Genomic DNA, 102,510 nt, shown 5'->3' on the forward strand with positions numbered 1-102,510 from the left:
TATTAAGGCCCCAATCGAGCCTTGGCAATCGATTTGTTACGCGAATATGAAGACAAGCCCGAACGGACAAGATCAAGCCATTGATCTTTAAGGGAAATACCGTATTTCCGAAAAACGGAGCGGCAGGAATACCCGATGGAGTTACTCGGGTATTCCCCTATCAAGATTCAGCGATGCTTGAACGCGGGTGCGCGTTTCTCCACAAATGCCGCCATGCCTTCCTTCTGGTCCTCGGTCGCGAAGGTCGAATGGAACAGGCGCCGCTCCAGGTGCACGCCCTCGGACAAGCTGGTCTCGTAGGCGGCGTTGACCGATTCCTTGATCATCATGACCACCGGCAGCGAGAAGCCGGCGATGGTCTCGGCCGCGCCCAGCGCTTCCTCGATCAGCTTGTCGGCGGGCACCACGCGCGACACCAGGCCGGCGCGCTCGGCCTCGGCCGCGTCCATCATGCGCGCGGTCAGGCACAGGTCCATCGCCTTGGCCTTGGACACCGCGCGCGGCAGGCGCTGGGTGCCGCCGGCGCCGGGCATGGTGCCCAGCTTCACTTCCGGCTGGCCGAAGCGGGCGCTGTCCGCCGCGATGATGATGTCGCACATCATCGCCAGCTCGCAGCCACCGCCGAGCGCGTAGCCGGCCACCGCGGCGATCACCGGCTTGCGGATGCGGCGGATGGTTTCCCAGTTGCGCGTGATGTAGTCGCCTTTGTACGCATCCATATAGGAGTACTTGGCCATCATGCCGATGTCGGCGCCAGCGGCAAAGGCGCGCTCGCTGCCGGTGATCACGATGCTGCCGATGGCTTCGTCGGCGTCGAAAGCCGCCAGCGCGGCGCCCAGCTCGTCCATCAGCGCGTCGTTGAGCGCATTGAGCGCCTTGGGACGGTTCAGCGTCACCAGGCCGACGCGCCCGCGGGTTTCGACCAGGATGTTGTCATACGGCATGTCTTCTCCTCCTTGGAAGTGGATCGATGGTGGACCGGTGTCAGTCGTCCGCGAGACGATACCCGCTCTGGCAAGCGCTGGCTATATGGCGCGGGGCCGCCATGCGGCCAGGTTGGCACCCGCCGGCGGCTGAGGCACACTCGCCCCATCGCACCGACCGGAGCCCGCGATGGCCAACCCGTTTGTCGCCAGATCGTTGCACCGCCGCCTCAGCGTGGCGCTCGGCAGTCTCGCGTTGCTGGTCGGCCTGCTGGGGGCGCTCGGCGCCTACCTGGTCGTGCGCAGCCTCGGCAACCAGTTCAACGACGACCTGCAGGAGGCCGCCGCCGCCGTTCGCCGCACCCCGGCCACCCCGCCGACGCTGCCGGGCGGCGCGCCGCTGCCGGCCAAGAACGTGGTGGTGCAGGTGTGGGGCCCCGGCGACGGCGCGCGCCCCGGCCACACCAGCGATCCCGGCGTGACGCTGCCGCGCGCCCGGCCCGGCTTCTCGTCGCTGGAGGCCGGCGGCCAGCTCTGGGATGCGTTCGCCCTGCAGGCCGGCGATGCCTACCTGCAGATCGCCGAGCAGCGCCGCGTGCGCCGCGTCAACGCCTGGCGCGTCGCGCTGTGGGCGGCGCTGCCGGTGGTGGCGCTGCTGCCGCTGCTGGTGCTGATCGTGCACGTCACCGTGCGGCTGTCGCTGCGCCCGCTGGAGCGGCTTGGCCAGCGCGCGGCGCGCGCGGACCTGAACCACCTTCAGCCGCTGGAAGACAAGGAGGCGCCCGACGAGCTGCGCCCCTTCCTCGACTCGATCAACCGCATGATGGACCGGCTGTCGACGCTGATCGAGGCGGAGCGCCGCTTCATCGCCAATGCCGCGCACGAGCTGCGCACGCCGATCACCGCGATGCAGTTGCAGGTGGACAACCTGCGCCAGGCCACGCCGGCCGACCGCGACGGGCGGCTCGACGAGCTGCAGCGCGGCATCCGCCGCACCGCTTCGCTGATCGCGCAGTTGCTGGGCCTGGCGCGCGCCGAGATGGGCGGCGCACAGAACGCCCCGCAGGCGGTGTCGCTGCCACAGGTCGTGACCGATGTCATCGCCGACCTGCTGCCGCTGGCCATCGACTGCGGCGTCGACCTTGGCGCCGAGCGCCTCGACGACATCTCGCTGGTGTGCGCCGAGGCCGACCTGCGCGTGCTGGTCAAGAACCTGATCGACAACGCGATCCGCTACGGCGGCGCGGGCGCGAGTGCGGGTGCGGACGGCGCGGACTGCCGCGTCGACGTCAGCGTGCTGCGCGAGGGCGCCAGCGCCGTGATCGAGGTGGCGGACAACGGCCCCGGCATCCCGCCGGCCGACCGCGCGCGCGTGTTCGACCGCTTTTTCCGCGGCGGCGCCCCCGACGAGGAAGGCAGCGGCCTGGGCCTGGCCATCGCGCAGACGCTGGCGGCCAACCACGGCGGCCGCGTGACGCTGGCGGCGCGCCCGGACGGCGCCTCGGGCGTTGTGGCGCGCATCGTGCTGCCCATACAATAGCCGCGTTAGCCGCGGCGCCGCCCGAGGGAGGATCGTTGCCATGAGAATCCTGCTGATCGAGGACGATCCGCAGATCGGCCAGAGCCTGGTGCATGCGCTGAAGGATGCGTCGTGCAGCGTCGACTGGGTGCGCAACGGCGATCTCGGCCGCTCCGCCATCGCGGACGGCTCCTACACCGCCATCCTGCTCGACCTCGGCCTGCCCGGCATGGACGGCATGGCGCTGCTGCAATGGCTGCGCGGCGACAACAACCCCACGCCGGTCCTCATCATCACCGCGCGCGACGACGTCGACACGCGCGTCGCCGGGCTCGACCTGGGCGCCGACGACTACGTCGTCAAGCCCTTCGAGAGCAAGGAACTGCTGGCCCGCATCCGCGCCGTGGTGCGGCGCAAGTCGGGCTACGCGAGCGCGACCATCGGCCACGGCCGGGTCGTGCTCGACATCAACGCGCGCCAGTTGAGCTTCGACGGCCGCACGGAAAACGTGTCCGCGCGCGAGTACGCGCTGCTGCTGGCGCTGCTCGAGCGGCCCAACGCCATCCTGTCGCGCGAGCAGCTGGAGGAACGGCTGTACGGCTGGGGCGAGGAAGTCGAGAGCAACGCCGTCGACGCCATCATCTACAGCATCCGCCGCAAGTTCGGCAGCACCGTCATCCGCAACGTGCGCGGACTGGGCTGGAGCATCCCGGCCACGTAGCGCGGCGCCGCCGCGCCGGCCAGGGCGCCGGCCTGGCGGCTGGCGGGCGTCAGTAGATGCGCCCGCGGCTATCCATCTCGCGCAGACGGCGGTCGAGTTCGTCGGCATCGTTGGACGAAGCCAGCCAGGCTTCGGTGCGGCGCTGCGCGCTGCGTTCCATCCAGTGGTTCAGCTTGAGCATCAGGGTGTCGAACATGGTGGTCTCCGGTGGGTTTCGAACCGGACCCCGCCGGCGTTCGTTCTGCGCCGCCGGGGTCCGTGCAACCCATGCTAAGCAGCCACAATGAGCCGAAAATGAGCGCGGCCCGCCGGCGCGCGCGCCGGCGGGCGCCCGGACCGGCGCCTCATTCTCTCCTCACTCTGCGCGGCCACAATGCAGTCGTCCCGATGCCGCCAGCGCGCGGCATCGACCAGCAAGGAGAGGATCATGAATGCCATGCGAAAGTATCCGCCCTACGGGGCGTGGCACTACGGCGTCGGCTACTGGCACCGGTGAGCGCTAGATCGCCATGCCGCCCGAGACCTCGATGCGCTGCGCGTTGACCCAGCGGTTGTCGCCGGAGAGCAGCGCGGCGATCATCGGGCCGACGTCGTCCGGCTCGCCGACGCGGCCGAGCGCCGTCATGTCCGCCACGCGCTTGTTCATCTCCGGGTTGTCGCGCACGATGCCGCCGCTGAAGTCGGTGGCGATCGCGCCCGGGGCGACGGTGTTGACGGCGATCCCGCGCGGGCCGAGCTCCTTGGCCATGCAGCGCGTCAGCACCTCGACCGCGCCCTTCATGGCCGCGTAGGCCGCCACGCCGGGGAGCGCCACGCGCGTCAGCCCCGAGGAAATGTTCACGATGCGCCCGCCGTCGTTGATGAGCGGCAGCAGCTTCTGCGTCAGGAAGAACACCCCCTTGAAGTGAATGCGGTAGATGCTGTCCACCTCGTCCTCGGTCGTCTGCGCGAAGGCGTTGTGCAGCGAGGTGCCCGCATTGTTGACGAGGTAGTCGAAGCGCGCGGCGCCCAGGCCGGCCAGCGCCTGCCGGACCGCCTGCACGAAACGGTCGAACGATGCGCTGTCGCCGGCGTCGAGCTGCAGCGCGACGGCGCGGCGCCCCATCGCTTCGGCCTCTGCGCTCACCTGCGCGGCTTCGGCGCGGTTGGCGTGGTAGGTGAAGATCGAATCGACCCCGCGCCGGGCGAGGCTGAGCACCGTATTGCGGCCGATGCCGCGGCTGCCGCCGGTGACGATGGCGATCGGGGCGCGCGCATCGGTGCTGCTGGTGTAGTTGGGCATGGCTGGCTCCTGCAAGTGGTTTGGCGTGGTGACAAGGTAGTCCCGCGCGCGTCCGCGTTGAATGCCGAAACTCGCCTGTTTCTTGCCTAATCCTGCCGAGGTGGCTATAACGGCCGGGAATGCCAGACGCAGCGAGACCCGCACATGCCAGATACCCCGCCCGATGCCCTGCTGGATGCCGTCACCCGCTACACCGACGCGCAGACCGGCGCGAGCCCGTTCGCCACGGCCATCGACGGCCTCACGATCCTGCGCTCGAACCGCGAGAAGCCGCCCAGCCTCCTGATCTTCAAGCCCGCGCTGTGCATCGTCGTGCAGGGCGCGAAATGGACGACCTTCGGCGACAAGCGGTTCGACTACCGCGCGGGGCAGGCGCTGATCGTCAGCGTCGAAGCGCCGGCGTTCGGCCGCGTCGTCGAGGCCAGTCCGGACAAGCCGTATCTCGGCGTGGTCATCGAGTTCGACCTGGCCATCATGCGCGACGTGATGGAAGCGCTGGATGCGCCGCCGCAGGCCAGCGGCGAGGCCCGCTCCGGCGTGTTCGTCACCGACTTCGACGGACCGCTGGCCGACTGCGCGCTGCGCATGGTGCGCCTGCTCGATACGCCGCGCGCCATCCCGATGCTCCACCCGCTGCTCATGCGCGAGATCAGCTACTGGCTGCTGACCGGCCCGCACGGCGGCGAGATCGCGCGGCTGGCGCTGGCCAACAGCCACGCGCAGCGCGTCATCGGCGCCATCCACGCCTTGCGCGAGCGCTTCGCGCAGCCGGTGCGCATCGAGGAGCTGGCGCTGACCGCGCAGATGAGCCCTTCGGCGTTCCACCGGCAGTTCAAGGCGCTGACCTCGATGACGCCGCTGCAATACCAGAAGCAGTTGCGCCTGCTGGAGGCGCGCCGCCTGATGGCGGCCGACGCCGCCAATGTCGAGACCGCGGCGTTCCAGGTCGGCTATGAAAGCCCGTCGCAGTTCAGCCGCGAATACGCGCGCATGTTCGGCTCGCCGCCGCGGCGCGACGTCGCCGCGCTGCGCGAGGAAGCGGCCAGGCACGCCATGTGATCTCGCCGCGGGCACGGCGAAAGCGCGCGGCGCGGCGCCCCGATGCGGGACTAGCCGGGTTGGCCGGCGAGAATCGCCGCGCGCACGTTCTGCACGTGCGCGGCGCCGGCGGCTTCGGCCTCGTCGGGATCGCCCGCGAGCACCGCCGCGGCGATGCGCCGGTAGTCGGCCAGCCGCATTTGCTGCAGCGACGCGAGCCGGTGCTGCGCATGCACGACCGGCATGTGGATGGTCGGGAACAGCCGGCGCAGCTCGCGGTTGCCGCCCATCTCCAGCAGCGTGCGATAGAAATGCCGGCGCGCGCCCGAGAACGCCTCGCCCGGGCGCGTCCGCTCCGCCCGTTCCGCCTTCTCCGCCTTCTCGGCCTTGCCCGCGCCCGCCAGCGCCTGCACCGCGGCGCGCAGGGCCTGCGCGTGCGCGCGGTCGCCGCTGCCGCGCGCGGCGGCGCGCGCGAGCAGGCCGGTCATGCGCTCGGCCACGTCGAGCACGTCGAGCGTGTCCTGCAGGCTCAGGCGCCGGATCACCGCGCCGCGATGGCGCGGCAGCTCGACGATGCCCTCGGCGGCCAGCCGCTGCAGCGCCTCGCGCACGGAGTTGCGGCCCACGCCGAACTGCGTGGCGAGATCCGCTTCCACGAGCCGCTGGCCCGGCACGAAGCTGCCAAGCTCGAGGCCGCCCATGATGCCGAAGAACACCGTGTCGGAGGCGCTCTGGCCGGCGTCGTCCGGCGCGCCGGCGCCGGCGGGAGGGGAGAAGGATGTGGGTGCGGTGGTCACGGGCGCAATTCTAGCGGATCCGGCGGGCGGGCCGGGCCGGTCGCCTTCATTGGCGAGGGATGGCGCAATCCTACAAGATTGTCCTACAATCCTGTGGAAAACCAACCACGAACGGCGGATGCGCCGCCCGACCTGTACGGCCGCCCGATACGCCACAAGGAGATGCCAGCCATGTTCACCGCCTGTCCCACCGAAAGAAGCCGCGAGATCGCCGAGCGCGTCGAGCGCTTCGTGCGCGACGTGGTCGTGCCCTACGAGCAGGATCCGCGCTGCGCCGCGCACGGCCCGTCGGCCGCGCTCGTCGCGGAACTGCGCGGCCTGGCGCGCGCCGCCGGCGTGATGACGCCGCACATCCTGCCCGACGGGTCGCACCTGAGCCAGCGCGAGACCGCGGCCGTGCTCAAGCGCTCGGGCCTGTCGCCGCTCGGGCCGGTCGCGGTCAACACGATGGCGCCCGACGAGGGCAACATGTACCTGCTCGGCAAGGTGGGCACCGCGGCGCAGAAGGCGCGCTTCCTGGCGCCGCTGGTCAGCGGCGAAGCACGCTCGGCGTTCTTCATGACCGAGCCCGCCGAGGACGGCGGCGCCGGGTCGGACCCGTCGATGCTGCAGACCACCGCCGTGCGCGACGGCGATGACTGGATCATCCGCGGCCGCAAGAAGTTCATCACCGGCGCAGAAGGCGCGGCGGTCGGCATCGTGATGGCGCGCACCGGCGAGGGCGAGCACGCGCGCGCCACCATGTTCCTGGTCGACCTGCCGCACCCGGCGATCCGGCTCGAGCGCGTGCTCGACACCATCGACAGCTCGATGCCCGGCGGCCATGCGCAGGTCGTGATCGACGACCTGCGCGTGCCCGCCGGCCAGGTGCTGGGCGAGGCCGACGAAGGCTTCCGCTATGCGCAGGTGCGCCTGTCGCCGGCGCGGCTGTCGCACTGCATGCGCTGGTTCGGCACCGTGACGCGCGCCGACGAGATCGCGCGCGCGTATGCCACCACGCGCAAGGCGTTCGGCAAGCTGCTGATCGACCACGAGGGCGTGGGCTTCATGCTCGCGGAGAACCTGATCGACCTGCAGCAGGCCGCGCTGATGATCGACTGGTGCGCCGGCGTGCTCGACGCCGGCTCGTCCGGCACCGCCGAAAGCTCCATGACGAAGGTGGCGGTGTCCGAGGCGCTCTACCGGGTGGCCGACCGCTGCGTGCAGGTCCTGGGCGGCAACGGCGTGTCGCGCGACACCATCGTCGAGCAGGCGTTCCGCGAGCTGCGCGCGTTCCGCATCTACGACGGCCCGACCGAGGTCCACAAGTGGTCGCTCGCCAGGAAGATCAAGCGCGATACGCTGGAGGCATCGCGGGCAGCGGCCGCATGATCCGGCGCCGCCGCCGGCCCTGATGGCGGCGGCGGCGAGGCACCGCGCCTATCCGACCTCGACGCGATTGCGCCCGGATGCCTTGGCCCGGTAGAGCGCGCGGTCCGCGCGCCGCATCAGCGCGTCGACGTCGGACTCGCCGGACTCGCGCGTGACCACGCCGATGCTGACGGTGAACGGAACCGGCTCCACGCGCCACGCGTGCTCGAAGTCCTGCTGCGCCACGCGCTGGCGCAGCCGCTCCGCGATGCTGCGCGCGAGCCCGGCATCCGCGCCGGGCAGGGCCGCGACGAACTCCTCGCCGCCCCAGCGCGCGAACAGCTTGGACTCGTGCGCGATCGACATGCCGGCCTTCGCCAGCACGCGCAGCACCTCGTCGCCGACGTCGTGGCCGAAGCCGTCGTTGATCTTCTTGAAGAAATCGATGTCGAGAATGAACACCGACACGATGTCGTCGGTGCCGAGCACCTTGTCGACGAAGTCCAGGAACTCGCGGCGGTTCGGCAGGCCGGTCAGGGCATCGGTCACGGCCTGCTTCTTCAGCAGCTCGATCAGCCGGGCGCGGTCGGTGATGTCGCGGATGACCGCGGTGAACTCGGTCACGCCGTCCACGTTGATCTTGGAGATCGAGATTTCGACCGGGATGATGGTGCCGTCGCGATGCCGCCCGTACACGCTGTTGCTCTCGTCCATGCGCGGCGGGCTCAGCGAGCGCAGGCTCATCTGCACCGAGTCCGCGAACTGCCGCACGTGCTGCGGATGGCGCGCGCGGAATTTTTCCGGCAGCAGGGTTTCGATCGGCTGCCCGATCACCTCGGCCGAGGCGTAGCCGAACAGGTTCTCCGCCGCGCGGTTGAACAGCGTGATGTTGCGCTGCTCGTCGATCGTGACGATCGCGTCGTAGGCCGAGTCGACCACCGCGCGAAAGCGCGAGGTGCTGACTTCCAGCTCGTGCGCGAGATGCAGCTTCGCGGTGATGTCGACGCCGGTCACGAGAATCTCGGACACGGCCGCGCCGCCGTCCGCATGCCGGAAGGGTTTCAGCGTGAGGCGCCAGCGCCGCGCGCCTTCGGGGCGGCCGCATGCCTGCTCGGATGCCTGCCCGGGTGCCTGAGGAAATGCCTGCTCGAATTCCTGCGAGGCGCCGAACCGGAAGCATTCCTGGAGTTTCGCGCGGAACCCGGGCTGCGCGCCGCCGGGAAACAGCGCGTCGAACGCGGCGGGAAAAACCGGCATCTCCGCGCGCGCGCCGCCGGTAATCCGGAAGAAGTGGTCGTTGCAGGCGGTGACGGCAAGCTCGCCGCGTGCATCGCGCCCGACGATGGCAACGGCAACCGCGATGCCGTCCTCGAAGTCCTGCGATTGGTTGAGCCGATCGGACATATGTTGCTTTGCGGGAGCCTGCTGTGCGGAAACCCTTCGCGGGCACCGTGAACTTGCCAATTCAAGTATCGTGAGGGCCATTGTTGCATAACCGGCCCCGCCCGATCGGCAGGCCTGCGGCGACCGGTCCCGTAGTGGGGTAAACGAGCCACGCCCGCCGGCAGCCGGGTCGGCAATGCGCGCCGGGGCCAGCGGCGGGTCCGGACCGGAGCGCGCGCTCAAAATGGCGCGCGACCCGCTTCCGCACCGCCGGATAAGTTGCTATCATTTGCCGACCGACTGGTCGGTTAATTTTATCGGGCCTTTTTGTTGGGCCACAACGCCTCCCATATGGAAGAGAGGCCGCGCGCCGGCCAGGACCACCAGCCACCACCCAAGGCAGGAGACAACGATGCCAGACACGCCCCCTCAGGCCAGCCTGACTTCCGGCCCGGTACTGCTCGCCTGGCACGGCCAGGTCGCGGTCATCACGCTCAACCGCCCCGACAAGCTCAATGCCTTCACGCGCGAGATGCACGCCGTGCTCCAGCAGGCGCTCGACCACGTCGAGGCCGGCGGCGCCCGCGCGCTGCTGCTGACCGGCGCGGGCCGCGGCTTCTGCGCCGGGCAGGACCTGGCCGACCTGGACTTCACGCCGGGCGCCATGACCGATCTGGGCGAGCTGATCGACGTCTGGTTCAACCGGCTGGTCCGCCGCCTGCAGAAGCTGCCCCTGCCGGTGGTGGCCGCCGTCAACGGCACCGCCGCGGGCGCTGGCGCCAACCTGGCGCTGGCCTGCGACATGGTGCTGGCGGCGCGCTCGGCCAGCTTCATCCAGGCCTTCGTCAAGATCGGCCTGGTCCCGGATTCGGGCGGCACCTGGCTGCTGCCCAGGCGCGTCGGCATGGCGCGCGCGCTCGGGCTGGCAATGACCGGCGACAAGCTCGGCGCCGACGAGGCCGAGAAATGGGGCCTGATCTGGGAAGTCATGGACGACCCGCTGCTGCCCGAGCAGGCGCTGGCGCTGGCCACGCACCTGGCGGCGCAGCCCACGCGCGCGCTGGCGGCCATCAAGCACGCCATGCATGCCGGCGCGAGCCAGGGGCTCGACGCCCAGCTCGACCTGGAGCGCGACCTGCAGCGCGAGCTCGGCGCCTCGCATGACTACGCGGAGGGCGTGAACGCCTTCCTGGAAAAGCGCGCGCCCCGCTTCACCGGGCGCTAGGCCACTTGCCTCAACGCCCGCTTCAACGCCCGGCGATTGCACGCCTTCCCCACGCCTCCCCGCCCCACCAGGAGACCAGCTTGACCCAGACTCCACAGGCCCTCGCCGAAGCGGCCGCCGCCAGCATGTACGAAGCCGATGCCTGCAGCCGCTGGCTCGGCATCACCCTCGAGGCCGTGCGCCCCGGCTACGCGCGCCTGTCGATGCCGGTGCGGCCCGAATTCCTCAACGGCCACGGCATCTGCCACGGCGGGCTGATGTTCACGCTGGCCGATTCCACCTTCGCCTTCGCCTGCAACAGCCACAACATCAACACGGTGGCGGCCGGCTGCAGCATCGAGTTCCTCAAGCCCGTGCACGGCGGCGACCTGCTCACGGCCGAGGCCACCGAGCAGGTCCTGTCCGGGCGGCACGGCATCTACGACATCCGCGTCACCAACCGCGCCGGCGAGACCGTGGCGATGTTCCGCGGCAAGTCCGCGCAGATCAAGGGCCACGTGGTCGCCCCGCCCGAGCCCGCGCGGTAGGCTTCGCCGCCATACCCCCCCCCCCGCAAAACGCCAGCCGGAAACACAAGCCCCCAACGCGCAGGAGACACCATGAGCACGCGCCTCACAGATCTGCCGCTAGAGCCGATCGAGACCGCCAGCCGCGACGCATTGCAGGCCTTGCAGCTCGAGCGCCTGAAATGGTCGCTCGACCACGCCTACCGGAACTCGCCGGTCTACCGCCGCAAGTTCGACGCCGCCGGCGTGCACCCGGACCAGCTGCGCTCGCTGGCCGACCTCGCCCGCTTTCCGTTCACCGCCAAGCAGGACCTGCGCGACAACTATCCGTTCGGCATGTTCGCCGTGCCGCAGGACCGCATCGCGCGCATCCACGCCTCGTCGGGCACCACCGGCAAGCCCACGGTGGTGGGCTACACCCTCAACGACATCGACAACTGGGCCACCGTGGTGGCGCGCTCGGTGCGCGCGGCCGGCGCGCGGCGCGGCGACAAGGTGCACATCAGCTACGGCTACGGCCTGTTTACCGGCGGCCTCGGCGCGCACTACGGCGTGGAGAAGGCCGGCCTCACCGCGATCCCGTTCGGCGGCGGCCAGACCGAGCGCCAGGTGCAGCTGATCCAGGACTTCAAACCCGAGGTCATCATGGTCACGCCGAGCTACATGCTGGCAATCGCCGACGAGTTCGAGCGCCAGGGCATCGACCCGGCCTCCACCTCGCTGCGCGTGGGCATCTTCGGCGCCGAGCCGTGGACGCCCGAGATGCGCGTGGCCATCGAGAAGCGCCTGGGCATCTCGGCGGTGGACATCTACGGGCTGTCGGAAGTGATGGGGCCGGGCGTGGCCAGCGAATGCGCCGAGACCAAGGACGGCCCGACCATCTGGGAGGATCATTTCTACCCGGAGGTGATCGACCCGGACACCGGCGAGGTGCTGCCCGACGGCGAATTCGGCGAGCTGGTCTTCACCACGCTGAGCAAGGAAGCGCTGCCCATCGTGCGCTACCGCACGCGCGACCTGACCCGCCTGCTGCCCGGCAGCGCGCGCGCCGCGTTCCGCCGCATGGAGAAGGTCACGGGCCGCTCGGACGACATGATGATCATCCGCGGCGTCAACGTGTTCCCCTCGCAGATCGAGGAGCTGATCCTCAGGCACGCCGAGCTGGCGCCGCACTACCAGTGCGTGCTGACCAAGGATGGCCATCTCGACGTGCTGACCGTGCGCGTGGAGTGCGCGCACGGCGTGGACCCGGCCGGCACGCGGCAGGCCAGCGCAAAGCTGACCTACGACATCAAGGCCTACATCGGCGTGACCGTCGGCATCGAGATCCTGCCCGCCGGCGGCGTCGAGCGCTCGGTCGGCAAGGCGCGCCGCATCGTCGACCAGCGCCCGCGCTGAGCGGACGCACCGCCGGCGCCATTGCTCCGGCCTAGCTGCGCGGCATCAGCACCCACATGCGGCCGCCTTGCTTCATGCGGCCGGCGGCCTCGCCGGCCGCGTCGCCGGCGCCCCAGAAGAAGTCGGCGCGCACCCCGCCCTTGATGGCCGAGCCGGTGTCCTGCGCGAACATCAGGCGCTGGATCGGCTCGGCCGACAGCGGCCGCGTGGTGGACAGGAACACCGGCACGCCGAGCGGAATGGTGGCCGGATCGACCGCGATCGAGCGCTCCGCGGTCAGCGGCACGCCGAGCGCGCCGACCGGGCCTTCGTTGGTCGGCGGCAGCTCGCGGAAGAACACGAAGCGCGGATTGACGTTGAGCATCTCGTCCACGCGGCCCGGATTGGAGCGCGCCCAGCCCTTGATGCCCTGCATGGTGGCCTGCGCCGGCGTGATCTCGCCGCGGTCCAGCAGCCACTTGCCGAACGAGCGGAACGGCTGGTCGTTGGTGCCGCCGAAGCCCACCCGCATCGTGGTGCCGTCCTGCAGGCGGATGCGGCCCGAGCCCTGGATCTGCAGGAACGCGGCTTCCACGGCGTCGTCCACCCACACCAGCTCGTGGCCGCGCAGCGCCGGGTTCTGCAGCAGCTCGCCGCGCGCCGGCAGCGGCCGGCTGCCCCACTGGGCCGGCTTGCGGTAGAGCGGAATCTGGTACTGGCCCTGGCGCGTGCGCGAGCCGTGCAGGATCGGCTCGTAGTAGCCGGTGATCAGGCCGCTGTCGGTGCCGTCGCCGTTGACCACGCGGTACGGCTGGAAGTTGGATTCGAAGTAGGCGCGCATGGCGCCCAGGTCGCCGGCGTCGACCATCAGGCCGATCGCGCAGACGCGGTTCCATTCGGCGCGCTTCTTGAGCGCCTGGCAGCTGGCCTGCAGCGCCGGCCACGCGGCGCGCACGTCGTCCTGGCTCCAGCCGCCGATCTCGGCCCAACTGGCGGCCTGCAACTGGCCCTTCTGGCCGGAGGCGGCCGGCGGCACCCCGGGGCGCGCGCCGCCGGGCCCCTCGACACGCGGCGGCGGCCCGCTCATGCAGCCGGCCAGCAGCGTCGCCGCCGCGGCCAGCGCGAGCCAGCCGGCGCGCCGCGCGCGCGCGGCGCCGGACACGGGCGCCGGCAGGAAAAAGGAGAAACGGGGAAAGGAATCCGGATAAGCCATCTTGATTGGGTAAGAACTCGGAACCGCGAGGACGGCCGCATCTGCCGATGCCCTACAATGCCCAGCGTCGCCTCCAAGTGATCCTGCCATGAGCCAGTTTTTCGAAGCCCATCCCATGCTGCTGTTCGCCCTCGAGGCCGGCGTGGCGCTCTTCCTGCTGATCTTCATCGTGGTCTGGACGATGGGCACGGCGAAAAAGAACCCGCGCCCCACCCGCGCGCCCGACGATCATCCCTCGCGCGCGGCCCAGGACGGCAGCGCCGCCCGCCAGGATCAGGACAGCGCGCCGGGGCACTAGGTTCCTCGCCACATTCGTATCACATCGGCATCACATCGGCACCGCGCCGGCACCGGCCATCAGTGGAGCATGCGCGGCAGCACCAGCGCGAACTCCGGAATCGGCACCTCGAAGCGGTGGCCGTCCTCGGCCACGCAGAAATATTCGCCCTTCATCGAGCCGATCGGCGTCGAGATGGTGGCCCAGCTGGTGTATTCGAAGTGCTCGCCCGGCTTGAGCAGCGGCTGGTGGCCCACCACGCCGAGGCCGGCCACCTCCTGCGTGCCGTTGTCGCTGTCGATGATGACCCAGTGGCGCGAGATGAGCTGCGCGGCCACCTCGCCGGTATTGTGGATGGTGATGGTGTAGGCGAAGGCATGGCGCCCGCGCTCGGGGTCGGACTGGTCGGCCAGGTACTGGGTACGCACGGCCACGGAAAACGCGTATTCGCTCATTGTCGGCACATCGCGGCAGGATAGGGTAGCCGCATTGTGCGGCAACGCCGGGGGTGCGGCAAGCCGCGCGCCCGGGCGCGGCGCGTCCGGCATGGCGGCCTTGCCCCGCCCGGGAAGGGTAAAATACCGGACTTCGCGCTGGATTTGCGCTGAACGCACCCCCACGAGCCCGCCGCCATGAGCACCGCCGACTACCGCATCGCCCCCTCCATCCTGTCCGCCGACTTCGCCCGCCTGGGCGAAGAAGTCAAGCGCGTGACCGCGGACGGCGCCGACTGGATCCACTTCGACGTGATGGACAACCATTACGTGCCGAACCTGACCGTGGGCCCGCTGGTGTGCGAGGCGATCCGCCCGCACGTGACGGCGCCGATCGACGTGCACCTGATGGTGCGCCCGGTGGACCGCATCGTGCCGGACTTCGCCAAGGCCGGCGCCAACATCATCACCTTCCACCCGGAAGCCAGCGAGCACGTCGACCGCACGCTCGCGCTGATCCGCGACCACGGCTGCCAGGCCGGGCTGGTGTTCAACCCGGCCACGCCGCTGAACCACCTCGACCACGTCATGGACCGCCTCGACGTGATCCTGCTGATGTCGGTCAACCCGGGCTTCGGCGGCCAGTCCTTCATCCCCGAGACGCTCAACAAGCTGCGCGCCGCGCGCCAGCGCATCGACGCCTACGCCGAGCGCACCGGCCGGCGCATCCTGCTGGAGGTGGACGGCGGCGTGAAGGTGGACAACATCGCCGAGATCGCCGCGGCCGGCGCCGACACCTTCGTGGCCGGCTCGGCCGTGTTCGGCAAGCCGGATGCCGACGGCGGCTACAAGGGCGTGCTGGCGGCGCTGCGCGCCGAGCTGGCCAAGGCAGCCAAGGCGGGCCGGCAATGAGCACGGCCCGGCTCAAGCGCACCGACTGGCGCGGCATCCGCGGCGTCATCGTCGACCTGGACGGCACGATGGTCGACACCGCCGGCGACTTCCACGCCGCGGTCAACGCCATGCTGGCCGCGCTGGCGCATCTGCACCCGCATCTCGGGCCGCTGGCGCCGCTGGCGCGCGAGCAGATCGTCAGCTTCGTCGGCAAGGGCTCGGAAAACCTGATCCGGCGCGTGCTCGACGCGCGCCTCTCGCCGGCCCACGCCAACGGCATGTTCGCCGACGCGCTGGCGCTGTACGACCGCGAGTACATCCACATCAACGGCCAGTTCTCGCACGTCTACCCCGGCGTGGCCGAAGGGCTGGCCGCGCTCAAGGGCGCCGGCCTGCGCCTGGCCTGCGTCACCAACAAGCCGCACAACTTCACCGAGCCGCTGCTCGCCAGGACCGGCCTGGCGCGCTTCTTCGAGCTGGTCTACGGCGGCGACGCCTTCGCCCTGCGCAAGCCCGATCCGCTGCCGCTGCTCAAGGTGGCCGAGGCGTTCCGGCTGGAAGCAGCCGAGATGGCCGCCATCGGCGACTCGGAAAACGACGCCCGCGCCGCGCGCGCGGCCGGCATGGGCGTGCTGCTGGTGCCTTACGGCTACAACCACGGCAACCCTGTACAAGGCGTCGACGCCGATGGTATAGTCGATTCCATTGCCCAGGCGGCTGAGGTGCTTGCGTCACATTGCAGATAAAGCGATTGGCGGATCGGGCACCGGCGGCAAGAGCCAGGCAAGCCTCCAGCGGCGCCGGACACGACCCAACGGTTTTCTCCGGACCGCCGCATCCAAACCGTAAATCGCTGAACACGATTTCATGTTTCTGAACCGCAAGCGCATCTCTTCTGGCAGTGATCGGCAGGCCTGGCCCTGGCGTCGCTGGCGTGCCTTCCAACAGGCGTAAAGTGCGTTCGCGAGTCTCCTGACCGCCCCCGTCTTCCCGGATCTGCTGCATCGTCGATGCACTAACATGGAACGGGGCCGGCCAGACCGGCAGGTTGCCGGACCTTCACAGTATTCCCAGCCGCCCGACATCCCAGGCCCCGCGCCTGCTGTCCCCCGAACGCGCTGCACGCCCACCCCGGCCGTGCGCGGACGCTTGTTCCGCGCCAGGTCCTTCCCCGGGGCGGGTCTGACGACCTTCCAGCCCCAAGTTGCCGACATCGCGGCGAGCGCACAGCCCAGGGCACCGCGCCGCCGCACAAGAGGATCGACATGACCGAACTGGAATTCAAATCGCTGGCCGAGCAGGGCTACAACCGCATCCCGCTGATCGCGGAGGCGTTCGCCGACCTGGAAACGCCGCTCTCGCTCTACCTCAAGCTGGCGCAGTCGCAGACGCGCGGGGTCAACACCTTCCTGCTCGAATCGGTGGTGGGCGGCGAGCGCTTCGGCCGCTACTCCTTCATCGGCCTGCACGCGCGCACGCTGCTGCGCGCGCACGGCATGCGCACCGAAGTCGTGACCGACGGCCACGTGGTGGAAACCCACGAAGGCAACCCGCTCGACTTCATCGCCGCCTTCGAGCAGCGCTTCAAGGTGGCGCTGCGCCCCGGCCTGCCGCGCTTCTGCGGCGGCCTGGCCGGCTACTTCGGCTACGACGCGGTGCGCTACATCGAGAAAAAGCTGGCCGCCACGCAGAAGCCGGACGACCTCAACCTGCCCGACATCCAGTTGCTGCTGTGCGAGGAGCTGGCCGTGATCGACAACCTGTCCGGCAAGCTCTACCTGATCGTCTACGCCGACCCGACCACGCCCGAGGCCTACGCCCGCGCGCGCCAGCGCCTGCGCGAGCTGCGCATGAAGCTGCGCCAGCCGGTGGACGTGCCGGTCACGAGCCCGTCGGTGCAGACCGAGGTGTTCCGCGAGTTCGACAAGGCCGACTACCTCGCCGCCGTGCACAAGGCCAAGGAATACATCATGGCCGGCGACATGATGCAGGTGCAGATCGGCCAGCGCCTGGTCAAGCCGTACCGCGACGCGCCGCTGTCGCTGTACCGCGCGCTGCGCTCGCTCAATCCGTCGCCGTACATGTACTTCTACAACTTCGGCGACTTCCAGATCGTGGGCGCCTCGCCCGAGATCCTGGTGCGCCAGGAAACCCGCCGCAGCGGCAGCAACGGCGACCAGCGCGAAGACCACATCGTCACCATCCGCCCGCTGGCCGGCACGCGCCCGCGCGGCAACACGCCGGAGAAGGACGCGCAGCTCGCCACCGAGCTGCTCGGCGACCCGAAGGAGATCGCCGAGCACGTGATGCTGATCGACCTCGCGCGCAACGACATCGGCCGCATCGCCGAGATCGGCTCGGTCAAGGTCACGGACCAGATGGTGATCGAGAAATACTCGCACGTGCAGCACATCGTCAGCTCGGTCGAAGGCACGCTCAAGCCCGGCATGAGCAACCTCGACGTGCTGCGCGCCACCTTCCCGGCCGGCACGCTGTCGGGCGCGCCCAAGGTGCACGCGATGGAGATCATCGACGAGCTCGAGCCGCGCAAGCGCGGCATCTACGGCGGCGCGGTGGGCTACCTGTCGTTCGGCGGCGAGATGGACCTGGCCATCGCCATCCGCACCGGCATCGTCAAGGACGGCAACCTGTACGTGCAGGCCGCCGCCGGCATCGTCGCCGACTCCGACCCCGAAGCCGAATGGAGGGAAACCGAAGCCAAGGCGCGCGCCGTGATCCGCGCCGCCGAGCAGGTCCAGGACGGCCTGGACTCGGACATCTGAACGCCAGGGAACAGGGAACCGCCATGCTGCTGATGATCGACAACTACGATTCGTTTACCTACAACCTCGTCCAATACTTCGGCGAACTCGGCGCCGACGTGCGCACCTACCGCAACGACGAGATCACCATCGAGGAGATCGAGGCCCTCAAGCCCGACCACATCTGCGTCTCGCCCGGGCCGTGCAGCCCCAAGGAAGCCGGCATCTCGGTGGCGGTGCTGCAGCACTTCGCCGGCAAGGTGCCGCTGCTGGGCGTGTGCCTGGGCCACCAGGCCATCGGCGAGGCCTTCGGCGGCGAGGTGATCCGCGCCAAGCAGGTCATGCACGGCAAGGTCAGCCGCATCGAGACCACGCAGGAAGGCGTGTTCGCCGGCCTGCCCCGGCACTTCGACGTGACGCGCTATCATTCGCTGGCGATCGAGCGCGAGACGCTGCCGGCCTGCCTGGAAGTGACGGCGTGGACGCCGGACGGCGAGATCATGGGCGTGCGCCACAAGGAGTTCGACATCGAGGGCGTGCAGTTCCACCCCGAGTCGATCCTGTCCGAGCACGGCCACGCGCTGCTGGCCAACTTCCTCAAGGCGCGCCGATGAGGCGGCTCGACACCCCCATCGCCACCGCGCCCGCGCCTGCCCACGACACGAACGAGACCGCCATGTCCATCACGCCACAGGAAGCCCTCACCCGCTGCATCGAACACCGCGAGATCTTCCATGACGAAATGCTGCACCTGATGCGGCAGATCATGCAGGCGCAGATCTCCCCGGTGATGGCCGCGGCCATCCTGACCGGGCTGCGCGTGAAGAAGGAAACCATCGGCGAGATCTCGGCCGCGGCGCAGGTGATGCGCGAGTTCGCCAACAAGGTGCCGCTGGGTTCAATCAAGGACCGCGAGAACTTCGTCGACATCGTCGGCACCGGCGGCGACGGCTCGCACACCTTCAATATCAGCACCGCCTCGATGTTCGTCGCGGCCGCGGCCGGCGCGCGCATCGCCAAGCACGGCAACCGCGGCGTGAGCTCCAAGTCGGGCAGCGCCGACGTGCTGGAGGCGCTCGGCGTCAACATCATGCTCACGCCCGAGCAGGTCGGCCAGTGCATCGAGCAGACCGGCATCGGCTTCATGTTCGCGCCCACCCACCACCCGGCCATGAAGAACGTGGCGCCGATCCGCAAGGAAATGGGCGTGCGCACCATCTTCAACATCCTCGGCCCGCTCACCAACCCGGCCGACGCGCCCAACATCCTGATGGGCGTGTTCCACCCCGACCTGGTCGGCATCCAGGTGCGCGTGATGCAGCGCCTGGGCGCCAAGCACGCGCTGGTGGTGTACGGCAAGGACGGCATGGACGAGGTCTCGCTCGGCGCCGCCACGCTGGTCGGCGAGCTCAAGGACGGCGAGGTGCGCGAGTACGAGATCCACCCCGAGGACTTCGGCCTGTCGATGATCTCCAACCGCGGCCTCAAGGTGGCCGACGCCATCGAATCGAAGGCAATGCTGCTCGAAGCGCTGACCGACGTGCCCGGCACGCCGCGCGAGATCGTCGCGCTCAATGCCGGCACCGCGCTGTACGCCGCCAACGTGGCCGGCTCGATCGAGGACGGCATCCGCCGCGCGCGCGAGGCCATCGCCAGCGGCGCCGCGCGCGGGAAGCTCGACCAGTTCGTGCGCGCCACGCAGCAGTTCAAGTAATCCGCACCGCGCGCCGCGCACCGCAAGAGAAACCCGCATGTCCGACATCCTGAACAAGATCCTGGCCGTCAAGGCCGACGAGGTCAGCGCCGCGCGCAAGAAGCGCGACCTGCCCAGCCTGCGCGCCGAGGCCGAGAGCCTGCGCGCCGAGCCCGGCCTGGCGCCGCGCGGCTTCGAGCGCGCGCTGCGCGAGAAGATCGCCGCCGGCCACGCCGGCGTGATCGCCGAGGTGAAGAAGGCCTCGCCGTCCAAGGGCGTGCTGCGCGAGCACTTCGTGCCCGAGGCGATCGCCGAGAGCTACGCCAGCCACGGCGCGGCCTGCCTGTCGGTGCTGACCGACGTGAATTTCTTCCAGGGCCATCCCGACTTCCTCAGGCGCGCGCGCGGCGCCTGCCCGCTGCCCGCGCTGCGCAAGGACTTCATGATCGACCTGTACCAGGTCTATGAAGCGCGCACCTGGGGCGCCGACGCCATCCTGCTGATCGTCTCCGCGCTCGACCCCGGCCTGATGGCCGAGCTCGAAGCCTGCGCCCACGAGCTCGGCATGGACGTGCTGGTGGAAGTGCACGGCGGCGAGGAGCTCGACGCCGCGCTGCGCCTGAAGACGCCGCTGCTCGGCGTGAACAACCGCAACCTGCGCACCTTCGAGGTCTCGCTCGACAACACGCTGGACCTGCTGCCGCGCATTCCGGCCGAACGGCTGGTGGTGACCGAGTCCGGCATCCTCGGCCCGGCCGACGTGCAGCGCATGCGCGATGCCGACGTGCACGCGTTCCTGGTCGGCGAGGCGTTCATGCGCGCGCCCGAGCCGGGCGTGGAGCTGGCGCGCCTGTTCGCCTGACCCGGCCGGCATCGTCCGGCCGCGTCGCCCGACCGCACGCCCGCACGCCCAATCGCACGCACACCCGCACACCCACCGGAGCCGCACACCGACATGGCCCAGGAAATCGAACTCAAGCTGGCGGTGCCCGACGGCGCCATGCCCGCGCTGGCGGCATGGCTGGACGCGCACGGCGAGGCGCGCGGCGAGCACACGCTGCTCAACGTCTACCTCGACACCCCCGCGCGCGACCTGGCCCGCGCGCGCGCCGCGCTGCGGCTGCGCCGCCGCGGCGCGCAGTGGCTGCAGACGCTCAAGACCGCCGGCAGGAGCGAGGCGGGGCTGGCCGCCCGCAACGAGTGGGAAACCGCGACCGCCGCCGAGGCTATCGAGCTCGGCGCCTTTCCGCCCGAGGCGCGCGAGCTGCTCGCGCCGCTGGCCGCCGCGCTGGCGCCGGTGTTCCGCACCGACTTCACGCGCCGCACCTGGCTGGTCGAGCAGGACGGCGCGCGCATCGAGGCCGCGCTCGACGTGGGCGAGATCACGGTGCCCGGCGCCGGCGCGCGCGACGCCATCCACGAACTCGAGCTGGAATGGCTGCCCGGCAAGGACGGCCAGGGCCCGGCGCAGGCCGCCGCCGAAGCCGCGCTGCGCGCGCTGGCGCGGCGCCTGCAGAACGTGGCGCCGCTCAAGCCTTCCGACCAGAGCAAGGCCGCGCGCGGCTACCGGCTCGCGGGCACGGCCGACGCCTGACGCGCCCTCGCCGAACCTTTCCCTGATCCCTTTCCCTGATCCCTTTCCCGATCCCTTTCCCGCAGGCATCCGCATGAGCAAACCCACGAGCGCGCAGGCCGACCTGTTCGCCCCGGCCGCCACCAAGGCGCCCCCGCCCGCCGACGGCCTGGACGCCCAGGCCGCCGCGCTGCCCGCCGCCTGGCGCGAGCTGCTCGCGCCCTGCATGCACGGCGAAGGCTGGCGGGAACTCGCCGCCTTCGTCGACGGCGAGCGCGCCGCCGGCAAGCCGGTGTTCCCGCGCGACGTCTTCCACGCGCTGCACCTCACCCCGCCCGAAACGGTCAAGGTGGTGATCCTCGGCCAGGACCCGTACCACGGCACCGGCACGGTAGGCGGCCACGAGATCCCGCAGGCGCACGGCCTGGCCTTCTCGGTGCCGGACGGCGTGCGCGTGCCGCCGAGCCTGCGCAACATCTTCAAGGAAATCGCCGCCGAGTACGGCGACAACGCGGCGCCGCCCGCCTCCGGCAACCTGGAAGGCTGGGCGCGCCAGGGCGTGCTGCTGCTCAACACCGTGCTGACGGTGGAGCAAGGCCAGGCCGCCAGCCACGCCCGGCGCGGCTGGGAAGCGGTGACGGACTGCCTGATCCGGGCCCTGTCCGCGGCCCGCCCCAACCTGGTCTTCCTGCTGTGGGGCAGCCACGCGCAGGCCAAGAAGCCGCTGCTGGCGGGCACGCACTACGTGCTCGAAGCGCCGCATCCGTCGCCTCTGTCCGCGCATCGCGGCTTTCTCGGCTGCGGCCACTTCAAGCTGGCCAACGCGTGGCTGGAGCGGCACGGCATGGCGCCGGTCGACTGGCGCGCGAGCCACGCTCATCAGGCCCCCGCGCGCTAGACCGTCGGCAGGCAGTCGAAGCTGTCGAACACGCCCGCGCCGGCTTCCACCCGCAGGCCATCGACCTGCGCGGCCGGCGGCCCGCCGCGCATCCACTCGCGCAGCGCCGCGAGCCGCTCGGGCGGGCCGTAGGCCATCACCTCCACCGAGCCGTCGCGCCGGTTGCGCACCCAGCCGCCCAGCCCCAGCGCGCGCGCCCGGTCCTCGCACGCGGCGCGGTAGCCCACGCCCTGCACGCGCCCCGTGACCACGAGGTGCCACGTTGTCGGCCGATGCGCCCACTGGGGTCCCGTCTGCTGTTCCATCTGCTTTCTCCACGCCGCCGCATGAAACGGCCTTGCCATGCGATATAGGTAAACTAGGTGGCTACCCTAAGCGTTACCAGTATGGGCAGGCCGCTTGAGGTAACGCCGACAGCACAGCGACGCGCCGGCACCCGGCCGGCGCCCCTCCGGAATCCACGCACGGCCCCCGCCCCGCACGCCGATCCATCCAGGCCCCGGGCCACCCGGTCCCGCCGGGCAACCGCAGCCACCGAACTTCAGCCAAGACAATGCAGCAAGCCGAACACGACAAGGCCAGCGCGCGCACCTCCCCTGGCTACGTCAGCCAGTTGCTGACCGCGCCGCCGAACCGCTTCGACCTGGCGTTGCTGCCGATCATCCTGGCGGCGATCGTGCTGGTGGCCTTCGCCGCGCGGCAGATGGACGTGCCCTACCGGCCCGGCGAGCCGCTGGACGTGCATCTCGACATCGCCTACCTGCCGTACTACCTGCTGCGCACCAGCATCCGCATGCTGCTGGCGCTGGCGGCGTCGCTGCTGTTCTCGTTCGCCTTCGCCGCGCTGGCCTCGAAGAACCGCACGGCCGAGAAGGTCATGGTACCGGCGCTGGACATCCTGCAGTCGATCCCCGTGCTGGGTTTCCTGTCGATCACCGTGACCGGCTTCATCGCGCTGTTCCCGGGCAGCCTGGTCGGGGTGGAATGCGCGGCCATCTTCGCCATCTTCACCTCGCAGGCGTGGAACATGGCGTTCAGCCTGTACCAGTCGATCCGCACCATCCCCAGCGACCTGGTGGAGGCCGCGGCCATGTTCCGGCTGTCCGCGTGGCAGAAGTTCTGGCGCCTCGAAGTGCCGTTCGCCATGCCGGGGCTGCTGTGGAACATGATGATGTCGATGTCCGGCGGCTGGTTCTTCGTGGTGGCGTCCGAGGCGATCTCGGTGTCCGGCAACGACATCAAGCTGCCCGGCATCGGCTCCTACATCTCGCTGGCCATCCAGCAGCAGAACCTCGCCGCGATCGGCTGGGCCATCCTGGCCATGCTGGTCGGCATCGTGCTCTATGACCAGCTGCTGTTCCGCCCGCTGATCGCCTGGGCCGACCGCTTCCGCTTCGAGACCCTGGCGCAGGAGAACGAGCCGCAATCGTGGCTGCTCAACCTGCTGCGCCGCTCGGAGTGGGTCAGCCTGCTGCTGGCGCGCACCGCCGCGCTGGCCGAGCGCACGCTGGCCTGGGGCTCGGGGCGCAAGGCCACCGCGTCGCGCGGCGGCGACGCCCGGCGCGCGCTGTGGATCGAGCGCGCCGGCACCATCGTGATCACGCTCGTCGCGGTGGCGGCGCTGTACCGCGTGATGCACTTCGTGCGCACCGAGGTGGGCTGGGCCGAAGTGGGCCACGTGCTGTGGCTCGGCCTGCTGACGATGGTACGCGTGGTGGTGCTGATCTTCCTGGCCGCGCTGATCTGGGTGCCGATCGGCATCCGCATCGGGCTCAACCCGGCGGCGGCGCGCATCGCCCAGCCGGTGGCGCAGTTCCTGGCGGCCTTCCCGGCCAACCTGATGTTCCCGCTGGTGGTCATGCTGATCGTGCGCTTCGGCCTGAACCCGGAGATCTGGCTCAGCCCGCTGATGATTTTCGGCACGCAGTGGTACATCCTGTTCAATGTGATCGCCGGCGCCTCTGGCATTCCCACCGAGCTCAAGCTGGCCGCGCGCAACTTCGGCCTGCGCGGCTGGCTGATGTGGAAGCGCTTCCTGGTGCCGGCGGTGTTCCCCAGCCTGCTGACCGGGCTGGTGACGGCGGCCGGCGGCTCGTGGAACGCCAGCATCGTGTCCGAATACGTGACCTGGGGCGACCGCACGCTGGTGGCCACGGGCCTGGGCAGCTACATCGCGGAGATGACCGCCAAGGGCGACTTTCCCCGCATCGCGCTGGGCATCGGCGTGATGGCGGTGTTCGTGGTGGGCTTCAACCGCCTGCTGTGGAACCGCCTCTACCTGCTGGCGCAGGAACGCACCCGTCTTTGATTGCGCTTTGACCCGATCTTTCAGCACCCGCACCGGAATTCCATCATGGCAAGCTCCCCCGCCACCACCGCCGCAACCGTAGCCGAACCCGTGGTCGAACTGCGCGGCGTCTCCAAGATGTTCCGCACCGCCGACCACACCGACCGCGCCGTGCTCGAAGGCGTGGACCTCACGCTGCGCCGCGGCGAGATCGTCGCCATGCTGGGCAAGTCGGGCTCCGGCAAATCCACCCTGCTGCGCATCATGGCCGGGCTGGTGGGCGCCGACCGCGGCGAGGTGCATTTCCGCGGCCAGCCGCTGCGCGGCACCGCCGAGGGCATCGCGATGGTGTTCCAGTCGTTCGCGCTGTTCCCGTGGCTGACCGTGCAGCAGAACGTGGAGCTGGGCCTGGAAGCGCAGGGCGTGCAGAAGGAAGCGCGCGCGCGCCGCGCCGAGGCGGCCATCGACATGATCGGCCTGTCCGGCTTCAACAGCGCGCTGCCGCGCGAGCTGTCCGGCGGCATGCGCCAGCGCGTGGGCATCGCGCGCGCGCTCGTGACCGAGCCCGACCTGCTGCTGATGGACGAAGCCTTCTCCGCGCTCGACGTGCTCACCGGCGAGACCCTGCGCGACGAGATGCTGGACCTGTGGGAAGACGGCCGCACCAACATCAAGTGCATCCTGATCGTCTCGCACAATATCGAAGAGGCGGTCATGATGGCCGACCGCATCGTCATCCTGTCGAGCGACCCGGGCCGCATCCGCGCCGAGGTCAAGGTGCCGTTCCCGCGCCCGCGCAACCGCGACTCCGCGCAGGTGCGCGGCCTGATCGACGAGGTCTACACGCTGATGACCTCGCCGGCCGCGCTGGGGCCGCGCGTCACCGCGCTGGCGGCCGCCAGCAACATCGGCTACCGCCTGCCGGACGCCGACATCAGCCAGATGGAGGCCATCCTCGACCTGCTGTGCGAGGCGCCCTTCCACGGCCGCGCCGACCTGCCGCACCTGGCCGAGGAAGCCGGCCTCACCGACGACGACCTGCTGCCCGCCTGCGAGGCGCTGCACCTGCTGCAGCTGGCCACCATCGAGCGCGGCGACATCACCGCCACTGGCCTGGGCCGCGCCTACTACGAGACCGAGCCGCCCGAGCGCAAGGTGCTGTTCGGCAAGCAGCTGCTGCTGCACGTGGCGCTGGCCGCGCACATCCGCCGCGAGCTGCAGCAGTCCGAGGACGGCGAGATCCGCGAGGAACACGTGCTGCGCGAACTGGAAGACTTCCTCAAGCCGGAAGAAGCCGAGCGCGTGCTGACCATCGGCATCGAATGGGGCCGCTACGGCGAGGTGTACGAATACAGCTACAACAGCGGCATGCTGACGCTGCCGCGCGAGGAGCCGCCGCCGGCGCCCGGCGCCGGCGCGCAGCCCTGACGGCGGCGAAGCTGCAACGAAGCAGCGATGAAGCAGCGCTGAAGCGGCGGCGCTAGCGCTGGCGCTGCCGCATGGCGCGGCCGATGGCGCCGGTGCGCAGCGCGATCTTGGCGGCGTCCTCGCGCAGCGCGCGCAGGCGGCGCTCGAGGATGGCGTTGGCGCTGCGCCCGGTGGAGCTTGCCGTGCTGCCGCCGCCCGGCTCGCGCCGGGCCGCGGTGGCCTTGGCCAGCTCGCCCGAGGCCGCGGCCTGCACCAGCACGTCGGCGCGGCGGCGGTCGGCGGAATCGGCCAGGCGCGCGCGGCGCGCGCTGGCCTCGTCGGCGGTGGAAGTGGCATCCACCGCCGCGTTGAGCGCGGCCGCCGCCAGCGGCGCGGCGCCCGCCGCGGACACATGGCCCGGCCCCGCTTCGGCGCCGGCCCTGGGCATGGCGGGCCCGGCCCCGACCGCGGCCGCCGCCGCGGTGGCCGGCTCTCCGGGGCGCACGAATCCCACGCCGCGCCCGCCCGCGCGGTCGTCCTCCACCAGCCGCTCGCTTGCCAGCGCGAGGCTGTTCGTGGCGGCGTCGATGGCCTGGCGGATGGCGGCCTCGGCCGCCGGCACGTCGAGCTCGCCGTAGTGCTCGCGCACCTGGATGCGCGCCGCCGCCACGTGCGCGGCCACCAGGTAGTTCTGCACGATGAAGCGGCTCAGGTTGTCCACCGCGCGGTGCCGGCTCTTGGGCTCGTCGAGCATGCGCTGGAACGAGCCGATCAGCGCCGACAGGCTGTCCATGAACTGCTTGCGCTGCACGCGGTAGGCGAAGTCGTCCTTGGCCACGCGCAGCAGCAGGTCGCGCGTGGCGGCGATGTAGCGGCGGTTGGCCTGCAGCACGTTCTCCACCAGCGCGGGCAGCGCGCGGTACTCCCAGCTCGGCAGCACGAAGCTGAACACCGAGGCGATCACCCCGCCGATCACCGTGTCGATCAGCCGCTCGCCGGCCACCGTGGTGCTGCCCGGCAGCAGCAGGTTGATCTGGATGAGCACCTGCACGCAGGCGGCCACCGCGGTGTAGCGGTACTTGATGGTGGAGAACGCCGTGCCCGCCACCAGCGCCACGAACAGCACGCCGAGCAGCACCAGCGGCTGGTGCACCACGCGCAGCACCGCCACCGAGATCGCGCAGCCGATCAGCGTGCCGATCAGGCGGTCGTTGTAGCGCTGCTTGGTCATGCTGAAGTTGGGCTTCAGGATGACGATGATGGTCAGCAGGATCCAGTAGCTGTGCGAGACGTAAGGCAGGTGGTCGGCGATCCACAGCCCCGCGCCCACCGCCAGCGTGATGCGCAGCGCGAAGCGGAACGCCGGCGACTTCCAGTTCAGGTTGTCGCGCAGCACCTTGAGCTCGTAGCGCTGGCGCGTCAGGAACGGCGTCATGTCCGGGCCGGGCAGCACCTTGCTGGGCTCCACCGGCGTGCGCGAGGCCTCGTGCAGCTGCGCCACCAGCGCGATGGCGCCCTTGATCATGTCGAGCGTCTCGGCCAGCGCGGTCATCGCCGCGGGCGGGATGTGGTGATGGCGCAGCTGCGCGATCTCGGCCTCGACCGCGCGCAGCTCCTGGCGGTAGTCCACCTCGGCATAGGAGTAGCGCCCGCGCGTGATGTCGTAGGCGATCGACTCCACGTCCTGGCACATCAGCTGCACCAGCCGGCGCAGGTGGTCCAGCACCGGCGTGCCGGCGAAGGTCTGGCGCAGCAGCGGGTAGTCAGTGTTGGTGGAGAGGATGTACTCGTACAGGTCCAGCATGCGCAGGTGCGCCTGCACCAGCAGCCCGTCATGCGTGGTGCGGTTGCCGCGCAGCACCAGGTCGCGCGCGGCCTGCTGGCGCTCGGCCACCACGATCTGCTGGCGCACGAGCTGGTTGAACTGCGCCTCGTAGTCGTTGCCGGCATCGTAGAAGCCGGCCTTGATCTCCAGGTAGCCCGCCATCTCGTACAGCGCCTCGGCCAGCACCTGCTGCTTGGTGCGCCGCTGCGTGGCCCAGCTCACCGCCATCGCGTAGCCCATGTAGGCCACCGCGCCCGCGCCGAACAGCAGCGCGTGCTCCAGCGCGCGCCGCACCACGAAATCCTCGTTGACGGTCAGCGTCATGACGAACAAGGCCGAGAACTGCAGCGGCAAGGTCTTGTTGCCGTAGGCCGTCATCATCCCGGCCATGAACGTCACCAGCACCAGCACCAGCGGCATCACGCGCGGGAACGGCGTGGCCATCGCCACCGCCAGCGTGACCGCCGTGCACAGCAGCACGCTGGCCAGCATCTCGTTGAACTTGTGGTTCAGCGGGTTGGGCAGGTCCATCAGGCTGGTGCACAGCGCGCCGATCGACACCACCATCGCGGTGGGCAGGTCGGTGAACTGCATGGCCACCAGCGTGGCGCCGATCACCCCGGTGGCCGAGCGCAGGCCCCGGTAGACGTAGTGCGAGTAGATGAAGGTGCGGGGATCGTGCGCGTATTCCATGTGGCGGCTTGGGGCTGGCCTCGGGGCGGGGCGCGGCCGGTCTTACTGGCCCAGCCAGCGGGCCCGCATGGGCTGGCGGCCGCCCTCGGCCGTCACCGTGTACTGCGCGGCCGGCTCGCGGGCGAAGGTCAGCGGCAGCACGTGCAGCTCGTCGCGGCGGAACACGTGGCACTCGGCGCGGTCGCCGGCGCGGTAGCGCGCCAGCAGCTTGTCCAGCTGCCCGGGCGCCACGCGCAGGCCGTCCAGCGCGGCCAGCAGGTCGCCCGCCGACAGCCCGGCCGCCTGGCCGGCGCCGCCGTCGAGCACCTGGGTGACGCGCACCCAGCCGTCCTCGGTCTTGGTCTTGATGCCGAGCGCGGCATTGCGCTCCGGCTTCGTGGGCGCCGCCTTGATGCCGAACGGCTTGAACAGCGCCGCCAGCGGCAGCTCGCCGGTGCCTTCGGTCAGCGCGCGCAGCAGCGTGCCCAGGCGCAGGCCAGTGACTTCATCGATGAGGACATGGACCTCGGCCTCGGTCACGCCGCGCTGCTGCGCGCCCGGCGCGTAGAAATCGCTGCCGTAGCGCTGCCACAGCGCGCGCATGACGTCGTCGAGCGAGCGGCGGTTGCGGGTCCGGGCGCGGATGGTGAGGTCCAGCGCCAGCGCCACCAGCGAACCCTTGGTGTAATAGCTGACGATGGCATTGGGCGCGTTCTCGTCCTGGCGGTAATACTTGGTCCAGGCGTCGAACGAGCTTTCGGCCACGCTTTGCTTGGTGCGGCCGTTGCCGCGCAGCACGCCGTTCCAGGTCTTGGCCAGCAGCTCGACGTACTGCGCCTCGGTGATGGCGCCGCTGCGCACCAGCATCAGGTCGTCGTAATAACTGGTGAAGCCCTCGAACAGCCACAGCAGCGGCGTGTGGGTTTCCTCGCGCAGCCGGTACGGCACGAACGCCGCGGGCTTGATGCGCTTGACGTTCCAGGTGTGGAAATACTCGTGGCTGCACAGGCCGAGGAAGGTGCGGTAGCCCTCGGTGGCCTCCGCCTTGCCGCGCGCCGGCAGGTCCGCGCGCGCGCACATCAGCGCGGTGCTGGCGCGATGCTCCAGCCCGCCGTAGCCGTCGGTGGTGACCATCGTCATGAAGACGTAGCGGCGGTTGCTGTCGAGGAACGGCGCGCGTTCGGTCTTCGGCTCGAACAGGCGGATCTGCGCTTCGCAGACCTGCTTGAGGTCGCGGCACACGCGCTCGAGGTCCAGTTGCGGCACGCGGCCGGTGAAGACCACGTCGTGCCGGGCGCCGCACGCGACGAAGCTGCCCAGCGCGAAGGTGCCCATCTCGACCGGGTGGTCGACCAGCTCGTCGTAGTCGGCCACCTGGTAGCGGCCGAAGCCGTAGCGCTTCGCGCCGCCGCGGCCCGGCGCCTCGCGCATGGCGGTGGCGACGCGCCAGCCGGCGTAGGCCTCGCCCGCGGGCGGCAGGATGTCCACCGTGCAGGGCTGGTGCTCGCGCCCCTCGGCGCACAGGAACACGGAACTGCCGTTGAAGAAGCCGTGCGTGGCGTCGAGGTGCGCGGCGCGCACCGACAGGTCCCACGCGTACACCTCGTAGCTCAGCGTCAGCGGCCCGTCCACCGGCGCGGCCTGCCAGCTCTGCTTGTCGCGCTTGGCCAGCGCGACCTGCCGGCCGCCCGCGTCGGCGCGGATGCGCACGATGTTGCGGGCGAAGTCGCGGATCATGTAGCTGCCGGGAATCCACGCCGGCAGGTAGAACTGCTGGCCGGCGGGATCGGGGGCGTCCACCGTGACGGTGACGGCGAACAGGTGCGCTTCCGGTTGAAGCGGGGCGATGGCGTAGTGGATCGGCTTCATGAGCGTGATTGTAGCGCCATGCCCGCGCGCGCTTCCGCCATGCCGCGCCGTGCCGCACCGTGTGCCGCGCTGCGCTGGCGGCCGGCCGGGCCGTCAGGCGTTGATGTTCACCACCACGCGCCCGCGCATGCCGCCCTCGACGATCCTGCGGCCCGCCTCGATGGCGCCGGACAAGCCGATCTCGCTGGTGATGGCGCGCAGGCGGTCCGGCGCCAGATCCGTGGCCAGCCGCTGCCAGGCCTGCTCGCGCCTGGCCATCGGCGCCATCACGCTGTCGATGCCGTACAGCGTGATGCCGCGCAGGATGAACGGCGCCACCGAGGCCGGGAAGTCCAGCCCCTGCGCCAGCCCGCAGCACGTCACCGCGCCGCCGTAGCGCACCTGGGCGCAGGCGTTGACCAGCGTGTGCGAGCCCACCGAGTCCACCACCGCGGCCCAGCGCTCCTTCTGCATCGGCTTGCCGGGCTTGCCCAGTTCGGTGCGGTCGATCACCTCGGCCGCGCCCAGCGCCTTGAGGAAATCCGCCTCGGCGGTCTTGCCGGTGGACGCCGCCACGCGATAGCCGAGCTTGGACAGCAGCGCGATCGCCACCGTGCCCACGCCGCCCGAGGCGCCGGTCACCAGCACCTCGCCATCGCCCGGCGCGACGCCCGCGCGCTCCAGCGCCAGCACCGACAGCATGGCGGTGTAGCCGGCCGTGCCGATGGCCATCGCCTGCTGCGCGGTGAAGGCGTCCGGCAGCTTCACCAGCCAGTCGCCCTTCAGGCGCGCGCGCTGCGCCAGGCAGCCCCAGTGCGTCTCGCCCACGCCGAAGCCGTTGAGCACCACGCGGTCGCCCGCCCGCCAGCGCGGGTGCGCGGATTCCAGCACCGTGCCGGCGCCGTCGATACCCGCCACCATCGGCCACTTGCGCACCACCGGCGCGCGGCCCGTGATGGCCAGGCCGTCCTTGTAGTTGATGGTGGAATAGTCGACCGCGACCAGCACGTCGCCATCCGCCGGCAGGGCGGATTCCTCGAGCGCGGTGACGGCGGCCTGGGTGGCGCCGCCGTCCTGGGTCAGCAGCAATGCCTGGAACGTCATGATGTCTCCTTCCGCGTCAGCGGATAGCGAAGGTCAGATGAACGAGGCGCCGGGCATGGCCGCCGGCGCGAGAGCTTACTTCTTGAGGCCGGCGAGCTTGCGCTCGAGCGTGGCGGCGTCGGCGGCGCCGGGGATGCGCGTGCCGTCCATGAAGAACACGGCCGGGGTGCCGGTGATGTTGAGGCTCTGGCCCAGCGTCAGGTTGTCATCCACGGGCGTCTTGCAACTGCCGTTGCCGGTCAGCGCCACGCGGTTGAGCATCCAGTCGCGCCAGGCCTTGGTGCGGTCGGTCGCGCACCAGACCTGCTTGGCCTTGACCTCCGAGTCCGGCGACAGCACCGGGTAGAGGAAGGTGTAGACCGTGATATTGTCCATCTGCTGGAAGGTCTGCTCGATGCGCTTGCAGTAACCGCAGTTCGGGTCCGAGAACACCGCCACCTGGCGGCTGCCGTCGCCCTTGGTCCACTTGATGGCGCGCGCCAGCGGCAGGTCCGACCACTTGATGCGGTTCAGGTCCGCCACGCGCTCCTCGGTCAGGTTGGTGCCGGTCTTGGTGTCGACCATCTCGCCGTTGATGACGTAGCGCCCGGTGGCGTCGGTATAGACCACCTGCCCGCCGATATTGACCTCGAACAGGCCCGGCACCGGCGTCTTGCCCACGCTCTTGACCTCGGCGCGCCCGCCCAGCATCTTCTGGATCGACTCCTTGATGCGGTCGGTGCCCGGTTCGCTCGCCGCCACGGCGTGCAGCGCGAAGCCGGCCGCCGCCAGGCCGCCGGCAAGAGTGGCAACGGTCGCCGACAGGGCGGGACGGCGGCGCAGGAATTGCAACATGATGACTCCAGGTATCCGGTGATCCGGCGCGCGCTTCGGGCCTCAGCCCAGCGCGCGGCCGATGAGAAAACGTTTGAGCAGCGGCTGGCCGCCCACCGCCCGCATGCCGGCATTGCGCACCGTGCGCGCCATGCCGCCCGGCAGCGAGAACAGCCGGTGCAGGCCGTCGGTGGCCGCCGTCAGCGACAGCAGGTCCGTGGCGCGCGCGCGCTCGTAGCGGCGCAGCAGGCGCAGGTCCCCTTCGCCGCGGAACGACTCTTTGGCGGCCATCACGCGGCCAAGTTCCGCCACGTCGCGCAGGCCCAGGTTCATGCCCTGCCCGGCCAGCGGATGCACCACGTGGGCCGCGTCGCCCACCAGCGCCACGTGCGGCTGCGCGAACTGCTCCGCGCGCTGCAGCACCAGCGGGAAACCCTGCGCCGGCGTCACGCAGCGCAGCGCGCCGAACTGCCGGCCCACCGCGCCGCTGGCGGCCTGCATCACGGTGGCCGAGAGCGCCTCCGGCGACAAGGCCAGCAGCTCCGCCGCGTGCGCCTCGTCGGCCGACCACACCATCGACACGCGCCGCCCCGGCAACGGCAGCAGCGCCAAGATCTCGCCGTTGGCCGGCTCCTCGTCCGCCATCAGCTTGGCCGGCGCGCCCAGGAACCACTGCCAGGCCGTGTCCTGGTGCGGCTGCTCGCATTCGAAATTGGCCACCACGCCAAGCTGACGGTAGCGCCGCTTGGAGACCGGGATATGACACTGGTCGCGCAGCCACGAGCGCGCGCCGTCCGCGCCCACCACCAGCGCCGCGCGCACCTTGTCGCCGCCGGCCAGCGTCAGCGTGGCGCCGTCGTGGTCGCGCTGGAACGCCGCGGCGGTATCGTCGAACCAGTGCACCTGGTGCTGGAACCGCAACGCCGTATCCAGCACGCGCTCCACCTGGCCCGACTCGATGATCCACGCCAGTTGCGGCACCGTGGCCGCATACGCCGAGAAATGCAGGTCGCCCGCGGCCGGGGCATCCTCGCGCGCCGCGCTGGCGTCGCCGGACACCCGCATGTCGCACACCGGCTGCACCCGCGCCGGATCCAGCGCCTCCCACACGCGCAACTGCGCCAGCAGCGCCTGCGAGCTGGCCGAGAACGCATAGATGCGGCTGTCCCACTGGTCTGCCGCCGGCGCGCTCGCCTGCGGACGCGGCGCGACCAGCGCCACCTGCATGCCCTGCTGGGCCAGCAACAACGCGCAAGCCTTGCCGACGATACCGCCGCCGACCACGGCAACCTGGAAACGGGAGGGGGATGGACGAGTCATGGCTGGATTATAGCCATCCCGGCACTTCGCCCGCGCCCGTCCCGTGCGCCGGCCAACGCCGCGCCGGACCGCCGCCGCCGGCCACCCCGGGCACGGTGCGCACACGCCCATCCGCTAGAATAGGGGTTTTGCTATTTCAAGCCTTCTACCATGAGCCTCAAATGCGGCATCGTCGGCCTGCCCAACGTCGGCAAGTCCACGCTGTTCAACGCCCTGACCAAGGCCGGCATCGCCGCCGAGAACTATCCGTTCTGCACCATCGAGCCCAATGTGGGCGTGGTGGAAGTGCCGGATCCGAGGCTTGCCAAGCTCGCCGAGGTCGTCAAGCCCGAACGCGTGCTGCCGGCCGTGGTCGAGTTCGTCGACATCGCCGGCCTGGTAGCGGGCGCCTCCAAGGGTGAAGGCCTGGGCAACCAGTTCCTCGCCAACATCCGCGAAACCGACGCCATCACCCACGTGGTGCGCTGCTTCGAAGACGACAACGTGATCCACGTGGCCGGCAAGGTCGATCCGCTGTCCGACATCGAAGTGATCAATACCGAACTGGCGCTGGCCGACCTCGCCACCGTCGAAAAGGCCCACGCCCGCTACATCAAGCCCGCGCGCGCCGGCGACAAGGAAGCGCTGCGCCTGGTCGCCGTGCTGGAAAAGGCCCAGGCCGTGCTCAACGAAGCCAGGGCCGTGCGCACGCTCGACCTGTCCGACGAAGAATGGGCCGCCATCAAGCCGCTCTGCCTGATCACCGCCAAGCCCACCATGTACGTGGCCAACGTGCGTGAAGACGGCTTCGAGAACAACCCGCACCTGGACGCCGTGCGCGCCCACGCCGCCAAGACCAAGTCGCCGGTGGTCGCCGTGTGCGCCGCCATCGAAGCCGAGATCGCCGACCTCGACGACGCCGACAAGGCCGAATTCCTGGCCGACCTCGGCATGGAAGAACCGGGCCTGGACCGCGTGATCCGCGCCGGCTTCACCCTGCTCGGCCTGCAGACCTACTTCACCGCCGGCGTGAAGGAAGTCCGCGCCTGGACCATCCACGTGGGCGACACCGCCCCGCAAGCCGCCGGCGTGATCCACACCGACTTCGAACGCGGCTTCATCCGCGCGCAGACCATCGCCTATGAGGACTTCATTACCTACAAGGGCGAACAGGGGGCGAAGGAGGCCGGGAAGATGCGGGCGGAAGGGAAGGAGTATGTGGTCAGGGATGGGGATGTGATGAATTTCTTGTTTAACGTGTGATCAGCGTTTGAGCATACTCAGCGGCCGTCTCTGACCGGCTCGCAAGGGAAAAGCCCCGCAAGGCATGAAGCCGGCGGGGCTTTTTCATTTGGGATGTTGCTGGCGAGCACCCTGCAGCCCATGCCAGTCGAGAGCCAGCAACTCGGCGTAGTGGATTTCCATCTATACGCAATTTGCGTATGATTAACATCCATGAAAGCCGTCTTCGTCGAATTGCCCGCCTTCGCCCGATACCGGACCGCGTACCTGGATGATGATGCATTCCGTGGACTGCAATCGGCCATGATGATCAATCCGGAGGCCGGCGATGTGATCGAAGGCACCGGCGGCCTGCGCAAACTGTGGCATGGTGATCCGCGCAGGGGCAAGGGTAAGCGCGGTGGCCTGCGGGTGATCTACTACTGATGGGACGGTGGCCGGCAATTCTGGCTATTCACCCTGTACGACAAGAATGAGTTGAAGGACTTGAGCGCCGACGAGAAGAAAGCGCTCAAGCGTATGTTGAAAGCAGAACTGGAAGTCAGGCGATGAAAAAACGGAACCTGTTTGCGGAAATTGCCGAGGGTTTTGATGCCCTGTCCGATGCGCGTACCGGCAAGCAGACACTGCGCACGCACGAGGTGGAGATGAAGTCGGCGCCCGAGATCACCGCCGGCGAACTGCTCGCGCTGCGGGAGCGCTTGCACCTGTCGCGGCCGGTGTTCGCCAGCTACCTGCGCACCAACCCCCGCACGCTGGAAAATTGGGAGCAGGGCCGGGCCAAGCCAAATGCCCAGGCCGCCCTGCTGATCCGCCTGGTCGAGAAGTTTCCTGATACGGTGGAACGGCTGGCGGTGGTGTGAGGGGATTAATTGGTCGGCGAGGGATTTGACCATCCTCCGCTCGATACCCTCGTGCTCGCCATGCCGATCTCGTGGAAGGGAACGCTGCAACAATACGCAGGCCGCCTCCACCGCGAACATGCAAACAAGACTCGCGTGTGTATCATCGATTTCATCGACTCCGGCCACCCCGCCCTGCTGCGGATGTGGGATCGGCGACGGCGCGGCTACCAGGCGATGGGTTATCGGATTCCAGCGTCTTCAATCGGAAACGATCTGGATTTCGAATTGGAGACTTCAGACGAGACGGATGCCCAGCGGACCACGGCCACACCGGACTGAGCAACGCTGCTCTCGGGAAATTCGCGGACTCAATCGAGTCGTTCAAGACCCACTCGGTGCGGCCGCAATTCATCTTGAGATGCTTCGCCAAGCAACTGCGCCCAGTCATCAGGCGGATGCCCGCTCTCCAACATCCTGCGAAACACCCGGTACGCGTCGTCGTTGCTCTCATAAGCACGCCGGGTGTCATCGTCGTTGACCCACGCGAATACGATGATCTTGCTCGGCGCGTGATAGCGAAAGAACAAACGGTATTGCTGGAAGAACTTCACCCGGAACCAGTGCTTATGGCTATCGCCAAGGGCATTGCCTTGGCGATATTCCGGCCGTGAGGGATCCTGCGGAATGACCTCGAACACCAACTTGGAGATGGCCGCCAGCCGCTTGCTGGCATTCTTCTTCATATACCCGGCCGGGTCTTTTTGCCTGAGCGATTCGACCTGCCGAGTCAACGCCGCGAACTGATCGAGGAACAGCGGATGTGCAAAGATCGTCCAGCCATTGATCAGCAATGGCGCAGACTTGTGCGCCCTCATTCGTCATCCGCCGACAGCGCAGAATCAAGATCGACTTCGACGCCACCGACCAGCGACTGGAGGCGATGCACCAGACTGGCATCAATTATCTGCAGCCGCTCCGGATGCGTGACGAGGTCGTGGGCAAGGAAGTCCAGGAACCGGGCGAGTACAGGATCGTCCTCCGTCTGTGCCTCGACCCGCGACAGCACGACCTCGCCGCCAGGACGAATGGTGTAGTGGATCTTGTCGCGCTTACCCAGGCCCAGAGCCCGCCGGACAGTCTCCGGCACGGTGGTCTGGTAACGATCAGTCAGGGTCGATTCGGCCTCGACGGTGGCGGACATGGGCGCTCCCATCAAAAGAAAAGAAACAACAAACAAGGTAATGCAATCGCATTACCAGGTCAATGCGGGACGTCTGAAAAGATCCGCTAGACATGATGTCTGCGATGCTTTTGTTTCGCTGCGGTCGCCGTGCTACGTGCCGCACGTCCCTCCGCTATGCAACGCGGCCAGTTCGCTGACACCAACGTCTCGTTCACCAGCTCAGCCGCCAACGAAAGCAGCCGGCCCTGCATGTCATCCGGCTGCCTTTCGAGCGTACCCGCGGCAGCGCAATCGCTCGCCATCGAAAGCAGCGCATGAAGCTGGGCCGCCTTCTCGGCCGCAAGGCTGAGCGGGCTTTCCGCTGGCGCATGTGCCGTCACGAATGTCCGACGCCTGTATGTTCGGCGGTGATACCAAAGCGGGTGTGCTTATGCATCGTATGTCCCCCTTTGTGCAACCAACACACGTTGAGAACATACTGGTTTCTGCTGGGATAGAAATCGCCCGATATGGGCGAACGAACGTCTGGACATAGAGTTACCTCCTGAACGGTTCACACACTACCTGACGGTGGTCTTCCTACGTTCCCGAGACGCCAATCCCGACCGCGCTCGTTGCTGCGGCTAGCCCAGTATAGTGTTTGCTCTGTGCGTGAGCGCTGCTGTCGCAGCATTTGAGAATCGGCTCACAAGACAATTCCGAGCATTCGGCATACCGACTCTGCCGCCCCAACAAAAAGCCCCACAAGTCCATCAACCCGCGGGGCTCCCAAGTCCAAGCAGCCCTTCAAACCAGCCACTCAAACCCAATCACAACCAACCTCAATCCGTCTCATACCGAGGCGACCGGGGCCCGAACAGGATGCTGCCCGGATGCCCGGCCGACAGCAGCCGCGTGCTCGTCACGCCGGCCACCTTGTGCCCGGCTTCGGTGACGTTGTTGAGCACCTGCTTGACCGCCGCGGCCACCAGCGCGCCGATCAGCCCGCCACCGCTGTTGCCCTGGTCGTCCGTGGCCGAGGCGCTGCCGCTCCACAGCGTGGCGCCGGTCTTCAGGTCGACCAGCTTGGCGCTGGCGGTCACGGCCGTGACGCTGTTGATGACCATGTACGAGGTGCCGTACTTCGATACCGTGATGTAGAGCGCGGCGTCGGCGCCGAAGATCTCGCGCAGCTTGGCCGGGGCGACCTGGTGGATGTCGCCGGGGGTGGTGAGGCCGTTCTGCTTGAAGGTTTCGTCCACCAGCGCCACGGGCAGCACGTAGTAGCCGGACTCCGCCAGCGGGTAGGTGACCTGGGACAGCATGCTGTAGGTCGCCTTCACCTCGGGCGATTCGTTGAGCGGCGGCAGGACCACGATGGAGCGCGGGCGGCTGGACTTGAACGCGGTGTAGTCGACGTTCTTGCGCGGCGCGGCGCAGCCGGCGGCGAGCACGGTGATCGCGGCGGCGGCGAAAAGGCGTTTGAACATGGGCTTCATTTCTTGTCTTCACCCCGCTTGACGTTCTTCATCAGGAAATCGACATAGGTGGCCGACTCGGGGAACAGGGTCTTCTCGGTCTGGAATTCCTGCACCATCTGGTCGTCCTTGCCGATCTCGGCGTAGAGCATGCCCAGGTGGGCGTGGTAGCCCGGCGGCGGCGTGGCGCCGGCGGCCGCGATCTTCTGCATGTCGCGCTCGAGCGCTTCGATCTGCGCCTGCTTGGGCTCGCCCTTGAAGTATTCATAGACCTGGGGCTGGTAGCTTTCCCATTGGTACAGGGTCTTGGGTGCCGCGCACCCGGCCAGCAGAACGCTTCCCGTCAAGGCCAGCGCCACGGGGCGCCACGGCCGGTACTGCTTTTGCTTTTTGACTTCTTTCACTTCTTCTCCTCTTCGACAAACGAACCGGCCTGGCCGGTCTCACCGGCTTTACGGATTGCCCGGCTTCCACGCTCCGCTTTCGATGCCGCTGATCAGGTTGGTGACCGCTTCGCGCATGGCCAGGTCGAGCACCTTGCCGTTGAGCGTGGAGTCGTAGCTCTGCGTGCCGCCGAAGCCGATCACCTCGCGGCTGGACAGCGCGTATTCCCCGGCGCCCTGGCTGGAGAACACGACTTCCGAGGTGGCGATGTTGACCACGTTGAGCGCGACCTTGGCGTAGGCCACCTGCGACTTGCCGCGGCCGAGAATGCCGAACAGTTGCTGGTCGCCGACTTCCTTGCGGCCGAATTCGGTCACGTCGCCGGTGATCACGTAGTCGGCGCCCTTCAGGCGCTGCGCCTGGCTCTTGATCTCCGCCTCGCGCTTGATCTCGGCCATGTTGTCGCGGTCGAGCACGTTGAAGCGGTTGCTCTGCTGCAGATGCGTGATCAGCACGGTCTTGGCCTGGCCGCCGAGGCGGTCGATGCCGTCCGAGAACACGCCGCGCATGTAGCTCGAGCGGTTGTCGAACTTGCCCACGGCGATCGGCGTGCGCACGCCGGCGTATGGGCGGCTCGCGCTTTCCACTTTCTGCACCGGCAGCGCGGTCGACGTCTCCGTCGCGCAGCCGCCGAGCAGCCCGGCCAGGGCCACGGCCCCGAGCAGGTGCATTGCGCTGGATTTCTTGTTCACTAAGATTTCTCCTCTTCATTGCCCCATCAGACATCGGACTCCGCCGCGCGGGGCGGTCGCGGAAATCCGGACAACCGATAAGAGTAACGGCAGCGCGCCGCCATGCCCGCACCCTTCCATCGTCGGGTGTACAGGGCGAATGGATGGTGCCGGCGGCTTGCGGGAAATGACGAAATCCGTGCGGCGATCGCCTGGGCTGAACGTGCCGTCAAGGCACGCAGGGATCGAGGCGCGAGGCGCGGCTTTGCGCATCGCGCGCGTAGCGTTACGCCATGTCTTGAAGACGATACCAAGCAGGACCTGCGCGAATCATTGCGCGTTGTGGCAATGCCGCGACACGCAATCAGAGCGGTCTTATATAGCCATCTCGAAATAAAACGAAACGGGGTATCGCCGGGTGCGTGGCCGTGAATCGTATGCGAATGTCAGTTTCAGAGGGGCTGCAGGTTTTCGTCCCGCAGCCCTACCAGCAGTGCCTGCCCCTCAGCCCCCACACGGAACTCGCCGAAGCGCGCTTTCTCGAAGCGCGCGCCCTGCCCTTCCTGGAAGAAATAGGCGTCGGTCGATACCTGCACCTGCACGCCGCCCCAGCGCGACGGCACGGTCTGGAAGCGCAGCAGTTGCTCGCCCGCGGCGAGCGGCTCGCCGGCATGCAGGCGCACGAGGCTGGCTTCGCCGCGCGCGTCGCGGCGGACCACGGCGACCTGCTCGCGCTCGGCGGGCAGGTCCTGCCGCTGGCGCGCCGCGCGGATGGCGTCGGCAATGGCGAAGTTCAGCGCCATGTAGTCGCCCTGCATCAGCGAGCGCGGATCGACGGGCGCCAGCCGCAGGTAGACGGTGTCGCCGCGCGCGAGCAGGTGCTCCCTGGTGCCGACGGCGGCGGCGGCCAGCCCGAGCGTGAGCACCCAGGCGATCAGGATCCAGCGTTTCATGACAAGCTCCTTGCGCCGGCGCGTTGCAGCCCGGCGCGCAATGCCAGGACGGCGAGGCCGGCGCCGGCCAGCGTGGCGGACTTGATCAGCAGCGTCCAGTGCAGCGCGCCGTAGTACCAGATGAAGCCGCCGGCCAGCGCGGCCACGGCCAGCCCGAGCCACGGCAGCGAGCCGCGGCGCAGCGCGAGGCCGAGCGCGAGCGCGGCGGCAACGACTGCGGGCGCGCCGGCCAGCAGCGCGCTGAACAGCACCGCGCCCGCCACGGCCGCGGCGCGTATCGGGCCGGCCAGGCGCAGGCGGCCGCTCTCGGCGAGCACGAAGGCGGCCAGCACCGCGCCGCACAGCGCGCCGGCCATCCAGTATGGCGTGGCACGGCGCGCGGTCTCGGCATCGAACAGGAAGGTGTAGGGCGTGCCCAGGCCAGTCACCACCAGCGCGGCGCCGAGCGCGAACAGCAGCGTCGCATCCGCGGCCGGCTCGAGCCAGCCGTGCCGGCCCGCGGCGCAGAGCCGGCCTTCGGCCCACGTGAATCCGGCCAGCAGGGCCAGCGCGAGCGGCGCCAGCCAGACCAGCGACAGCGCCGTCCATTCCCAGGCATGGCGCAGGTCCGGCATCATCGCCAGTTGCAGCGCCACCGCCGCGCCGCTCCACACGCCGAGCGCGCACAGGAAGCGATGCAGCCGGTTGCGCACCAGCGCGTAGAGCACGGCTTCGAGCAAGGCCAGCGCGATCCAGAACGCGGCGGTCTCCAGCAGGCGGGTGCCGCCGTAGGCCTGGCCCGCGCCGAACGCCAGCAGGTTCTGCCCGCTGAGGCTCACGGCGAGCGCGAACTGTTCGAGCGCGATGCCGGTGCGGCTCCGGTACAGCACCGCCGCCAGCGCGATCATGGCGGCGCCGCACAGGGCCATCGCCACGCCGCTGTCGCGCGCGGCCACGAAGACCGAGCCGAGCAGGAAGGCCAGGAAAAAGATCGCGCCCAGCCAGCCGGCCGCGCCCATCAGCAGCCGCACCGCCCACGGCGCGCGCGCCTGCGCCGGCGCAGGCTGCGCGTGCACCAGTCCGCGCGCGACTAGGTCTTGCCACAGCCGCTGCACTACTTGCACCATTTCGCGCTGGTTGCTCATGCCGGCTCTCCTTGCGCGAAGGCCGCGTCGTGCTGGCGCTGGGCGCGCAGCAGCCACGCGGCGGCCGTGGCGGACAGGCCGATGGTCAGCAGCCCCAGCAGCAGGAACGCGCCAAAGCCCGCGTGGCTGCCGTCCAGCAGCACGCGCGCGGCGGCCGTCACCACCATCACGATGAGGGCGAAGCTGGCCAGGCTGAGCGCCACCACGTCGAACGCGCGCAGCCGGAACCAGGCCAGCAGCGCGCCCAGCGCCAGCAGCGCAAGGCCGAACATGGCCGCGTCGAAGCGGCTGTCCAGCAGGCTGCCGATGCCGAGCCAGCCGGCATACGCGCACGCCAGCGCGGCCAGCATGCGCGCGCCGGCCAGGCCGCGAAAGCCGAGCGCGGGCAGCGCGGCGCGCAGCGCGAACCACAGCGCGAGCTGCGCCAGCGCGGCGGCCAGCAGGAACAGCGTGGTGCCGCGCTCGCCCGCCGCGCCGAACAGCAGGTCGAACATGCCGCCCACGCCCAGCCGCACGCTGCAGTAGCGCAGCAGCGCCACGTTGGCCAGCACGAGCACCAGCCACCAGTGCGGCGCGGCGCGCGCGGCCAGCGCCCACGGCGCCGCCAGCAGCGCCCACAGCGCGAACAGTTGCCAGGCGTCGGCGCCGCTCTGGTAGACCTGCCCGATCACGGCCAGCAGCACGCCGGCCACCACCTGCGCGCCGCACAGCGCGGCGCGGGCAGCCATGTCGCCGCCCGGGCGCAGCCACGCGAAGGCGGCCAGCAGGCTCAACGCGCCGGCCAGCAGTCCGAACCTGGCGAACTTGTGCAGGTCCTGCCAGTTGAAGGCGAAGAAGACGATCACGCCGGCGCACAGCAGCGCCGCGCCGAGCGCCAGCAGCGCGCGGTCCAGCCAGTGGCGCCACGCGGCGGCGTCGGGCTCGGCGCGCGGCCAGGCGGCGGCCACGCCGTCGGCGGCGATGGCATGCTGCTCGCGCCAGTCCGCCAGCGCCTGGCGCACGGCGCGCCGGTCTTGCATGCTTTGCATCGAGGATGGCTGCATGGGTGTCCCGTGTGATGGATACGCCTGTGCACTGTAGCAAACGCGCGCGCGGCCGCGCAGCTTTCCTTGCCGGCGCCGCCACCGCTTTGCGACCGCCCGGCGGGCCGGTATGCTGTGCGTTTCTCTACCTGCGCCCGCCATGACCCTCGGTATCCTCGCCGCCATCCACGATGAAGTCGACGGCCTCGTGGCCGCCATGCGCCACGACGACGCGCGCGCCACCGTGCGGCGCATCGGCATGCGCGACTATCACGTCGGCCACCTGTACGGCCAGCCTTGCGTGCTGGTGCTGGCGCGCATGGGCAAGGTGGCGGCCGCGGCCACCACGGTGACGCTGGTGCGCGAGTTCGGCGTGGACGAGATCGTCTTCACCGGCCTGGCCGGCGGCATCGGCGCGCGCACGCGCGTGGGCGACGTGGTGGTGGCCGACCGCACGCTGCAGCACGACCTGGACGCGCGCCCGTTCTTCGCCCGCCACGAGGTGCCGCTGCTCGACCGCGCCGAATTCCCCGCCGACCCGGCGCTGACCGCCGAATTGCGCGCGGCCGTGGACGGCTATCTGCGCGAGGAGCTGCCCACGGCGATTCCCGCGGACGTGCTGGCCCGCTTCGGCGTCGGCGCGCCCGCGCTGCACGTGGGCATGATCGCCAGCGGCGACCAGTTCATCGGCTCGCCCGCGGCCGCGGCGGAATTGCGCGAGCGCCTGCCGGGCGTGCTGGCGGTGGAAATGGAAGGCGCCGCGGTGGCGCAGGTCTGCCATGAATATGGCGTGCGCCATGCGGTGATGCGGACCCTGTCGGACCGCGCCGACGATACCGCGCACGTCGATTTTTCCGCGTTCCTGACCGAGGTGGCCAGCCATTATTCGGAAGGGGTATTGGGGCGATTCTTGCGCAACCGCAAATAAACCGATTCGCCACGGGCCACTACGATAACCCGGGCAAGAATGCCGGTCAGCGCCGCCGCGCCAGCCCCCAGACTCCGACCAGCACGCCGGCGCCGGCGACGCCGGCAAACCAGCCCGCCATCTGCCCGTCCGTGAACCAGTGCAGCGCGCGGCCGCCATAGAAGGCCGCCATCGCGCCAAGCGCGCCGAACACCACGGCCGCCGGCACGCTGACCCGCCCCGAGGGGTGGAGCGAGCGCGCGGCGAGTCCGACCAATACGCCCACAATCAGCGTCCCAAGCATCACTTTTCCCAAGAATCCGTGCCATGACGCGGCGTTTGCGGCACGAGCGCCGGCGCCACGTGGCTCGGAGGATACGGTAAACCGTTCCCGACCCCGCCCTTCCGAAGCAAATTCTGCATCGGGCGTTATAATGTAGCCCGGTTCGGCGGCGCAATGCGCCGGAATCCGCCGCGTGGAAACCGCGCCGCGGATTTGCCTTTTGAAGCCCGCGCGGCAGCCAGCCTGGAGCATGGCACCCCGCGGGGCCCGGACCCAAAGACGTGTCCCCCACCATGCAACTGCTTGCGATCGGTATCAATCACACCACGGCGCCCGTCTCGCTGCGCGAACGGGTGGCGTTTCCGCTTGAGCAGATCAAGCCGGCGCTGGGGGCGCTGCGCACGCACCTGGCGGGCAGGAATGGCACCGAAGCCGCCATCCTGTCCACCTGCAACCGCACCGAGATCTATTGCGCCACCGACGTGCTGGTCAACGGCGACGCCGGCTTCGAGCACACGCTGCGCTGGCTGGCGCAGCACCACAACGTGCCGGCCGGCGAACTGGCGCCCCACCTGTATTCCCTGCCGCAGTCCGAAGCCGTGCGCCATGCGTTCCGCGTGGCCAGCGGGCTGGACTCGATGGTGCTGGGCGAAACCCAGATCCTGGGCCAGTTGAAGGACGCGGTGCGCACCGCCGGCGAGGCTGGGGCGCTTGGCACCTACCTGAACCAGTTGTTCCAGCGCACCTTCGCGGTGGCCAAGGAAGTGCGCGGCCAGACCGAGATCGGCGCGCATTCGGTGTCGATGGCCGCCGCCGCGGTGCGCCTGGCGCAGCGGATCTTCGAAAGCGTCTCGACCCAGCGCGTGCTGTTCATCGGCGCGGGCGAGATGATCGAGCTGTGCGCCACGCACTTCGCCGCGCAGACGCCGCGCCAGATCGTGGTGGCCAACCGCACCGTGGAGCGCGGCGAGAAGCTGGCCGAGCAACTGGCCGAGCAGGGCCTGACCACCGAGGCGATCCGCCTGTCGGACCTGGGCGCGCGCCTGCATGAATTCGACATCGTGGTGTCCTGCACCGCCAGCTCGCTGCCCATCATCGGACTCGGCGCGGTGGAGCGCGCGGTCAAGCTGCGGCGCCACCGCCCGATCATGATGGTGGACCTGGCCGTGCCGCGCGACGTGGAGCCCGAAGTCGCGCGCCTGGACGACGTGTTCCTGTACACCGTGGACGACCTCGGCGCCATCGTGCGCGAAGGCAACGCCATGCGCCAGGCCGCCGTGGCGCAGGCCGAGGCCATCATCGAAAGCCGCGTGCAGAACTTCATGCACTGGCTGGAAACCCGCAGCGTGGTGCCCGTCATCCGCGACCTGCAGGCGCAGGGCGAGGCCATGCGCCAGGCCGAGCTGGACCGCGCGCGCCGCATGCTGGCGCGCGGCGACGACCCCGAAGCGGTGCTCGAGGCGCTCTCCGGCGCGCTCACCCGCAAGTTCCTGCACGGCCCCACCCACGCGCTCAACCACACCCAGGGCGACGACCGCGAAACCCTGCTGCGCCTGGTGCCGGGCCTGTTCCGCCACAGCAGCCACTCCGAGCGCTAGCAGCGCTCTGCCACCGGCGGCGCGCGTCCTGCGCGCCACCAGCCCTTGCCTGCCGCGGCATCTTGCCCGGACATGCAATCCCGACGCCGCCTGCCGGCATCCGCCCCAACCCAGTACGACCTCCGCTTCAGCGCGACCCTGCCCGGATACCCATGAAAGCCAGCATGCTAGCCAAGCTCGACCAGTTGTCCGAGCGACTCGACGAAGTCAACGCCCTGCTCGCCCGCGAGGACGCCACCGCCAAGATCGACGTCTACCGCAAGCTCACGCGCGAGCACGCGGAACTGTCGCCGGTGGCCGAGCAGTACGCGCAGTACCGCCAGGCGCAGGAAGACCTGGCCACCGCGCAGGCGCTGCTGGACGACCCCGAGATGAAGGAGTTCGCCACCGACGAGATCGGCGCCGCGCGCGCGCGCCTGGAGGCGCTGGAGATCAGCCTGCAGAAGCTGCTGCTGCCCAAGGACCCCAACGACGACCGCAACCTGCTGCTGGAAATCCGCGCCGGCGCCGGCGGCGAGGAAAGCGCGCTGTTCGCCGCCAACCTGCTGCGCATGTACACGCGCTATGCCGAGCGCCAGCGCTGGCAGGTGGAGGTGATGAGCGAATCGCCGTCCGACCTCGGCGGCTACAAGGAAGTCATCATCCGCATCGCCGGCGACGCGGCATTCTCGCGCCTGAAGTTCGAGTCCGGCGGCCACCGCGTGCAGCGCGTGCCGGCCACCGAGGCGCAGGGCCGCATCCACACCTCGGCCTGCACGGTGGCGGTGATGCCCGAGGCCGACGAAGTGGCCGAGGTGCAGATCAATCCCGCCGACCTGCGCGTCGACACCTTCCGCGCCTCCGGCGCCGGCGGCCAGCACGTGAACAAGACCGACTCGGCGGTGCGCCTGACCCACATCCCCACCGGCATCGTGGTGGAGTGCCAGGACGACCGCAGCCAGCACCGCAACAAGGACAAGGCCATGAAGGTGCTGGCCGCGCGCCTGATGGACGCGCAGCTGCGCGCCGCGCAGGCCAAGGAGGCCAGCACCCGCCGCAACCTGATCGGCTCGGGCGACCGCAGCGACCGCATCCGCACGTACAATTTCCCGCAGGGCCGGGTCACGGACCACCGCATCAACCTGACGCTGTACAAGATCGAGGCGATCATGGACGGCGACCTCGACGAGCTGCTGTCCGCGCTGGCGGCGGAACACCAGGCCGACCAGCTCGCGGCGCTCGGCGAGGACCATTAATCGCATGAATGGCCGCGCGGCGCCGCCATTATCGGGCGCCGGTTATGGCGGCCGGGGCCGCGATAACCCATCTCGCAACCTATAAATCGGCTCTTAACGAAAACCTTTGTATCTGTTGTAAATGCTTGAAACAGCACTGGCGTGACATATGCCGCTGTCTATAATCGATTTCGACCGAGTCGCCACACAGAGGGCGGCGTGTCGACCCTCCTAATGGACAAAAGGACGAAATCATGAAGAAATTGCTCGCGCTGTTGATGATCACCGCTGCCCTGACCGCCTGCGGCAAGAAGGAAGAAGCGCCCGCCACGCCTAGCGCCGACAGCGCCATGCAGAACGCCGCCGATTCCGCCAAGGCCGCCGCCAGCGATGCCGCAGCCGCAGCCAGCAATGCCGCCGACGCCGCCAAGGCCGCCGCCAGCGGTGCCGCAGCCGACGTCTCCGCCGCCGCCGAGCAGGCCAAGACGGACGCCGGCAACGCGATGCAGCGCGCCAAGGATGCCGCCAAGGATGCCGTGAACGCCGGCGCCGACAAGGCCAAGGACGCCGTCAACAAGTAATGCCGCCGCGCGGACAAGCGCGCTACACTGCGAACCCCGCCGAGGCACGCGCCAGGCGGGGTTTTCCTTTTTTCCGGCGCCCTTCCCGGCGCCTTTCCCGCGCCCGTCCCGTCGTTTTTCCGGCACCCGCCTGTCACCCGCTCGTCATTCGCTTGTTGCCCGTCCGCCGCCTGACTTTCACCCATGTCCAGCCCCGCCCCCGCCCAGCCCGCCGTCCTGCCTGAAACCGTCACGGTGCGCCATGCCCTGGCGCTGGCCACGGCGGCCGGCCTGCCGGCGCTGGAGGCGCGCATGCTGCTCACGCACGTCACCGGGCTGACCCGCACGCAACTGATCACGCGCGACGGCGACACGCTGGCCGCCACCGAGCGCGACCGCTTCGGCGCCCTGCTCGCGCGCCGGCTCGCCGGCGAGCCGGTGGCCTACCTGCTCGGCGAGCGCGAGTTCTTCGGGCGCCCGTTCCGCGTCACGCCGGACGTGCTGATTCCGCGGCCCGACACCGAGATCGCGGTGGAGACCGCGCTCAGGCTGATCGCGCCGCTGGCCGCGCCGCGCCTGCTCGACATGGGCACCGGCTCGGGCGCGCTCGCCGTCACGCTGGCCTGCGAGCGGCCGGACGCGGAAGTCTGGGCCACCGATGTCTCGGCAGGCGCATTGCGGGTGGCGCAGGACAACGCGCGCGCGCTCGGCGCGGCCAACGTGCGCTTCCTGGCGTCGGACTGGTATGCCGCGCTGCCGGACGGCCTGCGCTTCGACCTGATCGTCAGCAACCCGCCGTACATCCCGGCAGGCGACCCGCACCTCACGCAGGGCGACCTGCGCTTCGAGCCGGTCGACGCGCTGACCGACCACGGCGACGGCCTGTCCGACCTCGCCGCCATCGTCGCCGGCGCCGACGCGCGCCTGCGCGCCGGCGGCTGGCTGCTGATGGAGCACGGCTACGACCAGGGCGAGGCCGCGCGCGGGCTGCTGGCGGCGGCGGGCCTGGCCGACATCTTCACCGCGCGCGACCTCGCCGGCCACGAGCGCTGCAGCGGCGCGCGGCGCTTTGTGGCGCCGCCGGCATCCGGCGGCGGCGCCTGAACGGGAACGGCCGATTCCGGTAAAATCGTTTCCTTCATGGCGTGCACTCCGCGCGCCTGCCGATTTCCCCCGCCTGCGGCCGCCGGCACGACCGGCCCCGCGCAACCGAAAGAGACATCATGAGTGACGTGCAACAAAAGATCGACCAGATCGTCAAGGGCAACCCGGTGGTCCTGTTCATGAAGGGCACCGCCCAGTTCCCGATGTGCGGCTTCTCCGGCCGCGCCATCCAGATCCTGAAGGCCTGCGGCGTGGACGCGCCGACCACGGTCAACGTGCTGGAAGACGAAGGCATCCGCCAGGGCATCAAGGAATACGCGAGCTGGCCGACCATTCCCCAGCTCTACGTCAACGGCGAATTCGTCGGCGGCTCGGACATCATGATGGAGATGTACCAGAACGGCGAACTGCAATCGCTGCTCAAGGCCTGAGCACGCGATGAGCGCAGCCGGTGATGCAGGCCGGGGCGCCGGCAAGCCGCGGCGCCTGATCGTCGCCATCACCGGCGCCACCGGCGCGGTCTACGGTGTGCGCTTGGTGCAGATCCTGCGCGCCGTGCCCGGCGTCGAGACCCACCTGCTGATTTCGCCCGCGGGCGTGATGAACCTCCAGCACGAGCTCGACATGGGCAAGGCCGAGGTCGAAGCGTTCGCGCACGTCGTGCACAACGTGCGCGACATCGGCGCCACCATCGCCAGCGGCTCGTTCGCGTCCCACGCGATGGTGGTGGCGCCGTGCTCGATGCGCACGCTGGCCGCGGTGGCGCACGGCCTGTCCGACAACCTCATCACGCGCGCGGCCGACGTCACGCTCAAGGAGCGCCGCAAGCTGGTGCTGATGGTGCGCGAGACGCCGCTGAACCTGGCCCACCTGCGCAACATGACCGCCGTCACCGAGATGGGCGGCATCATCTTCCCGCCCGTGCCGGGCTTCTACCAGAAGCCGCAGAGCGTGGCCCAGCTGGTGGACCACACCGTCGGCCGCGTGCTCGACCTGATCGACGTGCCGCAGACGCTGGCGCCGAGCTGGGGCGGGCTCAACGGCCAGGCCTGAGGCCGCGGCGGGCGCGGCCCCGTCCGCCTCAATGCCAGTAGCGGTAGCGGCGGCCGCCGCCGTAGTAGCCGCCGCGATAGCCGTAGTAGCCGCCGTAGACCCCCGGCGTCACCACCACCGCGGGCGCGGCATACACCGGCGCCGGCGCCACGGCCACTTCCCCGCCGCCGCCGTAGCCATAGGCCGGATAAGCCGGATAGACCGCGCAGCCCCCGAGCAGGGCGGCGCCGGCCACCGCGATCCCAATCATCCACGTTTTCATTTTCGTTGTCCTTTGCGGGCAGGTTATTGCCTGCCCATAAGAACGTTATACGGGGCGGGTCGGTAATACAGGGTCAATGTGCTGTAACCGTTGTTACGAATGGAAACGGGATGGCGTTTGTATGGGCCAATCGGGAAGAACGGGAAAAAGGGGAAGACGGAAGCGCCGTGCTTCCGCCATGTCCGCGCCATATCCGCACCATGCACGCGCGATGTCCGCGCCACGCCCGCGCCTCACACCTCGAACCGTATGCCCTGCGCCAGCGGCAGCGCGTCGCCGTAGTTGATGGTGTTGGTGGCGCGCCGCATATAGCCCTTCCACGCGTCCGAGCCGGACTCGCGCCCGCCGCCGGTGGCCTTCTCGCCGCCGAACGCGCCGCCGATCTCGGCACCGCTGGTGCCGATGTTGACGTTGGCGATGCCGCAGTCGCTGCCCGCGGCGGACAGAAAGCGCTCGGCCTCGCGCAGCGACTCGGTGAAGATGCACGACGACAGGCCGTGCGCCGCGGCGTTGTTCAGCGCGATGGCTTCATCCAGCGTGTCGTAGGGCATCACGTACAGGATCGGCGCGAAGGTCTCGGTCAGCATGGTCTCGTGCTGGCGGTCGGTCAGCACCAGCGCCGGGCGCACGTATTCGGCATTCGGATAGCGCTCCGCCAGCACGCGCTCGCCACCGTGCACCACGTTGCCGTGGCCGCGGCAGCGCAGCAGCGCGCCGGCCATCGCGGCCCCGGCGGCGCCGTCGATCAGCGGGCCGACCAGCGTCGCTTCCGCGAGCGGGTCGCCCATCGGCAAGGTGCTGAACACATGCATCAGCCGCGTGGTCACGGCGTCGAACAGGTCGGCATGGACGAAGGCGCGGCGCAGCGTGGTGCAGCGCTGCCCGGCGGTGCCGGCGGCGGAGAACGTGATGGCGCGGATGGCCAGCTCGATATTGGCCGACGGCGCAACGATCGCCGCGTTGTTGCCGCCCAGCTCCAGGATCGCGCGCTTGAACTGCCCGGCGCAGGCGATGCCGACCTCGCGGCCCATGCGCGTGGAGCCGGTGGCGCTGACCAGCCGCACGTCGGCGTGCGCGACCAGATGCTGCCCGAGCGCCTGCGGGCCGGCCAGCACCGTGGCGATGCCGGCGTGATGGGGCGCGGCGATGTCGAGCACGCCGTCCAGCAGGCCCTGCACGGCGAGCGCGCACAGCGGCGTCTTCTCGGACGGCTTCCACACCACGCCGTTGCCGCACACCAGCGCCAGCGCCGCGTTCCAGGCCCACACCGCGACCGGGAAGTTGAACGCCGAGATCACGCCGCACAGGCCATACGGATGCCAGGTCTCGCGCATGGCGTGCTGCGGCCGCTCCGAGGCGATGGTCAGGCCGTGCAGCTGGCGCGACAGGCCGACCGCGAAGTCGCAGATGTCGATCATCTCCTGCACCTCGCCCAGCCCTTCCTGCAGGATCTTGCCGGACTCCAGCGAGACCAGTTGGCCGAGATGCTTCTTGTGCTCGCGCAGCATCTCGCCGAAGCGGCGCACCACCTCGCCGCGCACCGGCGCCGGCACCAGCGCCCAGCTGGCCTGCGCCGCGCGCGCGCGTTCGATGCGCGCGTCGGCCTCGGCCGGCGTGCAGGCGGGCAGGTGGCCGAATGCCTCGCCGTCGATGGGCGAGCGCACCGGCAGCGCGCCGGCGGGCCCCTCGCCTTCGCGCCACGGCGCGGGCAGACCGATGGCCTGCCAGCAGGCCGCGAATTCCCTGGCTTTCATACCGTTGCCTCCTGGAGCGGGTGACAGGTGTAGTGTCGGCCGAAACGGTTGGCGAGGAAAGCGTCCAGCGGCATCGCCTCCTGCGGCACGAAGCCCTGCCGCGGCAGCACGCCGGTGGCCACGAGGTCGAGCGCGGCGCAGATGCCGGCGGCGGTGGTGAGCTGGATCGCGTTGAGGTGGCCGGCGGCGGTGTCGGCCCCGCCGATGCGCGCCGAGAACGACTCCTGCATCAGGCGCCCGCGCGCGCCGCCGCTGCTGGCGGCATGGCCGGTGGCGCTGGCGAACACGATCACCACGTCCTGCTGCGTGGCGGGAATCGCGCTGTCAAAGATCTCGCGCATCCAGTCGCGCCGCTCGCGCAGGCGCAGGTCGTTGAGCAGCAGTTTCATCACCGCGCAGTGGCCCGGATAGCGGATCGACTTGTAGTCCACGTCGCGCGCGCGCCCGGCCAGCGTCTCGGGCAGCGTGCCCAGCCCGCCGGAAGTGTTGAAGGCCTCGTATGCGATGCCGTCCAGCGCGAAGCTTTCCAGCCCTTCGAGCGCGGGCACCTCGACGCGGCGCCCGTCGACGATGGCCTCGCACGGATTGCAGTATTCGTTGATGAGCCCTTCGGTGCTCCACGTCAGGTTGTACTTGAGCGCGTTGCTCGGAAAGCGCGGCAGCGCGCCCACGCGCATCTTCAGCGCCAGCAGTTCGCCGCCGCCGCGCAGGAAGCGCTGCGCGAGCTCGTTGCCGACCACGCCGATGAAACCCGGCGCCAGCCCGCACTGCGGCATCAGCACCGAGCGCGCGCCCACCGCCAGCGCGCGGATGGCGTGGGTGGCGACCACGTCTTCGGTCAGGTCGAAGTAATGCACGCCGAGGCTGGCCGCCACCGTGGCCACGCCCACCGCGGCATGGAACGGCAGCGCGTTGAGCACGGCATCGGCGCCGCGCAGCAGCGCCGCGCAGTCCTGCGCCCGGTCCAGCGCGCGGGCGCCGACCGCGATGCCTTCGGGCAGGCCCTGGAACTGCGCCGGGTCGCGGTCCACCAGCGTGACGCGGTAGTCGCCGCTGTCTTGCAGCATGGCGGCGATGGTGCGGCCGATCTTGCCGGCGCCGAACACCACCACGCGCAGCGGGAACGGGGAAATGCCCGCGGGGGATGCCGCCGGCGCATTGGCGGCCGGGGCCAGCAGGCTGGGCGGATCGAGCTTGCTCATGAGGTTCTCCTGTCGGTATGGCCTGTGTTCATTCACTTGCTGACTGAAGTATGGTGTCGGGCACAGTCGGAATGAACAGGCAAGCTTGACGAAAACACCCCATAATCAAACGATTCGACAAGATGAATCGTCGAATCGTCATCCCCCTCCCTGCGACGCCGCGCCATGACCGAACTCGACCAGACCGACCGCCACCTGCTCGCGCTGCTGCAGGCCAACGCGCGCGAGAACGCCGCCAACCTCGCGCGCAGGCTGGGCATCGCCCGCACCACCGTGGTGGCGCGCATCGCGCGGCTCGAGCGCGACGGCGTGATCGCCGGCTACGGCGTGCGGCTCGGGCAGCAGATGGAAGACAATGCCATCCTGGCGTTCTGCGGCCTGTCGGTCATGCCCAAGGCCGCGCCCGCGGTGGTCAAGGCGCTGCGGCGCTTCCCGGAAATCGAGGAGTTGAATTCCGTGAGCGGGCCGGTGGACTACATGGCGGTGATCCGCTGCGACACGCACGCGCGGCTCGACAAGCTGCTCGACGAGATCGGCGCGCTCGACGGCGTCAACCACACCACCACGTCGATCGTGCTGGCGCGCAAGATCGACCGCCGCCGCGCGGCGGGCTGAACGCATCCGCAGACTCACTTCAGGAGAACAGCACGATGAGCAATCGCATCCGAGTCGCCGTGGGCGGCGTGACCGGCTGGGCCGGCGGCGAACTGGCGCGCGGCGTGGCGCACGCCGACGACATGACGCTGGTGGCCGGCCTGTCGCGCGGCGCGGCCGGCCAGACCCTGGCCGAACTGACGGCGCACAAGGGCACGCCCGGCGTGGCGGTGGCCAGCATCGACGAACTGGCCGCGGGCAGCTTCGACGTCTACGTCGAATACACCAAGCCCGACGTGGCCAAGCGCAACATCCTGCAGGCGCTGGCCCGCGGCGCGCACGTGGTGGTGGGCACCTCGGGGCTGTCCGACCAGGACTACGAAGAGATCGACGCCGCCGCGCGCCAGGCCGGCCGCGGCGTGCTGGCCTGCGGCAACTTCGCCATCACCGTGGTGCTGCTGCAGAAGTTCGCCGAGATGGCCGCGCGCCACCTCGAGCACTGGGAGATCATCGACTACGCCAAGGCCGGCAAGATCGACGTGCCCTCCGGCACCGTGCGCGAACTGGCCTACCGCCTCGGCCAGATCCGCGAGGCCAGGCAGGTGGTGCCGGTCGATCAGGTGAAAGGCCCGAAGGAAGCGCGCGGCGCCACGCTGTCCGGCAGCCAGGTGCACGCGGTGCGCCTGCCCGGCTACCAGCTCGGCGTGGAAGTGATCTTCGGCTCGGACGGCCAGCGCCTGCACCTCAAGCACGAAGCCGGCGACGGCTCCAAGCCCTACGTCTCGGGCGCGCTGCTGGCGATCCGCAAGGTCAGCGGGCTGCGGGGCGTGGTGCGCGGGCTGGACAAGGTGATGGAGGGGCTTTGAGGCACAAACCCCGGGGCCGCAGGGCCGCCCGACGGCCTACCAGCCCTTCTTGTCCCCCGCCTTCCCGGCCGGCGCGGCCTTCGCCGCGGAGGCGGCTTCCTGCGGCTTGAGCTGCTGCGCCATCGCCGCGTCCTGGTTCGCCATCAGCAGGCGCGCCTGCGGCAGCAGCAGTTCCACCGTGCCGGTGTTCGGGTCTTCGGGGATGGCGTACAGCTCCACCGTCAGCGGCCGCTTGTTCCAGCCGGCGTGCACGCTCTTGACCGGCTTGCCGGCCTTGTCCTTCATGTCCACCTGCTCGGCGCGGAACGGCTTGCCGTAGCGCGCGGTGAGGCTGTCGACGGCGGCCTGCTCGGAGCGGATGCCGTCGGTGGGCACGATCAGCCCGACCAGCGCGCTGCGGTCGACGAAGGCCACCACGTGCGGGCCGTCCATGAACGCGGGGCGCTTGTCGCGCGGCACGCCGACCTGGCGCATCACGCCGTCGCCGCGCAGTTCCACGCACAGGGCGGTCACGTCGCGGCCATCGGGGGTGCGCTTGTCGGCGCAATCGGGCAGGTCCGGCAGCGGGCCGCCGATTTCCAGGCTGTCCAGCATCGGCGCGAACTTGTCGGCGCCGTCCTTGGCCGCGGCGCCGGCCAGCGGCGAGAGCAGCAGCAGGCTGGCGGCGGCCAGCCCGGCGAGGGGGTATTTCATCCAGACTCCTGAGAAAAGCTGCGGATTGGAGCGCCCCCCGCGCGCGTGGTTCCGCCGGGGGCTATTGCGTCATACGCGACACCGCGTTGGCCAGCACCGCCAGCAGCACCAGCAGCAGGCCCCACAGCAACAGGCGCGGCACGCGGCTGGGCGGCAGTTGCCGCTGCGGGGAGCGCGCGCCGCGCGGCAGCGGCGCGCGCAGCCGAGTGTGGCCGTGCAGGCCGCGCGTGTGCCAGACCGTGTCCGGCCCGAGATCGCGCACGGCGGTGCTCTCCTTGGCCGGCGGCCTGGGCGGCCTGGGCTGCTGCGTGCGCGATGCGCGTGACGTATCCGATGCGCGCTGGGCGCCGCCGTTGCCGGACGGTCGTTGCGTGGCCATCTGTGCTCCCCGGTTCATGATGCCGGCGCGGATCGTCATGTGCCGCCGGTACACAGCGCCGGTGCGGTGGCCCGGGCGCCGCCAATGGTAAGGCAAAGCAGCGGCGGGCACCACGTCCTGAACGCCGCTTATGTGGCCGGCGCCACTTTCCGCGTGGCGGCCAGCGCTTCGCGGCGGAAGGCATGGGCGACGTGGTGGTAGAACGGGCTCGGGCAGAACTGGCGCGCCACGAAGGAAGACAGCAGCGCCGCGGCCAGCAGGAACACGGTCAGGTCCTGCGAGCGCGTCATCTCCATCACGATCACGCTGGCGGTGATCGGCGCCTGGGTGGCGCCGGCCAGGAAGGCGGCCATCGACACCAGCGCCAGCACGCGCGGCTCGGTAAGCGGAATGGACAGGTAGGCCACCACGTGCTCGAGCGCCGCGCCGATGCCCGCGCCGATGGCCAGGCTGGGCGTGAAGATGCCGCCGGGAATGCCGGCGAAATACGACACCACCGTCGCCGCCAGCTTGGCCACGCCGAACCACAGCGTCGGCGCCGACTCGCCGTTGATGAGGCGGCTGGCCTGGTCGTAGCCGGTGCCGAAGGTGGCGCCGCCGCTGGCCCAGCCGATCGCCGCCGCCACCAGCCCGCACAGCAGGGCGGCCAGCACCGGGTGGTCGAGCGGCCACGCCCGCAGGCGGACCGGCAGCAGCGCCGGCAGGCCGCCGATCAGCGCCTTGGCGAACAGGCCGCCGAGCACGCCGTTGAACAGCGCGGCCAGCAGCACCGGGCCCCACGCATCGTGCAGCGCGAGGATCGGCGTCTTGACGGCGAAATACGGGTTGTTGCCGAAAATCGCCAGCGACAGGAAACCCGCCGTCAGCACGCCCGACAGCACCAGCCGGTCCCAGCGCACGGTGGTGCCGCGGCCCAGCTCTTCGATGGCGAACACCACGCCGGCCAGCGGCGTATTGAACGCCGCCGCGAGGCCGCCGGCCGCGCCCGCGGCGATCAGCGCATTGGGATGGAAGCCGATGCGGAAATGCAGCCGCTCCTGGCACCAGCGCCCCCAACTGAGCATGGCCGCCGCGCCAACCTGCACCGACGGCCCTTCGCGGCCGATGGACGCGCCCGCGAGCAGGCCGCCCGTGGTCAGCAGCACCTTCCACATCGATTGGCGGAACGACACCAGCAATGTTTGCGCCGGGCCGGCCGGCGGCAGCCCGAACGAGGCGATCACCTGCGGAATGCCGCTGCCGCGCGCCTGCGGCGCCAGCCGCAGCGTCAGCCAGCGCAGCGCGGCCAGGCCCAGCGGCAGCAGCACGAAGGCCAGCCACGGCGTGGCGGCGGTGGCCCGCTGGTTCCAGTTCAGCGCCAGTTCGGCGATCCACGCGAACAGCAGCGAAAACAGCGCCACGCCGCCGGCGCCGCACATGAACACGGCATAGCGCAGCGTGGTGCGGGAGATGCGCCACATCTGGCGCGACTTGCGCCCGGCGGCCAGGCGCGCGCGGCGGCGCAGCGCGCGCAGGTGGGCATGCTCGGCGGCGGCGCGCGCCTGCGCGCGGGCTTCGGCGCCGGCCTCGCGCCCGATGTCCCGCGGCGCGTCCGGGCCGGCGCCGGCCTCCGGCTCGGGACCCGAGGGCGATGGCGGTTCTGGTTCGGGACGGGAGTCGGTCTCGGCGTCTTTCATGGAGCGGCAGGGGCGGAGAAATGCGGCGGGCGGCCCGGTGGGCCGGACACGCCACGGCGTCACGGCACTATACGCCGATCGCCGTGCCGGGTCCGCCGCCGGCGCCCCTGCCGCCGGCGCGCTCAGTCCAGCGCGATGTGGTTGGCCTGGATCACCGAACCCCAGCGCGCGCGGTCCGCGTCCACGTAGCGCTGCACCTCGGCGCTGTCGCGCGGGCGCTGGATCACCAGCCCGAGCGCGGCGAAGGTCTGGCGGAACGGCGCGTCGCCGGTGGCCCTGGCGGCGGCGGCCTGCAGGCGCGCGACGGCCTCGAGCGGGGTCTGCGCCGGCACCGCCAGGCCGAACCACGTGGCGGCCTGGAAACCGGGATGGCCGCTCTCGGCCACGGTGGGCACGTCGGGCAGCACTTCCAGGCGCTCCTTGCTGGTGACCGCCAGCGCCTTGAGCTTGCCGGCCTTGATGTGCGGCAGCGAGGTGCTGACCACGTCGATCATCAGCTGCACGTCGTTGGCCAGCAGCGCCGCCAGCGCGGGCGCGCTGCCGTTGTAGGGCACGTGGGTGAGGTCGATGCCGAGCTCGGTCTTGAGCATCTCGGTGGCCAGTTGCAGCGGGTTGCCGAGGCCGACCGAGGCGTAGTTCAGCTTGCCCGCGTTGGCCTTGGCGTAGCCGGCGAACTCGCGCACGTTGGCGGCCGGCACCTGGGTGTTGGTCACCACCACCAGCGGGATCTCGGCGGCGACCGAGATCACCTTGAAGTCGCGCCGGGCGTCGTAGCCGACCTTCTTGTAGAGCATCGGGTTGAGCACCATGCTGGCGTTGCTGGCCAGCAGCACGGTGTAGCCGTCGGCGGGCGCGCGCGCCACGCTGGTGGCGGCGATCATGGTGTTGGCGCCGGGGCGGTTCTCCACCACCACCGGCTGCCTGAGCTCGCGGCCCATGCCGTCGGCCAGCGCGCGCGCCAGTTGGTCGGCCGAGCCGCCGGGCGTGTACGGCACCACCAGCTTGACCGGCCGGTCGGGAAAGGCGCCCGCCGCGGCGAGTTGCGCGCAGGCCAGCGCGCCCGCGCCGAGCACGGCGCGCCATGTGGAAATCCAGCGTTGCATTTGGTTGTCTCCTTCTTTCTTATGATCTGCCTTGCGGTTTGCCGGCTTGCGCCGCCGGCAGGCGTGCCGCCGCCGCTCACACGCGGCGCGCGCGGCCCTCCCAATATTTGTCGCGCAGGCGGCGCTTGGCCAGCTTGCCGGTGTCGTCGCGCGGCAGTTGCGCCTCCACCACGATGGTGCGCGGCACCTTGAAGCCGGACAGGCGTTGGCGCAGCCATTCGATGATGGCGCCCTCTTCCAGCCCGGCGCCGGGCACCGGCTGCACCATCGCCAGCAGGCGCTCGCCGTATTCGTCGTCGGGCACGCCGAACACCACGCAGTCGGCCACGCCGGGATAACGCACCAGTTCGTGCTCGATCTCGGCCGGGTAGATGTTCACGCCGCCGGAGATCACCATGTCGGAGGCGCGGTCGCAGATGAACAGGTAGCCGTCCGCGTCCAGGTAGCCCATGTCGCCGAGGCTGACCAGGCCGCCGCGGTCGATGGCCTGGCGCGCCGCTTCGTTGTTGCGGTAGGTGAAGTCGGGGTAGGCCGGCTGGCGCACGTAGACCAGGCCGATCTCGCCGGGCGCGCAGGGCGAGCCGCGCTCGTCGAGAATGCGCACCTCGCCGTCGTCGACCGCGCGGCCGGCGGTGCCGGGCTTCGCGGCGGCGTCGGCGGGCGTGGCCACGGTGATCATGCCGGCTTCGCTGGAGGCGTAGGTTTCGTGGATGACCGGGCCGAACCAGTCGAGCATGGCGCGCTTGACCTCGGGCGCGCACGGCGCGCCGGTGGAGGCGACGAAGCGCAGCGAGGACAGGTCGTAGCGCGCGCGCACCTCGGGCGGCACCTTGAGCATGCGCACGTACATGATGGGCACCAGGTACAGCACGTCGATGCGGTGCCGCTCCACCAGCGCCAGCACCTGCTCCGGATCGAAGCGCGCGCACAGCACCAGGCGCTCGCCCATCTGCAGCGCGTTCTGGATGAACACGCCGGGCGCGCTGTGGTACAGCGGCGCGGCCATCAGCGCGCGGCAGCCCGGCACGATGCCCATCGTCTGCGCCACCACCGAGCGCATGCGCTCGAGCTGCGCGTCGAGCCGCTCCAGCGGGATCGGCGCGCGCAGCACGCCCTTGGGGCGGCCGGTGGTGCCGGAGGTGTAGGCCATGTGGCCGCGCGGCGCCACGCGCGGGCCGTCGTAGGGCGGCTGCGCGGCAAGCCAGTGGTCGTAGTCGATGGCATCCTCCGGCACCGGCGCGCCGGCCTCGGCCAGCGCCAGCACCGGCACGCCGGCGGGCACCACGGCGCGCACGCCGTCGAGCAGGCCGGCATGGACGATCAGCGCGCGCGCGCCGCTGTCGGCCAGCAGGAAGCGGACTTCCTCGGCGGTGAAGTGCCAGTTGATCGGGCAGTAGTAGGCGCCGGCGATGCGGCAGGCGTGCACGATGTCGGCAAAGGCGGGGTCGTTGCGCAGCAGCACGCCAACCACGTCGCCCTCGCCCACGCCCAGCGCGCGCAGGCCGCCGGCCAGGCGCGCGCCGCGCGCGAGCAGCGCGTCGCCGCCGCGGTGGAGGTCCTCGAACCAGAGATCGGCGGCCATCAGTCGGCTCCGGCGGCGGCGGGCGCGCCGACCGTGCGGGCGGCGCGGTCGGCGGCGTTCTTCGCGGCGATGCGTTCGCGCGCGGCCTGCCACTCGGCGTCGCCCCAGTCCAGGTACTGCGTGAAATACGCGCCGTTGGCGAAATGGTCGCCGCCGTCCAGCGCGATGGTCTGCCCGTTGATCCAGGTGTTGTCCGGCGCCAGCAGGAAGGCGGCCAGGTTGCCGATGTCCTGCGGCTGGCCGAGGCGGCCGGTGGGATTCTGCGCGGCAAGCTGGTCCTGCTGCGAATCCCGCGGGCGCAGCCGCGAGCCGGCGCCTTCGGTCGGGATCACGCCCGGCGCGATGGCGTTGCAGCGGATGCCGTGGCGGCCCCACTCCACCGCCAGCGACTTGGTCATGGCGTCCACGCCGGCCTTGGACATGGCCGACGGCACCACGAACGGCGAGCCGGTCCAGACCCACGTCACCACGATCGACAGCACCGCGCCCGGGTGGCCGTCGCGGATCCAGCGCTTGCCGACCGCCTGGGTGGTGTAGAAGGTGCCGCGGAAGACGATGTCGGAGATCGCGTGGAAGCCGTTGGGCGAGAGGTCCTCGGTGCGGCTGATGAAGTTGCCGGCGGCGTTGTTGACGAGGCAGTCGAGCGGGCCGTGGGCGCGCCAGATGGTCTCGATCATGGCGTCCACGGCGGCGGCGTCGCGGATGTCCACCGCGTGCGTCGCCACCTTGGCGCCGTGGCGGCCGCGCAGCATTGCGGCGGCCTCGTCGAGCACCGGCAGGCGGCGCCCGCACAGGTGCAGCTCGGCGCCCAGCCCGGCCAGGCGGTCGGCCATCGCCAGGCCCAGCCCGGTGCCGCCGCCCGTGACCAGCACGCGCCGGCCGGCGAAAAGATCGTCCTTGAACATCGTTGTCTCCTGTCTGGCCCCGCGCATGCCAGTCCGGCGGGGGAGCACTCACTGTAGTCCCGGCACGCGGCATCGACAATTCCCGACGGCTGACTCACAATGTTGCGCCACAAGTGACAATCCCCCAGGGAATCCCGGATGGACCTCAACCTGATCCAGGCCTTCGTCGACATCGTCGAGGCCGGCAACTTGTCCGAGGCGGGCCGCCGGCGCGACGTCACGCGCTCGCAGGTCAGCCGCCAGCTGCGCGAGCTGGAGCAGCAGGCCGGCGCCCAGCTGCTGCGCCGGACCACGCGCCGGCTGGAGCTGACCGAGCCGGGCCGCTCGCTCTACCAGCACGGCCTGCGCATCCTGCAGGAGGTGGCGCTGGCCCAGGCCGAGATCGACAGCCTGGGCAAGACACTGCGCGGGCACGTGCGCCTGAGCGTGCCGTCCGGGCTCGGCGACACCTTCATCGCGCCGCTGCTGCTGGAGTTCGCCGGCGAGCATCCCGGCATCACGCTGCGCGTGTTCTTCGCCAACCGCGTGGTGGACCTGATCGCCGCCGAGATCGACGTGGCGCTCAGGGTCACGTCGCGGGCGCAGCAGGATTACGTCGCGCGCGACATCTGCGCGATCGAGTGGCAACTGTTCGCCTCGCCCGCCTACCTGGCGCGCACCGGGCCGCTGCACGCGCCGGCCGACCTGGCGCGCTGCCAGTTCCTGTGCCCGCCCTACCCGGCGCGGCGCTTCGTGCTCACGCTGGACCGCGGCGAGCAGCGCGAGCAGGTGGCGCTGGCGCCCTACCTGCAGTCCGAGCATTTCCCGTTCCTGATGCGCGCGGTGCGCGAAGGCCACGGCGTGGGCCTGCTGCCGGCCTATGCCGGCTGGGACGACGTGCGCGCCGGCCGCATGGTGCGCGTGCTGCCCGAATGGCACGCCGAAGGCCTGGGCGACCGCCTGTACATCATCACCACGCCCAACCTGCATCCGTCGATGGCCACGCGCGCGCTGATCGACTTCCTGCGCGAGCGCATCCCGGCGCTGGACGTGTTCGCCGGCCAGGGCGGCGGGCCCGCCGCGTGACGCCGCGCGCCGCGCGCCAAGCGAAGGCCACACAAAGACCATGTGAACAATTCGCTGCGCGCTCTTGAATCCGCGCGCAGCCAGCCTCAGCTACGGGATTCGCGCGCGGCGCGGCAAGACGGCGCCGCCGCGCGCCCGCCGGACCCGGCATGCGCCGGATCCGCCTCAAACTCCCTGGAGGTGGCATGCCCCCTCGCACCACCGTTTTCGTGGCCGCCCTCGTGGTCGGCCTGCTCCACATCTATATCGGCGTGCGCCTGCTGCCCGACCTGCCGGTCGCCTTCGCCGTCAAGGCGCTCGCCGTGGCGTGGCTGGCGCTGTCGTGGCCGCTGATCCCGGCCGGCCTGCTGGCGCGGCGCCTGGACCAGCCCTGGTCCGACACGCTCACCTGGGTCGGCATGCTGGCGATGGGCTTCTTCTCGTCGCTGCTGGTGCTGACGCTGGCGCGCGACGTGGCGCTGCTCGGCAGCGCCATCGCGGGCTGGCACCCAGGCTGGCTGCTGCCGCGCACGGCCGCCGCGGTGCCGCTGCTGGCGCTGGTGGTCACGGCGCTGGGCTTCTTCAACGCGCGGGGGCTGGCGCGCGTGGTGGAGGTGGAAGTGCCCATCGCCGGCCTGCCCGACGCGCTGCACGACTTCACCATCGTGCAGATCAGCGACATCCACGTCGGCCCCACCATCAAGCGCCCCTACCTGGAGCGCATCGTGGCGCGCGTCAACGGGCTCAAGCCGGACGCCATCGCCATCACCGGCGACCTGGTGGACGGCACCGTGCGCGAGCTGGCGCACCACACCGCGCCGCTGGGCAGCCTGCAGGCGCGCCACGGCACCTACTTCGTCACCGGCAACCACGAGTATTACGCCGGCGCCGATCCGTGGATCGCCGAGCTGCGCAGGCTGGGCCTGCGCGTGCTGATGAACGAGCACGTGGTGATCGGGCAGGACGAGGACGCGCTGGTGCTGGCCGGCGTGACCGACTACACCGCGCACCGCTTCGACGAAAGCCACCGCAGCGACCCCGCGCGCGCGCTCGAAGGCGCCCCACCGGTGGCCGCGGCGCGCGTGCTGCTGGCGCACCAGCCGCGCACCGCGCCGGCTGCCTCCGCCGCCGGCTTCGACCTGCAACTGTCCGGGCACACGCACGGCGGCCAGTTCTGGCCGTGGACCCTGTTCGTGCCGATGCAGCAGCCGTATGTCGCCGGACTCAAGCGCCATGAGGCGATGTGGGTCTACGTGAGCCGCGGCACCGGCTACTGGGGACCGCCGAAGCGCTTCGGCGCGCCGTCGGAGATCACGCGGCTGCGGCTGGTGAGGAAGTAGGCTGCACCCGGACGAAAAAAGGCCTCGCGCAATGCGAGGCCTTTTGCTGCCGGCAACGCCGGTTTGCCGCTCTGTTGTCACCCCTCTCCCATTTCATGGAGAAGGGAGCAAACCGTTCCCTGCGAAACGCCGGCTTCAGCGCGCGATCGGCTTGTAGCGGATGCGCTTGGGCTTGGCGCCTTCCTCGCCCAGGCGGCGCTTCTTGTCCGCCTCGTATTCCTGGTAGTTGCCCGGGAAGAACTCCACGTGCGACTCGCCTTCGAAGGCCAGGATGTGGGTGGCGATGCGGTCCAGGAACCAGCGGTCGTGGGAGATCACCATCACGCAGCCGGCGAATTCCAGCAGCGCGTCTTCGAGCGCGCGCAGCGTTTCCACGTCGAGGTCGTTGGACGGCTCATCCAGCAGCAGCACGTTGCCGCCGGCGATCAGCGTCTTGGCCAGGTGCAGGCGGCCGCGTTCGCCGCCCGAGAGCGTGCCCACGTGTTTCTGCTGGTCCGAGCCCTTGAAGTTGAAGCGGCCGATGTACGCGCGCGACGGCGTTTCGTAGCGGCCCACGGTCAGCATGTCGGCACCGCCGGAGATTTCCTCGAACACGGTCTTGCCGGCGTCGAGCGCGTCGCGGCTCTGGTCCACGTAGGCCAGCTTGACGGTCGGGCCGACCTTGATCTCGCCGCTGTCCGGCGTTTCCTTGCCGGTCAGCATGCGGAAGAAGGTCGACTTGCCGGCGCCGTTCGGACCGATGATGCCGACGATGGCGCCGGGCGGCACCTTGAAGCTGAGGTTGTCGATCAGCAGGCGGTCGCCGTAGCCCTTGCTCACGCCGTCGAACTCGATGACCTCGTTGCCCAGGCGCTCACCCACCGGGATGAAGATTTCCTGGGTTTCGTTGCGCTTCTGGTATTCCTGGCTGTTCAGCTCGTCGAAGCGGGCCAGGCGCGCCTTGGACTTGGCCTGGCGGCCCTTGGGGTTCTGGCGCACCCACTCCAGTTCCTTGTTCAGTGCCTTCTGGCGCGCCGACTCGGTCGACTCTTCCTGCTTCAGGCGCGCTTCCTTCTGGTCCAGCCAGGAGCTGTAGTTGCCCTTCCACGGAATGCCGTGGCCGCGGTCCAGTTCCAGGATCCATTCGGCGGCGTTGTCGAGGAAGTAGCGGTCGTGGGTCACGGCCACCACGGTGCCCGGGAAGCGCGTGAGGAACTGTTCGAGCCAGTCCACCGATTCGGCGTCGAGGTGGTTGGTCGGTTCGTCGAGCAGCAGCATGTCGGGGCGCGACAGCAGCAGGCGGCACAGCGCCACGCGGCGCTTCTCGCCGCCGGACAGGTTGCCGACCTTGGCGTCCCACGCCGGCAGGCGCAGCGCGTCGGCGGCGATCTCCAGTTGCAGCTCGGCGTTGTTGCCGTCGCTGGCGGCGAGGATCGCTTCGTACTTGGCCTGCTCGGCGGCCAGCGCGTCGAAGTCCGCATCGGGCTCGGCATACGCGGCGTAGATCTCGTCGAGCTTCTTGCGCGCCTCGAACACGCCGCCCAGCGCCGCCTCCACCGATTCGCGCACGGTCTGCTCGGGATCGAGCTGCGGCTCCTGCGGCAGGTAGCCGATGTTCAGGTTCGGCATGGGCGTGGCTTCGCCCTCGATTTCTTTGTCGATGCCGGCCATGATCTTGAGCAGCGTCGACTTGCCGGAGCCGTTCAGGCCCAGCACGCCGATCTTGGCGCCCGGGAAGAAGGACAGCGAGATGTCCTTGAGGATGTGGCGCTTGGGCGGAACGATCTTGCCCACGCGGTTCATCGTGAAAACGTACTGTGCCATGCGAGTCCGGGAAGTGTGTATGGGAATGGCGGCAGTGTAGCAAAACGCCCTGCCCGCCCGCGCCCCTCGGATGCATGCCTGCATGCGGCTGGCGGCCGCGCCCTTGCAAACGGCGGCCGGCACGCCATGTATCATCTTGCCTTTGCCGGCGCGGGCCGTTTTTGCCCCCGCGCCGCCATCCGCCACAAGCCAGGAATCCAGCCGCAGCATGAGCAAACCCGCCCGCACCCTCACTTTCAAGTGCCACAAGTGCACCAAGCCCGTCACGCTGTTTCTGCAGAAGGCTTCGGCGTGCGCGCACATCCAGCCTTACCAGGGCTGGTGCAAGTGCGGCGAATTGATGCGCCACGCCACCGGCGAGCAGGATGCCGTGCAGACCTTCGTCAGCACCGGCGAGATCGCTCACCATCATCATCATCACCATCACTGAGCCGCGGTGAGCCAAGCCAGCAGCCCCGCTTTCGCCAGCACTTTCGCCGGCAACACCTGGCGCCCCGGCGCCAAGGACCCGCTGCGCTTTCTCGGCGGCTATCCGCCCGACGTGCTCGAGCAGGTGCGCCAACTGGTCGCCGCCAACCGGCTCGGCGAGCATCTGGCCAGGAAGTACCCCGCGCGGCACGCCGTGCAGACCGATCGTGCCCTGTATGAATACGCCGGCGAACTGAAACAGGCATTCCTGCGCAGCGCGCCGCCGCTGCACAAGGTGGCCTTCGACGCCAAGATCGACACCGTGCACCGCGCGCTCGGCCTGCACACCGCGATCTCGCGCGTGCAGGGCGGCAAGCTCAAGGCCAAGAAGGAAATCCGCGTGGCCTCGGTGTTCAAGGAAGCGCCGCCGGAATTCCTGCGCATGATCGTCGTGCACGAGCTCGCGCACCTGAAGGAAAGCGATCACAACAAGGCGTTCTACCGGCTCTGCGAACACATGGAGCCGGCCTACCATCAGCTCGAGTTCGACACGCGGCTGTACCTGGCGTGGCGCGAGCTCGACGCCGCGCGGGGCTAGCGGCTGCCCGCGACCACGGTCTTGCGGTAGCTGCCCGGCGCCGCCTGCCGGTGCAGCACGCACACCTGCACCTCGCCCGCGGGCGCGGCCTTCTCCACGCAAGCCACCAGACGCGCCAGTATCAGGTCGGCCATCGCGGCCGGCATCGCCTCGGGGCGCGCGTTGGTCATCACGAGATGCGCCACCAGGAAGCCGGTGGCGGCATCGCCGCCGACCAGCGCGGCCTCCGCCACCAGCACGCGGCTCTTGAAGTCCTCCAGGCGCGCGTAGCCCAGCGCCGCCATCTCGCGGTGCAGGCCGGCAAAGACGCCGGGGAAATCGATGCGGCCGGCCAGTTGCCGCGTGGTCTCCACGATCAGGTGCGGCATGGTCAGTCCGCCTTGACCGCGGCGGCGGTGACGGTGCGCGTCCAGCTCGCCTGGGCCTGCGCCAGGAACTGGCGGAAACCGGCCGCGTCGAGCGGGCGGGCCTCCACGCCGAGCGCGAGCAGGTGCTCCTGCACCGGCTTGTCGGCCAGCACGGCGTTCAGCTCGCGGTTCAGCCGCGCGAGGACGTCGGCGGGCACCCTGGCCGGCGCCATGATGCCGTACCACGGCGCCGCGTCGAAACCGCGCACGCCCTGCTCGCGCATGGTCGGCACGTTGGGCAGCAGCGCCGAGCGCTGCGCGCCGGTCTGCGCCAGCGGCACCACGGTGCCGGCCTTGATGTGCGGCAGCAGCAGAACCGGGCTGTCGAACATCAGCGCGATCTGGCCGCCGAGCAGGTCGTTGATGGCCGGGCCCGAACCCTTGTACGGCGAGTGCAGCAGCCTGGCGCCGGTGGCCTGCGAGAACATCGCGCCGATGATGTGCTGCGGCGTGCCGTTGCCGGCCGAGCCGTAGGCGATGGTGTCGGGCGCGGCATTGGCCGCGCGCACCAGCGCCGGCACCGAGTCGAAGCGCTGCCCGCGCGTGCCGGCCACCAGGATGAACGGCACCGTGCCGATCAGGCCCACGCCGGCGAGGTCCCTGGCCGGGTCATAGGGCAGCGTCGGATACAGCGCCTTGCCCACCGAGATCGGCCCGACCGCGCCGAGCAGCAGCGTGTAGCCGTCGGCCGGCGCCTTGCTCACGTAGTCACTGCCGATGGTGCCGCCGGCACCCGGGCGGTTCTCCACCACCACCGATTGCTTCAGGCGCAGTTGCAGCTCCTTGCCGACCAGGCGGGCCAGCGAATCCGTGGTGGCGCCGGGCGCGTAGGGCACCACCAGCTTGATCGGGCGGTCGGGCCAGTCGGCGCGCGCGGCGGACGTGAACGACAGCGCGGCCAGCGCGATGGCGGCGAGCGCGGGCAGGCGGAAGCGAACGGGAAAGCGGGCAAGCATGGCGGTCTCCTCTCTGTTTTCCATGTTTGCCGTCATTCCACCAGCCGCGGCATGCTCTGTAAAATGATGAATCGATTTTCCATTCATCACGACAACTTATGCGACCGACCGCCACGCCCGCCACGCCCGCCGTGCTGGACCTGCGCCTGGTACGCAGCTTCATGGCGGTGGCCCGCCACGGCAGCGTTACCGCGGCGGCCGACTCGCTGGGGCTGACGCAGCCGGCGCTGTCGCAGCATCTGCGCGCGTTCGCGCACAGCCTGGGCGTGCCGCTGTTCGGGCGCGTGGGCCGCCGGCTCGAACTCACCGACGCGGGCCGGCAACTGGTACTGTCGCTGGAGCCGGTGCTGGACCAGCTGGAACAGGTGATTGCCGCGGCCGCCTCGCCGCGCGGCGCGGTCGAGGGCACGCTGCGCGTGGGCGCCATCCACACCTATCTCTCCGCGCTGGTGATGCCGGCCGCGCAGGCACTGCTCGACGCGCATCCCGCGCTCGACGTGCAGGTCTTCGAGTTCGCCGCCGGCGAGGTCGACCGCGCCCTGCTCGACGGCCAGATCGACCTGGGCCTGGCCTTCGCGCGCGAGGCGCCCAAGCGCATCGCGCTGGTGCCGCTGTTCTCCGAGACGCTGGCCCTGATCGCCGCGGCCGGCAAGCTGCCCGAAGCGCCCGGCGGCATCACGCTGGCGCAGCTCGCCACGCTGCCGCTGGCGCTGCTGCCCGAGCGCTTCGCCATGCGCCGCCAGATCGACGCGGCCGCGCAGGCCGGCGGCTACAGCCTGCGGCCGCGGCTGGAAGGCCCGAGCGTGGAAGCGCTGCTGCGCGCCGTGCCGGGCGGGCGCCTGTTCACCATCGCCAGCCCGCTGGCGCTGCATATCGCCGGCACGCGCCGCAACGCCGGGCTGGCCGGGCTCGCGCACGCGCCGGTGGCGCACCCCGGCTTCACCCGCACGGCCGCGCTGCACCGGCGCCGCGGCCGGCCCGACAGCGCCGCCGCCACGGCGTTCATCGCAGCGCTGGGCGAAGTCATCGGCGCCGCCGCGGCGGGCGGCTATCTCACGCCGGCCTGAGGATTGGCGGCGCTGCCGCCCGGCAGCCGCTCAATCGCAGGCGTAGCGGAACGCGTCGTTCAGGTCCAGCGGCAGCACCAGCGTGCGCAGATGCGCCGCCTTGGCCGAGGCGCACAGCGTGGCGCGCGTCGCCGCGTCTCTGTACTTCGTCGCGTACTCCACGTTGAACACCGCCTTGCCCTGCGCCGTCAACGGCGTATAGCTCGCGCACTCCTTGTACTGGAAGCACTGCTCGTTCACGGCGAAATCGAAATCGGTGGCCAGCGACGCCACCTGATCCACATCGTTCTTCAGGCCCACGGCCAGCCCGCGCGCGTGCGCCTCCGTGGCCAGGAAGCGGTTGTAGTCCAGCTGCGTCGCCGCCGTCAGCGGAAAGCCCGGCTTGTTGGTATAGCCATCCACGTTGTCCGGGTCCACGCCATCGCAACCCTTCGAGCGCGCCAGGTCCATGCGCGCCTGCATGATCCTGCGCACATTGGCCGACCGCGTATCGAGCCACTTCTCGCCGGCCCAGCCCGACAACGCCTTGCCCATGTCCGCCGCCACGAACTGCTTGAAGTCCGGCCGCCAGTTCTCCGAGCTGCCCGCCGAGAAATAGCAGACCACGCGCTTGCCCTGCGCCTTCAATGCGTTGATGGTGGCCTGCGGCGTGTCGAAGAGGTCGATGTCATAGACCTGTGCCGGGTAGCTCGTATTGATCGTGCCGGTCAACTGCAACTGCCAGGTATCGGCGGCGGCCGGCATCCAGTGGGTGGTAGCCAGCGCCTGCGTCGACAGCGAAGCGGTATCGGCAATCGCGTTGGCCGACGACACGGACTGGACCGCGGCACCCGAATCCCCCGTGCCGCCATCCCCGCCACAGGCCGCGAGGAAAGCGAGCGGGAGCAACCATGCCAGGCTTGCGAGTTTTTTCGTCACGGAGGGGTTCCTTTTTTGGGATGGCGGTGGGAGGGATGGTTTATGCCTGAGCTCTGGAAGATTGTCGGCTGTTTTCGTGCAGAGCTTGAATGAATTGGCGAGTAATAAGTTAGGTGGGGTAGGTGACGGGGATAAGACAGCGCGATTTGAGCGCAGGACGTCGGCCGAATCAAGACGCGTCCCATTTACCGCAGGCGAAGGGCCTGAAATACTCCCTGTCTCACCCGCCTTCCCACCGCGAGATGCACCCGACATGCAAACCGATGCTGGCCAGCCATCTCCTGGCGATAGCCCTCGCGCAGGGAATGGCAATTGCCGCAACAGCAACGCCGGCGGCGCCCTTTACCGGCGTATTCCACGGTCAGGGCCGCGGATGCTGGGGCAAGCTATATGTCAAAACCAAAACCCTTGAATGGAACACACCCTACAGCGTCTGCGCGAAGACGCCCTACACCGTGATCGACAAAGACATGGACGCATCCGCGCCCAGCATCGCTTTCGTGCTCCAGCACAAGAGCCGGTCGTGCCGGTACGAGATTGTTCAACTCGCGTTTGATCCCGCCTATCCGGACTACTGGCTCGCCAGGGGCTATGCGTCTCGCGCCGACTACGAAGGCAGGAAAACCGCCGACGGCGCCGCGCAGTCCAGAACGCTCTCGTGCAGCGTCCAGAGGCAAGACTGAAGCGTTACGCGGCGAGCGTCATTTTCACGCGGCATCGCGGGTAGTTTGCAGAAAATGTCTGAGAGGCGTCGGTACAAGACCGCCCCCGTAAATGCAAAAAACGGCCCCAATCGCTTGGGGCCGTTGTCACATTGCAGCGCAATGGCAGGACTCGAACCCTGCCATCTGACGGCCATCAATCCTCAACAAACCCGACCAGTTCACGGTGCAACGCCAAGTATTCCTGGGCAAGCTTGTGCCGCGGGTCCAGATAGATCATCGGCCTGGCGTGCTGATGGGATTCGCGGATCTTCACGGACGAGGACAGCCGCGAGCCCAGCACCGGCAACCCTTCGCTCACCAGTTCATCGACCAGTTGCTGAGGCAGGCTGGCGCGAGGCTGAAACTGATTGATCACGATGCCCTCGACCTCCAGCCCCGCATTGTGGTCCTGCTGGATCTCCTTCACGTTGTCCAGCAGCGCATACAGGGCGCGACGGGAGAAATCGTCGCAGTCGAATGGAATCAGGCAGCGCTCGACGGCGATCAAGGCCGAGCGCGTATAGAAGTTCAGTGCCGGCGGCGTATCGATATAGATGGCATCGTAGGTATCCAGCTCGTTCAACGCGTCGCGCAACTTGTAGATCTTGTAGCGCGACTCGAGCTTGCCGTGCAGCGCATCGAGATCGGGGTGCGCCGGCATCACGTCCAGATTCTCGAACGGCGTCGCGTGCACGAACGAGGAGAACTCGACCGGCTTGAAGCTGTAGGTCAGCGCGGTCTCGAAGAAATCCGCCACCGTCGGGGTAGCCTCGCCGGCCCGCTCACCCAGCAGATACTGCGTGGAATTTCCCTGCACATCCAGGTCGATGACCAGGGTACGCAAGCCCTCGCTGGCGCTGATCGCCGCCAGGTTGCACACAATGGTCGACTTCCCGACACCGCCCTTCTGGTTGAATACGACGCGCCGCATTTGCCCTCCCCGTGGAATTTCTCCCGACTAAAGACAAGAGCTTACCGTCAGGTTGCGCGTTTTGGCTGCACTGCAGCATGAAGATTCGCGGGATTGCGGAATGGGCTTGCGTCGGCGGGGCGGCAGCGTCACTTCGATGCGATAGCGCCCGACCGACAGACGCTGCCCGGCGATGCCTCTGGCATGCAGTGTCGTTTGCCCTATGCCACTGAAAAGAGGGGAAGAATTCCAGAGCAAAGACCGAGGTCTTACGCGGAAAGCTCCATTGTCACTGTGCACCCCGCAGGATAGTTACGGCATCCCCAGAACGAGCCGCGTCGGCCAGTACGCTTGACGAGCTTCACCCCGCATGCCGCGCAAGTGGGCGTTCTGTAGTCACCTTCGAACGCCTTGGCCAGTAACGCGGTTTGCTGCGACGGCTCCAGTTTCCGGATGCGCTCGACGATGCCCGCGCCGTCGAGCAATTGGATATCCGCTGCCGCAGCGTACTTCTTCGCCTCGCCCGAATATCCGCTCAACGACCAGAACACCCCACGCCGGATCTTGTGCTGATGCATGACGCCACCGAGCGCGCGCACCGGCTCCACCTTCACCGGCGACCGCCACGCCTTGCATTGCACGAGCGCCATCGGCTGCGCCATGCCCTGCCTGTACAGCGTGGCATCGATCCCGCCATCCGCGCCATGCGGCACGGTCTCAACCGTAAAGCCAAGTTGCTCGTAGTAGGCAACACAGAGCAGCTCGAAGCGTTTCCATTCGAGCAGGGCGAGGGCTTCGAGGGACCAGCTTTGTGGGCGCGGCTGGGGAGCGGATGCGGCCCCCCAGGGCGCAGCACCATCGGGCGCCTCCTTGATAGTGGGTGACGCGGCTGGCCCGGCCTTAGCGGAAGCAACCGGGCGGTGGCGTGGCGCACGCGCAGTTTCGGCTACCGGTTGCCCACCAAAGCGAGCCTTGATGAAAGACAGCAGACCCAGAAAGCAGAACGCGATGGCTGGCACCCAGGCGAACTCGCGGCTGGCCATGGTGAGGCCGGCGAGATAGCGATTGGCTCCCAGCAATGCGGGAACGATCGCGTGGAATGCAATGTAGGCGCAAAAGCCTAGGGCGACGGAAACCCACCATGGCGACTCCAGCAGGATGTCGGAAAGCTTCGGCTGCCTCTTGCGACGGCCCATTTTTCACCCGCCTTTCTTTCGTTTGTGTTGCTGGCCGGATAGGACTTTACGGCTGGATTTGATAGATATTACACAAGGTGTTAAATATGGTATCCGTGGTCGTCGGTTGGGTTGACATGGAGCGGACGGTCACCAAGAATGGGCCATCACCGAAACAACGGTGATCGGGCGTGAGAACCCGAGAGATCCCAAGGGCGAACCGCCGCGCCACGCGGCTTTTGTTCGCGCGCACGCGCACGCCACTAGTTCAACGGCGGGCCGGGCGGGGCAGCCTCCGGGCTGGCCGGGATCCTTGGGTACCGGTTCTCACCCCCGCTGTCAGGCCCGCCACCCCTCACGTGAGAATGAGCGGCGAGCCTTCAACCTACCCAAGGAGGTTGTCATGGCTTTTGCTATTGCCATTGGTCTTCGACGCGATGCTGGTCAGGTCGCGCATCAACTACATCGCATTGAGGTCGTAGCGCCGGGACTTTCCCATCTGGAGGTGGCGCATGGATAAGGCCACGACTCATGGGCGTCTCCTCGCGGCACGCAAACATCAGGATCTGGTTGCGGAGTTAGCTCACTTGGCGGCCGATGGAACGAGGATGAACCGCAAGCATGTAAGGCGCCTGGCAGGCGAACTTCACGGTGTTGGCGAGCGCATTCGTGAAACAACCGTAGACGGATGTGCAGAGCTGCTTGGGGTGAGCGCTGGCCTTGGCACGATGCTGGCCGTGCTTCAACAGCGCGGCGACGCCTCCGTCGAGGACGATGGATTGCACTGCCTGCTTGCCGCGCTCAAGGACAAGTTGGATCGCGCGGTGAACAGCGTCCAGGAAATGTTCTGAGGCAATTCGTCAATATGCACACCATGCCCGACGACCGCATGCACCCACAGTAAGCGCGGACCTCAAAACGAAAACGGCCCCCATTTTCTTCTGGGGGCCGTTCTCAAATTCTGGTGCCGGCTGCAGGACTCGAACCCGCCACCTGATGATTACAAATCAACTGCTCTACCTGATGAGCTAAGCCGGCATGTTTGGTGCAGACCGCGATTCTACTGCATGCGGCGTGAAATGACGATGGCCGGGCGCGGCGTGGGCGGTACTTACTTCACCACCTTCAGGGAGGGCTTCTTGGCGCCGATGCGCGAGACCGGCGGCGGTGGCGTGGGTTCGTCGTCGCCGTTGTCGGTGGTGGCGTCGGCCGTGGCCTGGGGGGCTTCGCTTTCCACGGAGGAGAGCTTGGGCGGGGGGTTGTTCTCGCGTTCGGTGGCGGCCTGGGTTTCGGGCACGCTGCGCTCCACCGGGAAGGCCATGCCCTGGCCGTTTTCGCGGGCGTAGATGGCGAGCACGTTTTCCACGGGCACGTCGATCTTGCGCGAGACGCCGCCGAAGCGGGCGCTGAAGCCGATCCACTCGTTGCCCATGTCCAGCCCGCTGGTGGCGTCGAAGCTGACGTTGAGCACGATTTCGTTGTTCTTGACGAACTCGCGCGGCACGCTGGTGTTGGCGTCGACGAAGACGGCGATGTATGGCGTGAAGCCGTTGTCCGTGCACCATTCGTAGATGGCGCGGATCAGGTAGGGCTTGGTGGAGGTTTCAGGCATTGTGCTTCCAGTGGCGCGGGGCGCGTTCCGGGTGGCCCGAAGCGGGGGGCTTCGGGCCGGGGGGCCGGTTTAGCGGCGCATCACCTTTTCCGACGGGGTGAGCGCTTCGATGTAGGCCGGGCGGCTGAAGATGCGTTCGGCGTACTTGAGCAGCGGCGCGGCGTTCTTGGAGAGTTCGATGCCGTAGTGGTCCAGGCGCCAGAGCAGCGGGGCGATGGCGACGTCGAGCATGGAGAACTCTTCGCCGAGCATGTACTTGTTCTTGACGAAGATCGGCGCGAGCTGGGTCAGGCGGTCGCGGATGGCGGCGCGGGCGCGCTCGTGGCTCTTCTCGGCGGCCTTGCCCTTTTCGTTTTCGAGGGCGTAGACGTGCGTGAAGAGTTCCTTTTCGAAATTGAACAGGAACAGTCGGGCGCGGGCGCGCTGCACCGGATCGGCCGGCATCAGTTGCGGGTGCGGGAAGCGCTCGTCGATGTACTCGTTGATGATGTTCGACTCGTACAGGATCAGGTCGCGCTCGACCAGGATGGGCACCTGGCCGTAGGGGTTCATCACCGAAATGTCTTCCGGCTTGTTGAACAGGTCGACGTCTCGGATCTCGAAATCCATGCCCTTTTCGAACAGGACGAGGCGGCAACGCTGGGAGAACGGGCAGGTGGTGCCCGAATACAACACCATCATGGTTGGATTCCTTTGATGCGGGGTCGATTGACTGGATCGGTATTTTGGCAGAAGCGCGATGCAGAAAGCAAATTAGATGCGCTTAAAGCACATTTATGCCTGATCTTGATGGTATGGAGCGGTGTGCCGGGCACTTGAGCTACCGGCGGGCTGGCGAGGTCGCCAAACGAAAAGGGCCGGGGCGGCGCCGCTTTCGCAACGTCCGCTCCGGCCCCCTGCCCCGCGAGGCTTCCGCCTCGCGAGCCTTGCCGCGCGTTACTTGATGTCCTTCCAGAACGCGGCGTTCAGGCGCCACGCGAAGATGGTGAACATGCCGAGGAACAGCAGCACCCAGACGCCGAGGCGCTTGCGCTGGTTCTGGGCGGGTTCGGCCATCCAGTCGAGGTAGCCGACGAGGTCGCTGACGGCCTGGTCGTATTCGAGCGGGCTCAACTTGCCGGGGGTGAGCTGCTCGAAGCCGGCGAACTTGTGGACCTTCTCGCCATGCTCCTCGGACTCGACGAACTTGGCGGCGCGCTGGCCTTGCAGTTCCCACAGCACGTGCGGCATGCCGACGCTGGGGAACACGAGGTTGTTCCAGCCCGTGGCGCGTTGGTCGTCGCGGTAGAAGGTGCGCAGGTAAGTGTAGAGCCAGTCGTCGCCGCGCGCGCGCGCGATCACCGACAGGTCCGGCGGGGTGACGCCGAAGAAGGCCTTGGCGTCCTTGGGCTGCATGGCGATGGTCATCATGTCGCCGACCTTGTCGCCGCTGAACAGCAGGTTCTGGCGGATCTGGTCGTCGGTCAGGCCGATGTCCTTGAGCCGGTTGTAGCGCATCATCGACGCGCCGTGGCAGTTCAGGCAGTAGTTCACGAACAGCTTGGCGCCGCGCTGCAGCGAGGAGAGGTCGCTGGTCTGCACGGGAGCCGGCTCGAGGGGGTAGCCCCCTTCGCTGGCCGTGGCGGGCGCGGCGGCAAAGAAGGCGCCGGCCAGCGCGAGAATCGAAAGCAGCTTTTTCATCGTGTGTCCTTGTGCTCTTGTCGGGGTTCGTCCGGGCTCAGTGCGGGTGGAACGTCACGCGTTCCGGCACCGGCTTGAACTGGCCGACACGGCTCCACAGCGGCATGGTCAGGAAGAAGGCGAAGTACAGCAGGGTGCCAAGCTGCGACACCTTCTCACCCACCGGCGACGGGGGCTGCACGCCCAGGTAGCCGAGCACGACGAACACGACCACGAAGACCACCAGGATGCTCTTGTGGAAGGCCGGGCGGTAGCGGATGGACTTCACCGGCGACTGGTCCAGCCACGGCATGAAGAACAGGATCACCACCGAGCCGCCCATCACCAGCACGCCCCAGAACTTGGCGTCGATGAAGTAGAAGCCCACCGCCAGGATCAGGGCGATGGCGAGCGCGCCGATCTTGATGCGGGCGTCCTTGCTGCGCAGGAACACCAGGCCGAGCAGCACCGCGAAGAACACCCACAGGATCGGCAGGAAGTTCGAGGTGGTGGCGCGCAGCATCGAGTAGAACGGCGTGAAGTACCACACCGGCGCGATGTGCGGCGGGGTCTTGAGCGGATCGGCCGGGATGAAGTTGTTGGACTCCAGGAAGTAGCCGCCCATCTCCGGGAAGAAGAAGATCACCGCGGAGAAGATCATCAGGAAGCCGCCCACGCCCAGCAGGTCGTGCACCGAGTAGTACGGGTGGAACGGGATGCCGTCCAGCGGGATGCCGTTCTCGTCCTTCTTGGCCTTGATCTCGACGCCGTCCGGGTTGTTGGAGCCCACTTCGTGCAGCGCGATGATGTGCGCGACGACCAGGCCCAGCAGCACCAGCGGCACGGCGATGACGTGGAACGAGAAGAAGCGGTTCAGGGTGGCGTCGCTGACGACATAGTCACCGCGGATGAACAGCGACAGGTCCTGGCCGATCACGGGAATCGCCGAGAACAGGTTCACGATCACCTGGGCGCCCCAGTACGACATCTGGCCCCACGGCAGCAGGTAGCCCATGAAGGCTTCGGCCATCAGGCACAGGAAGATCAGGCAGCCGAAGATCCAGACCAGCTCGCGCGGCTTGCGGTACGAGCCGTACAGCAGGCCGCGGAACATGTGCAGGTACACCACCACGAAGAAGGCCGAGGCGCCGGTGGAGTGCATGTAGCGCACCAGCCAGCCCCAGGGCACTTCGCGCATGATGTACTCGACGCTGGCGTAGGCCACGGGCACGCCGGCGGGGTTGAGCGTGCCGTCGGGCTTGTAGTTCATCACCAGGAAGATGCCGGTGACGATCTGGATGACCAGCACCAGCAGCGCCAGCGAACCGAAGAAGTACCAGAAGTTGAAGTTCTTCGGCGCGTAGTACTTGGAGAGGTGGTCTTCCCAGAGCTGGGTCGCGGGGAAACGGGCGTCGATCCAGCCGAGCAGGCCGGTCGTCTTGACTTGTTTTTCTGCCGCCATGATCAAGCGTCTCCTTTTTCATCCTTGCCGATCACGATCCTCGTGTCGGACAGGAACTGGTAGGGGGGTACGTCGAGGTTTTGCGGGGCGGGCTTGTTCTTGAATACGCGGCCTGCCAGGTCGAAGGTCGAACCGTGGCAGGGGCAGAGGAATCCGGGGTCGGAACCGAGCTGGGGATTGGCGCCGGCGCCGAACGGGCCGGAGGGCGAGCAGCCCAGGTGGGAGCAGATGCCGACCACGACCAGGAGATCCTTGTGATCGGCGCGCGAGCGCGTTTCGTTCTTGCAGTACTCGGGCGTCTTCATGGTGAAGGGCACGTCCGAGTTGGGGTCGGCGACTTCGGAATCGGTCTTCTTGAGCGACGCGAGCATTTCCTCGGTGCGCTTCAGGATCCAGACGGGCTTGCCACGCCACTCGACCGTCATCATCTCGCCCGGTTTCAGGGCGCTGATGTCGGCCTCGACTGGTGCTCCGGCTGCCTTGGCTTTCTCTGACGGCGCGAACGTGCTGACGAACGGCACTGCGACCGCCACGCCTCCGATGCCGCCAGCGACTGACGTCGCAATCAACCAATTGCGGCGACCCTTATCCACGTTCTTCACGTTTTGCTGGTCACTCATTCCAAACCCCAGGGGATGTCAAATTAGATTTTGCGTCAACCTAAAATTGTACCTTACGCACATGTGGCATTGAAAGGCGCAGATTTGCTCACGTTCGCGCGATAATCGGACAGAAAACACCGATGTGGCCTGCAGGCTTGCGTTACAGGCAGTGATGCGGCAGGCTTTTATCCTAACAACCGTTCAACACAAGCAACAGTGGGAGAAATAGCATGGGGATGATGTCAGAGTTCAAGACCTTTGCAATGCGAGGCAATGTGGTCGACCTCGCCGTGGGTGTCATTATCGGCGCGGCGTTCGGCAAGATTGTCGATTCGGTGGTCAACGACCTGATCATGCCGGTGGTGGGCCGCATCATCGGCAAGCTCGATTTCTCCAACATGTTCGTGCTGCTGGCGGAGCCGCCCGAAGGCGTGCCGCGCACGCTGGATGCCTTGAAGAAGGCCGGCGTGCCGGTGTTTGCCTACGGCAATTTCCTGACCATCCTGGTCAACTTCCTGATCCTCGCCTTCATCATCTTCATGATGGTGCGGGCCATCAACAAGCTGCGCGCCGAGGAGCCGGCGGCCGCGGAAGTGCCTGCACCGACACCCGAAGACGTGGTGCTGCTGCGCGAAATCCGCGACAGCCTGAAGGCGCGCCAGGCCTGATTAACCACGCGCGCAAGGCCTGCCGCAAGGGCCCGCTGCGACAATAAGCCGCGCCCGTGGCGGCTCCCAGGGCGGCTCCCGGCGCGGTCAGACCGGATTCGGAATGTCGATGAAGGTGTGGCGCAGGCCGAACTGCTGCGCGAGATGCTCGCCGAGCGAGCGGATGCCATAGCGCTCGGTGGCGTGGTGTCCGGCGGCGAGGTAGGCGACGCCGCTCTCGCGCGCGAGGTGCGTGGTCTGCTCGGAAATCTCGCCGCTCAGGTAGCAGTCCACGCCGGCGGCCACGGCGCCGTCGAAGTAGCCCTGGGCACCGCCGGTGCACCAGCCCACGGTGCGGATCATCTGCGCCGGGTCGCCGATGGCCAGCGGCTCGCGCGCGAGCACGCCGCCGACGTGCGCGGCCAGCGCCGCGAGCGGCATGGGCTGCGGCAGGGTGCCGGTCCAGCCGAGCTGGTCGTCGCCAAATCGGCCGGTGGGTGTAAATCCCAATTGCTGCCCCAGCTGGGCGTTATTGCCGAATTCCGGGTGATTATCGAGCGGCAGGTGATAAGCCAGCAGGTTCACATCCGCGCCAAGCAGGCGTTTCAGGCGGGCGTGTTTTTGTCCGATTACCCGCGCGTCTTCGTTTTTCCAGAAATATCCGTGGTGAACCAAAATGGCATCGGCGCCCGCCTCGATGGCGGCATCGACCAGGGCGAGGCTCGCCGTCACCCCGGTGACGATATTTTCGACCTCCGGACGGCCTTGCACTTGCCATCCGTTCGGGCAATAGTCTTTGTATCGAGGCACCTGGAGCAGGTCGTTCAAGTACAATTCAAGATCTTTTGTTTTCATTTTTTGCCCAAACTCAAATATGTTGCGCCGTTTCTGGCTGTTCTTTGCCCAGGCTGTCACCGTCGTGCTGGCAGTGTGGTTCGTCGTGGCCACGCTCAAACCGGAATGGCTGCAGCGCGGCCGGGTGGCCGTGCAGTCCGGATCGCCCATCGTCGCGCTGAAGGAAGTCGTCCCCAGCGTGGCGGGCTCTTCGGCGCAGGGCTCCTACAGTGACGCGGCCCAGCAGGCGATGCCGGCAGTGGTGAACATCTTCACCAGCAAGAACGGCCCCAAGCGCACGCCCAACAACCCGCAGGCGGAAGATCCGTGGTTCCGCTTCTTCTTCGGCGACCGCCTGCCGGAGCGCCAGGAACCGGTGTCCAGCCTGGGCTCGGGCGTGATTGTCAGCGCGGAAGGTTACATTCTAACCAACCACCACGTGGTGGACGGCGCCGACGAGATCGAGGTCGCGCTGACCGACGGGCGCAAGGCGAACGCCAAGGTCGTGGGCTCGGACCCGGAGACCGACCTCGCCGTCCTCAAGATCACGCTGAAGGACCTGCCCGCGATCACGCTGGGCCGCATCGAGAACGTCAAGGTGGGCGACGTGGTGCTGGCGATCGGCAACCCGTTCGGCGTCGGCCAGACCGTGACGATGGGCATCGTGTCGGCGCTCGGCCGCAGCCACCTGGGCATCAACACCTTCGAGAACTTCATCCAGACCGACGCGGCCATCAACCCGGGCAATTCGGGCGGCGCGCTGGTCGATGCGCAGGGCAACCTGCTGGGCATCAACACGGCCATCTATTCGCGCTCGGGCGGCTCGCTGGGCATCGGCTTCGCCATTCCGGTGTCGACCGCCAAGCAGGTGATGGAGTCGATCATCTCCACCGGCAGCGTGACGCGCGGCTGGATCGGCGTGGAGCCGCAGGACATGACGCCGGAGATCGCCGAGTCGTTCGGCCTGGAGGCCAAGGAAGGCGCGCTGATCGCCGCCGTGGTCCAGGGCGGCCCCGCGGACAAGGCCGGCGTGAAGCCGGGCGACGTGCTGGTCTCGGTCGACGGGCAGGCCATTTCCGACACCACGGCGCTGCTCAACGCGATTGCGCAGCTCAAGCCGGGCGCGGAAGCGAAGATGAAGGTGGTGCGCCGTGGCAAGCCGGCGGAGCTGACGGTGATGATCGGCAAGCGCCCGCCGCCGCCACGCCGTGCGCTGCCGCTGGACGAAGAGGAATAACAGGTCCGCGCGCGACACCAACGCCTACGACCTTGTGCGCCGGCGCCGCCGCGCCCGATGCGGGCCTTGCCCGATAGACCCCGCCCTTGGGCGGGGTTTTTTGTTTCCGATGGCGGCTTCCTGATGCCGCGCGCAGTGCGTCGCGGCACCACGAACGAGGGTCGTCAGGGCCGCCGGCGCGTACCCAGTGCTGCGCTCGCGGAATCGCCATGCGCATGCGCATGGTCCGGCATACCCACGCCGATGCTGTAACGCGACGACCCGCCGCGCCCGCAACTGACGGCGCCCATTCGTGGCGCGGTGGGCAAGCGGGCCGGATGCACGATAGATAGGCGCTAGCCGCACCGTGCACATGCAGATGGCAGGCGGCCGCCATTGCCAGCCGGTCTGCCGGAGACTGGTATCACACCGGACAGCCGACACAAGCCACCAGCATGCCACAGCGGGCGTGGGCGCACGCAACGGCAAACGTGAGCACATGCAGCACATGGACCGCCAGAACGACAAAACGCCGGCATCCTTGCGGATGCCGGCGTTTTGCATCAAGCCAATCTAAAGCGAGCTTACGCCCGCGTTAAATTAGAACTTGTGGCGGATACCAACGGTAGCGCCGAACTGGTTCTGACCCGGGGTCACAACAGCGCTGTCGGTGCCGACGCCGTTGAAGCCGTTCACGCCCAGAGCCGAGTTGCTCTTGTTCTTGACGTACGACAGCGAGGTGTACAGGTCGGTGCGCTTCGACAGAGCGTAGTCAGCCGTAGCAACGAAGTTCCACGGATCTGCGCTGGTGCTCTTGAAGTCTTGGTAGTAAGCCGCGCCCGTCAGCGAGAACGCCGGGGTCAGCTGGTAACCAACGCCGAGCCAGTACAGGTTCGAAACGCTGTTGCTCAGAGCCGTAGCCGTGTTGGCAACGATTGCGCCCGGCAGCGTTGCGCCGTTGAACGAGTGAGCGTAACGGTAGCCGGCGTAGACCTTTGCCGGTCCGATCGCGTACGTACCGGCAACGGTAGCACGACGGATCATCTGGGCGTTGGTCGTCGGAGTGGTCGTACCGTTGGTGCCGTTCGATTCGTCGTATGCAGCACCAACCGAGAACGGACCAGCAGCGTAGCTAGCCATGAACGCGTACTCGCGGCCAGCCGTGAACACGCCCGGAACTTCCTGGCCGTCACGTTGGAACGAGTACAGAGCTTGCACCGTCAGGCCCGAGAACGTGCCGATGTACTTGACGCTGTTGTCGGCACGCGAAGCGCCGATGTAGTTGTCTTGTGCACCGATGCTGTAACGGGTCGAAATGGCCATCGGATCATAGATCAGGCCGAAGTCGTAGAACGGGGTCTGATGACGACCCAAGGTCAGCTGACCGTACTGGCTTTGCAGACCGACGAAGGCTTGACGGCCGAACAGGCGGCTGCCTTGGCCCGACGTGCCGGTATCGATGCTGAAGCCGCTTTCCAGGACGAAGATGCCCTTCAGACCGCCACCCAGATCTTCGATGCCACGCAGGCCCCAACGCGAACCGGACTGGTTGCCCGAGGTCAGGCGGAAGGCGTTGTTGTTGCCGGTCTTACCCACGGTAGCGTGGTTGGTGTATTCAATACCAGCGTCGGCCACGCCGTACAGGGTCACGCTCGACTGGGCATACGCACCGCCGGCGGCCAGGGCAGCGACAGCGGCTGCAAACAGTTTCATCTTCATATCGACACTTTCCTTGTCAACTGATTGGGAAATCTTGGCTTGCCCAAGTGCTTGGGCGACGCATTTACCTCACGTCTGCTGCGTATTATGGGTCAGCCCCCCCAGCCGCCAGAAGGCTTTTTCGTCGTAAACCGTGGATGGCGAGGGATTTTGTTGTGATGTCGCAACAGCACGCAGAGGCATATTCCCCAACTTGGTGCAAAACTATCCCGCCGCAGCTTTGCTGCGCTGCGGCGGCGCAACGGTCAGTCCGGCTGCGCTTCGCTGCCCGCGGGGTTCGCCGCGACGGGCTTGGCGGTGAAGCGCGCCATGATCAGGCCGAGCTCGTACAGCGCCACCAGCGGCACCGCCAGCAGCAGTTGCGACAGCACGTCCGGCGGCGTCACCACGGCCGCGATCACGAAGGCGCCGACGATCACGTAGGGCCGGATCTGCTTGAGCTTGTCCAGCTCGACCACGCCGAAGCGCACCAGCACGATCACCACCACGGGGACTTCGAACGTGATGCCGAACGCCAGGAACATGGTCATGGCGAAGCTCAGGTATTTGTCGATGTCGGTCGACATCTCGGCCCCGAGCGGCGCGTTGTAGTGCGCCATGAAATGGAACACCGTGGGGAACACCAGGAAGTAGGCGAAGGCCACGCCGCAGATGAACAGCACGTAGCTGCTGCTGACCAGCGGCACAATCAGCCGTTTCTCATGCTGGTAGAGACCGGGCGCGACGAACTGCCAGACCTGGTACAGCACCCAGGGCAGCGCGATCAGGAAGGCCACCAGCAGCGTGACCTTCATCGGCACGAAGAACGAGCCGGTCACGTCGGTGACGATCATCTTGCCGCCCTTGGGCAGGTTCTCCATCAGCGGCCGGGCGAACAGGTTGAAGATGTTGGGCGCCCAGTAGATCAGGCTGACGAACACCAGGATCACGCCCGAGGCAGCCTTGACGATACGCGAGCGCAGCTCCACCAGGTGAGAGATGAAGGTTTCCTGCTGGCCTTCGTCCTGCGGGTCGTGGGGATCTTGGGAACGGGAGTCGCTCATGGCGTGGACCGCTCAGCCGGGCGGGCTGGCATGGAGAAATCAGTGGCGGAACCGGACACGGGACGGCGGCACGGTGCGCTGGTCGGAGCGCACGACAGCGACAGCCGGCCGGGGACCGGCGTGATGGCAAACCCCGCCATGCTCAATCGAAGAAAGAGCGTGCGGGACCGGTGGCGGGACGGTGGCGCTTGACGCGCGCGGCGCCCGACTGCGCCCACACGCGGACATTGTGCTGGCGCTTGTACCACAGCGGCTGCGCTCCCTGCTTGACGCGCCAGCTCTTGCGGCCGTTGTGGAGCTTGTGCGCCGTGTCCCACGAGGGCACGTGGCCGCTGTCGGCGGCCGGCCCCGGCGCCGCGGCGCCGGCATCGTTGCCGGACAGCGCGTCGCTGAAGGACTGCGCGTGCTCGTGCACCTCCTTGTGGACGGTGCGCTCCACGTCGCGCGCGGCATCCTCGAACTCCGTGCGCATCTTGCGCAGTTCGTCGAGCTCGACCTCGCGGCTGACTTCCGCCTTGACGTCATTGATATAGCGTTGCGCGCGGCCAACCAGCGCGCCGACCGTGCGCGCCACCTTCGGCAGCCGCTCGGGACCGATCACCACCAGCGCCACGGCGCCGATCAGTGCAAGCTTGGAAATGCCGAGATCGATCATGCGAGCGTCGGGAAGAAGGGGCCGCCGCCAGCCGCCGAGGCACGCGGGGCCCCACGCGGGCAAGCCTGCCGCGGCGGGGCCGGCACGCAGGGCATGGCTGGCGGGAGAAGGAACATCGGGAAAGCCGGCAAGGATCGTGTCGCGCTTACTGCTGGCGCGACTTTTCCTTGGCTTCGACGTCGATCGTGGTGCTGTCGCGCAGCTCCTTGGCCGGCGCGGTCGCCGCGGCGTCCTCGCCGTTGGCGTCCTTCATGCCGTCCTTGAAGCCCTTGACCGCGCCGCCCAGGTCCTGGCCGATGTTGCGCAGCTTCTTGGTGCCAAAGACCAGCATGACGATCACCAGCACGATGAGCCAGTGCCAAATGCTAAACGAACCCATTTTCTGCTCCTGATGAAGCCGGGGGCGGCACCTTGCCACCCCGGCTCGTTGTTCCGTCACTGAATGCCATGCCGGGCGACGGTTGCCGGCACGGCGTCTGACCGTGGGCCAGCCGGCCCGCGGTCCTGCATGGGTTGGCTGCCGGCCTGGCCGGGGCCGGCCGGCCAGCGCCGGGCACCGCGTTCAGGGCAGCGCCACCTTCCACTGGTTGCGCGGGCCGCCAAGCACATGCAGATGGAGGTGGTAGACCTCCTGTCCGCCATCCGGGCCGGTATTGATCACCGTCCGGAAACCGTTCCCACAGCCTGCCGCACGCGCCAGCTCAGGCACCTTCAACATCATTTTAGCAAGCACGGCGCCGTCGCCGGGTCCGCAATCGGCCAGCGAATCGACATGCGCCTTGGGAATGAGCAGGAAGTGTACCGGGGCTTTCGGGTGAATATCATGGAAAGCCAGCATGTCGTCGTCTTCGTAGACCTTGTTCGACGCAAGCTCGCCCGCCACGATCCGGCAGAAGATGCAATTTTGCTGTGGATTCATGAAAATTTCATTGCGCGCCGCAAATTGAGCCGGACCGCCGCCGCGAGGCGCCCTTCCCGGCCGCCCTTCCCGGCCGCCCCTCCCGGCCGGCACCGGAGCGGCTTTTCAGAACGCCTGGCCCGGATACATCGGCTTGCCGTCGTTCAGGTAGAGCCAGCCCTTGACGATACGATACAGCATCCACAAGGACAAGACGCTCCACAGGGCAAAGGCCAGCGGAATCAGGATCACGGTGGCGAACAGCACGCCGCCGAGGACCGCCCAACCCACCGACCACCAGAAGGAGCGGATCTGCCAGGCGAAATGCGAGGCGTAGAGCGTGCCTTGCGTGTCGTCGCGCTTGACGTAGCCGACGATGATGGCGATCAGCGCGGTCACGCCACCGGTCAGCCAGAAAATGGCGTACAGCGCATACAGGATATGCGTGAGCTTGCGCAGGCCGGCGAGCCGGTCGCCGTCGGCGGTGATCACCTCTCCCATCTCGTCATGCTCCTCCTGGTTGTGGCCCGCCGCGGATGCCGGATCACCGGCGCCCGCGGCAAACCGTCAGGCGCCGGGCCCGCGCCGCGCCTTTTCCTCGAGGCCGGACAGGCCCTCGCGGCGGGCCAGCTCGTTGACCACGTCGGCCGGCTCCAGGCCGAAGCGGGCCAGCAGCACCATGCTGTGGAACCAGAGATCGGCCACCTCGTAGACCACCTTGCCGACGGCTTCCGCGCCGAGCCCGGCGGCGCGCGCATCCTTGGCGGCCATCACGGTCTCGGTGGCTTCCTCGCCGATCTTCTTCAGGATGGCGTCGTCGCCCTTGTGGAACAGGCGCGCCACGTAGGATTTGTCGGGATCGCCGCCGTTCTCGGGCTTGCGCGATTCCAGCACCGCGGCCAGGCGGGCCAGCACGTCGGCGCTGCTTGTCCGGGTTTCGTCTTGCATGTCGCCCTGGCTCATGGCTTGGCCGCGTAGATGGTGGACGGGTCCTTGAGCACCGGCTCCACGGTCTGCCAGTCGCCGTTCTCGGCGTCGCCCTCGAATTTCTGGAAGAAGCAGGAGTGCCGCCCGGTGTGGCAGGCGATGCCGCCGTCCTGCGTGACCTTGAGCAACACCACGTCCTCGTCGCAGTCCAGGCGCATCTCATGCACCTTCTGCACGTGGCCGGATTCCTCGCCCTTGTGCCACAGGCGCTTGCGCGAGCGCGACCAGAACACGGCCTCGCCGATCTCCGCGGTGCGCTGGAGCGCTTCGCGGTTCATGAACGCAAACATGAGTACGTCGTTCGAGCCGACTTCCTGGACGATCACCGGCACCAGGCCGTTGTCGTCCCACTTCACCTTGTTGAGCCACTTCTTTGCCATGTCGGTTCGCCGTGTTCCAGAGTTCAGATCCGCACCGGGATGCCCTCGCGGGCCATGAATGCCTTCGCCTCGCCCACGGTGTGCTCGCCGTAGTGGAAGATGCTGGCGGCCAGCACCGCGTCGGCGCGGCCGAGCTTGATGCCGTCGGCCAGGTCCTGCAGCCCGCCCACGCCGCCCGAGGCGATCACCGGCACCGATACCGCGTCGCTGACCGCGCGCGTGAGCTCGAGGTCGAAGCCGCTGCGGGTGCCGTCGCGGTCCATGCTGGTGAGCAGCAGTTCGCCGGCGCCGCGCGCGGTCATCTCGCGCGCCCATTCGACCGCGTCGAGCCCGGTCGCCTTGCGCCCGCCGTGGGTGAAGACTTCCCAGCGCGCCGGCTCGCCCGGCGCGGAGCTGCGCTTGGCGTCGATCGCCACCACGATGCACTGCGAACCGTAGCGCGCGGTGGCATCGGACACCAGCTGCGGGTTGGCGATGGCCGAGGAGTTGACGCTGATCTTGTCCGCGCCGGCATTGAGCAGGCGCCGCACGTCTTCCACGGCGCGCACGCCGCCGCCCACCGTGAGCGGAATGAAGACCTGCGAGGCGACCGCCTCGATGATGTGCAGGATCAGGTCGCGGCCATCGCTGGTCGCGGTGATGTCCAGGAAAGTGATTTCATCGGCGCCCTGCTCGTCGTAGCGGCGGGCGATCTCGACCGGGTCCCCCGCGTCGCGCAATTCGACGAAGTTGACACCCTTGACCACCCGCCCGTTGGTCACGTCGAGGCAGGGGATGATACGTTTGGCTAGCATGAGGTTCCTTGCCCGCCGCCGGCGCCTGGCTCTCGCGGGCGCCGGCGGCTGCAACTGTCGCGCGGCAACGCGCGGGGTCTTACTGCTCGGCGCCGAGCTTGTCGGCCAGCGTCTGGGCTTCGGCGAAGTTCAGGTCGCCGGAGTAGATGGCGCGGCCGCAGATGACGCCTTCGACGCCATCCTTCTGCACGCCGCACAGGCGTTCGATGTCGGCCAGGTTCGACAGCCCGCCGCTGGCGATCACGGGAATGGCCGCGGACTGCGCCAGCTTGACGGTGGCATCGATGTTGATGCCTTGCAGCATGCCGTCGCGGCCGATGTCGGTGTAGATGATGGCTTCGACGCCGTAGTCTTCGTACTTGCGCGCGAGGTCGGCGACCTCGTGGCCGGTCAGCTTGCTCCAGCCGTCGGTGGCGACCTTGCCCTCGCGGGCGTCGAGGCCGACGATGATGTGGCCGCCGAACGCCGAGCACGCGTCCTTGAGGAAACCCGGGTTCTTGACCGCGGCCGTGCCGATGATCACGTAGGACAGGCCGCCGTCGAGCCAGCGCTCGATGGTGTTGAGGTCGCGGATGCCGCCGCCGAGCTGCACGGGGATCTCGTCGCCGACCTCGGCGATGATGGCCTTGATGGCGGCCTCATTGCGGGGCTTGCCCACGAACGCCCCATTGAGGTCGACCAGGTGCAGGCGCCGCGCGCCCTGTTCCACCCAGTGACGTGCCATGGCGGCGGGATCTTCGGAAAAGACGGTGGCCTGGTCCATGTCGCCTTGTTTGAGGCGTACACATTGACCGTCCTTCAGGTCGATGGCCGGAATGAGCAACATAAGCGTGAAGAGCGTGTTTGATTGAAAGAGAAGAAAGATGAGCCTAGGCCAGCATGGCCGTCCGGCCCGGTCCCGGTAAAGCCGTTACCTCAGGGTCAGGGATGCCAGTGCACGAAGTTCCGGTAGATCTGCAAGCCCATGGCGGCGCTCTTCTCCGGGTGGAACTGCGTGGCAAAAATATTATCGCGCGCCACCGCGCTCGTAAATACGACGCCATAGTCGGTCTCGCCGGCAATATGCGCCGGATCCTGCGCATGCACGAAGTAGCTGTGCACGAAATAGAACCAGCTATTGTCGGGAATGCCTGCCCACAGCGGATGGCTGCGGACCTGCCTCACGCGGTTCCAGCCCATCTGCGGCACCTTGTAGCGCGAGCCGTCCGGCTGGGTCAGCCCGTCGAGCTCGAAGCGGATGACCTCGCCCGGCAGCAGGCCCAGGCACGGCGTGCTGCCGCCCGCGATCCTGCTTTCCTTGCTCAGGTCGAACAGCATCTGTTCGCCAACGCACACGCCGAGCAGCGGTTTGCTGGCGGCGGCCTCGATCACGGCCTCCTGCAGGCCCGACGCGCCGAGCGCCGCCATGCAGTCCGGCATCGCGCCCTGGCCCGGCAGCACCACGCGGTCCGCCGCGCGGATCGCCTCGGGGCGGTCCACCACCTGAACATCCGCCTCCGGCGCCGCGGCACGCAGTGCCTGCGCCACGGAGCGCAGGTTGCCCATGCCGTAATCCACAATTGCTATGGTAGTCATGATTTCAAAACAGGCAACAATGTCTTCAGCCCGTCCACAATGAATTCTACGGCCAGCGCCGACAGGATCAGCCCCATCAGCCGCGTGCCGATATTGATGCCGGTGCGCCCGATCACGCGGGCGATCGGGTCAGCGGCGCGGAACGTCATATATACCACTGCGCCAAGCACCACCCCGATCCCGACCAGGATCAGCAACTGGTACCAGTGCTGCGTCTTGCCGGCATAGACGATCACCGTGCTGATCGAGCCGGGCCCGGTCAGCAGCGGCAGCGCCAGCGGCACCACCGCGACGCTGGCCTTGGCTTCGGCCTCGTCCTCCTCCTCCGGCGTGGCCCGGGTGCGGCTGGTCTGGGCGTTCAGCATGTTCATGGCCATCATGATCATGATGAGGCCCCCGCCCACTTGCAGCGAGGCCACCGAGATATTGAAGAACTCGATGATCTGCTGGCCGAGCAAGGCCGAGATGCCGACCACGATCGCCACCGAGACCGACGCGATCCGGATGGTGCGCAGCTTTTCCTCCTCGGTCTGCTGGGTGGTCAGGCTGATGAAGAACGGGATCGCCCCGATCGGATTGATCAGCGCCAGCAGCGAGATGAACGACTTGAGCGTATCCATCGGGTCGGGCCTGGTCGGTTGGTCTGGCGCGGCGCCCGCGCGCGCCGTGGCACGGCTGCGCGCGGGTCCCGCGTCGGGTCTGCATCGGTACCGCGTTGATCGGAGGTTGCCGCAGGCGCCTGGCCGGCCGCGCGGATCGCCGCGCGCCGGCGCGACTCAGCCTACCAGGGTGCCCTTGGTCGAGGGAATCGTGTTGCCCGCGCGCGGGTCCATCTCCACCGCCATGCGCAGCGCGCGGCCGAAGGCCTTGAACACGGTCTCGCACTGGTGGTGGGCATTGATGCCGCGCAGGTTGTCGACATGCAGCGTGACCGCGGCATGGTTGACGAAGCCGCGGAAGAACTCGATGGTGAGGTCCACGTCGAAGCTGCCGACGCGCGCGCGCGTGAACGGCACGTGGAATTCCAGGCCGGGCCGGCCGGAGAAATCGATGACGACGCGCGACAGGCATTCGTCCAGCGGCACGTAGCTGTGGCCGTAGCGGGTGATGCCCTTCTTGTCGCCGATGGCCTTGGCAACGGCCTGGCCGAAGGCGATGCCGATGTCCTCCACCGTGTGGTGGTCGTCGATGTGCGTGTCGCCGGTGGCTTCGACCTCGAGGTCGAACATGCCGTGGCGGGCGATCTGGTCCAGCATGTGGTCGAGGAACGGCACGCCCGACGCCAGCTTCTGGCGGCCGGTGCCGTCGAGATTCAGGGAAACGCGGATCTGCGTCTCCGATGTATTGCGGGTGACCTCTGCAACACGCATGGTGTTAATCCTGCAACGCCGCGGCGAAGGCGGCGAGAAATTGCGCGTTCTCTTCGGGAGTGCTGACCGTAACGCGCAGACAATTGGCCAGCAACGGGTGCATTTTACTCACGTTCTTGATCAATACCTTGCGCGCGAGCACGCCGTCGAACACGCGCGCGGCGTCGGGCACGCGCGCCAGCAGGAAATTGGCGTCGCTGGGGAATACCGTCACCCCCGGCATGGCCGCCAGCGCCGCCGCCACGGCGGTGCGCTCGGCGCGCAGCAGCGCGGCCTGCTGGTCGAGCACGTCGACGTGTTCGAGCACGAACAGCGCGGTGGCCTCGGTCAGCACGTTGACGTTGTACGGCGGGCGCACCTTGTCGAGCTGCGACAGCCACTCGGGCGCGCCGGCGAGGTAGCCCAGGCGGATGCCGGCCAGCCCCAGCTTGGACACCGTGCGCATCACCAGCAGGTTGCCGAACTCGGCCAGGCGCGGCATCCAGGTGTCGTGCGCGAACGGCTGGTAGGCCTCGTCCACCACCACCAGGCTGTGGCTGACCTCGCCCTGCGCCGCGCGCACGATGGCTTCCATGTCGGCCGCGTCGAACGCGTTGCCGGTCGGATTGTTCGGGTAGGCCAGATAGACCACGGCGGGCTGGTGCTCGGCCATCGCCGCGAGCATGGCGGCGCGGTCGAGCGTGAAATCCGCCTTGAGCGGCACGCCGACGAACCCCACGCCGGCGAACTGCGCCGAGATGGCGTACATGACGAAGCCCGGCACCGGGGCCAGCACCTTGGCGCCGGGCCTGGCCACGGCCAGCGCCAGGATGCTGATGAGCTCGTCGGAGCCGTTGCCGAGCAGCACGTCCATGCCCGCCGGCACCTGCATCACCGTCTTCAGGCGCGCGCGCAGCGCTTCGCTGCTGGGCACCGGGTAGCGGTTGAGCGCCACCTCGGCCAGGCGCGCGGCGAGCTGGTCGCGCAGCGCGTCGGGCAGGCGGTAGGGGTTCTCCATCGCGTCCAGCTTCACCAGACCGTGCGACTCCGCCACATGATAGGCGCCCATGGCGCGCACGTCGTCACGGATGATGCGTTCGATCAGGGAAGGCTGGACTGCTGACATTGACGTTACCTCTTGGATGGTCTGGGTGGTGGTGAAACCGGTGGTTGCCTCAATTGCGCCGCAGGCGGTACTCCGCGCTGCGCGCGTGGGCCTGCAGGCCCTCGCCGTAGGCCAGCTCGGCGGCGATCTGGCCGAGCATCTGCGCGCCCTGCTCGCTCACCTCGATCAGGCTCGAGCGCTTCTGGAAGTCGTACACGCCCAGCGGCGACGAGAAGCGCGCGGTGCGCGAGGTGGGCAGCACGTGGTTGGGGCCGGCGCAGTAGTCGCCCAGCGACTCGCTGGTGTAGCGGCCCAGGAAGATCGCGCCGGCGTGGCGGATCTTCTCGGCCCAGTGGCGCGGGTTCTCGGCGGAAATCTCCAGGTGCTCGGGCGCGATCGCGTTGGCGATCTCGCAGGCCTCGTCCATGTCGCGCACGCGCACCAGCGCGCCGCGGCCGGACAGCGAGGCGCGGATCACGTCGCGGCGCGGCATGGCCTTGATCTGGCGATGTATGCTCTGCTCCACTTCCGCGAGGTAGTTGGAGTCCGGGCACAGCAGGATCGACTGCGCCAGCTCGTCATGCTCGGCCTGCGAGAACAGGTCCATCGCCACCCAGTCGGGGTCGGTGGTGCCGTCGCAGATGACGAGAATCTCGGACGGGCCGGCGATCATGTCGATGCCCACCGTGCCGAACACGCGGCGCTTGGCCGCGGCCACGTAGGCGTTGCCGGGGCCGACGATCTTGTCGACCTGCGGCAGCGTGGCGGTGCCGTAGGCCAGCGCCCCCACCGCCTGCGCGCCGCCGATGGTAAACACCCGGTCCACGCCGGCGATCTGCGCCGCGGCCAGCACCAGCTCGTTGCGCACGCCGCCCGGCGTGGGCACGACCATGATGACTTCCTTGACGCCGGCCACGCGCGCCGGAATCGCGTTCATCAGCACCGAGGACGGATAGGCGGCCTTGCCGCCCGGCACGTAGATGCCGACGCGGTCCAGCGGCGTCACCTTCTGGCCCAGCACGGTGCCGTCGGACTCGGTGTACTCCCAACTGTGGCTGCCGCACTCGATCTTCTGCTTCTCATGGTAGGCGCGCACGCGCGCCGCGGCCGCCTCCAGCGCCGCGCGGCGCTTGGGCTCGAGCTCCTCGAGCGCGGCTTCGAGCTCGGCCTGCGACAGCTCCAGCGCGGCCATCGAGCCGGCCTTCACGCGGTCGAAGCGCTCGGTGTATTCCAGCACCGCGGCGTCGCCGCGGGCCTTCACGTCGGCCAGGATCTGCGCCGCGGCGCGGTCGATGGCCTCATCCTCGCCGGCCTCGAAGGCCAGCACGTGGCGCAGCGCGGCCGCGAAATCCGGTTCGGTCGAATCCAGCCGGCGGATTGCGAGATTTTCCATAGCGTATTCGTTCATGACTCCAGTCTCCGGGTCCATGCCCTTGTCCGTCTCCATCGCACCCTCTTCATCGCGCGCGGCTTCAGGCCAGCGCGGCCGAAGCGCGTTCGAACGCCTCGAGAATCGGGGCCAGCCGCTCGCGCTTGAGCTTGAGGGCAGCCTGGTTGACCACCAGGCGCGACGAGATCTGCGCGATCTCCTCCACTTCGACCAGGTTGTTGGCGCGCAAGGTCCCGCCGGTGCTGACCAGGTCGACGATGGCGTCGGCCAGCCCCACCAGCGGCCCGAGTTCCATCGAGCCATACAGCTTGATCAGGTCCACGTGCACGCCCTTCTTGGCGAAGTGCTCGCGCGCGGTCTGCACATACTTGGTGGCCACCGCCAGGCGCGCGCCCTGGCGCACGGCGCTGGCGTAGTCGAAGCCGGCCGAGGTCGCCACCGACATGCGGCAGCGGGCGATGTTCAGGTCGATCGGCGCGTAGAGCCCGGCCATGCCGTGCTCCATCAGCACGTCCTTGCCCGCCACGCCGAAGTCGGCCGCGCCGTACTGCACGTAGGTCGGCACGTCCGAGGCGCGCACGATGATGACGCGCACGTCCGGGTCGGAGGTGGGCAGGATCAGCTTGCGCGAGGTTTCGGGATCCTCGGTCACGTGGATGCCGGCCGCCTCGAGCAGCGGCATGGTTTCGGTGAAGATCCGGCCCTTGGAGAGGGCCAGCGTCAACTGGTTCGGGGAGGGGCTCATCTGCGTCCTTGTTCTGTCTGCTGTCGTCTCGCTCAGGCGATGCGGCGGATCTTCGCGCCGACGGCCGACAGCTTGTCTTCCATGCGGTCGTAACCGCGGTCGAGGTGATAGATGCGGTCGATCACGGTCTCGCCCTCGGCCACCAGGCCGGCGATCACCAGGCTGGCCGAGGCGCGCAGGTCGGTGGCCATCACCCTGGCGCCCGACAGCCGGGGCATGCCGGTCACGACCGCGGTGTTGCCTTCGACCGCGATGTCCGCGCCGAGCCGGTTGAGCTCCTGCACGTGCATGAAGCGGTTCTCGAAAATGGTCTCGGTGATGCGCGCCACGCCGCCAGCGATGCTGTCGAGCGCCATGAACTGCGCCTGCATGTCGGTGGGGAAGGCGGGGTATTCCGAGGTGCGGAAGCCGACCGGCTGCGGGCGGCGGGCCATGCTCAGGCGGATCCAGTCCTCGCCGGTCTCGATCGCCGCGCCGGTCTCGCGCAGCTTGTCGAGCACCGCGTCCAGGATGCCCGGCGGGATGCCGCGCAGCACCACGTCGCCCAGCGTGGCCGCGGCCGCGCACAGGAAGGTGCCGGCCTCGATGCGGTCGCCGATCACGGTGTGGCTGGCGCCGTGCAGGCGCGCCACGCCCTGCACCACCAGGCGGTCGGTGCCGATGCCGTCGATGCGCGCGCCCATCTTGACCAGCAGGTTGGCCAGGTCGGTCACTTCCGGCTCACGCGCGGCGTTCTCCAGCACGGTCTCGCCCTCGGCCAGCGTGGCGGCCATCAGCAGGTTCTCGGTGCCGGTCACGGTGATCATGTCCGTCACCACGCGCGTGCCCTTCAGGCGCCTGGCGCGGGCGTGGATGAAGCCGTGCTCGATGGCGATCTCGGCGCCCATCGCCTGCAGGCCCTTGATATGCTGGTCGACCGGGCGCGCGCCGATGGCGCAGCCGCCGGGCAGCGACACGCGCGCCTCGCCGAAGCGCGCCACCAGCGGGCCGAGCACCAGGATCGAGGCGCGCATGGTCTTCACCAGTTCGTAGGGCGCCTCGGGCAGGTTGACGCCGGTGCCGTCGAGCGTGACGCGCGCGCCGTCCTGCACGGCCTGCATGCCCATCTGGCGCAGCAGCTTGAGCGTGGTGCTGACGTCCTGCAGGTTGGGCACGTTGTCGAGCGATACGGTATCGGCCGCCAGCAGCCCCGCGCACAGGATCGGCAGCGCGGCATTCTTGGCGCCCGAGACGCGGATCTCGCCGCGCAGCGGGCCATTGCCCTGGATCTCGAGTTTGTCCATCTTCTGTCTTTTCCGGCCGGTGCGCATGGTGCGCGCCCGGCATCGTTCGTCACATTCCGCGGCCGGCGCATCGGCGCGCCCGTCCGCGGTGTCTGGTACCCGCGGGCCGCGCCGGGCGGCCCTGTTTGTCACGTCCGGCCTGTCGGGCGGCCAGCTTGATGTTCCGAGCGGCGTGGCTTGCTGTGGCTTACCTGGCCTGCGCCTGCCATTCGGCCGGCGTCAGCGTCTTCATCGACAGCGCGTGGATCTCGGCGCGCATGCGCTCGCCCAGCGCGGCGTAGACCTGCTGGTGGCGCTGGATCAGGCGCTTGCCGTCGAACTGGGCGCTCACGATGGTGGCGAAGAAGTGCTGGCCGTCGCCCTCCACTTCGAGGTGTTCGCAGGGCAGGCCCTGGGCGATGTAGTCCCTGACTTGTTGCGGTGTAGGCAGCATGATGAGTATTGGCGTTGGTTCGCGTGCGGGCCGGTGGCGGCGGGTTGGCGTCGGGTTGGCGTCGGCGGGCGGCGTTCAGTGGCGCAGCTTGTAGCCGCTCTTGAGCATGCGCAGCGCGACGGCCGCGAGCACCACGAAGGCCGTGCCCACCACCGCCAGGCTGTAGGCCGGCGCCACGTCGGAGACGCCGAAGAAACCGTAGCGGAAGCCGTCGATCATGTAGAAGAACGGGTTGGCGTGCGACACCGCCTGCCAGAACGGGGGCAGCGAGTGGATCGAGTAGAACACGCCGGACAGGAACGTGGCCGGCATGATCAGGAAATTCTGGAACGCGGCGAGCTGGTCGAACTTCTCCGCCCAGATGCCGGCGATCAGCCCCAGCGTGCCGAGGATGGCCGCGCCCAGCAGCGCGAACGCCAGGATCCAGCCGATGTAGGCGAAATGCAGGTGCGCGAACCACGCGGTCACCAGCAGCACGCCCAGGCCCACGGCCAGCCCGCGCACCACGGAGGCCACCACGTAGGCGCCGAACATCTCCCAGTGCGACAGCGGCGGCAGCATGATGAACACCAGGTTGCCGGTGATCTTGGACTGGATCAGCGACGACGAGCTGTTGGCGAACGCATTCTGCAGCACGCTCATCATCACCAGGCCGGGCACCAGGAAGGCGGTGTAGCTGATCTGGTCGTACACCTTCACACGGTCTTCGAGCACGTGGCCGAAGATCAGCAGGTAGAGGATCGCCGTGAGCACGGGCGCGGCCACGGTCTGGAAGCTGACCTTCCAGAAACGCAGCACTTCCTTGTAGAGCAGCGTGCGGAAGCCCACCAGGCCGCCCACCGCCATCGGCGCCAGGTGCGCGTTGAGAGCGTCCGGGACGTCCGTCGCGCGGTCGAATTCGGTCGGCATCTTCATGCTGCGGCCTCCACCGCCGTATCCGGCAGCGCGCCGGGCATATGGCCTTCGCGGCGCATGATCTGCACGAACACGTCCTCCAGGTCTGCCTTGTTGATTTCCATGTCCTCGATCTCGCAGCCGGCTTCGCGGCAGGCGGCCAGGATCGGCTCGACCGCCGGGTAGCCGGACAGGCGCAGGCGCACCGCGCGCTCGCCCGGGTTGGCGGGCATGCGCAGCGGCTCCAGCGCGGGCGGCAAGGTACCACGCGAAAATGTCAGCGCAAGCTGCAGGCCGGCGAACTGGCTCAGCAGGTTGCTGGTGCGGTCCAGCGCCACCACCTCGCCGAACTTGAGCATGGCGATGCGGTCGCACAGCGCCTCGGCCTCTTCCAGGTAGTGCGTGGTGAGGATGATGGTGTGGCCTTCGCGGTTCAGGCGCGAGATGAACTTCCACAGCGTCTGGCGCAGTTCCACGTCCACGCCGGCGGTCGGCTCGTCGAGCACGATCACGGGCGGGCGGTGCACCAGCGCCTGCGCCACCAGCACGCGGCGCTTCATGCCGCCGGAGAGCTGGCGCATGTTGCTGTCGGCCTTGTTGGTGAGATCGAGGTTGGCCATGATCTCGTCGATCCAGTCGTCGTTGCGGGTCAGGCCGAAGTAGCCCGACTGCAGGCGCAGCGTCTCGCGCACGGTGAAGAACGGATCGAAGACCAGTTCCTGCGGCACCACGCCCAGCATGCGGCGCGCCAGCCGGTAATCGGACACGACATCGTGGCCGAGCACGCGCACGCTGCCGGAATCGGCGCGGTTCAGGCCCGCGAGAATGGAGATCAGCGTGGTCTTGCCGGCACCGTTGGGGCCGAGCAGGCCGAAGAATTCGCCGCGCTCGACGGTGAAGCTGACGCCCTTGAGCGCCTGCAGGTTGCGGTAGCGCTTGCGAACATCGGTGAGTTCGATGGCTTTCATGGCCGGATACTGTTTGGCAGGCGCTGCGGGCTGCGGGCTCGCGCGCCGGCCTCCTTGAAATGGCGGGGACCGCCTTGGGTGCTTCGACCGGGTCTTGCGTCTGGTCCGTGCCTTTTTGTGCCGGAACGGTCGAACAACCCGGAATTATAGGGGATGCGGGAGCAGTCCCGCTGTGTGCGCGAGGCGTGGCGCGTGCCATCGCCCGGGCATCGCGGTAGCAGGCGCCAGCACGGCGGCCTGCCACGGATGCCGGTTCAATGTCGGTGGGAGGCCCGGTGAGAAGCGTCGGACGGCGCGCCGGCGTCCGCGGCGGGCGCCAGTTGCAGCAGGGAGTCGACGCCGTACAGCGTGGCCAGCTGGGCCAGTTGCGCCGGCACGCCGACGAAGGACAGGACCTGCCCGCGGCCGGCGGCATCGCGCTGCCAGGCCAGCAGCACGGCGACCGCGGCGGAATCCACCTGGGCCAGCGCGCTGCAGTCCACCCGGTCTTCGCCCTGGGCCAGGCGAGCCAGCCCGTCACGCAGCACGGCGGCGGCGTTGCGGTTGGTCAGCGAAGTGTCGAGCGAGAGCATCGAAGGGAGCCAGGGCTTTGCGGATAAGGGACTTCAGGAACTGAACGGCGCACCCGCCAGTCAGGCCGGGTGCGCCCATTGTAGAACACTTCGGCCGCGCATGCTGCGCCGCAGCCGGCGCGGCATGCCTCAGTTCTTGGCGTTGGCGAGCTGGCGGTTGCGGTCCTGCAGCGTCTTGACCACGCCTTCCACGCCCTGCTGGCCGACGATGGTGTTGAAGCTGCCCTTGTACGCCTCGGTCAGCCAGGCGCCCAGCACGTTGATGTCATAGACCTTCCAGCCCTGCGGGGTCTTCTCGAGGCGGTAGTCCAGCTGGATCGGGTCGCCCTTGTTGATGACCTGGGTGCGGATGGTGGCGTCGGTGTCGTCCGGCGCGCCGCGGTACGGGCGGAACTGCACCTGCTGGTCGCGGATCTGCGCGATCGCGCCCGAATAGGTGCGGATCAGCAGGGTCTTGAATTCGTCGGTGATCTGCTTCTGCTGTTCCGGCGAGGCCTTGGACCAGTTGCGGCCCATCGCGATCTGGGTGGTGCGCTGGAAGTCCGCGTTGGGCAGGATCTTCTGCTCGACCAGCGCCGAGATCTTGCCGATATTGCCGGCCTGCATGTCCTTGTCGGCCCGCACGGTGGCCATCACGTCGCCGACCACGGCCTTGACCAGGCCATCGGGCGTGCTGGCATCCTGCGCCTGGGCATGGGCGGCGCCGGCAAAGGCAGCCACGGCAAGAAAAGGCAGCAACAGTCGCTTCATCATCATCTTCTTCCTTGTCAATCTGACGCAGGGTATGCCGCGGCGCGGCGTCCTCGCGTATCCCGGCCTCCGGCCGGTTGGTGGTCACGCCCGGTTGGAGTCGGGCGCACCCGGGGAGTTCGCGGCGCCAAGGCTTCCGGCGCCACATCCATACGTTTTGTTGCAACGCTCACAACCGCGTCACGCATGGCGCGGCGCGGCGGGCGCGCTCAGCGCGGAAAACGGATGCCGGGCGGCATCTGCACCGGCGGCGTGGGCAGCGCCTGGTTTTCCTGCTGGGCATCGGCCGGCGGCGCGGACGGCTCGCCGTCGTCCTCGCTCTGCGGCGGATTGCCATCATAGATCTGGTACTGGCGGCGCTGCAGGTAGGCGTCGCGCAGGAAGCTGTATTTGTCCAGCGCGGCTTCCTCGATCAGGTTGGACGCGCTCAGCAGCGAGGCACGCGTGCTGACGACGCGCACCCCGGTCAGCGTATTGCGGACCCAGATCGGGTCCACGTACGCCAGCGGGTCCATCTGGCGGTCCACCAGCATGCCGGCGGTATCGCGCACCGTGCTCGGCCCGAACAGCGGCAGCACCAGGTACGGGCCGGCCGGCACGCCCCACACGCCGAGGGTCTGGCCGAAGTCTTCCTTGTACTTGGGCAGCCCGGCCGGGGTGGCGATGTCGATCAGGCCGCCGATGCCCAGCACGCTGTTGATCGCCACGCGCATGGTGTCTTCCGCCGCGCGCGTGGGCTTGCCCTGCAGCAGGTTGTTGATGGCCGAGTAGACATCGCTGACGTTGGAGAACGCGTTGTCGATCGCGGTGCGGATCGGCGAGGGCACGTAGTCGGTATAGAGCTGCGCGACCGGCTTGAGCACGACCTTGTCGACGCCGTCGTTGACGCGCTGGACCTGCCGGTTGAACGGCTCGATCGGGTCCTGCGGATTCGCCGTGGGCCCCGTCGCGCAACCCGCCATCAACAAGGCGGCCGCGGCCGCCGCCAGCCACTTCTGCCCCCCGCGCCATGACGCGGCGACCCGTTTGCGCATCATTTCACTCCCCCTGCGGGGGCGCTGGCCGCGCTCCCGCCCGCGTTGTTGCCGCCGGCACCCGCGTCCGCGGCTTTGTTATAGAGGAACTGCCCGATCAGGTTTTCCAGCACCACGGCCGACTGCGTCATGGTGATGCGCCCGCCGTCGGCCAGCATGGCGGTGTCGCCGCCCGCCTCGAGGCCGATGTACTGCTCGCCGAGCAGGCCCGAGGTGAGGATCTTGGCCGAGGTGTCCTTGGGAAACTGGTAGCGCGTCTCCAGGTTCAGCGACACGGTGGCCTGGTAGGTCTTGTCGTCGAAGCGGATGTCCGCCACGCGGCCCACCACCACCCCGGCGCTCTTGACCGGCGCGCGCGGCTTGAGGCCGCCGATGTTGTCGAAGCGCGCCTGCACGGCATAGGTCTGCTGGAACGACAGCGAACTCATGTTGCCGGCCTTCAGGGCCAGGAACAGCAGCGCGACGAAGCCCGCCACCACGAACAGGCCAACCCAGAAATCGAGGGTATTTCTTTTCATCTCTCGTCTCTTTTTCAAATACTGCACCGCGGCAACGGGCCGGATGGGGACAACGGCCCTGCCGGCTCAGCTGAACATCAGCGCCGTCAGCAGGAAATCCAGCGCCAGCACCGCCAGCGAGGCGATCACCACGGTCCGCGTGGTGGCGCGCGATACGCCTTCGGGCGTGGGCTTGGCCTCATAACCCTGGTACAGGGCGATGAACGTCACCGCGACGCCGAAGATAAAGCTCTTGATGACACCGTTGAGCACGTCGGCGCGCACGTCTACGCCGCCCTGCATCTGCGACCAGAACGCGCCCGCGTCCACGCCGATCATCTGCACGCCGACCACGTAGCCGCCGAGGATGCCGACCGCGCTGAAGATCGCGGCCAGCACCGGCATGGCCACCACGCCCGCCCAGAAGCGCGGCGCGATCACGCGCTGCAGCGGGTTCACCGCCATCATCTCCATTGCGGTGAGTTGTTCGCCGGCCTTCATCAAGCCGATTTCGGCGGTCAGCGAGGTGCCGGCGCGCCCGGCGAACAGCAGCGCGGTCACGACCGGCCCCAGCTCGCGCACCAGCGACAGCGCCACCAGCAGGCCGAGCGCCTGCTCCGAGCCGTAGCGGTTGAGCGTGTAATAGCCCTGCAAACCGAGCACGAAGCCGACGAACAGCCCCGATACGGCGATGATCACCAGCGACAGGTTGCCGACGAAGAAGATCTGGTCGCTCACCAGCCGGAAGCGCCGCAGCAGCGCCGGCGACATCGCCAGCACCGTAAAGAACATGCGCGTGGCGTGGCCCAGCCCGTTCACGGAGCGCCGCACCGCGGCACCGATATTGGTGAAGAATCCCATCATCGGGCGGCCTCGCCGGTGAAGTCGTCGGCCAGCGACGGCCCAGGATAGTGGAACGGCACCGGGCCGTCGGCCTCGGCATGGACGAACTGGTGCACGAAGGGGTCGGCCGAGGCGCGCAGCGCCTCGGGCTCGCCCTCGGCGACGATGCGGCCGTCGGCGATGAAATAGACGTAGTCGGCGATCTGGAAGGTCTCGTTGACGTCGTGCGAGACGATGATGGTGGTGGCGCCGAGCGCCTCGTTGAGGCTGCGGATCAGGCGCGCGGTCAGGCCCAGCGAGATCGGGTCCAGCCCGGCGAACGGCTCGTCGTACATCAGCAGCGCCGGGTCCAGCGCGATCGCGCGGGCCAGCGCCACCCGGCGCGCCATGCCGCCGGAGATCTCCGAGGGCATCAGGTCGCGCGCGCCGCGCAGGCCGACCGCGTTGAGCTTCATCAGCACCAGGTCGCGGATCATCGACTCGGGCAGGTCGGTATGTTCGCGCAAGGGGAAGGCAACGTTGTCGAACACCGAGAGATCGGTGAACAGTGCGCCGAACTGGAACAGCATGCCCATCTGGCGCCGCACGGCGTACAGGCCGTCGCGGTCCAGCGCGGGGATGTTGGCGCCGTTGAACAGGATTTCGCCCTGTTGCGGCCGGACCTGGCCGCCGATCAGGCGCATCACGGTAGTCTTGCCGCAGCCCGAGCCGCCCATGACGGCGACCACCTTGCCGCGCGGGAAACGCATGCTGAGGCCCGACAGGATAGGCTTGCCGCCCGCCGTGTAGGCGAAGTCGACAGCGTTGAGCTCGACGAGGTTTGAGGCGGATTCCGTCACGTTTGCACCGTTTTGGCAGTCCGCCATTATAAGGGCTAGTACCTAGCCATGCCCGGAGCAGTGTGGCGCAATCCACATCCATCGGCTGCAAATAATTGTTTCATCACTTTTTGCGGCTGGCGTGCCGTTCGAAACACATATTTCAGATCCGGCTATGGCTCCGTCGGCCCGCCCGCCTGCCGCAGGATCACCTGCCACTGGATCGACTCGGAGCGGATCGCGGTGGCGAACGCTTCCGGCGAGTCGCGCAGCGGCGTCAGCCCCGCCGCCAGCAGGCGGTCGCGCACCTCGCGCTCGCCCATGACGGCATCGAGCTCGCCGGCCAGCCGCGCGATGATCGCGTGCGGCGTCTTGGCCGGCGCGATCACGCCGAACCAGGCGCCCGCGCCGTAGCCGTCCAGCCCCGACTCCTGCAGCGTGGGCACCGCCGGCGCGAGCGGCGAGCGCGCCGTGCCGGTCACGCCCAGCAGCCGCAGGTTGCCGTTGCGGACATGGCCCTGCACCGCGGCATAAGAGCAGAAACAGGCACTGATGCGGCCCGCGAGCATCTCCTGCACCACCGCGCCCTCCCCCTTGGCCGTCACCAGCGGCACGCCATTGGGCACGCCGTGCACCGCGTATTCCGCATACAGGTGCGAAGGGCTGCCGGCCTGCCCGGAGCCATAGCTGTACGAAGCCGGGCTGGCCTTGACCGCGGTCAGCCACTGCTGCGGCGTGCGCATCGGCAGGCGCGCGTCGATCACCAGGAACAGCGGCATGGTGGCGACCCGCGCCACCGGCGTGAAGTCGCGCACCACGTCGTAGGGCACCGGCTCCAGGCCGGGCTGGATCAGCATGGTGGCCTGGTGGAACAGCAGCGTATGGCCGTCCGAGCTGGCCTTGGCCACCACGTCGCCGGCCGTGGTGCCGCCCGCGCCGGGCCGGTTGTCCACATCCACCAACACGCCCAAGCGCGCCGCCAGCCGCTCGGCCAGCATGCGCGCCACCGCGTCCGGCACGCCGCCGGCCGGGAACGGCACGATCAGGCGCACCGGGCGCGCGGGAAACGAGATCGGACGGGCGTAGCTGGCCGGAGTGGCGGCCGAGGTCGTGGCCGAAGCAGAAGATGGCGCCGCGGGCCGGGCCAGGCAGGCCCCGCCGGCGGCGGACAGCACGCCGCCGAGGCAAAGCGCCACGGCGCGCGCCGCAAGACGGCGCGGGGCAGGCAACGAGCCGGGCCGACGACCGGCGCGCGGCGGTGGCAACCAACGGGACGGCTCTGCCGCGGGGTGAAGCAACTTCGCCTTACCTCGCCAAAGCCGCGAAAACATGCGCACTTCGGACATCAATTCCTCCGAGCCACGGGCGTTGCCGGTGACATATGGGTCGGCTGAAAAGGGGATGAGCGAGGCAGTCTTTGTTCTGATTGTGCGGTTCATTCTACGAACAATGGCCAGAGCCGCACAGACCACGTTAACCATAGCCGGGACAACCCTGTGCGGGCCGCCGGGCCGATGCGCTGCACCCCGCAAACCCGCGCCGGGGCGCCGTCTATAATCGCCGGCCATGAGCCAATCCATGCGCGAATCCATCCTCCGTCCGATGACGCCCGCCGACCTGCCCGCCGTGCTCGGCATCCAGGCGCAGTGCTACCGCGGCACGCTGCACGAATCCGGCGCGGCGCTGGCCAGCCGGCTGGCGCTCTCGCCCGCCACCTGCTGGGTCGCCGCGCCGGCGGGCCGGCCCGAGGCACTGGCCGCCTACCTGTTCACCCACATGTGGCCGCAGGACAGCCTGCCACCGTTCGACGGCCTGCTGGCCAGGCACTGGGACGGCGGCGAACTCACCTGGTTCGTGCACGACATGGCGGTGGCGCCCGCCGGGCAGGGGCAAGGCCTGGCCTTGCGGCTCTGGCAGGCAGCGCGGGCGGCGGCGCTCGACGCCGGGTTGTGCTCGTCGCGGCTGGTCGCGGTGCAGTCGGCGGCCGGCTGGTGGGGCCGGCTGGGCTATCAGCAGATTGCGCCGGCGGGCGCGGCGTTGTCCGCCAAACTGGCGGCCTATGGGGACGATGCGGTGTTGATGGAGAGAGAAGTTTAGTTGCGGGTCTGCCTGACTTCGATGAGGAAATTTTTTTATTTTAAATCAATTACTTAATATCGAATTCAAGGGTTGAACGTCAACGGCTGAACGTCAAAATCAAAGTCAACTTCAAAGTCAAAGGCTTTCGCTCCCCCGGAGCGACCTACTTTCTTTTCCCCGAAAAGAAAGTAGGCAAAGAAAGCGGGCTGCCTGGCCGGCAGGGGCAGAAACGTTGGGGTTTCTTGTTGTTGGTGGTTTCGTGGTGGGGCCTGTGGTTCTGCTGGCATCCTGCCATTACCGGTGCGAGCGGCCACGATCTGGCTGGCGGTATGGGTTGCGGGGTCAGACCTATGATGGCGGGCGCACTGCTGATTCGGCCATCTGCCGTTACCGGCGCGAGCCACCACGACATAGCACCCTCGTGGTTTCGTGGTGGGCGTGGTGGACCCCGCGCGGGTGCGTTGGGTTGCTGGAACCGGGATTGCTTTTCAGCCGTCCGGCACTGCGTTCAAATAGGGGCCACCGCGCCCACCACGAAACC

The 102,510-nt window shown here is 68.7% G+C and carries 111 protein-coding genes and 1 tRNA gene; 41 read left to right on the plus strand and 71 right to left on the minus strand.

What is annotated here, in order from left to right:
- Window positions 1–167: 167 nt before the first annotated feature.
- Window positions 168–944 carry an enoyl-CoA hydratase gene (locus tag KF708C_RS32270; protein WP_059415852.1) on the minus strand — a complete coding sequence of 259 codons (777 nt, stop codon included), beginning with the start codon at window positions 942–944 and terminating at the stop codon, window positions 168–170.
- A gap of 169 nt (window positions 945–1,113) precedes the next feature.
- Here KF708C_RS32270 and KF708C_RS32275 point away from each other — a divergent pair, with 169 nt between their 5' ends.
- Complete coding sequence (locus KF708C_RS32275) at window positions 1,114–2,463, plus strand: sensor histidine kinase (protein WP_059415854.1); 1,350 nt, start codon at window positions 1,114–1,116, stop codon at window positions 2,461–2,463.
- 40 nt (window positions 2,464–2,503) lie between these two features.
- Window positions 2,504–3,163 carry a response regulator transcription factor gene (locus tag KF708C_RS32280; protein WP_020201952.1) on the plus strand — a complete coding sequence of 220 codons (660 nt, stop codon included), beginning with the start codon at window positions 2,504–2,506 and terminating at the stop codon, window positions 3,161–3,163.
- 49 nt (window positions 3,164–3,212) lie between these two features.
- Here KF708C_RS32280 and KF708C_RS35250 read toward each other — a convergent pair whose 3' ends face one another.
- Together KF708C_RS35250 and KF708C_RS32285 are read right to left on the minus strand one after the other, a co-directional pair.
- Window positions 3,213–3,359, minus strand: a complete 147-nt coding sequence (locus KF708C_RS35250; RefSeq protein ID WP_020201953.1) for a DUF3563 family protein — start codon at window positions 3,357–3,359, stop codon at window positions 3,213–3,215.
- A gap of 303 nt (window positions 3,360–3,662) precedes the next feature.
- Window positions 3,663–4,445, minus strand: a complete 783-nt coding sequence (locus KF708C_RS32285) for an SDR family NAD(P)-dependent oxidoreductase (protein ID WP_059415856.1) — start codon at window positions 4,443–4,445, stop codon at window positions 3,663–3,665.
- Between the two features lie 144 nt (window positions 4,446–4,589).
- On the opposite strand from KF708C_RS32285, the gene KF708C_RS32290 reads away from it, so the two are divergent.
- The gene (locus KF708C_RS32290; protein WP_020201956.1) at window positions 4,590–5,504 is read left to right on the plus strand and encodes an AraC family transcriptional regulator; all 915 of its coding nucleotides are present in this window, start codon (window positions 4,590–4,592) and stop codon (window positions 5,502–5,504) included.
- Between the two features lie 50 nt (window positions 5,505–5,554).
- Here KF708C_RS32290 and KF708C_RS32295 read toward each other — a convergent pair whose 3' ends face one another.
- Window positions 5,555–6,199 (minus strand): GntR family transcriptional regulator, encoded by a 645-nt coding sequence (locus tag KF708C_RS32295; protein ID WP_059415983.1) that lies wholly within the window; start codon window positions 6,197–6,199, stop codon window positions 5,555–5,557.
- A 252-nt stretch (window positions 6,200–6,451) separates the two neighbouring features.
- Between KF708C_RS32295 and KF708C_RS32300 the strand changes: the two genes are divergently transcribed.
- Window positions 6,452–7,651, plus strand: coding sequence for an acyl-CoA dehydrogenase family protein (locus tag KF708C_RS32300; RefSeq protein WP_059415858.1), 1,200 nt, complete (start codon window positions 6,452–6,454; stop codon window positions 7,649–7,651).
- A 48-nt stretch (window positions 7,652–7,699) separates the two neighbouring features.
- Here the strand turns inward: KF708C_RS32300 and KF708C_RS32305 are convergent, their stop codons facing one another.
- On the minus strand, window positions 7,700–9,034 hold the full coding sequence (locus KF708C_RS32305) for a sensor domain-containing diguanylate cyclase (RefSeq protein ID WP_059415860.1): 1,335 nt from the start codon (window positions 9,032–9,034) through the stop codon (window positions 7,700–7,702).
- A gap of 391 nt (window positions 9,035–9,425) precedes the next feature.
- On the opposite strand from KF708C_RS32305, the gene paaG reads away from it, so the two are divergent.
- The 3 genes from paaG to paaK all read left to right on the plus strand — a co-directional run bounded on the left by paaG (window position 9,426) and on the right by paaK (window position 12,142).
- Window positions 9,426–10,238 (plus strand): 2-(1,2-epoxy-1,2-dihydrophenyl)acetyl-CoA isomerase PaaG, encoded by an 813-nt coding sequence (paaG, locus tag KF708C_RS32310; protein WP_020201960.1) that lies wholly within the window; start codon window positions 9,426–9,428, stop codon window positions 10,236–10,238.
- A gap of 80 nt (window positions 10,239–10,318) precedes the next feature.
- The gene (gene paaI, locus KF708C_RS32315) at window positions 10,319–10,765 is read left to right on the plus strand and encodes a hydroxyphenylacetyl-CoA thioesterase PaaI (protein ID WP_059415866.1); all 447 of its coding nucleotides are present in this window, start codon (window positions 10,319–10,321) and stop codon (window positions 10,763–10,765) included.
- Between the two features lie 72 nt (window positions 10,766–10,837).
- Window positions 10,838–12,142, plus strand: a complete 1,305-nt coding sequence (gene paaK, locus KF708C_RS32320; protein WP_059415870.1) for a phenylacetate--CoA ligase PaaK — start codon at window positions 10,838–10,840, stop codon at window positions 12,140–12,142.
- A 31-nt stretch (window positions 12,143–12,173) separates the two neighbouring features.
- On the opposite strand, the gene mltA is transcribed toward paaK, so the two are convergent.
- Window positions 12,174–13,334, minus strand: a complete 1,161-nt coding sequence (gene mltA / locus KF708C_RS32325) for a murein transglycosylase A (RefSeq protein WP_020201963.1) — start codon at window positions 13,332–13,334, stop codon at window positions 12,174–12,176.
- A gap of 88 nt (window positions 13,335–13,422) precedes the next feature.
- Between mltA and KF708C_RS32330 the strand changes: the two genes are divergently transcribed.
- Window positions 13,423–13,632, plus strand: coding sequence for a hypothetical protein (locus KF708C_RS32330; RefSeq protein WP_059415872.1), 210 nt, complete (start codon window positions 13,423–13,425; stop codon window positions 13,630–13,632).
- A 59-nt stretch (window positions 13,633–13,691) separates the two neighbouring features.
- Here KF708C_RS32330 and apaG read toward each other — a convergent pair whose 3' ends face one another.
- On the minus strand, window positions 13,692–14,066 hold the full coding sequence (gene apaG / locus KF708C_RS32335; protein ID WP_059415874.1) for a Co2+/Mg2+ efflux protein ApaG: 375 nt from the start codon (window positions 14,064–14,066) through the stop codon (window positions 13,692–13,694).
- A 177-nt stretch (window positions 14,067–14,243) separates the two neighbouring features.
- Here apaG and rpe point away from each other — a divergent pair, with 177 nt between their 5' ends.
- The 8 genes from rpe to KF708C_RS32375 all read left to right on the plus strand — a co-directional run bounded on the left by rpe (window position 14,244) and on the right by KF708C_RS32375 (window position 21,865).
- The gene (gene rpe / locus KF708C_RS32340) at window positions 14,244–14,957 is read left to right on the plus strand and encodes a ribulose-phosphate 3-epimerase (protein WP_020201966.1); all 714 of its coding nucleotides are present in this window, start codon (window positions 14,244–14,246) and stop codon (window positions 14,955–14,957) included.
- Window positions 14,954–15,685, plus strand: a complete 732-nt coding sequence (gene gph, locus KF708C_RS32345) for a phosphoglycolate phosphatase (protein WP_020201967.1) — start codon at window positions 14,954–14,956, stop codon at window positions 15,683–15,685. Before rpe ends, gph begins: the two co-directional genes overlap by 4 nt.
- 519 nt (window positions 15,686–16,204) lie before the next feature.
- Entirely contained in the window at window positions 16,205–17,722 is a 1,518-nt protein-coding gene (gene trpE / locus KF708C_RS32350; protein WP_059415877.1) for an anthranilate synthase component I, read from the plus strand.
- Window positions 17,723–17,745: 23 nt separating this feature from the next.
- Window positions 17,746–18,315: an anthranilate synthase component II gene (locus KF708C_RS32355; protein ID WP_020201969.1), complete on the plus strand. Its 570-nt coding sequence runs from the start codon at window positions 17,746–17,748 to the stop codon at window positions 18,313–18,315.
- Window positions 18,316–18,377: 62 nt separating this feature from the next.
- Window positions 18,378–19,415 carry an anthranilate phosphoribosyltransferase gene (gene trpD / locus KF708C_RS32360; RefSeq protein ID WP_043365885.1) on the plus strand — a complete coding sequence of 346 codons (1,038 nt, stop codon included), beginning with the start codon at window positions 18,378–18,380 and terminating at the stop codon, window positions 19,413–19,415.
- Window positions 19,416–19,452: 37 nt separating this feature from the next.
- Window positions 19,453–20,256 carry an indole-3-glycerol phosphate synthase TrpC gene (trpC, locus tag KF708C_RS32365; protein ID WP_059415879.1) on the plus strand — a complete coding sequence of 268 codons (804 nt, stop codon included), beginning with the start codon at window positions 19,453–19,455 and terminating at the stop codon, window positions 20,254–20,256.
- 93 nt (window positions 20,257–20,349) lie between these two features.
- Window positions 20,350–20,988: a CYTH domain-containing protein gene (locus KF708C_RS32370; RefSeq protein WP_059415883.1), complete on the plus strand. Its 639-nt coding sequence runs from the start codon at window positions 20,350–20,352 to the stop codon at window positions 20,986–20,988.
- A gap of 73 nt (window positions 20,989–21,061) precedes the next feature.
- Window positions 21,062–21,865 carry a uracil-DNA glycosylase gene (locus KF708C_RS32375; protein WP_059415886.1) on the plus strand — a complete coding sequence of 268 codons (804 nt, stop codon included), beginning with the start codon at window positions 21,062–21,064 and terminating at the stop codon, window positions 21,863–21,865.
- Here the strand turns inward: KF708C_RS32375 and KF708C_RS32380 are convergent.
- On the minus strand, window positions 21,862–22,170 hold the full coding sequence (locus KF708C_RS32380; protein ID WP_020423708.1) for an acylphosphatase: 309 nt from the start codon (window positions 22,168–22,170) through the stop codon (window positions 21,862–21,864). The genes KF708C_RS32375 and KF708C_RS32380 overlap by 4 nt on opposite strands.
- Window positions 22,171–22,418: 248 nt before the next feature.
- Between KF708C_RS32380 and KF708C_RS32385 the strand changes: the two genes are divergently transcribed.
- A complete protein-coding gene (locus KF708C_RS32385; protein WP_020201975.1) occupies window positions 22,419–24,173 on the plus strand; it encodes an ABC transporter permease in 1,755 nt (584 codons plus the stop codon).
- Window positions 24,174–24,218: 45 nt separating this feature from the next.
- Window positions 24,219–25,580, plus strand: a complete 1,362-nt coding sequence (locus KF708C_RS32390; RefSeq protein WP_059415985.1) for an ABC transporter ATP-binding protein — start codon at window positions 24,219–24,221, stop codon at window positions 25,578–25,580.
- Between the two features lie 52 nt (window positions 25,581–25,632).
- Here KF708C_RS32390 and KF708C_RS32395 read toward each other — a convergent pair whose 3' ends face one another.
- The 5 genes from KF708C_RS32395 to KF708C_RS32415 all read right to left on the minus strand — a co-directional run bounded on the left by KF708C_RS32395 (window position 25,633) and on the right by KF708C_RS32415 (window position 33,141).
- Window positions 25,633–28,077, minus strand: coding sequence for an FUSC family protein (locus KF708C_RS32395; RefSeq protein WP_059415888.1), 2,445 nt, complete (start codon window positions 28,075–28,077; stop codon window positions 25,633–25,635).
- Between the two features lie 42 nt (window positions 28,078–28,119).
- Window positions 28,120–29,925 carry a M61 family metallopeptidase gene (locus tag KF708C_RS32400; RefSeq protein ID WP_059415890.1) on the minus strand — a complete coding sequence of 602 codons (1,806 nt, stop codon included), beginning with the start codon at window positions 29,923–29,925 and terminating at the stop codon, window positions 28,120–28,122.
- Between the two features lie 93 nt (window positions 29,926–30,018).
- Entirely contained in the window at window positions 30,019–31,008 is a 990-nt protein-coding gene (gene acuI / locus KF708C_RS32405) for an acrylyl-CoA reductase (NADPH) (RefSeq protein ID WP_059415893.1), read from the minus strand.
- A gap of 75 nt (window positions 31,009–31,083) precedes the next feature.
- Window positions 31,084–31,842 (minus strand): DsbC family protein, encoded by a 759-nt coding sequence (locus KF708C_RS32410; RefSeq protein WP_020201980.1) that lies wholly within the window; start codon window positions 31,840–31,842, stop codon window positions 31,084–31,086.
- Window positions 31,843–31,884: 42 nt separating this feature from the next.
- Entirely contained in the window at window positions 31,885–33,141 is a 1,257-nt protein-coding gene (locus KF708C_RS32415) for a UbiH/UbiF family hydroxylase (protein ID WP_059415900.1), read from the minus strand.
- Window positions 33,142–33,291: 150 nt separating this feature from the next.
- Between KF708C_RS32415 and ychF the strand changes: the two genes are divergently transcribed.
- From ychF to KF708C_RS32435, 4 genes are all read left to right on the plus strand, one after another.
- A complete protein-coding gene (ychF, locus tag KF708C_RS32420; RefSeq protein WP_020201982.1) occupies window positions 33,292–34,383 on the plus strand; it encodes a redox-regulated ATPase YchF in 1,092 nt (363 codons plus the stop codon).
- 192 nt (window positions 34,384–34,575) lie between these two features.
- On the plus strand, window positions 34,576–34,788 hold the full coding sequence (locus KF708C_RS36830; RefSeq protein WP_231586654.1) for an addiction module toxin RelE: 213 nt from the start codon (window positions 34,576–34,578) through the stop codon (window positions 34,786–34,788).
- Between the two features lie 122 nt (window positions 34,789–34,910).
- Window positions 34,911–35,225: a helix-turn-helix domain-containing protein gene (locus KF708C_RS32430; protein WP_059415902.1), complete on the plus strand. Its 315-nt coding sequence runs from the start codon at window positions 34,911–34,913 to the stop codon at window positions 35,223–35,225.
- Between the two features lie 9 nt (window positions 35,226–35,234).
- Window positions 35,235–35,546, plus strand: coding sequence for a hypothetical protein (locus tag KF708C_RS32435; protein ID WP_059415906.1), 312 nt, complete (start codon window positions 35,235–35,237; stop codon window positions 35,544–35,546).
- A gap of 29 nt (window positions 35,547–35,575) precedes the next feature.
- Here KF708C_RS32435 and KF708C_RS32440 read toward each other — a convergent pair whose 3' ends face one another.
- The 8 genes from KF708C_RS32440 to KF708C_RS32475 all read right to left on the minus strand — a co-directional run bounded on the left by KF708C_RS32440 (window position 35,576) and on the right by KF708C_RS32475 (window position 42,067).
- Window positions 35,576–36,082 carry a type II toxin-antitoxin system YhaV family toxin gene (locus KF708C_RS32440; protein WP_059415911.1) on the minus strand — a complete coding sequence of 169 codons (507 nt, stop codon included), beginning with the start codon at window positions 36,080–36,082 and terminating at the stop codon, window positions 35,576–35,578.
- Window positions 36,079–36,408 (minus strand): type II toxin-antitoxin system PrlF family antitoxin, encoded by a 330-nt coding sequence (locus KF708C_RS32445; protein ID WP_059415990.1) that lies wholly within the window; start codon window positions 36,406–36,408, stop codon window positions 36,079–36,081. Before KF708C_RS32445 ends, KF708C_RS32440 begins: the two co-directional genes overlap by 4 nt.
- A gap of 803 nt (window positions 36,409–37,211) precedes the next feature.
- On the minus strand, window positions 37,212–37,868 hold the full coding sequence (locus KF708C_RS32450) for a DUF799 domain-containing protein (RefSeq protein WP_020423711.1): 657 nt from the start codon (window positions 37,866–37,868) through the stop codon (window positions 37,212–37,214).
- Window positions 37,865–38,251, minus strand: a complete 387-nt coding sequence (locus KF708C_RS32455) for a DUF4810 domain-containing protein (protein WP_020201988.1) — start codon at window positions 38,249–38,251, stop codon at window positions 37,865–37,867. Before KF708C_RS32455 ends, KF708C_RS32450 begins: the two co-directional genes overlap by 4 nt.
- 48 nt (window positions 38,252–38,299) lie before the next feature.
- Window positions 38,300–38,962: a CsgG/HfaB family protein gene (locus KF708C_RS32460; RefSeq protein WP_020201989.1), complete on the minus strand. Its 663-nt coding sequence runs from the start codon at window positions 38,960–38,962 to the stop codon at window positions 38,300–38,302.
- A 452-nt stretch (window positions 38,963–39,414) separates the two neighbouring features.
- Window positions 39,415–39,915: a GDYXXLXY domain-containing protein gene (locus KF708C_RS32465; protein ID WP_059415913.1), complete on the minus strand. Its 501-nt coding sequence runs from the start codon at window positions 39,913–39,915 to the stop codon at window positions 39,415–39,417.
- Window positions 39,912–41,039, minus strand: coding sequence for a DUF4401 domain-containing protein (locus tag KF708C_RS32470; protein WP_059415915.1), 1,128 nt, complete (start codon window positions 41,037–41,039; stop codon window positions 39,912–39,914). Before KF708C_RS32470 ends, KF708C_RS32465 begins: the two co-directional genes overlap by 4 nt.
- Window positions 41,036–42,067 (minus strand): DUF2157 domain-containing protein, encoded by a 1,032-nt coding sequence (locus KF708C_RS32475; protein WP_059415918.1) that lies wholly within the window; start codon window positions 42,065–42,067, stop codon window positions 41,036–41,038. The genes KF708C_RS32470 and KF708C_RS32475 overlap by 4 nt, the downstream gene beginning before the upstream one ends.
- A gap of 154 nt (window positions 42,068–42,221) precedes the next feature.
- Here KF708C_RS32475 and KF708C_RS32480 point away from each other — a divergent pair, with 154 nt between their 5' ends.
- A complete protein-coding gene (locus KF708C_RS32480; protein WP_059415920.1) occupies window positions 42,222–42,989 on the plus strand; it encodes a 5'-methylthioadenosine/adenosylhomocysteine nucleosidase in 768 nt (255 codons plus the stop codon).
- Between the two features lie 46 nt (window positions 42,990–43,035).
- Here KF708C_RS32480 and KF708C_RS32485 read toward each other — a convergent pair whose 3' ends face one another.
- The gene (locus KF708C_RS32485) at window positions 43,036–43,272 is read right to left on the minus strand and encodes a hypothetical protein (RefSeq protein ID WP_020201994.1); all 237 of its coding nucleotides are present in this window, start codon (window positions 43,270–43,272) and stop codon (window positions 43,036–43,038) included.
- Between the two features lie 272 nt (window positions 43,273–43,544).
- Here KF708C_RS32485 and hemA point away from each other — a divergent pair, with 272 nt between their 5' ends.
- The 6 genes from hemA (at window position 43,545) to KF708C_RS32515 (ending at window position 48,780) form a co-directional block, all read left to right on the plus strand.
- Window positions 43,545–44,849 (plus strand): glutamyl-tRNA reductase, encoded by a 1,305-nt coding sequence (gene hemA / locus KF708C_RS32490; RefSeq protein ID WP_020201995.1) that lies wholly within the window; start codon window positions 43,545–43,547, stop codon window positions 44,847–44,849.
- A gap of 152 nt (window positions 44,850–45,001) precedes the next feature.
- Entirely contained in the window at window positions 45,002–46,084 is a 1,083-nt protein-coding gene (prfA, locus tag KF708C_RS32495; protein ID WP_020201996.1) for a peptide chain release factor 1, read from the plus strand.
- Window positions 46,085–46,317: 233 nt separating this feature from the next.
- Complete coding sequence (locus KF708C_RS32500; protein ID WP_020201997.1) at window positions 46,318–46,644, plus strand: hypothetical protein; 327 nt, start codon at window positions 46,318–46,320, stop codon at window positions 46,642–46,644.
- A gap of 183 nt (window positions 46,645–46,827) precedes the next feature.
- Window positions 46,828–47,727, plus strand: a complete 900-nt coding sequence (gene prmC / locus KF708C_RS32505; RefSeq protein WP_059415922.1) for a peptide chain release factor N(5)-glutamine methyltransferase — start codon at window positions 46,828–46,830, stop codon at window positions 47,725–47,727.
- 119 nt (window positions 47,728–47,846) lie between these two features.
- Window positions 47,847–48,158, plus strand: a complete 312-nt coding sequence (gene grxD, locus KF708C_RS32510) for a Grx4 family monothiol glutaredoxin (RefSeq protein WP_020423715.1) — start codon at window positions 47,847–47,849, stop codon at window positions 48,156–48,158.
- A 7-nt stretch (window positions 48,159–48,165) separates the two neighbouring features.
- Window positions 48,166–48,780 (plus strand): UbiX family flavin prenyltransferase, encoded by a 615-nt coding sequence (locus KF708C_RS32515; protein ID WP_020202000.1) that lies wholly within the window; start codon window positions 48,166–48,168, stop codon window positions 48,778–48,780.
- A gap of 28 nt (window positions 48,781–48,808) precedes the next feature.
- Here the strand turns inward: KF708C_RS32515 and KF708C_RS32520 are convergent, their stop codons facing one another.
- The 3 genes from KF708C_RS32520 to KF708C_RS32530 form a co-directional block, all read right to left on the minus strand.
- Window positions 48,809–49,042: a hypothetical protein gene (locus KF708C_RS32520; protein WP_059415924.1), complete on the minus strand. Its 234-nt coding sequence runs from the start codon at window positions 49,040–49,042 to the stop codon at window positions 48,809–48,811.
- Window positions 49,043–49,275: 233 nt separating this feature from the next.
- Complete coding sequence (gene amaB / locus KF708C_RS32525; RefSeq protein ID WP_059415927.1) at window positions 49,276–50,796, minus strand: L-piperidine-6-carboxylate dehydrogenase; 1,521 nt, start codon at window positions 50,794–50,796, stop codon at window positions 49,276–49,278.
- Window positions 50,793–51,998, minus strand: coding sequence for a saccharopine dehydrogenase family protein (locus tag KF708C_RS32530; RefSeq protein WP_231586655.1), 1,206 nt, complete (start codon window positions 51,996–51,998; stop codon window positions 50,793–50,795). Before KF708C_RS32530 ends, amaB begins: the two co-directional genes overlap by 4 nt.
- A gap of 165 nt (window positions 51,999–52,163) precedes the next feature.
- Here KF708C_RS32530 and KF708C_RS32535 point away from each other — a divergent pair, with 165 nt between their 5' ends.
- Together KF708C_RS32535 and dapB are read left to right on the plus strand one after the other, a co-directional pair.
- On the plus strand, window positions 52,164–52,613 hold the full coding sequence (locus KF708C_RS32535) for an Lrp/AsnC family transcriptional regulator (RefSeq protein WP_020202004.1): 450 nt from the start codon (window positions 52,164–52,166) through the stop codon (window positions 52,611–52,613).
- Window positions 52,614–52,648: 35 nt separating this feature from the next.
- Window positions 52,649–53,458, plus strand: a complete 810-nt coding sequence (gene dapB / locus KF708C_RS32540; protein ID WP_059415932.1) for a 4-hydroxy-tetrahydrodipicolinate reductase — start codon at window positions 52,649–52,651, stop codon at window positions 53,456–53,458.
- 36 nt (window positions 53,459–53,494) lie between these two features.
- On the opposite strand, the gene KF708C_RS32545 is transcribed toward dapB, so the two are convergent.
- The 6 genes from KF708C_RS32545 to KF708C_RS32570 form a co-directional block, all read right to left on the minus strand.
- Entirely contained in the window at window positions 53,495–54,151 is a 657-nt protein-coding gene (locus KF708C_RS32545; RefSeq protein ID WP_020202006.1) for a hypothetical protein, read from the minus strand.
- Between the two features lie 61 nt (window positions 54,152–54,212).
- Window positions 54,213–54,530, minus strand: coding sequence for a hypothetical protein (locus KF708C_RS32550; RefSeq protein WP_059415934.1), 318 nt, complete (start codon window positions 54,528–54,530; stop codon window positions 54,213–54,215).
- 128 nt (window positions 54,531–54,658) lie between these two features.
- On the minus strand, window positions 54,659–56,206 hold the full coding sequence (locus KF708C_RS32555) for a chloride channel protein (protein ID WP_059415938.1): 1,548 nt from the start codon (window positions 56,204–56,206) through the stop codon (window positions 54,659–54,661).
- A 122-nt stretch (window positions 56,207–56,328) separates the two neighbouring features.
- Entirely contained in the window at window positions 56,329–57,309 is a 981-nt protein-coding gene (locus KF708C_RS32560) for a Bug family tripartite tricarboxylate transporter substrate binding protein (RefSeq protein ID WP_059415940.1), read from the minus strand.
- 76 nt (window positions 57,310–57,385) lie between these two features.
- A complete protein-coding gene (locus KF708C_RS32565; protein ID WP_059415943.1) occupies window positions 57,386–58,891 on the minus strand; it encodes an acyl-CoA synthetase in 1,506 nt (501 codons plus the stop codon).
- Window positions 58,891–59,796 carry an SDR family oxidoreductase gene (locus tag KF708C_RS32570; protein ID WP_020202011.1) on the minus strand — a complete coding sequence of 302 codons (906 nt, stop codon included), beginning with the start codon at window positions 59,794–59,796 and terminating at the stop codon, window positions 58,891–58,893. Before KF708C_RS32570 ends, KF708C_RS32565 begins: the two co-directional genes overlap by 1 nt.
- 138 nt (window positions 59,797–59,934) lie before the next feature.
- Between KF708C_RS32570 and KF708C_RS32575 the strand changes: the two genes are divergently transcribed.
- Together KF708C_RS32575 and KF708C_RS32580 are read left to right on the plus strand one after the other, a co-directional pair.
- The gene (locus KF708C_RS32575) at window positions 59,935–60,861 is read left to right on the plus strand and encodes a LysR family transcriptional regulator (protein ID WP_020202012.1); all 927 of its coding nucleotides are present in this window, start codon (window positions 59,935–59,937) and stop codon (window positions 60,859–60,861) included.
- Between the two features lie 185 nt (window positions 60,862–61,046).
- Window positions 61,047–62,180 (plus strand): metallophosphoesterase, encoded by a 1,134-nt coding sequence (locus tag KF708C_RS32580; RefSeq protein ID WP_059415946.1) that lies wholly within the window; start codon window positions 61,047–61,049, stop codon window positions 62,178–62,180.
- A gap of 135 nt (window positions 62,181–62,315) precedes the next feature.
- Here the strand turns inward: KF708C_RS32580 and ettA are convergent, their stop codons facing one another.
- Window positions 62,316–63,983: an energy-dependent translational throttle protein EttA gene (ettA, locus tag KF708C_RS32585; RefSeq protein ID WP_029043385.1), complete on the minus strand. Its 1,668-nt coding sequence runs from the start codon at window positions 63,981–63,983 to the stop codon at window positions 62,316–62,318.
- A 208-nt stretch (window positions 63,984–64,191) separates the two neighbouring features.
- On the opposite strand from ettA, the gene KF708C_RS32590 reads away from it, so the two are divergent.
- Both KF708C_RS32590 and KF708C_RS32595 read left to right on the plus strand, forming a co-directional pair.
- Window positions 64,192–64,413: a hypothetical protein gene (locus KF708C_RS32590; protein WP_020202015.1), complete on the plus strand. Its 222-nt coding sequence runs from the start codon at window positions 64,192–64,194 to the stop codon at window positions 64,411–64,413.
- A gap of 81 nt (window positions 64,414–64,494) precedes the next feature.
- Window positions 64,495–64,989, plus strand: a complete 495-nt coding sequence (locus tag KF708C_RS32595; protein ID WP_029043386.1) for a M48 metallopeptidase family protein — start codon at window positions 64,495–64,497, stop codon at window positions 64,987–64,989.
- Here KF708C_RS32595 and KF708C_RS32600 read toward each other — a convergent pair.
- Both KF708C_RS32600 and KF708C_RS32605 read right to left on the minus strand, forming a co-directional pair.
- Window positions 64,986–65,357: a hypothetical protein gene (locus KF708C_RS32600; protein WP_059415948.1), complete on the minus strand. Its 372-nt coding sequence runs from the start codon at window positions 65,355–65,357 to the stop codon at window positions 64,986–64,988. The genes KF708C_RS32595 and KF708C_RS32600 overlap by 4 nt on opposite strands.
- A 2-nt stretch (window positions 65,358–65,359) precedes the next feature.
- Window positions 65,360–66,352, minus strand: a complete 993-nt coding sequence (locus KF708C_RS32605) for a tripartite tricarboxylate transporter substrate binding protein (RefSeq protein WP_059415950.1) — start codon at window positions 66,350–66,352, stop codon at window positions 65,360–65,362.
- 98 nt (window positions 66,353–66,450) lie between these two features.
- On the opposite strand from KF708C_RS32605, the gene KF708C_RS32610 reads away from it, so the two are divergent.
- Window positions 66,451–67,419 (plus strand): LysR family transcriptional regulator, encoded by a 969-nt coding sequence (locus tag KF708C_RS32610; protein ID WP_059415952.1) that lies wholly within the window; start codon window positions 66,451–66,453, stop codon window positions 67,417–67,419.
- A gap of 30 nt (window positions 67,420–67,449) precedes the next feature.
- Here KF708C_RS32610 and KF708C_RS32615 read toward each other — a convergent pair whose 3' ends face one another.
- Window positions 67,450–68,337, minus strand: a complete 888-nt coding sequence (locus KF708C_RS32615) for an endo alpha-1,4 polygalactosaminidase (protein WP_059415954.1) — start codon at window positions 68,335–68,337, stop codon at window positions 67,450–67,452.
- A 263-nt stretch (window positions 68,338–68,600) separates the two neighbouring features.
- Between KF708C_RS32615 and KF708C_RS32620 the strand changes: the two genes are divergently transcribed.
- Complete coding sequence (locus tag KF708C_RS32620; RefSeq protein ID WP_059415957.1) at window positions 68,601–69,020, plus strand: hypothetical protein; 420 nt, start codon at window positions 68,601–68,603, stop codon at window positions 69,018–69,020.
- Between the two features lie 175 nt (window positions 69,021–69,195).
- Here the strand turns inward: KF708C_RS32620 and KF708C_RS32625 are convergent, their stop codons facing one another.
- Together KF708C_RS32625 and KF708C_RS32630 are read right to left on the minus strand one after the other, a co-directional pair.
- Complete coding sequence (locus tag KF708C_RS32625; protein ID WP_059415959.1) at window positions 69,196–69,972, minus strand: ParA family protein; 777 nt, start codon at window positions 69,970–69,972, stop codon at window positions 69,196–69,198.
- 248 nt (window positions 69,973–70,220) lie between these two features.
- Entirely contained in the window at window positions 70,221–71,147 is a 927-nt protein-coding gene (locus KF708C_RS32630) for a restriction endonuclease (protein WP_059415960.1), read from the minus strand.
- 491 nt (window positions 71,148–71,638) lie between these two features.
- Between KF708C_RS32630 and KF708C_RS34220 the strand changes: the two genes are divergently transcribed.
- Window positions 71,639–71,977 (plus strand): DUF1484 family protein, encoded by a 339-nt coding sequence (locus tag KF708C_RS34220; protein ID WP_063923104.1) that lies wholly within the window; start codon window positions 71,639–71,641, stop codon window positions 71,975–71,977.
- A gap of 111 nt (window positions 71,978–72,088) precedes the next feature.
- Here KF708C_RS34220 and KF708C_RS32635 read toward each other — a convergent pair.
- The 6 genes from KF708C_RS32635 to petA all read right to left on the minus strand — a co-directional run bounded on the left by KF708C_RS32635 (window position 72,089) and on the right by petA (window position 76,479).
- Window positions 72,089–72,164, minus strand: a tRNA-Thr gene (locus tag KF708C_RS32635).
- A gap of 73 nt (window positions 72,165–72,237) precedes the next feature.
- Window positions 72,238–72,738, minus strand: coding sequence for a ClpXP protease specificity-enhancing factor (locus tag KF708C_RS32640; protein ID WP_020202025.1), 501 nt, complete (start codon window positions 72,736–72,738; stop codon window positions 72,238–72,240).
- 69 nt (window positions 72,739–72,807) lie between these two features.
- On the minus strand, window positions 72,808–73,419 hold the full coding sequence (locus KF708C_RS32645) for a glutathione S-transferase N-terminal domain-containing protein (protein ID WP_020202026.1): 612 nt from the start codon (window positions 73,417–73,419) through the stop codon (window positions 72,808–72,810).
- Window positions 73,420–73,674: 255 nt separating this feature from the next.
- The gene (locus tag KF708C_RS32650) at window positions 73,675–74,418 is read right to left on the minus strand and encodes a cytochrome c1 (RefSeq protein ID WP_059415962.1); all 744 of its coding nucleotides are present in this window, start codon (window positions 74,416–74,418) and stop codon (window positions 73,675–73,677) included.
- A gap of 37 nt (window positions 74,419–74,455) precedes the next feature.
- Window positions 74,456–75,859 (minus strand): cytochrome b, encoded by a 1,404-nt coding sequence (locus KF708C_RS32655; protein ID WP_059415964.1) that lies wholly within the window; start codon window positions 75,857–75,859, stop codon window positions 74,456–74,458.
- Between the two features lie 2 nt (window positions 75,860–75,861).
- Window positions 75,862–76,479: a ubiquinol-cytochrome c reductase iron-sulfur subunit gene (gene petA / locus KF708C_RS32660; protein WP_029043388.1), complete on the minus strand. Its 618-nt coding sequence runs from the start codon at window positions 76,477–76,479 to the stop codon at window positions 75,862–75,864.
- Window positions 76,480–76,691: 212 nt separating this feature from the next.
- Between petA and mscL the strand changes: the two genes are divergently transcribed.
- The gene (mscL, locus tag KF708C_RS32665) at window positions 76,692–77,129 is read left to right on the plus strand and encodes a large conductance mechanosensitive channel protein MscL (RefSeq protein WP_059415967.1); all 438 of its coding nucleotides are present in this window, start codon (window positions 76,692–76,694) and stop codon (window positions 77,127–77,129) included.
- An 87-nt stretch (window positions 77,130–77,216) separates the two neighbouring features.
- Here mscL and KF708C_RS32670 read toward each other — a convergent pair whose 3' ends face one another.
- A complete protein-coding gene (locus tag KF708C_RS32670; protein ID WP_059415968.1) occupies window positions 77,217–77,963 on the minus strand; it encodes a Nif3-like dinuclear metal center hexameric protein in 747 nt (248 codons plus the stop codon).
- Window positions 77,964–77,982: 19 nt separating this feature from the next.
- On the opposite strand from KF708C_RS32670, the gene KF708C_RS32675 reads away from it, so the two are divergent.
- Window positions 77,983–79,179, plus strand: a complete 1,197-nt coding sequence (locus tag KF708C_RS32675; protein ID WP_020202032.1) for a Do family serine endopeptidase — start codon at window positions 77,983–77,985, stop codon at window positions 79,177–79,179.
- A 579-nt stretch (window positions 79,180–79,758) separates the two neighbouring features.
- Here KF708C_RS32675 and KF708C_RS32680 read toward each other — a convergent pair.
- The 27 genes from KF708C_RS32680 to KF708C_RS32810 all read right to left on the minus strand — a co-directional run bounded on the left by KF708C_RS32680 (window position 79,759) and on the right by KF708C_RS32810 (window position 101,236).
- Window positions 79,759–80,877 (minus strand): porin, encoded by a 1,119-nt coding sequence (locus tag KF708C_RS32680; RefSeq protein ID WP_059415970.1) that lies wholly within the window; start codon window positions 80,875–80,877, stop codon window positions 79,759–79,761.
- A 245-nt stretch (window positions 80,878–81,122) separates the two neighbouring features.
- Window positions 81,123–81,920, minus strand: a complete 798-nt coding sequence (gene tatC, locus KF708C_RS32685; protein WP_020202034.1) for a twin-arginine translocase subunit TatC — start codon at window positions 81,918–81,920, stop codon at window positions 81,123–81,125.
- A gap of 142 nt (window positions 81,921–82,062) precedes the next feature.
- Window positions 82,063–82,575 (minus strand): Sec-independent protein translocase protein TatB, encoded by a 513-nt coding sequence (tatB, locus tag KF708C_RS32690; protein WP_059415972.1) that lies wholly within the window; start codon window positions 82,573–82,575, stop codon window positions 82,063–82,065.
- A 145-nt stretch (window positions 82,576–82,720) separates the two neighbouring features.
- The gene (gene tatA / locus KF708C_RS32695; RefSeq protein ID WP_020202036.1) at window positions 82,721–82,954 is read right to left on the minus strand and encodes a Sec-independent protein translocase subunit TatA; all 234 of its coding nucleotides are present in this window, start codon (window positions 82,952–82,954) and stop codon (window positions 82,721–82,723) included.
- Between the two features lie 183 nt (window positions 82,955–83,137).
- Window positions 83,138–83,494 carry a histidine triad nucleotide-binding protein gene (locus KF708C_RS32700; protein WP_020202037.1) on the minus strand — a complete coding sequence of 119 codons (357 nt, stop codon included), beginning with the start codon at window positions 83,492–83,494 and terminating at the stop codon, window positions 83,138–83,140.
- Between the two features lie 105 nt (window positions 83,495–83,599).
- Window positions 83,600–83,974: a DUF4870 family protein gene (locus KF708C_RS32705; protein WP_059415973.1), complete on the minus strand. Its 375-nt coding sequence runs from the start codon at window positions 83,972–83,974 to the stop codon at window positions 83,600–83,602.
- A gap of 66 nt (window positions 83,975–84,040) precedes the next feature.
- Window positions 84,041–84,421, minus strand: coding sequence for a phosphoribosyl-ATP diphosphatase (locus KF708C_RS32710; RefSeq protein WP_020202039.1), 381 nt, complete (start codon window positions 84,419–84,421; stop codon window positions 84,041–84,043).
- An 11-nt stretch (window positions 84,422–84,432) separates the two neighbouring features.
- The gene (gene hisI / locus KF708C_RS32715; protein WP_020202040.1) at window positions 84,433–84,840 is read right to left on the minus strand and encodes a phosphoribosyl-AMP cyclohydrolase; all 408 of its coding nucleotides are present in this window, start codon (window positions 84,838–84,840) and stop codon (window positions 84,433–84,435) included.
- A gap of 23 nt (window positions 84,841–84,863) precedes the next feature.
- Window positions 84,864–85,634, minus strand: a complete 771-nt coding sequence (gene hisF / locus KF708C_RS32720; protein ID WP_020202041.1) for an imidazole glycerol phosphate synthase subunit HisF — start codon at window positions 85,632–85,634, stop codon at window positions 84,864–84,866.
- A gap of 79 nt (window positions 85,635–85,713) precedes the next feature.
- On the minus strand, window positions 85,714–86,460 hold the full coding sequence (hisA, locus tag KF708C_RS32725; protein WP_029043391.1) for a 1-(5-phosphoribosyl)-5-[(5-phosphoribosylamino)methylideneamino]imidazole-4-carboxamide isomerase: 747 nt from the start codon (window positions 86,458–86,460) through the stop codon (window positions 85,714–85,716).
- Window positions 86,461–86,555: 95 nt separating this feature from the next.
- Window positions 86,556–87,209 carry an imidazole glycerol phosphate synthase subunit HisH gene (gene hisH, locus KF708C_RS32730; protein WP_043365917.1) on the minus strand — a complete coding sequence of 218 codons (654 nt, stop codon included), beginning with the start codon at window positions 87,207–87,209 and terminating at the stop codon, window positions 86,556–86,558.
- On the minus strand, window positions 87,206–87,829 hold the full coding sequence (locus KF708C_RS32735; RefSeq protein ID WP_020202044.1) for a MarC family protein: 624 nt from the start codon (window positions 87,827–87,829) through the stop codon (window positions 87,206–87,208). Before KF708C_RS32735 ends, hisH begins: the two co-directional genes overlap by 4 nt.
- 156 nt (window positions 87,830–87,985) lie before the next feature.
- The gene (gene hisB, locus KF708C_RS32740) at window positions 87,986–88,579 is read right to left on the minus strand and encodes an imidazoleglycerol-phosphate dehydratase HisB (protein WP_020202045.1); all 594 of its coding nucleotides are present in this window, start codon (window positions 88,577–88,579) and stop codon (window positions 87,986–87,988) included.
- Between the two features lie 4 nt (window positions 88,580–88,583).
- On the minus strand, window positions 88,584–89,684 hold the full coding sequence (gene hisC / locus KF708C_RS32745) for a histidinol-phosphate transaminase (protein ID WP_020202046.1): 1,101 nt from the start codon (window positions 89,682–89,684) through the stop codon (window positions 88,584–88,586).
- Window positions 89,685–89,733: 49 nt separating this feature from the next.
- The gene (gene hisD / locus KF708C_RS32750) at window positions 89,734–91,071 is read right to left on the minus strand and encodes a histidinol dehydrogenase (protein ID WP_020202047.1); all 1,338 of its coding nucleotides are present in this window, start codon (window positions 91,069–91,071) and stop codon (window positions 89,734–89,736) included.
- Window positions 91,072–91,135: 64 nt separating this feature from the next.
- Window positions 91,136–91,798, minus strand: a complete 663-nt coding sequence (gene hisG / locus KF708C_RS32755) for an ATP phosphoribosyltransferase (protein ID WP_029043393.1) — start codon at window positions 91,796–91,798, stop codon at window positions 91,136–91,138.
- Window positions 91,799–91,830: 32 nt separating this feature from the next.
- Window positions 91,831–93,081 (minus strand): UDP-N-acetylglucosamine 1-carboxyvinyltransferase, encoded by a 1,251-nt coding sequence (murA, locus tag KF708C_RS32760; RefSeq protein ID WP_059415975.1) that lies wholly within the window; start codon window positions 93,079–93,081, stop codon window positions 91,831–91,833.
- A 187-nt stretch (window positions 93,082–93,268) separates the two neighbouring features.
- Entirely contained in the window at window positions 93,269–93,514 is a 246-nt protein-coding gene (locus tag KF708C_RS32765; RefSeq protein ID WP_059415977.1) for a BolA family protein, read from the minus strand.
- A gap of 75 nt (window positions 93,515–93,589) precedes the next feature.
- A complete protein-coding gene (locus KF708C_RS32770) occupies window positions 93,590–94,360 on the minus strand; it encodes an ABC transporter permease (protein ID WP_043365920.1) in 771 nt (256 codons plus the stop codon).
- 65 nt (window positions 94,361–94,425) lie between these two features.
- Window positions 94,426–95,376 (minus strand): ABC transporter ATP-binding protein, encoded by a 951-nt coding sequence (locus KF708C_RS32775; protein ID WP_020202052.1) that lies wholly within the window; start codon window positions 95,374–95,376, stop codon window positions 94,426–94,428.
- Window positions 95,377–95,630: 254 nt separating this feature from the next.
- Window positions 95,631–95,948 carry an STAS domain-containing protein gene (locus KF708C_RS32780; protein ID WP_020202053.1) on the minus strand — a complete coding sequence of 106 codons (318 nt, stop codon included), beginning with the start codon at window positions 95,946–95,948 and terminating at the stop codon, window positions 95,631–95,633.
- 129 nt (window positions 95,949–96,077) lie between these two features.
- Complete coding sequence (locus KF708C_RS32785) at window positions 96,078–96,701, minus strand: MlaC/ttg2D family ABC transporter substrate-binding protein (RefSeq protein WP_029043394.1); 624 nt, start codon at window positions 96,699–96,701, stop codon at window positions 96,078–96,080.
- A gap of 206 nt (window positions 96,702–96,907) precedes the next feature.
- Window positions 96,908–97,732: an MlaA family lipoprotein gene (locus KF708C_RS32790; RefSeq protein ID WP_020423719.1), complete on the minus strand. Its 825-nt coding sequence runs from the start codon at window positions 97,730–97,732 to the stop codon at window positions 96,908–96,910.
- The gene (gene mlaD, locus KF708C_RS32795) at window positions 97,732–98,250 is read right to left on the minus strand and encodes an outer membrane lipid asymmetry maintenance protein MlaD (RefSeq protein ID WP_020202056.1); all 519 of its coding nucleotides are present in this window, start codon (window positions 98,248–98,250) and stop codon (window positions 97,732–97,734) included. The genes KF708C_RS32790 and mlaD overlap by 1 nt, the downstream gene beginning before the upstream one ends.
- Before the next feature lie 66 nt (window positions 98,251–98,316).
- Entirely contained in the window at window positions 98,317–99,093 is a 777-nt protein-coding gene (gene mlaE / locus KF708C_RS32800; protein ID WP_020202057.1) for a lipid asymmetry maintenance ABC transporter permease subunit MlaE, read from the minus strand.
- The gene (locus KF708C_RS32805; RefSeq protein WP_059415979.1) at window positions 99,090–99,911 is read right to left on the minus strand and encodes an ABC transporter ATP-binding protein; all 822 of its coding nucleotides are present in this window, start codon (window positions 99,909–99,911) and stop codon (window positions 99,090–99,092) included. The genes mlaE and KF708C_RS32805 overlap by 4 nt, the downstream gene beginning before the upstream one ends.
- Window positions 99,912–100,063: 152 nt before the next feature.
- Window positions 100,064–101,236 (minus strand): Bug family tripartite tricarboxylate transporter substrate binding protein, encoded by a 1,173-nt coding sequence (locus KF708C_RS32810; protein ID WP_059415981.1) that lies wholly within the window; start codon window positions 101,234–101,236, stop codon window positions 100,064–100,066.
- A gap of 232 nt (window positions 101,237–101,468) precedes the next feature.
- On the opposite strand from KF708C_RS32810, the gene KF708C_RS32815 reads away from it, so the two are divergent.
- A complete protein-coding gene (locus KF708C_RS32815; protein WP_059415994.1) occupies window positions 101,469–101,987 on the plus strand; it encodes a GNAT family N-acetyltransferase in 519 nt (172 codons plus the stop codon).
- Window positions 101,988–102,510 lie beyond the last annotated feature (523 nt).

This window comes from Cupriavidus basilensis, from assembly GCF_000876015.1.
Lineage (GTDB): Bacteria > Pseudomonadota > Gammaproteobacteria > Burkholderiales > Burkholderiaceae > Cupriavidus > Cupriavidus basilensis_B.

Excerpts from the sequence above, each read along its gene's own strand:
- KF708C_RS32270 (WP_059415852.1), bottom strand. The coding sequence starts at position 944 with ATGCCGTATGACAACATCCTGGTCGAAACCCGCGGGCGCGTCGGCCTG.
- KF708C_RS32275 (WP_059415854.1), top strand. The coding sequence starts at position 1,114 with ATGGCCAACCCGTTTGTCGCCAGATCGTTGCACCGCCGCCTCAGCGTG.
- KF708C_RS32280 (WP_020201952.1), top strand. The coding sequence starts at position 2,504 with ATGAGAATCCTGCTGATCGAGGACGATCCGCAGATCGGCCAGAGCCTG.
- KF708C_RS35250 (WP_020201953.1), bottom strand. The coding sequence starts at position 3,359 with ATGTTCGACACCCTGATGCTCAAGCTGAACCACTGGATGGAACGCAGC.
- KF708C_RS32285 (WP_059415856.1), bottom strand. The coding sequence starts at position 4,445 with ATGCCCAACTACACCAGCAGCACCGATGCGCGCGCCCCGATCGCCATC.
- KF708C_RS32290 (WP_020201956.1), top strand. The coding sequence starts at position 4,590 with ATGCCAGATACCCCGCCCGATGCCCTGCTGGATGCCGTCACCCGCTAC.
- KF708C_RS32300 (WP_059415858.1), top strand. The coding sequence starts at position 6,452 with ATGTTCACCGCCTGTCCCACCGAAAGAAGCCGCGAGATCGCCGAGCGC.
- KF708C_RS32305 (WP_059415860.1), bottom strand. The coding sequence starts at position 9,034 with ATGTCCGATCGGCTCAACCAATCGCAGGACTTCGAGGACGGCATCGCG.
- paaG (WP_020201960.1), top strand. The coding sequence starts at position 9,426 with ATGCCAGACACGCCCCCTCAGGCCAGCCTGACTTCCGGCCCGGTACTG.
- paaK (WP_059415870.1), top strand. The coding sequence starts at position 10,838 with ATGAGCACGCGCCTCACAGATCTGCCGCTAGAGCCGATCGAGACCGCC.
- mltA (WP_020201963.1), bottom strand. The coding sequence starts at position 13,334 with ATGGCTTATCCGGATTCCTTTCCCCGTTTCTCCTTTTTCCTGCCGGCG.
- KF708C_RS32330 (WP_059415872.1), top strand. The coding sequence starts at position 13,423 with ATGAGCCAGTTTTTCGAAGCCCATCCCATGCTGCTGTTCGCCCTCGAG.
- apaG (WP_059415874.1), bottom strand. The coding sequence starts at position 14,066 with ATGAGCGAATACGCGTTTTCCGTGGCCGTGCGTACCCAGTACCTGGCC.
- rpe (WP_020201966.1), top strand. The coding sequence starts at position 14,244 with ATGAGCACCGCCGACTACCGCATCGCCCCCTCCATCCTGTCCGCCGAC.
- gph (WP_020201967.1), top strand. The coding sequence starts at position 14,954 with ATGAGCACGGCCCGGCTCAAGCGCACCGACTGGCGCGGCATCCGCGGC.
- trpE (WP_059415877.1), top strand. The coding sequence starts at position 16,205 with ATGACCGAACTGGAATTCAAATCGCTGGCCGAGCAGGGCTACAACCGC.
- KF708C_RS32355 (WP_020201969.1), top strand. The coding sequence starts at position 17,746 with ATGCTGCTGATGATCGACAACTACGATTCGTTTACCTACAACCTCGTC.
- trpD (WP_043365885.1), top strand. The coding sequence starts at position 18,378 with ATGTCCATCACGCCACAGGAAGCCCTCACCCGCTGCATCGAACACCGC.
- trpC (WP_059415879.1), top strand. The coding sequence starts at position 19,453 with ATGTCCGACATCCTGAACAAGATCCTGGCCGTCAAGGCCGACGAGGTC.
- KF708C_RS32370 (WP_059415883.1), top strand. The coding sequence starts at position 20,350 with ATGGCCCAGGAAATCGAACTCAAGCTGGCGGTGCCCGACGGCGCCATG.
- KF708C_RS32375 (WP_059415886.1), top strand. The coding sequence starts at position 21,062 with ATGAGCAAACCCACGAGCGCGCAGGCCGACCTGTTCGCCCCGGCCGCC.
- KF708C_RS32380 (WP_020423708.1), bottom strand. The coding sequence starts at position 22,170 with ATGGAACAGCAGACGGGACCCCAGTGGGCGCATCGGCCGACAACGTGG.
- KF708C_RS32385 (WP_020201975.1), top strand. The coding sequence starts at position 22,419 with ATGCAGCAAGCCGAACACGACAAGGCCAGCGCGCGCACCTCCCCTGGC.
- KF708C_RS32390 (WP_059415985.1), top strand. The coding sequence starts at position 24,219 with ATGGCAAGCTCCCCCGCCACCACCGCCGCAACCGTAGCCGAACCCGTG.
- KF708C_RS32395 (WP_059415888.1), bottom strand. The coding sequence starts at position 28,077 with ATGGAATACGCGCACGATCCCCGCACCTTCATCTACTCGCACTACGTC.
- KF708C_RS32400 (WP_059415890.1), bottom strand. The coding sequence starts at position 29,925 with ATGAAGCCGATCCACTACGCCATCGCCCCGCTTCAACCGGAAGCGCAC.
- acuI (WP_059415893.1), bottom strand. The coding sequence starts at position 31,008 with ATGACGTTCCAGGCATTGCTGCTGACCCAGGACGGCGGCGCCACCCAG.
- KF708C_RS32410 (WP_020201980.1), bottom strand. The coding sequence starts at position 31,842 with ATGTTGCAATTCCTGCGCCGCCGTCCCGCCCTGTCGGCGACCGTTGCC.
- KF708C_RS32415 (WP_059415900.1), bottom strand. The coding sequence starts at position 33,141 with ATGACTCGTCCATCCCCCTCCCGTTTCCAGGTTGCCGTGGTCGGCGGC.
- ychF (WP_020201982.1), top strand. The coding sequence starts at position 33,292 with ATGAGCCTCAAATGCGGCATCGTCGGCCTGCCCAACGTCGGCAAGTCC.
- KF708C_RS36830 (WP_231586654.1), top strand. The coding sequence starts at position 34,576 with ATGAAAGCCGTCTTCGTCGAATTGCCCGCCTTCGCCCGATACCGGACC.
- KF708C_RS32430 (WP_059415902.1), top strand. The coding sequence starts at position 34,911 with ATGAAAAAACGGAACCTGTTTGCGGAAATTGCCGAGGGTTTTGATGCC.
- KF708C_RS32440 (WP_059415911.1), bottom strand. The coding sequence starts at position 36,082 with ATGAGGGCGCACAAGTCTGCGCCATTGCTGATCAATGGCTGGACGATC.
- KF708C_RS32445 (WP_059415990.1), bottom strand. The coding sequence starts at position 36,408 with ATGTCCGCCACCGTCGAGGCCGAATCGACCCTGACTGATCGTTACCAG.
- KF708C_RS32450 (WP_020423711.1), bottom strand. The coding sequence starts at position 37,868 with ATGAAGCCCATGTTCAAACGCCTTTTCGCCGCCGCCGCGATCACCGTG.
- KF708C_RS32460 (WP_020201989.1), bottom strand. The coding sequence starts at position 38,962 with ATGCACCTGCTCGGGGCCGTGGCCCTGGCCGGGCTGCTCGGCGGCTGC.
- KF708C_RS32465 (WP_059415913.1), bottom strand. The coding sequence starts at position 39,915 with ATGAAACGCTGGATCCTGATCGCCTGGGTGCTCACGCTCGGGCTGGCC.
- KF708C_RS32470 (WP_059415915.1), bottom strand. The coding sequence starts at position 41,039 with ATGAGCAACCAGCGCGAAATGGTGCAAGTAGTGCAGCGGCTGTGGCAA.
- KF708C_RS32475 (WP_059415918.1), bottom strand. The coding sequence starts at position 42,067 with ATGCAAAGCATGCAAGACCGGCGCGCCGTGCGCCAGGCGCTGGCGGAC.
- KF708C_RS32480 (WP_059415920.1), top strand. The coding sequence starts at position 42,222 with ATGACCCTCGGTATCCTCGCCGCCATCCACGATGAAGTCGACGGCCTC.
- KF708C_RS32485 (WP_020201994.1), bottom strand. The coding sequence starts at position 43,272 with ATGCTTGGGACGCTGATTGTGGGCGTATTGGTCGGACTCGCCGCGCGC.
- hemA (WP_020201995.1), top strand. The coding sequence starts at position 43,545 with ATGCAACTGCTTGCGATCGGTATCAATCACACCACGGCGCCCGTCTCG.
- prfA (WP_020201996.1), top strand. The coding sequence starts at position 45,002 with ATGAAAGCCAGCATGCTAGCCAAGCTCGACCAGTTGTCCGAGCGACTC.
- KF708C_RS32500 (WP_020201997.1), top strand. The coding sequence starts at position 46,318 with ATGAAGAAATTGCTCGCGCTGTTGATGATCACCGCTGCCCTGACCGCC.
- prmC (WP_059415922.1), top strand. The coding sequence starts at position 46,828 with ATGTCCAGCCCCGCCCCCGCCCAGCCCGCCGTCCTGCCTGAAACCGTC.
- grxD (WP_020423715.1), top strand. The coding sequence starts at position 47,847 with ATGAGTGACGTGCAACAAAAGATCGACCAGATCGTCAAGGGCAACCCG.
- KF708C_RS32515 (WP_020202000.1), top strand. The coding sequence starts at position 48,166 with ATGAGCGCAGCCGGTGATGCAGGCCGGGGCGCCGGCAAGCCGCGGCGC.
- KF708C_RS32520 (WP_059415924.1), bottom strand. The coding sequence starts at position 49,042 with ATGAAAACGTGGATGATTGGGATCGCGGTGGCCGGCGCCGCCCTGCTC.
- amaB (WP_059415927.1), bottom strand. The coding sequence starts at position 50,796 with ATGAAAGCCAGGGAATTCGCGGCCTGCTGGCAGGCCATCGGTCTGCCC.
- KF708C_RS32530 (WP_231586655.1), bottom strand. The coding sequence starts at position 51,998 with ATGAGCAAGCTCGATCCGCCCAGCCTGCTGGCCCCGGCCGCCAATGCG.
- KF708C_RS32535 (WP_020202004.1), top strand. The coding sequence starts at position 52,164 with ATGACCGAACTCGACCAGACCGACCGCCACCTGCTCGCGCTGCTGCAG.
- dapB (WP_059415932.1), top strand. The coding sequence starts at position 52,649 with ATGAGCAATCGCATCCGAGTCGCCGTGGGCGGCGTGACCGGCTGGGCC.
- KF708C_RS32545 (WP_020202006.1), bottom strand. The coding sequence starts at position 54,151 with ATGAAATACCCCCTCGCCGGGCTGGCCGCCGCCAGCCTGCTGCTGCTC.
- KF708C_RS32550 (WP_059415934.1), bottom strand. The coding sequence starts at position 54,530 with ATGGCCACGCAACGACCGTCCGGCAACGGCGGCGCCCAGCGCGCATCG.
- KF708C_RS32555 (WP_059415938.1), bottom strand. The coding sequence starts at position 56,206 with ATGAAAGACGCCGAGACCGACTCCCGTCCCGAACCAGAACCGCCATCG.
- KF708C_RS32560 (WP_059415940.1), bottom strand. The coding sequence starts at position 57,309 with ATGCAACGCTGGATTTCCACATGGCGCGCCGTGCTCGGCGCGGGCGCG.
- KF708C_RS32565 (WP_059415943.1), bottom strand. The coding sequence starts at position 58,891 with ATGGCCGCCGATCTCTGGTTCGAGGACCTCCACCGCGGCGGCGACGCG.
- KF708C_RS32570 (WP_020202011.1), bottom strand. The coding sequence starts at position 59,796 with ATGTTCAAGGACGATCTTTTCGCCGGCCGGCGCGTGCTGGTCACGGGC.
- KF708C_RS32575 (WP_020202012.1), top strand. The coding sequence starts at position 59,935 with ATGGACCTCAACCTGATCCAGGCCTTCGTCGACATCGTCGAGGCCGGC.
- KF708C_RS32580 (WP_059415946.1), top strand. The coding sequence starts at position 61,047 with ATGCCCCCTCGCACCACCGTTTTCGTGGCCGCCCTCGTGGTCGGCCTG.
- ettA (WP_029043385.1), bottom strand. The coding sequence starts at position 63,983 with ATGGCACAGTACGTTTTCACGATGAACCGCGTGGGCAAGATCGTTCCG.
- KF708C_RS32590 (WP_020202015.1), top strand. The coding sequence starts at position 64,192 with ATGAGCAAACCCGCCCGCACCCTCACTTTCAAGTGCCACAAGTGCACC.
- KF708C_RS32600 (WP_059415948.1), bottom strand. The coding sequence starts at position 65,357 with ATGCCGCACCTGATCGTGGAGACCACGCGGCAACTGGCCGGCCGCATC.
- KF708C_RS32605 (WP_059415950.1), bottom strand. The coding sequence starts at position 66,352 with ATGCTTGCCCGCTTTCCCGTTCGCTTCCGCCTGCCCGCGCTCGCCGCC.
- KF708C_RS32610 (WP_059415952.1), top strand. The coding sequence starts at position 66,451 with ATGCGACCGACCGCCACGCCCGCCACGCCCGCCGTGCTGGACCTGCGC.
- KF708C_RS32620 (WP_059415957.1), top strand. The coding sequence starts at position 68,601 with ATGCTGGCCAGCCATCTCCTGGCGATAGCCCTCGCGCAGGGAATGGCA.
- KF708C_RS32625 (WP_059415959.1), bottom strand. The coding sequence starts at position 69,972 with ATGCGGCGCGTCGTATTCAACCAGAAGGGCGGTGTCGGGAAGTCGACC.
- KF708C_RS32630 (WP_059415960.1), bottom strand. The coding sequence starts at position 71,147 with ATGGGCCGTCGCAAGAGGCAGCCGAAGCTTTCCGACATCCTGCTGGAG.
- KF708C_RS34220 (WP_063923104.1), top strand. The coding sequence starts at position 71,639 with ATGGATAAGGCCACGACTCATGGGCGTCTCCTCGCGGCACGCAAACAT.
- KF708C_RS32640 (WP_020202025.1), bottom strand. The coding sequence starts at position 72,738 with ATGCCTGAAACCTCCACCAAGCCCTACCTGATCCGCGCCATCTACGAA.
- KF708C_RS32645 (WP_020202026.1), bottom strand. The coding sequence starts at position 73,419 with ATGATGGTGTTGTATTCGGGCACCACCTGCCCGTTCTCCCAGCGTTGC.
- KF708C_RS32650 (WP_059415962.1), bottom strand. The coding sequence starts at position 74,418 with ATGAAAAAGCTGCTTTCGATTCTCGCGCTGGCCGGCGCCTTCTTTGCC.
- KF708C_RS32655 (WP_059415964.1), bottom strand. The coding sequence starts at position 75,859 with ATGGCGGCAGAAAAACAAGTCAAGACGACCGGCCTGCTCGGCTGGATC.
- petA (WP_029043388.1), bottom strand. The coding sequence starts at position 76,479 with ATGAGTGACCAGCAAAACGTGAAGAACGTGGATAAGGGTCGCCGCAAT.
- mscL (WP_059415967.1), top strand. The coding sequence starts at position 76,692 with ATGGGGATGATGTCAGAGTTCAAGACCTTTGCAATGCGAGGCAATGTG.
- KF708C_RS32670 (WP_059415968.1), bottom strand. The coding sequence starts at position 77,963 with ATGAAAACAAAAGATCTTGAATTGTACTTGAACGACCTGCTCCAGGTG.
- KF708C_RS32675 (WP_020202032.1), top strand. The coding sequence starts at position 77,983 with ATGTTGCGCCGTTTCTGGCTGTTCTTTGCCCAGGCTGTCACCGTCGTG.
- KF708C_RS32680 (WP_059415970.1), bottom strand. The coding sequence starts at position 80,877 with ATGAAGATGAAACTGTTTGCAGCCGCTGTCGCTGCCCTGGCCGCCGGC.
- tatC (WP_020202034.1), bottom strand. The coding sequence starts at position 81,920 with ATGAGCGACTCCCGTTCCCAAGATCCCCACGACCCGCAGGACGAAGGC.
- tatB (WP_059415972.1), bottom strand. The coding sequence starts at position 82,575 with ATGATCGATCTCGGCATTTCCAAGCTTGCACTGATCGGCGCCGTGGCG.
- tatA (WP_020202036.1), bottom strand. The coding sequence starts at position 82,954 with ATGGGTTCGTTTAGCATTTGGCACTGGCTCATCGTGCTGGTGATCGTC.
- KF708C_RS32700 (WP_020202037.1), bottom strand. The coding sequence starts at position 83,494 with ATGAATCCACAGCAAAATTGCATCTTCTGCCGGATCGTGGCGGGCGAG.
- KF708C_RS32705 (WP_059415973.1), bottom strand. The coding sequence starts at position 83,974 with ATGGGAGAGGTGATCACCGCCGACGGCGACCGGCTCGCCGGCCTGCGC.
- KF708C_RS32710 (WP_020202039.1), bottom strand. The coding sequence starts at position 84,421 with ATGCAAGACGAAACCCGGACAAGCAGCGCCGACGTGCTGGCCCGCCTG.
- hisI (WP_020202040.1), bottom strand. The coding sequence starts at position 84,840 with ATGGCAAAGAAGTGGCTCAACAAGGTGAAGTGGGACGACAACGGCCTG.
- hisF (WP_020202041.1), bottom strand. The coding sequence starts at position 85,634 with ATGCTAGCCAAACGTATCATCCCCTGCCTCGACGTGACCAACGGGCGG.
- hisA (WP_029043391.1), bottom strand. The coding sequence starts at position 86,460 with ATGTTGCTCATTCCGGCCATCGACCTGAAGGACGGTCAATGTGTACGC.
- hisH (WP_043365917.1), bottom strand. The coding sequence starts at position 87,209 with ATGACTACCATAGCAATTGTGGATTACGGCATGGGCAACCTGCGCTCC.
- KF708C_RS32735 (WP_020202044.1), bottom strand. The coding sequence starts at position 87,829 with ATGGATACGCTCAAGTCGTTCATCTCGCTGCTGGCGCTGATCAATCCG.
- hisB (WP_020202045.1), bottom strand. The coding sequence starts at position 88,579 with ATGCGTGTTGCAGAGGTCACCCGCAATACATCGGAGACGCAGATCCGC.
- hisC (WP_020202046.1), bottom strand. The coding sequence starts at position 89,684 with ATGTCAGCAGTCCAGCCTTCCCTGATCGAACGCATCATCCGTGACGAC.
- hisD (WP_020202047.1), bottom strand. The coding sequence starts at position 91,071 with ATGAACGAATACGCTATGGAAAATCTCGCAATCCGCCGGCTGGATTCG.
- hisG (WP_029043393.1), bottom strand. The coding sequence starts at position 91,798 with ATGAGCCCCTCCCCGAACCAGTTGACGCTGGCCCTCTCCAAGGGCCGG.
- murA (WP_059415975.1), bottom strand. The coding sequence starts at position 93,081 with ATGGACAAACTCGAGATCCAGGGCAATGGCCCGCTGCGCGGCGAGATC.
- KF708C_RS32765 (WP_059415977.1), bottom strand. The coding sequence starts at position 93,514 with ATGCTGCCTACACCGCAACAAGTCAGGGACTACATCGCCCAGGGCCTG.
- KF708C_RS32770 (WP_043365920.1), bottom strand. The coding sequence starts at position 94,360 with ATGGCGGTGGGCGGCCTGGTGGGCTTCCGCACGCTGCTCTACAAGGAA.
- KF708C_RS32775 (WP_020202052.1), bottom strand. The coding sequence starts at position 95,376 with ATGAAAGCCATCGAACTCACCGATGTTCGCAAGCGCTACCGCAACCTG.
- KF708C_RS32780 (WP_020202053.1), bottom strand. The coding sequence starts at position 95,948 with ATGCTCTCGCTCGACACTTCGCTGACCAACCGCAACGCCGCCGCCGTG.
- KF708C_RS32785 (WP_029043394.1), bottom strand. The coding sequence starts at position 96,701 with ATGATGAAGCGACTGTTGCTGCCTTTTCTTGCCGTGGCTGCCTTTGCC.
- KF708C_RS32790 (WP_020423719.1), bottom strand. The coding sequence starts at position 97,732 with ATGCGCAAACGGGTCGCCGCGTCATGGCGCGGGGGGCAGAAGTGGCTG.
- mlaD (WP_020202056.1), bottom strand. The coding sequence starts at position 98,250 with ATGAAAAGAAATACCCTCGATTTCTGGGTTGGCCTGTTCGTGGTGGCG.
- mlaE (WP_020202057.1), bottom strand. The coding sequence starts at position 99,093 with ATGATGGGATTCTTCACCAATATCGGTGCCGCGGTGCGGCGCTCCGTG.
- KF708C_RS32810 (WP_059415981.1), bottom strand. The coding sequence starts at position 101,236 with ATGTCCGAAGTGCGCATGTTTTCGCGGCTTTGGCGAGGTAAGGCGAAG.
- KF708C_RS32815 (WP_059415994.1), top strand. The coding sequence starts at position 101,469 with ATGCGCGAATCCATCCTCCGTCCGATGACGCCCGCCGACCTGCCCGCC.